This is a genomic window from Leuconostoc sp. JNUCC 76 (assembly GCF_053667755.1).
In genome coordinates, this window is the sequence record NZ_CM132206.1 from 1,455,550 (window position 1) to 1,570,892 (window position 115,343).

At 37.0% G+C, this 115,343-nt stretch carries 108 protein-coding genes and 1 tRNA gene (2 of these 109 only partly in view); 17 read left to right on the forward strand and 92 right to left on the reverse strand.

Going from position 1 to position 115,343, the window contains the following annotated elements; genetic code table 11:
* From JNUCC76_RS07365 to JNUCC76_RS07385, 5 genes are all read right to left on the reverse strand, one after another.
* A protein-coding gene (locus JNUCC76_RS07365; RefSeq protein ID WP_454153796.1) for a carbamoyl phosphate synthase preATP-grasp domain-containing protein crosses the window boundary here: on the reverse strand, positions 1 to 983 show its 5' end (the start). The gene continues 1,519 nt to the left of window position 1, outside the view; the window shows 983 of its 2,502 coding nt (coding positions 1-983); its start codon is at positions 981 to 983; the stop codon falls past the left edge of the window.
* Entirely contained in the window at positions 964 to 2,043 is a 1,080-nt protein-coding gene (locus JNUCC76_RS07370) for a carbamoyl phosphate synthase small subunit (protein ID WP_454153797.1), read from the reverse strand. Before JNUCC76_RS07370 ends, JNUCC76_RS07365 begins: the two co-directional genes overlap by 20 nt.
* A 126-nt stretch (positions 2,044 to 2,169) precedes the next feature.
* Positions 2,170 to 2,697: a bifunctional pyr operon transcriptional regulator/uracil phosphoribosyltransferase PyrR gene (gene pyrR / locus JNUCC76_RS07375; RefSeq protein ID WP_011680067.1), complete on the reverse strand. Its 528-nt coding sequence runs from the start codon at positions 2,695 to 2,697 to the stop codon at positions 2,170 to 2,172.
* Positions 2,687 to 3,625, reverse strand: coding sequence for an RluA family pseudouridine synthase (locus JNUCC76_RS07380; RefSeq protein WP_454153798.1), 939 nt, complete (start codon positions 3,623 to 3,625; stop codon positions 2,687 to 2,689). Before JNUCC76_RS07380 ends, pyrR begins: the two co-directional genes overlap by 11 nt.
* Positions 3,615 to 4,004, reverse strand: a complete 390-nt coding sequence (locus tag JNUCC76_RS07385; RefSeq protein ID WP_454153799.1) for an EbsA family protein — start codon at positions 4,002 to 4,004, stop codon at positions 3,615 to 3,617. The genes JNUCC76_RS07380 and JNUCC76_RS07385 overlap by 11 nt, the downstream gene beginning before the upstream one ends.
* Positions 4,005 to 4,191: 187 nt before the next feature.
* On the opposite strand from JNUCC76_RS07385, the gene JNUCC76_RS07390 reads away from it, so the two are divergent.
* Positions 4,192 to 4,575 carry a ribonuclease HI family protein gene (locus tag JNUCC76_RS07390; RefSeq protein WP_454153800.1) on the forward strand — a complete coding sequence of 128 codons (384 nt, stop codon included), beginning with the start codon at positions 4,192 to 4,194 and terminating at the stop codon, positions 4,573 to 4,575.
* 20 nt (positions 4,576 to 4,595) lie between these two features.
* Here the strand turns inward: JNUCC76_RS07390 and JNUCC76_RS07395 are convergent, their stop codons facing one another.
* The 3 genes from JNUCC76_RS07395 to JNUCC76_RS07405 form a co-directional block, all read right to left on the reverse strand.
* Positions 4,596 to 5,123, reverse strand: coding sequence for a GNAT family N-acetyltransferase (locus JNUCC76_RS07395; RefSeq protein ID WP_454153801.1), 528 nt, complete (start codon positions 5,121 to 5,123; stop codon positions 4,596 to 4,598).
* A gap of 59 nt (positions 5,124 to 5,182) precedes the next feature.
* The gene (locus JNUCC76_RS07400; RefSeq protein WP_454153802.1) at positions 5,183 to 6,385 is read right to left on the reverse strand and encodes an aminotransferase class I/II-fold pyridoxal phosphate-dependent enzyme; all 1,203 of its coding nucleotides are present in this window, start codon (positions 6,383 to 6,385) and stop codon (positions 5,183 to 5,185) included.
* A 151-nt stretch (positions 6,386 to 6,536) separates the two neighbouring features.
* Complete coding sequence (locus tag JNUCC76_RS07405) at positions 6,537 to 7,670, reverse strand: THUMP domain-containing class I SAM-dependent RNA methyltransferase (RefSeq protein ID WP_454153803.1); 1,134 nt, start codon at positions 7,668 to 7,670, stop codon at positions 6,537 to 6,539.
* Between the two features lie 22 nt (positions 7,671 to 7,692).
* On the opposite strand from JNUCC76_RS07405, the gene JNUCC76_RS07410 reads away from it, so the two are divergent.
* The gene (locus JNUCC76_RS07410; RefSeq protein WP_454153804.1) at positions 7,693 to 7,974 is read left to right on the forward strand and encodes a hypothetical protein; all 282 of its coding nucleotides are present in this window, start codon (positions 7,693 to 7,695) and stop codon (positions 7,972 to 7,974) included.
* On the opposite strand, the gene JNUCC76_RS07415 is transcribed toward JNUCC76_RS07410, so the two are convergent.
* From JNUCC76_RS07415 to JNUCC76_RS07435, 5 genes are all read right to left on the reverse strand, one after another.
* A complete protein-coding gene (locus JNUCC76_RS07415; RefSeq protein WP_002815059.1) occupies positions 7,975 to 8,610 on the reverse strand; it encodes a DnaD domain-containing protein in 636 nt (211 codons plus the stop codon).
* A 98-nt stretch (positions 8,611 to 8,708) separates the two neighbouring features.
* Positions 8,709 to 10,016 carry an asparagine--tRNA ligase gene (asnS, locus tag JNUCC76_RS07420; RefSeq protein ID WP_454153805.1) on the reverse strand — a complete coding sequence of 436 codons (1,308 nt, stop codon included), beginning with the start codon at positions 10,014 to 10,016 and terminating at the stop codon, positions 8,709 to 8,711.
* A gap of 7 nt (positions 10,017 to 10,023) precedes the next feature.
* Complete coding sequence (locus JNUCC76_RS07425) at positions 10,024 to 11,217, reverse strand: pyridoxal phosphate-dependent aminotransferase (RefSeq protein WP_454153806.1); 1,194 nt, start codon at positions 11,215 to 11,217, stop codon at positions 10,024 to 10,026.
* 14 nt (positions 11,218 to 11,231) lie between these two features.
* Positions 11,232 to 11,759, reverse strand: coding sequence for a hypothetical protein (locus tag JNUCC76_RS07430; protein WP_454153807.1), 528 nt, complete (start codon positions 11,757 to 11,759; stop codon positions 11,232 to 11,234).
* Positions 11,760 to 11,830: 71 nt separating this feature from the next.
* Positions 11,831 to 14,224, reverse strand: coding sequence for an exonuclease domain-containing protein (locus tag JNUCC76_RS07435; protein WP_454153808.1), 2,394 nt, complete (start codon positions 14,222 to 14,224; stop codon positions 11,831 to 11,833).
* 159 nt (positions 14,225 to 14,383) lie between these two features.
* Here JNUCC76_RS07435 and mvk point away from each other — a divergent pair, with 159 nt between their 5' ends.
* Genes mvk through fni form a run of 4 tightly spaced genes read left to right on the forward strand, consistent with a single transcriptional unit; the run spans position 14,384 to position 18,320 of the window.
* Entirely contained in the window at positions 14,384 to 15,316 is a 933-nt protein-coding gene (mvk, locus tag JNUCC76_RS07440) for a mevalonate kinase (protein ID WP_454153809.1), read from the forward strand.
* The gene (gene mvaD / locus JNUCC76_RS07445; protein ID WP_454153810.1) at positions 15,313 to 16,254 is read left to right on the forward strand and encodes a diphosphomevalonate decarboxylase; all 942 of its coding nucleotides are present in this window, start codon (positions 15,313 to 15,315) and stop codon (positions 16,252 to 16,254) included. Before mvk ends, mvaD begins: the two co-directional genes overlap by 4 nt.
* The gene (locus tag JNUCC76_RS07450; RefSeq protein ID WP_454153811.1) at positions 16,247 to 17,266 is read left to right on the forward strand and encodes a phosphomevalonate kinase; all 1,020 of its coding nucleotides are present in this window, start codon (positions 16,247 to 16,249) and stop codon (positions 17,264 to 17,266) included. Before mvaD ends, JNUCC76_RS07450 begins: the two co-directional genes overlap by 8 nt.
* Before the next feature lies 1 nt (position 17,267).
* Positions 17,268 to 18,320 carry a type 2 isopentenyl-diphosphate Delta-isomerase gene (gene fni / locus JNUCC76_RS07455; RefSeq protein WP_454153812.1) on the forward strand — a complete coding sequence of 351 codons (1,053 nt, stop codon included), beginning with the start codon at positions 17,268 to 17,270 and terminating at the stop codon, positions 18,318 to 18,320.
* A gap of 17 nt (positions 18,321 to 18,337) precedes the next feature.
* Here the strand turns inward: fni and hpt are convergent, their stop codons facing one another.
* The 4 genes from hpt to JNUCC76_RS07475 form a co-directional block, all read right to left on the reverse strand.
* Entirely contained in the window at positions 18,338 to 18,901 is a 564-nt protein-coding gene (gene hpt, locus JNUCC76_RS07460; RefSeq protein WP_454153813.1) for a hypoxanthine phosphoribosyltransferase, read from the reverse strand.
* Positions 18,898 to 20,193, reverse strand: coding sequence for an adenylosuccinate lyase (gene purB, locus JNUCC76_RS07465; protein ID WP_454153814.1), 1,296 nt, complete (start codon positions 20,191 to 20,193; stop codon positions 18,898 to 18,900). Before purB ends, hpt begins: the two co-directional genes overlap by 4 nt.
* A complete protein-coding gene (locus JNUCC76_RS07470) occupies positions 20,186 to 20,950 on the reverse strand; it encodes a formate/nitrite transporter family protein (RefSeq protein WP_454153815.1) in 765 nt (254 codons plus the stop codon). Before JNUCC76_RS07470 ends, purB begins: the two co-directional genes overlap by 8 nt.
* Positions 20,951 to 21,125: 175 nt before the next feature.
* Positions 21,126 to 21,845 (reverse strand): MIP/aquaporin family protein, encoded by a 720-nt coding sequence (locus tag JNUCC76_RS07475; RefSeq protein ID WP_454153816.1) that lies wholly within the window; start codon positions 21,843 to 21,845, stop codon positions 21,126 to 21,128.
* Between the two features lie 212 nt (positions 21,846 to 22,057).
* On the opposite strand from JNUCC76_RS07475, the gene JNUCC76_RS07480 reads away from it, so the two are divergent.
* Positions 22,058 to 22,510 (forward strand): flavodoxin, encoded by a 453-nt coding sequence (locus JNUCC76_RS07480; RefSeq protein WP_454153817.1) that lies wholly within the window; start codon positions 22,058 to 22,060, stop codon positions 22,508 to 22,510.
* Positions 22,511 to 22,521: 11 nt separating this feature from the next.
* Here JNUCC76_RS07480 and JNUCC76_RS07485 read toward each other — a convergent pair whose 3' ends face one another.
* The 53 genes from JNUCC76_RS07485 to JNUCC76_RS07745 form a co-directional block, all read right to left on the reverse strand.
* A complete protein-coding gene (locus JNUCC76_RS07485) occupies positions 22,522 to 22,938 on the reverse strand; it encodes a GtrA family protein (RefSeq protein ID WP_454153818.1) in 417 nt (138 codons plus the stop codon).
* Positions 22,939 to 22,981: 43 nt separating this feature from the next.
* On the reverse strand, positions 22,982 to 23,884 hold the full coding sequence (locus JNUCC76_RS07490) for a glycosyltransferase family 2 protein (RefSeq protein WP_454153819.1): 903 nt from the start codon (positions 23,882 to 23,884) through the stop codon (positions 22,982 to 22,984).
* Positions 23,885 to 23,894: 10 nt separating this feature from the next.
* Complete coding sequence (locus tag JNUCC76_RS07495; protein ID WP_454153820.1) at positions 23,895 to 24,767, reverse strand: fucose 4-O-acetylase; 873 nt, start codon at positions 24,765 to 24,767, stop codon at positions 23,895 to 23,897.
* 1 nt (position 24,768) lies between these two features.
* The gene (locus tag JNUCC76_RS07500) at positions 24,769 to 26,688 is read right to left on the reverse strand and encodes an LTA synthase family protein (RefSeq protein ID WP_454153821.1); all 1,920 of its coding nucleotides are present in this window, start codon (positions 26,686 to 26,688) and stop codon (positions 24,769 to 24,771) included.
* Between the two features lie 82 nt (positions 26,689 to 26,770).
* Positions 26,771 to 28,540, reverse strand: a complete 1,770-nt coding sequence (locus tag JNUCC76_RS07505; protein WP_454153822.1) for a 6-pyruvoyl-tetrahydropterin synthase-related protein — start codon at positions 28,538 to 28,540, stop codon at positions 26,771 to 26,773.
* Positions 28,524 to 30,461, reverse strand: coding sequence for a DUF6020 family protein (locus tag JNUCC76_RS07510; RefSeq protein ID WP_454153823.1), 1,938 nt, complete (start codon positions 30,459 to 30,461; stop codon positions 28,524 to 28,526). The genes JNUCC76_RS07505 and JNUCC76_RS07510 overlap by 17 nt, the downstream gene beginning before the upstream one ends.
* Positions 30,430 to 31,383, reverse strand: coding sequence for a glycosyltransferase family 2 protein (locus tag JNUCC76_RS07515; protein WP_454153824.1), 954 nt, complete (start codon positions 31,381 to 31,383; stop codon positions 30,430 to 30,432). The genes JNUCC76_RS07510 and JNUCC76_RS07515 overlap by 32 nt, the downstream gene beginning before the upstream one ends.
* A 9-nt stretch (positions 31,384 to 31,392) precedes the next feature.
* Positions 31,393 to 32,346 carry a glycosyltransferase family 2 protein gene (locus JNUCC76_RS07520; protein ID WP_454153825.1) on the reverse strand — a complete coding sequence of 318 codons (954 nt, stop codon included), beginning with the start codon at positions 32,344 to 32,346 and terminating at the stop codon, positions 31,393 to 31,395.
* A 45-nt stretch (positions 32,347 to 32,391) separates the two neighbouring features.
* The gene (gene glf, locus JNUCC76_RS07525) at positions 32,392 to 33,582 is read right to left on the reverse strand and encodes a UDP-galactopyranose mutase (RefSeq protein WP_454153826.1); all 1,191 of its coding nucleotides are present in this window, start codon (positions 33,580 to 33,582) and stop codon (positions 32,392 to 32,394) included.
* Positions 33,582 to 34,352 (reverse strand): DUF4422 domain-containing protein, encoded by a 771-nt coding sequence (locus tag JNUCC76_RS07530; protein ID WP_454153827.1) that lies wholly within the window; start codon positions 34,350 to 34,352, stop codon positions 33,582 to 33,584. The genes glf and JNUCC76_RS07530 overlap by 1 nt, the downstream gene beginning before the upstream one ends.
* Positions 34,349 to 35,725 carry an O-antigen ligase family protein gene (locus tag JNUCC76_RS07535; RefSeq protein ID WP_454153828.1) on the reverse strand — a complete coding sequence of 459 codons (1,377 nt, stop codon included), beginning with the start codon at positions 35,723 to 35,725 and terminating at the stop codon, positions 34,349 to 34,351. The genes JNUCC76_RS07530 and JNUCC76_RS07535 overlap by 4 nt, the downstream gene beginning before the upstream one ends.
* A 9-nt stretch (positions 35,726 to 35,734) precedes the next feature.
* Positions 35,735 to 36,361, reverse strand: a complete 627-nt coding sequence (locus JNUCC76_RS07540; protein ID WP_454153829.1) for a YveK family protein — start codon at positions 36,359 to 36,361, stop codon at positions 35,735 to 35,737.
* Between the two features lie 17 nt (positions 36,362 to 36,378).
* Positions 36,379 to 37,005: a sugar transferase gene (locus tag JNUCC76_RS07545; protein ID WP_454153830.1), complete on the reverse strand. Its 627-nt coding sequence runs from the start codon at positions 37,003 to 37,005 to the stop codon at positions 36,379 to 36,381.
* A gap of 65 nt (positions 37,006 to 37,070) precedes the next feature.
* Positions 37,071 to 38,516, reverse strand: coding sequence for a flippase (locus JNUCC76_RS07550; protein WP_454153831.1), 1,446 nt, complete (start codon positions 38,514 to 38,516; stop codon positions 37,071 to 37,073).
* 96 nt (positions 38,517 to 38,612) lie between these two features.
* Positions 38,613 to 40,130: a glycoside hydrolase family protein gene (locus tag JNUCC76_RS07555; RefSeq protein WP_454153832.1), complete on the reverse strand. Its 1,518-nt coding sequence runs from the start codon at positions 40,128 to 40,130 to the stop codon at positions 38,613 to 38,615.
* A gap of 89 nt (positions 40,131 to 40,219) precedes the next feature.
* Positions 40,220 to 43,177, reverse strand: coding sequence for a glycoside hydrolase family 68 protein (locus JNUCC76_RS07560; RefSeq protein WP_454153833.1), 2,958 nt, complete (start codon positions 43,175 to 43,177; stop codon positions 40,220 to 40,222).
* Between the two features lie 395 nt (positions 43,178 to 43,572).
* Positions 43,573 to 46,806 carry a glycoside hydrolase family 68 protein gene (locus JNUCC76_RS07565; protein ID WP_454153834.1) on the reverse strand — a complete coding sequence of 1,078 codons (3,234 nt, stop codon included), beginning with the start codon at positions 46,804 to 46,806 and terminating at the stop codon, positions 43,573 to 43,575.
* A gap of 137 nt (positions 46,807 to 46,943) precedes the next feature.
* A complete protein-coding gene (locus JNUCC76_RS07570) occupies positions 46,944 to 50,039 on the reverse strand; it encodes a glycoside hydrolase family 68 protein (RefSeq protein ID WP_454153835.1) in 3,096 nt (1,031 codons plus the stop codon).
* A 138-nt stretch (positions 50,040 to 50,177) separates the two neighbouring features.
* Complete coding sequence (locus JNUCC76_RS07575) at positions 50,178 to 51,209, reverse strand: acyltransferase (protein WP_454153836.1); 1,032 nt, start codon at positions 51,207 to 51,209, stop codon at positions 50,178 to 50,180.
* A 60-nt stretch (positions 51,210 to 51,269) separates the two neighbouring features.
* Complete coding sequence (locus JNUCC76_RS07580; protein ID WP_454153837.1) at positions 51,270 to 52,583, reverse strand: GH25 family lysozyme; 1,314 nt, start codon at positions 52,581 to 52,583, stop codon at positions 51,270 to 51,272.
* Positions 52,584 to 52,628: 45 nt separating this feature from the next.
* A complete protein-coding gene (locus JNUCC76_RS07585; RefSeq protein ID WP_454153838.1) occupies positions 52,629 to 53,123 on the reverse strand; it encodes a hypothetical protein in 495 nt (164 codons plus the stop codon).
* A gap of 103 nt (positions 53,124 to 53,226) precedes the next feature.
* Complete coding sequence (locus tag JNUCC76_RS07590) at positions 53,227 to 54,234, reverse strand: hypothetical protein (protein WP_454153839.1); 1,008 nt, start codon at positions 54,232 to 54,234, stop codon at positions 53,227 to 53,229.
* A 123-nt stretch (positions 54,235 to 54,357) separates the two neighbouring features.
* Positions 54,358 to 55,407, reverse strand: a complete 1,050-nt coding sequence (locus tag JNUCC76_RS07595) for a WxLIP family cell surface protein (protein WP_454153840.1) — start codon at positions 55,405 to 55,407, stop codon at positions 54,358 to 54,360.
* A 34-nt stretch (positions 55,408 to 55,441) separates the two neighbouring features.
* Positions 55,442 to 56,212 carry a WxL domain-containing protein gene (locus JNUCC76_RS07600; protein ID WP_454153841.1) on the reverse strand — a complete coding sequence of 257 codons (771 nt, stop codon included), beginning with the start codon at positions 56,210 to 56,212 and terminating at the stop codon, positions 55,442 to 55,444.
* Positions 56,209 to 56,604: a hypothetical protein gene (locus JNUCC76_RS07605; RefSeq protein ID WP_454153842.1), complete on the reverse strand. Its 396-nt coding sequence runs from the start codon at positions 56,602 to 56,604 to the stop codon at positions 56,209 to 56,211. Before JNUCC76_RS07605 ends, JNUCC76_RS07600 begins: the two co-directional genes overlap by 4 nt.
* A gap of 14 nt (positions 56,605 to 56,618) precedes the next feature.
* A complete protein-coding gene (locus JNUCC76_RS07610) occupies positions 56,619 to 58,139 on the reverse strand; it encodes a collagen-binding domain-containing protein (RefSeq protein WP_454153843.1) in 1,521 nt (506 codons plus the stop codon).
* A 379-nt stretch (positions 58,140 to 58,518) separates the two neighbouring features.
* Positions 58,519 to 59,361: a dTDP-4-dehydrorhamnose reductase gene (gene rfbD / locus JNUCC76_RS07615; protein ID WP_454153844.1), complete on the reverse strand. Its 843-nt coding sequence runs from the start codon at positions 59,359 to 59,361 to the stop codon at positions 58,519 to 58,521.
* Positions 59,362 to 59,410: 49 nt separating this feature from the next.
* A complete protein-coding gene (gene rfbB, locus JNUCC76_RS07620; RefSeq protein ID WP_071952243.1) occupies positions 59,411 to 60,448 on the reverse strand; it encodes a dTDP-glucose 4,6-dehydratase in 1,038 nt (345 codons plus the stop codon).
* 13 nt (positions 60,449 to 60,461) lie between these two features.
* Positions 60,462 to 61,055, reverse strand: coding sequence for a dTDP-4-dehydrorhamnose 3,5-epimerase family protein (locus tag JNUCC76_RS07625; protein WP_454153845.1), 594 nt, complete (start codon positions 61,053 to 61,055; stop codon positions 60,462 to 60,464).
* 9 nt (positions 61,056 to 61,064) lie between these two features.
* Positions 61,065 to 61,940: a glucose-1-phosphate thymidylyltransferase RfbA gene (rfbA, locus tag JNUCC76_RS07630; RefSeq protein WP_454153846.1), complete on the reverse strand. Its 876-nt coding sequence runs from the start codon at positions 61,938 to 61,940 to the stop codon at positions 61,065 to 61,067.
* Between the two features lie 56 nt (positions 61,941 to 61,996).
* Positions 61,997 to 63,148: a glycosyltransferase family 2 protein gene (locus JNUCC76_RS07635; protein ID WP_454153847.1), complete on the reverse strand. Its 1,152-nt coding sequence runs from the start codon at positions 63,146 to 63,148 to the stop codon at positions 61,997 to 61,999.
* Between the two features lie 398 nt (positions 63,149 to 63,546).
* Entirely contained in the window at positions 63,547 to 65,091 is a 1,545-nt protein-coding gene (locus JNUCC76_RS07640) for a lipopolysaccharide biosynthesis protein (protein ID WP_454153848.1), read from the reverse strand.
* A gap of 1 nt (position 65,092) precedes the next feature.
* The gene (locus JNUCC76_RS07645; protein WP_454153849.1) at positions 65,093 to 66,013 is read right to left on the reverse strand and encodes a glycosyltransferase family 2 protein; all 921 of its coding nucleotides are present in this window, start codon (positions 66,011 to 66,013) and stop codon (positions 65,093 to 65,095) included.
* Positions 66,003 to 67,088, reverse strand: a complete 1,086-nt coding sequence (locus JNUCC76_RS07650) for a hypothetical protein (protein WP_454153850.1) — start codon at positions 67,086 to 67,088, stop codon at positions 66,003 to 66,005. Before JNUCC76_RS07650 ends, JNUCC76_RS07645 begins: the two co-directional genes overlap by 11 nt.
* Positions 67,089 to 67,251: 163 nt before the next feature.
* The gene (locus tag JNUCC76_RS07655; protein ID WP_454153851.1) at positions 67,252 to 68,238 is read right to left on the reverse strand and encodes a glycosyltransferase; all 987 of its coding nucleotides are present in this window, start codon (positions 68,236 to 68,238) and stop codon (positions 67,252 to 67,254) included.
* A gap of 1 nt (position 68,239) precedes the next feature.
* On the reverse strand, positions 68,240 to 69,325 hold the full coding sequence (locus JNUCC76_RS07660; RefSeq protein ID WP_394456049.1) for a glycosyltransferase family 4 protein: 1,086 nt from the start codon (positions 69,323 to 69,325) through the stop codon (positions 68,240 to 68,242).
* 16 nt (positions 69,326 to 69,341) lie between these two features.
* Complete coding sequence (locus tag JNUCC76_RS07665) at positions 69,342 to 70,205, reverse strand: glycosyltransferase (protein ID WP_454153852.1); 864 nt, start codon at positions 70,203 to 70,205, stop codon at positions 69,342 to 69,344.
* A gap of 1 nt (position 70,206) precedes the next feature.
* Positions 70,207 to 71,016: a LicD family protein gene (locus tag JNUCC76_RS07670; RefSeq protein ID WP_394456045.1), complete on the reverse strand. Its 810-nt coding sequence runs from the start codon at positions 71,014 to 71,016 to the stop codon at positions 70,207 to 70,209.
* The gene (locus JNUCC76_RS07675) at positions 71,017 to 71,712 is read right to left on the reverse strand and encodes an acyltransferase (RefSeq protein ID WP_454153853.1); all 696 of its coding nucleotides are present in this window, start codon (positions 71,710 to 71,712) and stop codon (positions 71,017 to 71,019) included. It abuts the gene before it with no gap.
* 7 nt (positions 71,713 to 71,719) lie between these two features.
* On the reverse strand, positions 71,720 to 72,661 hold the full coding sequence (locus JNUCC76_RS07680) for a capsular polysaccharide synthesis protein (protein WP_454153854.1): 942 nt from the start codon (positions 72,659 to 72,661) through the stop codon (positions 71,720 to 71,722).
* On the reverse strand, positions 72,654 to 73,835 hold the full coding sequence (gene cps2T, locus JNUCC76_RS07685; protein WP_454153855.1) for a beta 1-4 rhamnosyltransferase Cps2T: 1,182 nt from the start codon (positions 73,833 to 73,835) through the stop codon (positions 72,654 to 72,656). Before cps2T ends, JNUCC76_RS07680 begins: the two co-directional genes overlap by 8 nt.
* A 1-nt stretch (position 73,836) precedes the next feature.
* Positions 73,837 to 74,442: a sugar transferase gene (locus JNUCC76_RS07690; protein ID WP_454153856.1), complete on the reverse strand. Its 606-nt coding sequence runs from the start codon at positions 74,440 to 74,442 to the stop codon at positions 73,837 to 73,839.
* A 34-nt stretch (positions 74,443 to 74,476) separates the two neighbouring features.
* On the reverse strand, positions 74,477 to 75,244 hold the full coding sequence (locus JNUCC76_RS07695) for a CpsD/CapB family tyrosine-protein kinase (protein WP_454153857.1): 768 nt from the start codon (positions 75,242 to 75,244) through the stop codon (positions 74,477 to 74,479).
* A 16-nt stretch (positions 75,245 to 75,260) separates the two neighbouring features.
* The gene (locus JNUCC76_RS07700) at positions 75,261 to 76,154 is read right to left on the reverse strand and encodes a YveK family protein (RefSeq protein ID WP_454153858.1); all 894 of its coding nucleotides are present in this window, start codon (positions 76,152 to 76,154) and stop codon (positions 75,261 to 75,263) included.
* Positions 76,155 to 76,176: 22 nt separating this feature from the next.
* Positions 76,177 to 76,947, reverse strand: coding sequence for a tyrosine-protein phosphatase (locus JNUCC76_RS07705; protein WP_454153859.1), 771 nt, complete (start codon positions 76,945 to 76,947; stop codon positions 76,177 to 76,179).
* Between the two features lie 102 nt (positions 76,948 to 77,049).
* Complete coding sequence (gene map / locus JNUCC76_RS07710; RefSeq protein ID WP_011680126.1) at positions 77,050 to 77,838, reverse strand: type I methionyl aminopeptidase; 789 nt, start codon at positions 77,836 to 77,838, stop codon at positions 77,050 to 77,052.
* 115 nt (positions 77,839 to 77,953) lie between these two features.
* Positions 77,954 to 78,916, reverse strand: coding sequence for an LCP family protein (locus JNUCC76_RS07715; protein ID WP_454153860.1), 963 nt, complete (start codon positions 78,914 to 78,916; stop codon positions 77,954 to 77,956).
* A gap of 133 nt (positions 78,917 to 79,049) precedes the next feature.
* Complete coding sequence (gene upp, locus JNUCC76_RS07720; RefSeq protein WP_002815112.1) at positions 79,050 to 79,679, reverse strand: uracil phosphoribosyltransferase; 630 nt, start codon at positions 79,677 to 79,679, stop codon at positions 79,050 to 79,052.
* 153 nt (positions 79,680 to 79,832) lie between these two features.
* Positions 79,833 to 81,185, reverse strand: coding sequence for a branched-chain amino acid transport system II carrier protein (brnQ, locus tag JNUCC76_RS07725; protein ID WP_454153861.1), 1,353 nt, complete (start codon positions 81,183 to 81,185; stop codon positions 79,833 to 79,835).
* 369 nt (positions 81,186 to 81,554) lie between these two features.
* Positions 81,555 to 81,974, reverse strand: coding sequence for a 50S ribosomal protein L20 (rplT, locus tag JNUCC76_RS07730; protein ID WP_454153862.1), 420 nt, complete (start codon positions 81,972 to 81,974; stop codon positions 81,555 to 81,557).
* Positions 81,975 to 82,018: 44 nt separating this feature from the next.
* A complete protein-coding gene (rpmI, locus tag JNUCC76_RS07735; RefSeq protein WP_002815120.1) occupies positions 82,019 to 82,216 on the reverse strand; it encodes a 50S ribosomal protein L35 in 198 nt (65 codons plus the stop codon).
* 65 nt (positions 82,217 to 82,281) lie between these two features.
* The gene (gene infC, locus JNUCC76_RS07740; protein WP_050892168.1) at positions 82,282 to 82,821 is read right to left on the reverse strand and encodes a translation initiation factor IF-3; all 540 of its coding nucleotides are present in this window, start codon (positions 82,819 to 82,821) and stop codon (positions 82,282 to 82,284) included.
* Between the two features lie 148 nt (positions 82,822 to 82,969).
* Entirely contained in the window at positions 82,970 to 83,620 is a 651-nt protein-coding gene (locus JNUCC76_RS07745; protein ID WP_454153863.1) for a DUF1361 domain-containing protein, read from the reverse strand.
* A 331-nt stretch (positions 83,621 to 83,951) separates the two neighbouring features.
* On the opposite strand from JNUCC76_RS07745, the gene pnuC reads away from it, so the two are divergent.
* From pnuC to JNUCC76_RS07765, 4 genes are all read left to right on the forward strand, one after another.
* Positions 83,952 to 84,746, forward strand: coding sequence for a nicotinamide riboside transporter PnuC (pnuC, locus tag JNUCC76_RS07750; protein ID WP_454153864.1), 795 nt, complete (start codon positions 83,952 to 83,954; stop codon positions 84,744 to 84,746).
* Positions 84,747 to 84,842: 96 nt separating this feature from the next.
* A complete protein-coding gene (rpmF, locus tag JNUCC76_RS07755; protein WP_002815130.1) occupies positions 84,843 to 85,016 on the forward strand; it encodes a 50S ribosomal protein L32 in 174 nt (57 codons plus the stop codon).
* 59 nt (positions 85,017 to 85,075) lie between these two features.
* Positions 85,076 to 85,708, forward strand: coding sequence for a copper homeostasis protein CutC (locus tag JNUCC76_RS07760; protein WP_454153865.1), 633 nt, complete (start codon positions 85,076 to 85,078; stop codon positions 85,706 to 85,708).
* Positions 85,709 to 85,748: 40 nt separating this feature from the next.
* Entirely contained in the window at positions 85,749 to 86,390 is a 642-nt protein-coding gene (locus JNUCC76_RS07765; protein WP_454153866.1) for an NAD-dependent epimerase/dehydratase family protein, read from the forward strand.
* 66 nt (positions 86,391 to 86,456) lie between these two features.
* Here the strand turns inward: JNUCC76_RS07765 and JNUCC76_RS07770 are convergent, their stop codons facing one another.
* On the reverse strand, positions 86,457 to 86,771 hold the full coding sequence (locus JNUCC76_RS07770) for a SemiSWEET family transporter (RefSeq protein ID WP_454153867.1): 315 nt from the start codon (positions 86,769 to 86,771) through the stop codon (positions 86,457 to 86,459).
* 470 nt (positions 86,772 to 87,241) lie between these two features.
* Between JNUCC76_RS07770 and JNUCC76_RS07775 the strand changes: the two genes are divergently transcribed.
* On the forward strand, positions 87,242 to 88,936 hold the full coding sequence (locus JNUCC76_RS07775) for an NFACT RNA binding domain-containing protein (RefSeq protein ID WP_454153868.1): 1,695 nt from the start codon (positions 87,242 to 87,244) through the stop codon (positions 88,934 to 88,936).
* Between the two features lie 93 nt (positions 88,937 to 89,029).
* Positions 89,030 to 89,197 (forward strand): phosphoketolase family protein, encoded by a 168-nt coding sequence (locus JNUCC76_RS07780; RefSeq protein ID WP_454156550.1) that lies wholly within the window; start codon positions 89,030 to 89,032, stop codon positions 89,195 to 89,197.
* Between the two features lie 170 nt (positions 89,198 to 89,367).
* On the opposite strand, the gene argF is transcribed toward JNUCC76_RS07780, so the two are convergent.
* The 8 genes from argF to serC all read right to left on the reverse strand — a co-directional run bounded on the left by argF (position 89,368) and on the right by serC (position 98,449).
* Positions 89,368 to 90,384 carry an ornithine carbamoyltransferase gene (gene argF / locus JNUCC76_RS07785; protein WP_454153869.1) on the reverse strand — a complete coding sequence of 339 codons (1,017 nt, stop codon included), beginning with the start codon at positions 90,382 to 90,384 and terminating at the stop codon, positions 89,368 to 89,370.
* Complete coding sequence (gene argH / locus JNUCC76_RS07790) at positions 90,384 to 91,766, reverse strand: argininosuccinate lyase (protein ID WP_454153870.1); 1,383 nt, start codon at positions 91,764 to 91,766, stop codon at positions 90,384 to 90,386. The genes argF and argH overlap by 1 nt, the downstream gene beginning before the upstream one ends.
* Before the next feature lie 55 nt (positions 91,767 to 91,821).
* On the reverse strand, positions 91,822 to 93,048 hold the full coding sequence (locus JNUCC76_RS07795; RefSeq protein ID WP_454153871.1) for an argininosuccinate synthase: 1,227 nt from the start codon (positions 93,046 to 93,048) through the stop codon (positions 91,822 to 91,824).
* Between the two features lie 189 nt (positions 93,049 to 93,237).
* A complete protein-coding gene (locus tag JNUCC76_RS07800) occupies positions 93,238 to 94,521 on the reverse strand; it encodes an adenylosuccinate synthase (protein WP_072613940.1) in 1,284 nt (427 codons plus the stop codon).
* 349 nt (positions 94,522 to 94,870) lie between these two features.
* Positions 94,871 to 95,593 (reverse strand): YebC/PmpR family DNA-binding transcriptional regulator, encoded by a 723-nt coding sequence (locus tag JNUCC76_RS07805; RefSeq protein WP_454153872.1) that lies wholly within the window; start codon positions 95,591 to 95,593, stop codon positions 94,871 to 94,873.
* An 87-nt stretch (positions 95,594 to 95,680) separates the two neighbouring features.
* Positions 95,681 to 96,169, reverse strand: coding sequence for a phosphatidylglycerophosphatase A family protein (locus JNUCC76_RS07810; protein WP_454153873.1), 489 nt, complete (start codon positions 96,167 to 96,169; stop codon positions 95,681 to 95,683).
* A gap of 16 nt (positions 96,170 to 96,185) precedes the next feature.
* Positions 96,186 to 97,364: a 3-phosphoglycerate dehydrogenase family protein gene (locus tag JNUCC76_RS07815; RefSeq protein ID WP_454153874.1), complete on the reverse strand. Its 1,179-nt coding sequence runs from the start codon at positions 97,362 to 97,364 to the stop codon at positions 96,186 to 96,188.
* Positions 97,361 to 98,449: a 3-phosphoserine/phosphohydroxythreonine transaminase gene (gene serC / locus JNUCC76_RS07820; RefSeq protein ID WP_454153875.1), complete on the reverse strand. Its 1,089-nt coding sequence runs from the start codon at positions 98,447 to 98,449 to the stop codon at positions 97,361 to 97,363. Before serC ends, JNUCC76_RS07815 begins: the two co-directional genes overlap by 4 nt.
* Positions 98,450 to 98,688: 239 nt before the next feature.
* On the opposite strand from serC, the gene JNUCC76_RS07825 reads away from it, so the two are divergent.
* Positions 98,689 to 98,772 (forward strand) — tRNA-Leu (locus tag JNUCC76_RS07825).
* Between the two features lie 41 nt (positions 98,773 to 98,813).
* Here JNUCC76_RS07825 and pta read toward each other — a convergent pair.
* On the reverse strand, positions 98,814 to 99,794 hold the full coding sequence (gene pta / locus JNUCC76_RS07830) for a phosphate acetyltransferase (protein WP_454153876.1): 981 nt from the start codon (positions 99,792 to 99,794) through the stop codon (positions 98,814 to 98,816).
* A gap of 105 nt (positions 99,795 to 99,899) precedes the next feature.
* On the reverse strand, positions 99,900 to 100,562 hold the full coding sequence (locus JNUCC76_RS07835) for a uracil-DNA glycosylase (RefSeq protein WP_454153877.1): 663 nt from the start codon (positions 100,560 to 100,562) through the stop codon (positions 99,900 to 99,902).
* Between the two features lie 48 nt (positions 100,563 to 100,610).
* On the opposite strand from JNUCC76_RS07835, the gene JNUCC76_RS07840 reads away from it, so the two are divergent.
* Complete coding sequence (locus JNUCC76_RS07840; RefSeq protein ID WP_454153878.1) at positions 100,611 to 101,150, forward strand: LURP-one-related/scramblase family protein; 540 nt, start codon at positions 100,611 to 100,613, stop codon at positions 101,148 to 101,150.
* 41 nt (positions 101,151 to 101,191) lie between these two features.
* Here JNUCC76_RS07840 and JNUCC76_RS07845 read toward each other — a convergent pair whose 3' ends face one another.
* A complete protein-coding gene (locus tag JNUCC76_RS07845; protein WP_272204971.1) occupies positions 101,192 to 102,334 on the reverse strand; it encodes a PTS sugar transporter subunit IIC in 1,143 nt (380 codons plus the stop codon).
* 379 nt (positions 102,335 to 102,713) lie between these two features.
* Between JNUCC76_RS07845 and JNUCC76_RS07850 the strand changes: the two genes are divergently transcribed.
* Both JNUCC76_RS07850 and JNUCC76_RS07855 read left to right on the forward strand, forming a co-directional pair.
* Complete coding sequence (locus JNUCC76_RS07850) at positions 102,714 to 103,034, forward strand: hypothetical protein (RefSeq protein WP_454153879.1); 321 nt, start codon at positions 102,714 to 102,716, stop codon at positions 103,032 to 103,034.
* The gene (locus tag JNUCC76_RS07855; protein WP_454153880.1) at positions 103,018 to 103,722 is read left to right on the forward strand and encodes an SAM-dependent methyltransferase; all 705 of its coding nucleotides are present in this window, start codon (positions 103,018 to 103,020) and stop codon (positions 103,720 to 103,722) included. The genes JNUCC76_RS07850 and JNUCC76_RS07855 overlap by 17 nt, the downstream gene beginning before the upstream one ends.
* Positions 103,723 to 103,762: 40 nt before the next feature.
* Here the strand turns inward: JNUCC76_RS07855 and JNUCC76_RS07860 are convergent, their stop codons facing one another.
* The 10 genes from JNUCC76_RS07860 to addA all read right to left on the reverse strand — a co-directional run.
* On the reverse strand, positions 103,763 to 104,599 hold the full coding sequence (locus JNUCC76_RS07860) for a DUF368 domain-containing protein (RefSeq protein WP_454153881.1): 837 nt from the start codon (positions 104,597 to 104,599) through the stop codon (positions 103,763 to 103,765).
* Between the two features lie 81 nt (positions 104,600 to 104,680).
* Positions 104,681 to 105,211 (reverse strand): adenine phosphoribosyltransferase, encoded by a 531-nt coding sequence (locus JNUCC76_RS07865; protein WP_211636653.1) that lies wholly within the window; start codon positions 105,209 to 105,211, stop codon positions 104,681 to 104,683.
* A 34-nt stretch (positions 105,212 to 105,245) separates the two neighbouring features.
* Positions 105,246 to 107,213, reverse strand: coding sequence for a single-stranded-DNA-specific exonuclease RecJ (recJ, locus tag JNUCC76_RS07870; protein WP_454153882.1), 1,968 nt, complete (start codon positions 107,211 to 107,213; stop codon positions 105,246 to 105,248).
* Positions 107,200 to 108,156 (reverse strand): ribonuclease Z, encoded by a 957-nt coding sequence (gene rnz, locus JNUCC76_RS07875; RefSeq protein ID WP_454153883.1) that lies wholly within the window; start codon positions 108,154 to 108,156, stop codon positions 107,200 to 107,202. Before rnz ends, recJ begins: the two co-directional genes overlap by 14 nt.
* Before the next feature lie 125 nt (positions 108,157 to 108,281).
* A complete protein-coding gene (gene msrA / locus JNUCC76_RS07880) occupies positions 108,282 to 108,797 on the reverse strand; it encodes a peptide-methionine (S)-S-oxide reductase MsrA (RefSeq protein WP_454153884.1) in 516 nt (171 codons plus the stop codon).
* Between the two features lie 60 nt (positions 108,798 to 108,857).
* A complete protein-coding gene (locus JNUCC76_RS07885; RefSeq protein WP_454156552.1) occupies positions 108,858 to 109,811 on the reverse strand; it encodes a ketopantoate reductase family protein in 954 nt (317 codons plus the stop codon).
* A 110-nt stretch (positions 109,812 to 109,921) separates the two neighbouring features.
* Positions 109,922 to 110,653, reverse strand: coding sequence for a tRNA (guanosine(37)-N1)-methyltransferase TrmD (gene trmD / locus JNUCC76_RS07890; protein ID WP_211636658.1), 732 nt, complete (start codon positions 110,651 to 110,653; stop codon positions 109,922 to 109,924).
* Positions 110,653 to 111,174 (reverse strand): ribosome maturation factor RimM, encoded by a 522-nt coding sequence (gene rimM / locus JNUCC76_RS07895; protein ID WP_454153885.1) that lies wholly within the window; start codon positions 111,172 to 111,174, stop codon positions 110,653 to 110,655. Before rimM ends, trmD begins: the two co-directional genes overlap by 1 nt.
* Positions 111,175 to 111,249: 75 nt before the next feature.
* Positions 111,250 to 111,732, reverse strand: a complete 483-nt coding sequence (locus JNUCC76_RS07900; RefSeq protein ID WP_454153886.1) for a methylated-DNA--[protein]-cysteine S-methyltransferase — start codon at positions 111,730 to 111,732, stop codon at positions 111,250 to 111,252.
* Between the two features lie 51 nt (positions 111,733 to 111,783).
* Positions 111,784 to 115,343: the 3' portion of a helicase-exonuclease AddAB subunit AddA gene (gene addA / locus JNUCC76_RS07905; RefSeq protein WP_454153887.1), read on the reverse strand. The gene runs 133 nt beyond the window's last position; the window shows 3,560 of its 3,693 coding nt (coding positions 134-3,693); its start codon lies beyond the right edge, outside the window; the stop codon is at positions 111,784 to 111,786.

Here is a 115,343-nt window from a genome sequence, read left to right on the forward strand (position 1 = left end):
ATACCCATCGCCAAGTTAATGGCTACTAGCATTACTGGATATCCAGTTACAAGCGCCATACGACTGGACATTTGATCGATATAGGGTGAAACCTTAATAATATAAATTGCACCAGTCGTATCGTCAAAAGCAAATTGAACGTGCATTACACCTTGTAGTTCTAATAAATCAGCAACTTGGAAAGCATACATTCTCATTTTTTCCAAAATTTGGTCTTGAATCGTTAATGTCGGCGACACACTTAACGAATCAGCAGTATGAATGCCAATTGGATCCATGTCCTCACTGGCACCGATTTTCATCTTGTTCCCGCGAAAATCTCGTAACACTTCCATTCCAATTTCTTTCAATCCATTTATGGCTTTAGAAATAATGATTTCTTGCGTCATTGACTGTGTTTTGGCATTATCAATTGCTTCTTCAAATTCATCTAACCGTTCAACCATCTGACGTGTATTAGTGCTTTTTGGATGCAAAGATCTAATCATTAATGGTACCTGAAGCTCACGTAACAATTCGTTTGCATCATCTTGCGCTTTGACAACATGGCTTGTGATAACTGGTAAACCCGCTTCTGCCATAAATTTCGTAAAATCAGCAAGATTATTAATCCGTAGTAACATATCAATGCTTAATCCAAGAGTTTGAGGTACTAAACCATCCCCATGCTCCCATGACTGCACAACATCTGCCCATAACCTGACCGCGCGCACGCCACCAAAAAGTGGTAGCACAGTGTCAATATGGTTATGCTTAATAACCTGTTTAACGTTTTCAACTGTCAAAGGTTTCCAAATCGTTTCAGCCGCTAAACTTTCTAGGGACAATGCGTAAGGGTTTTCGTCAATTAGAAAGACATTGATGCCATGTCCCTTTAATTCAGGCATGACCTGATAAATAGATGCATCATGCTCCGATTCAAGACCAAAATCATTTGATCCCGCACCAATGAATAAAATATTTTTAGCTGTGATGTTCGACATAATCTTCTACCGTTTCAAAAAAATCTGCAAATACTGCTGTCGCTTCATATGGTCCTGGAGCTGAATCTGGGAAAAACTGTACACTAAAAGCTGGATAATCACGGTGACGCAATCCTTGTACAGCACCATCTACTAAATCACGATAGGTAACAAACAATTTCTTGTGATCAAGTAACGCTTCGTCAACCGCGTACCCTTGGCCCTGCATTGCATAAAAAATTTGCCTAGAAATAATTTCTTGAATAGGATGGTTCATGCCGTGATGTTCAGATGGGAGTGCCACCAATGTTGCATCATTGGCTAAAGCAAATAATTCATGGCCCAAGCCAATACCTAGTAACGGCGCCTTTGTTTGCAATACTCTGATCAACGTAAAAACGCTTTCTGGCAGTGAGCGCGGATCGCCAGGACCTGTAGATAGGATAATGCCATCTGGATCTAAGGTTAATACTTCATCAACACTTGTTGTATATGGTAAAACAGAAACATTGGCATCGTAATCCCCTAACATGCGAAGAATACCATGTTTTAAACCGAAATCTATTACTACAATATGACGACCACGCCCGGGGTTAGCATATGGCTTAGAGGTCGCTGTATTTTGTACTTGTTTGTTTGTTAAAACTGTCGCTACTAATTGATCTACTGCGTGATCATCAGCGTAGTCCACAATTGTAGCTTTTTGTGGCCCAGTTTCTCGCAAATGTCTGATCAATTTTCGTGTGTCAACTTGATACAACCCAGGAATATTGTGTTGCTTCAGGAAACGATCTAAATTCATACGACGTTGTCGATTGACTGAGACCTCAGCCAAATCATGTACAATCATTCCTCTTACCATTGGTTTCACCGATTCATAAGCCTCAGCATGAATGCCCGCTGCCCCGATAACAGGCATCGAAAAGACAATCATTTGCCCATCGTAAATTGGATCTGTGATAATTTCTTGATAACCAGTCATGGCCGTATGAAAAATGATTTCCCCAAAAGTAGTGGCAGGTGCACCAAAGCCAAGGCCCTCAAAAACCGTGCCATCTTCTAGGATTAAATGTCTAATCATAAGCTATAATTCTCCAAACTGCTGTATGCAAATAAATTGTATTGTATACACCATTAAAGTAACAGATTATCTGTTATTTACTTCCCCACAAAAATATCAATTGATCCTTAGATACCAAAAAAGTTATTAATGAACAATTTCAACTGCATCTTTTCCATCAATTTCTTGCACAAAGACTTTAATTTTTTCATTCTGTGCGGTGGGAATGTTTTTTCCAACAAAGTCTGCTCGAATAGGCAATTCTCTGTGTCCACGATCCACCAAAACAGCTAGTGAAATTGTTTTAGGACGACCAATATGAATCAGTGCATCCAATGCTGCTCGAATAGTTCGCCCTGTAAACAATACATCGTCAATTAAAACAATATTCTGTTCGGAAATGTTCAATCGCTCTTCTGAGTTCAAACCTAAATCGTTATGCTGGTCAGGTTTATCATCACGAAAGTTAGTAATATCAATAGCCATGACCGGAATTTGAACACCTTCTAATTGTTCTAAACGATCTGCAATACGGCGTGCAAGATACTCGCCGCGTGTTTTGATTCCTACCAGAACCAAATTTTTACCACCCTTATTACGCTCAATTATCTCGTATGTAATACGAGTTAACGCGCGCTGTAATGAGGCATTATCTAAAACTTCTTTATTTGGCATATTCATCTTCCTCTCTATTAATCGGTGTCAATGTTGATAAAGCAAATTCAAAGTAATCTGGTAATGGACTGTCAAATGACAGTTCATCGCCTGTTGTAGGTTGCTCTAAAGTTAGTGTCTTAGCATGCAACAATTGCCCATTCAACTGTATACCATCTAGCTTCTGTGCCGTACCGTATACCGGATCTCCAACAACTGGATGACCAATGTAGCTCATATGCACTCTTATTTGGTGCGTTCTACCAGTTTCTAAATTCACTTGTAACAGCGTATAACCCACGTATCGTTTTAAGACATGAAAATGCGTGACAGCCTCACGGCCCCCTTCAATAACTGCTTGCTTTTTTCGATCAATTTTATGACGTCCAATCGGGGCTTCAATTGTTCCTGAATCTTCTGTAAATTCACCACGGACTAGCGCGTAATACACGCGCTGGTTTTTATGAGATTTTAACTGTTCGGATAGTGAACGATGAGCCTTATCGTTTTTTGCGACCATTAGTAGACCGCTAGTATCGCGATCAATGCGATGTACTATTCCAGGTCGGAATTCACCATTGATGGTTGACAATGGTGAATGATGAAGTAATGCGTTCACCAATGTACCAGAACTATGCCCTGCAGCAGGGTGCACGACCATTCCTTGTGGCTTGTTTACAACAATAATATCATCGTCTTCATAAATAATATCAAGCGGAATATTTTCAGCTTCAATCGTTGTTTCTTGAGTATCAGGTGGTGTAATAGATATTGTATCTCCACTGACAACTTTATATGAGCGTTTTACTTTATGATTGTTAACTAAAATCGTACCATCCACTAACCAATTTGAGAGTGTAGTACGTGAGTAACTCAGATTTTCTTTCGATAATACAGCATCAACACGCCCAGCTTGATCTGTTATATGAATTAATATTTTATTTGTCATCAGTATCCATGTAATCCTTAATTTGTTGCACAATGTTTTTTGTAAGATAATATTTTCGTTCTCGATCAGCACGAACAAATGATAAAACATGACCATTCAACTGCCAATGTTCAATATCTTTCAAAGAAATTTTTTCATACTCTGATAATAACACCCGACCCAAAAAAAGATTAGGTCCAGCGATGTAAACACGTCGACGAACGACTAATAGTACGCCTAATAAAATCATCACCATCATAAACAAAATTGGTAGGATTTCAAGTTTGAAACTCATTTCATCCCAAACGACAATACTACCCATAAAAAATATACCCCACCACAACCAACTAATTTTACCAGTTGAATCCAGTGGTTGAAAAAAACCGCGTTTTGGTATCATGTGTTGCCCTTTTCTGTAAACGTATTCAACTAATATTTTACCAGATTTCAATTAAAGGAATGTAAAAACTTACTACTAACAAAGCATAGTTTATTATTATCCTCAATGTGTGATTCGACGACAACATATAATATTTCAACAAAATTTGTTATACTTCCAGTATACGTTCAATTAAAAGGAACCCTATATGATTACACTATATGTTGACGCAGCACGTGACGTAACTACCGGCCGTTCATCAGCTGGCTCAGTTTTAATTGTTGATAAAGTACAAAAGCAGCTAAAAACCGCCTTGAGAGAGACTGTTAATAATCATGAGGCTGAATTTTTGGCTGTTCTTTGGGCATTAAAGCAGCTACCTAGCAATGAAAATGTACAAATATATAGTGATTCAAAAATCGTAACCGATGCCTTACATAAATCTTATGCAAAACACTACCAAGGACTTGTTGATGAAATCAATCTACAATTGACACCATACCCTCTAGTCTTGATCAATTGGGTTCCAGAAAAAGAAAATCGCGGAGCTCATAATTTAGCTTTGCAAGCACTAAAAAACACGAACCATTAAAGTTCGCGTTTTTTAATTAGTTACAATACTAGTTGGTACGCCCACCGAACACCATTAATTTCTTCTCCTTCATTAATGTGCACAATGCCACGTTTCTCAAATCCATTGCCTGTGATAACAGCTTGCATTGGCAAGTTACCTGGATGAGTATCAATTCGAAAATCACTTGTACCGTTTCCATAGAAAAGTGTCAAAATAGCAGTCATGAATCGCTGCGCCAATTTTTGCCCTCTGTACTTATCAAGAATAGCAAAGCGATGAATGCCAATGTAATCCGTTTCAACATTAAGCCACTGGCCGTCCTCTATCAGCGTATATATCGGATCTTCACCTGCTAATATTGCTGTATATCCCGCAACTTGATGATCCACAACCAACACGAATCCTCTTTGCAATGCTAAGTCTTCCTCAATCGTATCTTGATTAGGATACCCCGATTGCCACTGTGAGAGTCCTTGTTCTTTCAGATAATAACGGGCATTATTAATGATTGATACAATTGATTTTATATCCTCCTCATGCGCCCGTCGCATATAAACTGATGTCATATTCCCGTCCTTATAAATTAGAAATAATTTATTTTATCATAAAAATTATAATAGGACAATCATAAAATTTTTACCGTTCTCTTTTCTTCACAATAACTTTCCAAACGATTCATAGCTATCTCTAGCATGTCCAGAGACGCCGCATAACTAATTCGTACATATCCTGCACCACCCGGGCCAAATCCTGATCCAGGAACGACTGCCAATTGTTGCCTATCAACCAGGTCATAAGCAAACTCCACGTCATTTTGATTTAAATCTGCAGGTATTTTAGCAAACATATAAAATGCGCCACTTGGTGTTGCCATTTCAAACCCTAGTTTTGTCATTTTTTCAACTAAGTAGTCGCGTCTTTTTTTATATTGCTCTTTCATCCATAATGTATCGTCCTTACTTTCTGAACTTTTAAATGCTTCAGTAGCCGCTGCCATTGCAGGATTTGAAGGTGTCATTATGACAAAACCGTGCACCATATTAATTTTTTTCATTAAAGCCGCAGGACCCGCCAAAATACCGATTCGATAGCCTGTCATGGCATGAGACTTTGATACGCCATTAACAACAATTGTTTGTTCTGGTAAAATGCTAGCCATTGAAACGTGAGGTGCATCATAGCTCAATTCAGAATAGATTTCGTCTGAAATGATTAAAATATTTGTTTCTCGTACCACGTCTGCTAAGTCTTTCAACTGTTCTGCTGTGTAGGTCACTCCAGTTGGATTAGAAGGATTGGTGATAATAATTGCTTTGATATGATCTTCGGTAGCAATGATTTCACGTAAATGGTCTGGTGTTAGTACAAATTCGTCTTCCGAAACGTCAATAAACACTGGGTGTCCGCCATTAATGCGTGTCATTTCAGCATACACTGGATAGGCGGGCGTCGGGATCAAAATCTTATCATCTGGATTCAAAATTGCTGCCAATAATGTATAAAGACCTTCTGTAGCACCAACTGTTGTAATGATTTCTTCAGCTGGGTCAAAATCAAGCCCATAACGATCATTTAAAAAGTCACTAGCTGCTTGACGTAGTGTTTTCTTTCCTGCTGAAACTGAGTAATGTGAATCATCTGCACTAATTGCAGCTAAGGCAGCTTCTTTAATATGCTTAGGCACTGAAAAATCTGGCTCACCAATTGTTAGTTTCAGGATATTAGGAATATCACTAACTTTTTCATCGAATGAATGGATTGGGCTAGGCTTTACCTTATTTAAATTATCATTAAAAATGCCGACTTGTTCTAACTTTGACTTAATCATATTGAATCCTCATTTCATTGTTGCTTTATTCTAACAATGATGAATTATTTTTTCACGAAAATATTGTACAAAGAAAAAATTTGTCATTGGTCATATCGCACAAGTAGTCACCATGAAAATAAAAAACAAGAGATCAATGATCTCTCGTTTTTTATCTAACACGCTTACCCCAATACTGGAAGTAATCGACACGTAATGCCCCATTATATAATTTGCGTCGTTTTGTTGCTTTTTCACCGAAAGATTTTTCAAATTCCAAGTCGCTAGTTAAAATATACTTACTCCAACTTGGCAGATTACGATAAACAGTACCCATTTGCTCGTATAGCTCACGGGCGGCTTCAAGTTCACCTAAACGTTCACCATAGGGCGGATTAGTCACCAGTACACCGTTAAGCTTATCAGTTGTCCAGTCTTTGGCGGCTAGCTGTTTGAAAGTGATATCCTGACTAAGTCCCGCATGTTTTGCGTTTTCTCTGGCAATATCAACCATATTTTCGTCAATATCAAACCCTTCGATATCAAGAGTGCGGTCATAATCAGCTTGCGCTTCAGCCGCATCACGAACTTCGTCTGACAATTTTTTATCAAACCAGTCCATGCTTTCAATATCAAAATCACGAATTAATCCAGGTGCGATATTACGACCAATTAATGCTGCCTCAATCGCAATCGTTCCAGAACCAGTTGTTGGGTCAACAAATGGACGATCTGGGTGCCAATTTGTCAGCAAAACTAGTGCCGCTGCAAAGTTTTCTTTTAATGGTGCACCACCTTTATTCACACGATAGCCACGCTTAAATAAAGACTCCCCTGTTGTATCCAAGGTAACCATAACGTGATCTTTATCAATCATCACTTCAAGTTGTGCAAAATACCCATTTTCAGGCAATCGTGTTCGAATATGATAAGCTTCTTGTAATCTATTGACAATTGCTTTTTTAGTAATGGCTTGAACATCTGGCACACTAAATAACTCAGACTTTTTTGAACGTCCAGCAACGGGGAATTCTGAATCATAGTTCAAATAATCCTCCCATGGTAACGCTTTAACGCCCTCAAACAGCTGATCAAATGTCGTCGCATCAAACTCACCCACAATAATCTTAATTCGATCCGCTGTACGAAGCCAAATGTTAGTATTCAATATATCTTTTTGTGTACCGTCAAAACGTACTCGATAATTTTCAACTTGATGTTCATAACCCAAGCGTTCTAGCTCTTTACCAACAAGAGATTCCAACCCTGCTGCTGCTGTCGCCATTAAATGATATGTTTTTTCCATGATTTTCCTTTATAATTAGCGTATGAGATTAACTGATTTAGAAGATTTAACACAATATATGTCACTTGATACAAAATTATTAGTGCAAACTGAGGGATTTGTTAATCCAGTGACAGAAATAAAATATGCAAATAATCATTCGGATATTTTATTGCTAGCTAGTGATCAGACTAATGCGATGACGCTATCACAACTATTCGCACGTTTGCGTACACTACCGGCTAATACTATTCTTCTCACAGAAAATAATCAGCCCATTTTTGGTTTTCATCTTGATAATCACTACAATATTATTTTTAAATAATTAATCAATAATATTGTTATATGTTACACCACGTCTGCGCTGCTTAGAGACCTGCGCTGCCTGTGGTGTAGTAATATTGTCACGTTGCCAGTTGGCTAAAATTGTTTCAATATAACGCAAACTACGGGCATTATTTGCAACAGCCTCTTGAATGGCCAATAACATCATCACTGGCTCAAAATGATCCTGGTCGAACCAATGCCCAACAGTTTGCATTTCCATTGGTGATAACGGACGCCCAAATTCTGCCTCTAACGTCTGCATAATCTCACGACGAGCACTCTTACCATCTGACACAATTTCCGACCGTTGTGTCGTTTGACCATCTAATAGCTTTTCGTATAATGGTGTAAAATCATAAGTTTCAGTCTGAATACTGCCACCTACCACCTGCATCAAATCTCGTCTTATCAAACTCTGCAAACGCGTAATAACAATTTTTTCGGTCGTATGCATTACCTGGGCAATAGCTGCCGGTGTAGCTTGATCTCCCCGACCTTGAATACGCTCCACCTGCATATACAATGCTAAATCATCATTATCTAGACCAACATCTTGATAATGTAACAACAAGTCATTACTTACGCCAGTGTTACCAGCCTGAATATACTGTTGTAATCTTTTTTCTAACGTCATATTTCCTCGGTTTTAAAAACGTCCAAATAAATTGGACGTTTTTCTTATATAAATAGTGTATCACATTCGAATAAGAATACTATGCTACAAAACTATAATTAAGGACGTAAGCGATTGGTCATTCGTGGAAATGGAATGGCTTCACGAATATGCTCCTCACCGGTTACAAATGTTACCATACGTTCCAACCCCAGGCCAAATCCTGAATGCGGCACTGAACCGTACTTACGCAAATCAAGGTACCAAGCATACTCATCCATATTCAACCCCAGTTTTTCAATTTCCTTCTTCAGGTAGTCATAATCCGTCTCACGTTCTGATCCACCTATAATTTCTCCATAACCTTCTGGAGCTAATAAATCAGCTGAAACAACAATGTCGTCTCGTGTTTTATGGCGCTTCATGTAGAATGGCTTAATTACTTTTGGAAAGTCAACAATAAACACGGGTTTAGCAAAGTGATTAGCCAAGAACGTTTCTTCGGGTGAACCAAAATCAACGCCCCACTCCACATCAAAATCATTATCTTGTAATAATTTAACTGCATCATCATAGCTCACACGTGGATATGGTAACTGCGTATATGACCGAAGTAGATCCTTGTCACGCTTGAGAATGTCAAGTTCTTGATCATTATTCTCGAGCACCTTTGAGATTAAGAAAGCAATATAACGTTCTTGGAGTTTCAAGCTTTCCTCTTGATCCATAAAGGCCATTTCAGGTTCAATCATCCAAAACTCAGTCAAATGACGTCTCGTCTTAGATTTTTCTGCACGAAATGTTGGCCCAAATGTAAATACTTTGCCAAATGCCATTGCGCCAGCTTCAGCATACAATTGACCAGTTTGCGACAAGAATGCTGGTTCGCCAAAATAATCCGTTTCAAATAATTCAGTCGTTCCTTCTGGTGCAGATCCAGTCAGCACAGGGGCATCTATTTTCGTGAAGCCTTCTTTGTTAAAAAACTCGTATGTTGCTGCAACAAGTGTATTACGAATTTTTAGAGTAGCAAACGGCTTTAGATGGCGTAAATACAAATGACGTTCGTCAAACAAAAATTCAGTTCCATGCTCTTTAGGTGTAATTGGATAGTCATGACTTTCACCAATTACTTTAATATCAGAAACAGCCATTTCATAACCGAAAGATGAACGAGCATCTTCATGAATTTCACCAGTAACATAAATACTAGTTTCTTGCTTCAAACTTTTAGCAGTTTCAAACACTTCTTCTGACACGTCAGCTTTAGCAACAACCCCTTGGAAGAAGGCTGTGCCATCACGTAATTGTAAGAATGCTATTTTGCCACTGCCGCGCTTTTGACGGAGCCAAGCCCCAATAGTCACTGTCTTTCCAACAAAATTCTTTGCATCAATAATCTTAATTTTAGGTATTTCTTCAGTCATCACTATATTAATCTTTCGTATATTTTTTAAAGAATTGCATCAAACGTAAAACTGCTTCATTAAGGGTATCTTGGTCTTTAGCATAACTCAAACGCAGATATCCTGGCATTCCGAATCCCTCACCGGCAGGCAAAGCAACATGTGCTTCTTCCAAAATTTTCGTTGATAATTCAACAGTATTACTTACGCCAACAAGTTTCATTAACTTTTCATCAACTTGTGGAAATAAATAAAAGGCACCTTGCGGCTTTATATCAACATGTACGCCATTAATTTTGTTTATTGCCTCAAAAGTCGTATTTAATCTTTGTTCAAACGCTTGACGCATCTTTTCAACAGTGTGTTGTTCCCCATTCAATGCCTCAATTGCTGCGTATTGAGCCGCTACCGTTGGATTGGAAGTCATGTGTCCCAATAACTTATTCATCGCCGAAATAATTTCTGAGCTCGCTAAAGTCCAACCTATACGCCATCCTGTCATTGAGTATGCCTTAGACACGCCATCCACAATAATCATAGCACTGTTTTCAAGAGGTTGTAACTGTAGCCCAGATGTAAACTCAGCGCCATTATAAACAAGTTGACCATATATTTCGTCTAAAATAACATAGGCCCCATGTGTATTTGACCAATCTAGAATGTCTTGAATCTCTTGTCGACTGTAGACTTGTCCAGTTGGATTGGTAGGAGAATTGACAATAACCAACTTAACTGTTTTTTTTATTTTGTCCAAATCTGAAACGGTTAACTTCATCGACGAGCTTTCCGAATGAACTTCTATCAGTTCACCTCCAGCTAGCTTGATTTGTTCAACATAACTTACCCACTCCGGAGCAGCAGTAACGACTGTGTCACCAGGATTCAGTAAAACCTGCATCAATACATACAGTGATAATTTTGCGCCTGTCGTTACGGAAATATTTTGAGTAGTAACACTTGCTTCATACCGCTGAGCGACATTTTCAACAATCGCCTGTTTTAATGCAGGTAAACCACTGGCTGGTGTATAAAAACTTGTTTTTTGTGCTTGAATCGCTTCAATAGCTGCATCAGAAATATTTTTAGGTGTTTGAAAATCAGGTTCACCTACGCCTAAATTAATGACATCGATACCCTCTGCTTGCATTTGTTTAGCAAGGGCGTTCATAGCTAACGTTGGAGAAGCAGTTATGGCATTCACACGATTCGAAAAAGTCTTCACTTTATAGTTACCTCTTACATACCTGAAATGGCACGATACGTCTTTCCTGATTTAAAGTCTAATGTTAAATAATTCAATTTATTGTCCTGCCCTTTATAACTAATTTCCCAAACTAATACACCTTGGTATTCACTTATATTAGCTGAATATAACTTTTTTGGCTTGTATTTGTTAGTTATCAGTTTTTTGAGCTGACTATCTGTCATCCCTGATGAACGATTATATGTTTTTATCTTATTATTGCGAACAATTGCAACTTTTTGAGTACCAGTCGTTGTTTGTCCTAGAACGGCATAAGTAGTCGTCTTTCGATAATTAACAGATACTTGTGTTACTGTTGCAATGCTCGTCTTCTCACGTACTAATTTTTCAACTCGATTTTCTGCCTGGCGCATTGGAGCTAATGAAACGTAAAAATACCCCAAAATAAAGGCTGCTAGGATAATCAGAATGCCGATTATTATGAACCAGAAGTGCGCCCAATGAATGCGCGCTTGACGATGTCGCTGGCGGATTCGAATATCATCTTTAAATTGTATCATTTTTTGAACCCTCCATAATGGCACGTACACATGATATTATACCAAAAAATATGGTAATTTTGATCTGCGAGTTAGATGTTATGCAATAATCGATCATATTGCTGTTCTAAACCTTTTTTCAAGTTCATCTGTTCAACGACAATTTGTTGCTTAAATCGATTACGTTGCATAGCATTTAGTTGAGAAACTAATATACCATTTTGATGACGTTGCATTTGGGTTAAAACATAAGCTAAACGTGATACAGGTTGCCATACTTCTCGTTCTGGAACAATTACAATTGCAGGTAATTCCTGCTCTCTAAGCCACATAGTGGAGAAAATTTTTGGGGTAACAATAATAATATTATTTCGTTTGGTTTGACTCTGTCGTTGTATTTTTTCCAACGAGCCAGTAATTCCCTCCGCGACAATATTATAATTTGTTGTCACCGCATATTTTATTTTTTGGTACCAATGATTAACCCGTTCTTCATTAGGGACAATTAATAGTATTTCTCCAACATTACGCTGCGTAATAGCTTGTAAATGGACTATCGGAGACGAACGTTGCAATTGTACAACATGAATTGGTTGTAAATCATTATGAACTAATTCACGCTCAACAGTAAAGGACTCCGGTACATCACGTAAGAATTCCGTAACCTCTGTTGGTAAAAACTCACTAACAATTAATAATTTATGAACATTGGAAACAAATTCTTCTTGATAAATCGCACGTTCCAAAATATCGAATACGACTTCAGTTTGAGTTTGTCCGTTAACTTCGGAAAATTCATTTGCCACCACAATGTCATTTTGTAACTGTAAGCGTCTAATCTTCAACAATTGATCTCGAGTATCTTGGAACTCACGAGGAATACTATTTTCGCTAATTTCAAACAATTCCTTTAAATGTAATATTATCAATAGAAACCGTTCCACACGCTTTAAATTAGCTCGTTGATTATCGGACTGCAATATTTGTTTTAATAATTTTAATGCTTCACTTAAACTCTGCCGAATAAATAAGCGTTGTTTATGCGTCAAACCAGCTATCTCTTGATGATTCAAGCCTTTTAAAGTGTTTTGATACTGCGTAACATTTAAAGAAACGTGAAAATAATCATGTAAGTCATCCACAAATTGCGTTGGCGTTTCCATGACAACAACTGGCCATTTTTCAATCTTTTTCGCTTCGCGTAATTTTTGGCTTTGCAAAAAATATGTGCTGAAGTTCATGATAATGATATTAGCTTGATGGGCACTTTTATAAGCCTTTTCGAAAAATTGCGCACCACTGTCACCACGAATTGATGACACGTAGTCATCATTTTGAACACCTACCGAAATTTCTCGAAGTAAACCAGTTTTTGTTTGCGTCAGCCAAACCAAAACACGAGCTTTAAAAAATTGAATTTGCAGTGTATTTTTTTCTTTTAAAGTTTGAGCAAACTTTTCAACATCTATATATTCTGAAGGCTTATACAAAATAGCACTTTGTATTGGTCGGCTAAATAGTTTTGTAAGATTAGTAATAATATCTACTTGCTGAGCTTGTAAACTCTCATCATTAGTCAATAAAACCGCTGTTTTTCCACTTAGAATAACTGGAACTAAATAGGCCAATGTCTTTCCAACTCTCGGACCGGTCAAAATGGTCAGCAAGCCATCGGTACGTTTATTTAAGAATTGATTGGCACGATCCATTAAACTGTTCTGTGCAACATTTGTCGTTAACCACTGCCCAAATAACTTTGTCTTTTCGCCACTTGTTTCTGGATAATCAACTTGCACAGATTTAGAAGTATGAATTGATTGTTCTGCTGTAGGGGTTAACAAAGCGACTTGCTCAACAGTACCAAAATTTTGCTTGTTTTTTGAATGAACAAGCTTTAAAAATTGCTGTGTTTGACGCAGTAACGGCCAATCACCTTGTTGCAATTGTTTTAATGTAATGTCTGGTAATTCTTCAAGTTTTTTCCAAAATTTCAAAAACAGCAAAGCCGTGGCATGTGCATCCGCATTGGCACGATGTGCATTTTTGAGCGTGATATTTAAATAGGTCGTTAAATCTAATAAACGATATCCTGGCGCTGTTGGAAACAATATTTGAGCAAGCTGTACTGTGTCGATAGCGGCGGATTTTAAGAGTGGAAAACCAGTTCTTTCGAACTCATCATTTAAATAGGGATAGTCAAAATTAACATTATGCGCAATAATCACTGCATCTTGAAGTAAGTTTTGCAATAATGGTGCAATTTCTTCGAAATACGGTGCGTTCTGCACATCATTTTGTGATATATGCGTGAGCTGTTGAATCTGACGATCAATTAATTGGCCTGGATTGACGAAAGATTCAAAATGATCAATAATTTGACGTTTCTTTATAAATGTCATACCAATTTGAATAATTCGTCCACCTTTTTTTACGCTATGTCCTGTGGTCTCAAGATCGACAACCACGAATGTATCGTTGGCGTTCATATAAAGCACCTTTCTAAACGTGCGTGCTAGCACTTTTTATGTGAGAATTACGCTGTTTACTACACAATCATTATGCGCACTAAACAACGCAATTCTCTTTTATATTTTACACTAAATACTACTGTGCGGTACAATAGTAAAGTACATCTGGAGAAATTTATGTTAAGTCAAATGAATGGCGTAGGTCAATCCCACGCAAAAGCAATATTAATCGGCGAACACGCCGTTGTTTATGGCGAACCTGCCATTGCAATTCCTCTACCAAATATGACGGTCACTGCTACATTGAGACCAGCATTTCGTGGTCAAACAATTGATGGTGCTGAATTTCATGGTGATTTAAGTGAACTTGGTGCAAACGTTGAAGGTATCCGCCAGCTATTATTGCGCCTAATCAATAAATTCAAAATGACTAATGTGCCATTCCTTCTTTCTATTGAATCAAATGTTCCTCAAGAGCGAGGATTTGGTGCTTCAGCTGCTCTAGCAACTGCGATTACAAGAGCATTTTTTGATTACTTTAACACAACTTTAAGTAATACGGAACTGAACTACTTCACAAACGTTGAAGAAGTCATCTCTCATGGATCGCCTTCTGGACTAGATGCCACCACCGTTAATTCGAGCAACCCTATTTGGTTTATCAAGAACGAAACAATGGAAAAATTTGAAATGAACTTATCAGGCACGTTGGTATTAGCCGATACAGGTATCCATGGTCAAACCGTTCACGCTGTCAGTATAGTCAAAGAATTTTTGAGTAACGATCAAGAACGCGCTTGGTCAACAATTAGTCATCTCGGACAAATTGCTGAAAAAATACGGATTGATATTTCTGAAAATAATCCTGAGCATTTAGGCTTGATGTTTACAGCAGCCCACCACGAATTACAATCATTGGGAATTTCACATCCTAAACTAGACAAATTAGTAAACGCTGCTACACATGCTGGTGCTTTAGGTGCAAAACTCACTGGAGCTGGCATTGGTGGTGCTATGTTTGCTTTAGCTAGAAATAACAATGACGCAATCGCAATTGCCAATGCTCTCAATAAAGCTGGCGCACAGAATACATGGATTCAACCCTTATGAAAGTTACTGCCCATACAAATATCGCCCTCATAAAATACTGGGGGAAAAAAAATACGGAACTGAACTTACCGACAACTAGCTCACTTTCATTAACACTAGACAAGTTTTACACAACAACTTCTGTGGAACCTGCCAAGCATGATTGTTTTATTTTGAATAATCAAGTCGTGGACGCCACCCGTGTTCATAACTTTTTGGATATTCTACGACAGCAGTTAGGAGACTTTACACCGTTGCAGGTTGTTTCTGAAAATCACGTGCCCACAAGTGCTGGATTAGCCTCCTCTGCTTCAGCTTTTGCTGCATTAACGGGAGCTGTTACACACGAGCTAGGAATGGACCTATCCAAGGAAGAATTATCCCGCTTAGCCCGTCGTGGTTCCGGTTCAGCTAGTCGCTCTTTTTTTGGTAACTTCGCCATGTGGCATAAAGGTATTGACGACGCATCTTCTTTTGCCGAGAGCCTTAACGCTCCTGAATTACCCATTGCCTTGGTTGTTGCTGAAGTTTGTGATGCGCCTAAAAAGATAACTTCAACTGAGGGGATGAAACGTGCAGTTACCTCACCAAATTATGATCGCTGGATATCAAAGTCTGCTAATCAATTCATTGATATGCAACATGCCATCCTAGATCAAGATATTGACAAAATTGGTGCCTTGGCTGAAGATAATGCCTTGGGTATGCATGCTTTAAATTTAACAGCTACAAAAAGCCCATTCACTTATTTTACAGACAAAACACAATTAATTTTATCTTTGATACAAGATATGCGCCATCAAGGTATATTAGCCTATGCAACGATTGATGCAGGGCCAAACGTTAAAATTATCACAACAATGCAAGAAGCGTCCAAAATTGTGACTATACTAAATCATGCCATACCATCTCTGAAACTTGAAATTGCTCAAAGCGGGCCTGGAATTTCTTATGACTAAAATATTGATCCCTGGTAAACTCTTTTTGGCTGGTGAATATGCAATTACTAATCCTGGTAATACCGCGCTAATTGTTGCCATTACTACAGGGTTAACAATAGAAATTACCACAGCCCGTGAAGTTTCCACTATTACTTCTAATATCATCAGAAATGATCTAACTTTCAATATCAACCAAGAAACGCCAGAGCAAACTGATGACTGGCGTTTTGTTCGCGCGGCTGTGAATCTGATGACCCATTATGTTCACACGAAAAAATTAAGTCCAAAATTACAAGAAGTAAATATTGATATCAAAAGTAATATGAATCATCATACAGGTAAAATTGGTCTTGGTTCGTCTGCGGCCGTAGTTGTAGGCATCATATCGGCTTTTAACAATCATTTCAAACTCAACCTAACGTTACTGACTCAATTTAAAATTGCTGCGCTCGCACACTTGCACGTGCAAAAAAATGGTTCATTAGGTGATGTTGCTGCAATAACATATGGCGGTGCTATTTCATACCAAAGCCCCGATTTATCTCAATATCAAACAGCAGATAAAAATTGGCTTCAGCCTGAAATTGTTGATGTCCCTTGGAAAAAACTAAGCATTGTTCCCCTCAGTTGGCCGCAGGACTGGCAAATCCTCTTAGGCGCCACACATGAAAGCGCCGATACACATAAAGCACTCTCCTCAAAAACATTGCCAACTTCTTTTTTCGAAGAAAGTCAATATATCGCTAACGATGTCGTTCAATCGGTTATTAAAAAAGACTACGAGCAATTTTCAAAAGGTTTAAAATTAAATCAAACCATCTTACGGCACACATTATCCCAGAAATACGTTACGCCAAAACTAGCAACTCTACTGCAGACACTTGGCGATACCGCAGGAAAAATCAGTGGTGCTGGATTTGGTGACAATGGGTTTGCTGTTGTTAATGAACCTACAGATTTACCAGAAAAGTGGCTTGCAGCTGAAATTGAGCCACATTACGTCCAAGTTGCCCCACAGAATCGAGGTTAAAATGACTGAATCTGCTCAATCCCATCGTAAAGATGAACATCTATCACTTGGTGTCAAACTCTGGCGTCAAAATACAATGCCTGTCATTGGTGCGACTTTTGATGATGTACGTTGGTTGCCCAACACTTTTCCCGAAATGAGTGTGTCAGAAGTTGATACTTCAACCAATTTGTTTGATCACCATTTTAAATGGCCCTTTTACATCGAAGCCATGACAGGGGGATCAGTTTTAACTGGTCGCATCAATATGGAACTTGCTGAGGTAGCTGCTGAGTCAAATATTGCTATGGCAGTTGGCTCACAATCAATTGCACTAAAAGAACCTGAAACACGTGAAACATTCACAATTGTTCGCAAGAAAAATCCTGATGGCTTTCTATTTGCCAATTTAGGGGCCGATCATCCTATTTCAAATGTGCGTACTGCCATTGATATGATTGACGCTAATGCTATCGAACTTCATGTTAATGCTGCCCAAGAACTTGTCATGGCTGAAGGTGATCGCAAATTCTATTGGCTAGAAAATCTTGCTGAGATCATTGCAAAGTCACCTGTTCCGGTGATAATTAAGGAAGTTGGCTTTGGCATGAGTCAGTCTACTTTCAAACAAATTGCCGATTTAAACCCTGCTGCTATCAACGTTGGCGGAGCAAACGGAACAAATTTTTCTTTTATTGAACAAAGGCGTAATCGACTTTCTGAAGCTATCAATTTAGATAATTACGGATTATCAACCGTTGAAAGTTTGCTGGAAGCAAAAATGGCTAACAATTATTTGCCCCTAATTGCAACAGGAGGCATTCAAAGTGTGAATCATGTTATAACTAGTCTCATGCTGGGCGCATCTTTAACTTCTAGTGCTGGTTTTATTCTCACAACCCTAATGGAAAAAGGTCAAAAATCATTACTCGAAGAAATTAATGCATGGCAAGTAGCGTTACCACGCCTATTTACTTTACTTGGTGCCCAAAATATAACGGAGTTGCAACATAAACCATTAATATACAGCCCTAGCCTACAAAGTTTTATTGCACAACAAAAAGCATCTCAATGAGATGCTTTTTCATTTAATTATTTTATTAAGTCAACTTTATCAAAGTCAACAATAGCAATTACCGGTAAATTTCTGAAGAAGTTGTTATAATCCATACCATAACCAACCAAAAATTCGTCTGGTACATCTAAACCAAAATAATCAACTTCAAAATCAACTACTCTAGCCTCTTTTTTATCAGCTAACGCCACTGTGGTGACACTTGATGCACCCTTTAATTCAAAATAATTGTGCAGCCACTGCATTGTTCTTCCTGAATCAATAATCTCATCAACAATAACAACATCTCGATTAGTTAAATCCATGCTAACATCATGAACCACCTTGACTTGACCGGTTGATGCTGCACCTGAATAGCTTTTAACGTCTACAAAATCAAAATCAACATCTAATGGCATCTTTCGAAGTAAATCAGTTGCAAAGATAACACCACCCTTTAATACGGCAATGAAAATAGGTCGCTCTTTATTTCCTTCAAACTTTGTAGTCAATTCATTTGCCACGCGTTGAACTTGTGCTTGAATATCTGTTTCTGTTGCCAACACCCCTTTAATAGCTGGGTGTGTGATTAAAGGTTTCATGCTAAACCTACTCTCTTAAAAATTTCATCAACATGTCGTAAATGATAATGATAATCAAATGCATCATCAACCTGTTTTTTTGTTAAGTTTGCTTGGATAGTTGGGTCTGCATCTACTAGGTTGCGGAACATCAATTGTTCATCCCACGAACGAGCTGTCAACGGTTGCACAGTGTCATATGCTTGCTCACGTGACAATCCTGCATCAATCAAACTTAACAGTAAACGCTGTGAATATATTAAACCATACGTACGGTCCATATTCTTTTTCATTGTTTCTGGGAACACACCCAAATTATTTAGAATGCCAGTATGGCGGTTTAACATGTAATCAAGTAATGCGGTTGCATCCGCAAGTATGACACGCTCTGCAGATGAATGCGAAATATCACGCTCATGCCATAAAGTAACGTTTTCCAAAGCAGTTACTGCATAACCACGTAGCACACGTGCCAATCCAGTAATGTTTTCATCACCGATTGGGTTTCGCTTATGTGGCATGGCCGATGAGCCCTTTTGTCCTTTAGCAAAGCCTTCTTCAACTTCATGTATTTCAGAGCGCTGTAAGGAACGAATTTCAGTGGCTAGCTCTTCCATTTGCGTGCCAATCAAGGCAATTGTCTGGATATAATCTGCGTGTAAATCACGTGGTAGTACTTGCGAACCAACTGGTTGAGGAGTTAGCCCAAGTTCTTTCATAGCAACTTCTTCAACACGTGGTGGCACGTTAGCAAATGTACCAACGGCACCTGAAAGCTTACCTGTTTCAACTTCAGCAGCAACACGATCAAAACGTTCTATAGCGCGTGTTGCTGAAGCATAAAAACGTGCCATCTTCAAACCAAAAGTTGTTGGCTCAGCATGCACACCATGCGTACGCCCCATCATAACTGTATCTTTATATTGCAAGGCTAATCTTTTAATTGCTTCACGCCAGTCTTGCAAATCTTTTTTTATCATATCATTGGCTTGGCGCAAACGTAAAGCTTGTGCTGTATCAACAACATCCGTTGAAGTTAGACCATAATGAATCCACTTCCGCTCATCACCCAAAGATTCAGATACGTTACGTGTAAATGCAACTACATCGTGTCGTGTAGATAATTCTATCTCTGCTATTCGATCTACATCAAATTTTGCATTGGCACGTATTTTTGCAAGATCCTCGGCTGGAATATGGCCTTCAGCGACCCAACCAGCATCAACAGCAATTTCAACATCTAACCATGTTTGATATTGATTTTTCAGCGACCAAATGTCGCGGAGTTGTTCTCGTGAATATCGTTCAAGCATTATTTTTGTCCTTTGTGAAATAAAATGAAACAGCGAGTAATAAGCCACCAAACGTGTTACCTAAAAATGCCGGCACAAGATTATGCAACATTTGTACCAATGTAATCGTACCATTAAAATAAGCAGCTGGCAGCAAGAAAAAGTTAGCAATAACATGATTGAATCCAATTAACACAAAGATCATGACTGGAAACCACATACCTACTATTTTCCCAATGGCATCCTTGGCGACCATACCTAAGTATACACCCATCGCCACTAACCAATTCGCACCGATTGCCGAAAAGAAGATCATCGGCATACTTGGGGTTACTTTAGCCATTGCCATTGCAGCAACTTGTTTGCCATAAATATCCACCTTAGTCAGCCCTAAGTAATATCCAAAAATATAGGCTAATAAAATCGCACCAAGTCCATTGAGCAAAGTTATCAGTGTTACTTCAAAAAAATAACGCAACCAACCCAAATTATGGTTTAAAGCGCCGTAACCAAGAATAAACATATTTCCAGTAGCGAGCTCCTGTCCAGTGAACACAATCATAATTAGTCCAACCGGAAATAAAGACGCACCGACCAAGGAAACAATAGGAGATTGGAGAGCAGTTAGTGGTGCCATTGCACGTATTGCTGCTAAAAATCCCAAAGAAATAGCAACACCACCCATTATCCCAAGCGTTACTTTTTTTCTGACGGGATAGCCAACTTTTCGTCGAACGGTATCAACCAGCAATGCTTGCATTTCATCATTTGTGTGCATATTCATCTCCAGAATAACTTTATTTAATTTTCTCTACTCAATTATTTTACCAGTTATTTTACTGGTTGCGTTCGTAATTAAATTAGTATTTTCTCACAAAAATAAAAAAAGTTCGGTTTACCCGAACGAAACAGTACTTTTTATAATTTTAAGCGAACGTTTGGATTGTAAGCGTTCACAGACCTAAATAAAACTTTGAAAATAATGCAGCGAAAATTGCACCAACAAATGGTGCTATTCCGGGCACAAGAATACCGTATTGAAAATCGCTGGAGGCTCGCCTTTTCCAAGGAATAATTGTATATGCAATGCGTGGCCCCATATCTCGAGCAAGGTTCATTGCAAACCCAGTGGTACCACCTAGACCCATACCAACAGCCCAAACTAAGAAAGCCACGGCTAGCGGAACCATACCAGGCACATCCCCCGCTTTTGCAGAAATAGCTAATATACCTGTCAAAAAAACGAATGTCGCAAACATTTCAACAAAAAAATTACGTGGTAAGTTGCGAATTGCTGGTGCTGTTGAAAAAATATTACGAACGATTACTGGATCAATATCTTTTTCAGATAACTTAAATTGATCAGCATACATAATATAGACAATAATTGAGCCGAAAACACCACCCAATACTTCTACTAAACTAACAATTAAGAAATACCCAAAATGAATATTTCCTAAAATAAGTTGGACCATCGCCATCGCAGGGTTAATATAAACTTCCCCAAAGATAAACAAGACAATTGCTATTCCAAATCCCCAAGTTGTAATCGAAAACAGATGACCTGAACCGTGGTATTTTGTACGATTCAACACTTCATCAGCGTGAACGCCAACTCCGAAAACAATCATGAGCGCAGTGCCCATAAATTCAGCCAACAATTGATGTATCATTTTTAATCTCCTAAGGGGTTGAAAATCTGCATGTGAATTTTTAAATTACAGTCACCTAACCATATTAAGGCCTCAGGGCCATACTGTAAAGGCTTTTTATGACTTTGTCAACAAACCGTCATATTTCCAGATATTTCGTCAAATCGTAGCTTTTAATAGTTTAATAAAATGCTATAATTACTTTTGATAATTAAAATAAAGAGGACTATAAAATGAAAGCACAAGTTATCTATGCAACGCTTACTGGGAACAATGAAGATGTAGCAGATATTATTATTAAAGCGCTTGAAAATGCTGATGTTACGGTGAAAAAATCTGAAATTAGTCAAACCGAGGTCGATGAATTAGAAGATGTCGATATTGCCGTGGTTGTCCCCTATACATATGATCAGGGCTCACTGCCAGATGAAGGATTAGATTTTTATGATGATTTAGCTGATGCAGATCTTGAGGGTGTCGTATACGGTGTTGCGGGATCAGGAGATACCTACTATTTAGATGATTATTGCTTAGCGGTACCAAAATTCGAAAAGCAATTTTCGCTTACCAACGCAACTAAAGGTGCAACAGGTATCAAAATTAATTTAAACCCACAAGCAAACGATATCCCGACACTACAAAAATTTGCACAAGATTTAATTGCTGCAGCTAAAAGTAACAAATAAAAAGAAGGCTTTTAAGCCTTCTTTTTAAATATAACTAATTTACTTAACGCAAAGTTAGAAATGATTACAAAAATATTTTGTATGATATTCCAGATTTGAGCATCTTGCTTTAACAAGTTAACCCCAAAATAAAAAATAACAAAGCCAATTACGGCAGTAGCAATTCTTGCTAACAAAAACTGAAATATCTCACTCATTACCGTATTGAAGTCATGAGCTGTCGAGTGAAACACCCAAGTTCGGTTTGTAAGATAAGCAAAAAAGATAGACCAAAACCAAGCAAAAAGATAAGATATAGAAGAATTCATATGCCATACTTGAAAGGCTAACCAAAAGGCAATGATGTTAACCAACATTGTTAAGCCGCCAAATACGATATACAAAATAGCTTCTTGGTACTGAGTCAGCAATAACTTTATTTTTTCCATGAATTTCTCCTAAAAATGAAATAGCCCCTAATTAGGCACTATTTCATTTTTCCTTTAAATCATCTGCAAATTCAATTATTGGATTGAATGTTTTACCAGCCCGAAATCCCTTTTTAAAGATATCAAGCTTTTCTTGCTTTCGTTCAGTATTAGAAAACTTAATCTGGAAATATTCAGCCCACATACGTAATAACGCACGATTACGACGATAGAAATCACGTTTTTTTGCATAATATCTTTTATTTCGGTAAGAATAAAAGTAGCGTGGTGTTCGGTTTTCATTATCATTAAGTAGACTACTACCCACATTTTCTGCCATCTTGTGGGTCACTTTTGCGCTTGGAACAAAATATCCAGGTGCAACACGACCAGCGCGTTCAGTATATTCAATATCATCGCCCCAAATAAAGAATTCCGTGATAGGCAACCCAATCTTTTTAACTACTTCACGTTTCATTAATAATGAAACGAACGTTGCATTTTGTAGTTGCACAGGTTCCACTTGATCCTCTGGAATTACTTTCAAACGATTCATTGGTGCTGGTTGATTCATTAGCGCACGATGCCCATCAGTCCAACGAACATCACTAGATAAGAAACCGAATTGATCTTGTTTATCAGCAAACTTCAATAACTCAGTTAACGTATCTGGATGCACAACAGTATCGTCATCCATCAACCAAACAAAATCATCGGTTGTATGCTCCATAAAGTAGCGTACACCTTTATTAAAACCGCCGGCACCACCAATATTTTCTGGCAAACGTACATATTCAATTTGGTTGCCAAGTGACGTTAGATACTCTTGCGTATCTGACTTACTATTATTATCAACCACAATAATGTGTGAAAGTTTGGTATCTTGCGTCTGCAAACTTTCAATTACTTCTTTTAGAAGAGCAAGACGGTTAAATGTGACAATCACTGCACTGACATTCTGAGACATATTGTTTTCCTTAATTCAAGAATATTGTTAAATTTACAACTAATGTTAGTATAAACAAAAAACCAACAGTCGTATAGAAAAAAATTTTTTTAGACATATTCCATTTTACATGAATCGTCACAAAATCTAATAAGAATTCAATGAGTTTTATTGCAGCAATCAAACCAAAAATCGAAACAAATATATTATCCGCTCGACCATAACTAAAGTACACACCACTGATTTTAGCAGCAATTATGGTAACAATGCTCCCTATCACAATCCAAATAGCTCGCATTTTAGTGGATTTAACAATAATGCTATCATTAATAACGAGCAAGCCTGTTCCAAGCAATGCTGCATTTAAACTGAATGGTAGATCAATTATTTCACCAATATATTGGGGCGCAATCATCAAAACTATTGCAGAAACGATGAGTAAGCGTTTATCGGAAATTTTTTGATGCATATAATGGGCTAATTTCATCGCAATGGGTGTCATCATTAAAAACCAACCGATTGGGTATTTCGTCCAGACTTCCCCCAAGGGCGTATTCAAATTCCCCTCGTTACCAAGTGCACCAGCAGAGATAGCATCCCACCAGTTTCCCATAGCAAATTGAAATGGTGTGTGCACAGGAATCACCTGTAATGTGATAAAAAAACCAATTACTGCTAATATGGTTGAAACCAACAAATAACAATCAAAGATGTCACCTGGCTTACGATTTTCCAATAATGCCAATCGCGCAATGCCAACCAGTAGTAAGGGCCAAGAAAAGTAACTCACCAGCTTACCTAATCCATGAAAATCATGTAAATCACCTGCAACTTTTGTTAAATACACAACGCCAATTAAAGCAATGATAACCGTTAAGAAGGCGTTTAAATATTTTTTTGTCATATTATTTCACCTTCTGGAAAAATTTTGTTTTTAGTAGATAGTTTTTACCTGTCGTAATATCATATTGCACGAGTTTAAAATCTTTCACAAGCTTTTGTTGTTCTATCGTCAAAGATTTTTCATCAATATTTTTTCCGTTTTTATCAATAAATGACAGTTTACCATTCTCATCACGTTTATAGTTGTTAATTGTTGGGACTTTCTCAAGTAATTCCGTCTTCAATGCCCAATACGGATCGACTTTCATATTGTTCATTTTAAGCACCATTGCAGTGAAATCAGATGGGTCTGCATAGTTTTCTGAAACATCAACTGTACCATTAGCTTTTTTGGCTGCATCATTTTGCCAAATAAAATAGGGTGTTGAATGCGCTGATAAAGCATCTGTAGATGTATTTACGAAGCTAAATATTCCTGGCCAATGATCACCATACCAGACCAGTGTGACTGGCCGCTTTAATTTGTTTAATTTATCAAGAAATGCTTGTGTAGCATTATCCGTGTAATGAAGTCCCTGCAAATAAGATTCTATCGTATCCAAATCAGCATTTGAATCAGTGGGCTCAATAACATTGTAATCACGTCCGGAAAATGTCCAAGGTGTATGATTTTGCATTGTTAATAATTGAATGAATTGGCTGTCATTGCCACTACTAATTTTAGAAAGCACATTTTTATATGCTGAAGTGTCACTAGCATGATTGCCGCCACCAACTGAAGCTGTATATTTGACTGGTATGTCACTATCAGTTGTATAGAAATAATTAATACCCATATTTTTGTACACAGCACGTCGATTGTAAAATGAACCCACATATGGATGGACGACAATTTTTTTATCAAATTGTCCAGTGACCGTTGATTTTTCATTAATGCTGCTTGTTAATTGTGAATACGGCATAGTAATTGTTGGCTTGTAAGCTGTAATATTAAATCCTGTCAATGTCGAATATTCAATTCCGGCAGTACCACCGCCATAACCTGAGGAAACCATATGACCGGAACTTGTAGTATTCATAATATTATTGAGTTTTTTTAAGGGATTATCACTAATTGTCAATCCCGGTACATAACTTGGTTTTGTCAAAGATTCACTGAGCGTATAAATGACTGTTTGATTTTTAAAATTCGTATTTTTTCGTGTTGCATTGATACTTTTTGCTTCGTCTTGGTATTTTTTTACAAGCTTCTTCATTGTGACCTGGCTATAACTCTTCGGTTCTACCATCGCATCTGTCGTTCGCGAATTTAACAACGCGACGATCCCGCCATTAGAAACAGCATCGTAAAGTGAATCCCATACTTTAGGATCATCCCCGAGCTTAATAAAAGTTTCTTTGTTTTGATCAGAGTTTATTTGGAAGAAAGGCACTAACGCCAAAATAGAAATAATCATTAGTAGTGCACGCAAGCGAATTGATCTAAAGACGATCCACTTACTGCGACGGTAAATAATGAAAAGTAACACAGCCATAACAATTAGAACTACCACAAAAGCTATCACTAATTTGATATCTAACATCCCTATCAAATTACCAAAGGCCGTCACTTCTTGTAGGCTTGCCTCGGTTATCGCTTCTTGCCTAACGTTAATCAATTGGTATTCAGCAACCGTTACAATGGCTGTTAAGACAGACATCACGATAATTGTTACCGGTATCCGATTACTGATAAGAGTAATAATCCACATCAATATCATTAGAATCAATACATTTATACCGGCCGACGTCGTTTGATTAATGACAAATTGTATGCCATTTGTCCAAGCGCTACGCCCCCAATCACCGGTGCCATAGGTCGGATCTGTCAGCATAACGCCAATCTGAATAATGTAAAGTGATACTATGGATAACCACAGGAACAAAAAATTAAGTCGTAAAAATTTAAATATTTTATACTTTATCTTCATTTTATTTTCCATTCTAAAAAAGGAACAGTGCTATGCACTCTCCCCCAATTAATATAAAGTCTATTATACCGTAAAACAAACAAATTTTGTGACACTAAGTTAAACGATCTGCTCTTTGGGGTCTTTTATGAAAACTAAGTAATGTAACCAAGGTTACCGCAGATACTAAGTTTAACACAATTAACCAATTTGGTACCTGTTGTGTGATTTTTATTTTAGAATTAGCAGCTAATACATTTTGTAATTTTAAGGCAATTTTGCCATGTTTAATAAAGGACTTTTGTTCCTTACCATCAATAGTTGTATTTAAACGTAAGCCTTTGTAAGACACTATAGGTAACTCAATAATTGAATTTGATGGAATCGTTTTTTGAACATTCATATTAATCGATTTTAAAGTGGGCTCATAATTATTTGTATTGTATGTTTGACCATGTCCATCTATAATTTGATGCTTTGTTAGTAAGATACCAGATTTATCTGCCCCAATGAAAGTACTTTTATCGTTAGGATTTGACAAAGCAGATTTTGGAATGTAGTCCGTGTAGTTCTTCAAGTACCAAAATCTCTCGTTGTTGCTTATTTGATTGCTAAAGGTCATATCTGATGAGTACCCATAGCCATCATGTGTACCATCATAAAAAGTAGTATATTCTCTTAATTGTTGTGCCGTCCATAATTGTGAGTTACTATTTGGAAACCAATTATTTTTCATCACACCAGCCATGATAATGACTGAAACCAATCCATAAGTGATTAACCCGCTGTGGAACCATTTAGTACTTTCATGTATTTTTTGGTTAGCTTTCAAATCTAGCAGTGTAAACATTAACGCTAAGGCTATTCCTGGTTTGATAAATCTCGTAGCGAACTGTATAAAAGTTACTGGACTATTTCTTAGATAGTACGCCCACGGTATAAAGTTAGTGCCTAACAACATTACAATTAATCCTAGAACAACACCTAATGATGGTTTACGAGATCCAATAATAATACAAATGATGATGAAAAACAACGGTAACCATATGTCAGGACTATCACTTGGATTTAAAAATAAATGACTGAGATCCTTTACATTATTTGCAAACACAATAGTATTGACCACAGGCTTTTTAACATTGTTAAGCAGTTGGACAATTAATATAGGCCCTATAGCAGCAGCTGTTGATAGTAATGTTGCTATGCCGCCTAAAGTCATTACCCAAACAATTTTTATTTTATTATTGCTTTTAATGAACAAAATAAATAAATAAACCGCAGTAAACAAAGCTAATATAAAAAAGGTCATAATATGTGAGTAAGCGGCAATGCTTAACCCCACAGCAATGTGTGCAATGATTTTCTTTAATTGCCCTTTTGTTTCTTTTGAACAGGCATAAAGGCCATAGGCTAGCCAAGGAATGCCAATATATGCAGTAGATTCCGCTATGTTCCCTGGTGCTAATGCTGTAATACCAATAGTGCTCAACCATAGAATACTGCAAAAAAATGCTATTTTGCGTCCCAATTTACCATGATAACGCAAAATAATATAAGCCGATGTTCCTGACAGAAAAGTAGTGAAAATCATACTTATTTTGAATGCTTGTATTGCTGAATGCGTAAAGAAAAAAACAGTTTGAACAATTTGCAATGTTAATGCTGGGTAAAAAATATTCGTAGCTAAGCCATACTGTCCTAACGTAGTAAAATTCTGTGGATACAAAAACGCCAATCCTGATTGTCTCAAGTTTTCAATGCGCGATACATGGTAATAAGCATCCCAAGGTAAACGAATTGGCACAAAGAATATCGCGTTAAACAAAATAGCAGTTGTGACTGCTATACCAACAACTGCTACCAAATCTCTATATGCTTTCTTCATTTTTTTTACTCTCCTTATTCACATTAACAATTACTGCTAATAATAAAGGTAATGTATAAATAGCTGGGAGCATATAACGTTCCATACCATTCACGGGAGACAATAATGGTACGACTGCCAATAAGCCAATTGGAATAAAGATGAGTGCTGAATAGCTTTTTTTATAAAGGCAGTAGGCAAAACTGAAAAGAACTGCCCACAAGGCAAATGCCGGTTGAAGCATTGTTCTAATAATAGGTAATGCGAATACTGTGTTTGGCCACTTAATATATTTTCTCGTAGCATCAGAGAACCAATGATGGATCTCTGGATACCAACTTGGCTGCAAGAATGTATTATATTTCATATACTCATTGCCATACATGATTCCTCGTGAATCAGGATTACTATCGAGTACTGGATTTAAGAAAGAACTGTCGGCCGCAAAGAAAGTAACAATGTAAGTCTTAGGATGTTTCAATAATTGCTTAAACCAAACCATCAAATATTGTCCAGTTTGTTTCTTAATTTTAGGTGTGGCCTCTTTCTTAAGATGACCTAATTTTAGTTGCTTTATTTCATAAGAACTACGTAAAAAAGAATCAACTGGGTAAAGGGATTTTAAATCGTCCGCATTATTAACATTAAAGTGATTTTTAATTTCCTTAACTGGAGTAATTTTATTGATTGTAGCCAAGTCCTTTTTGCTTAATGATTCTGGATGGTTGATAACTACTGCTGATAACTGACGCATCGGTAAACTAATAACTTCAGCTGTTGATCCTGAAACAACATTCATCGCTGGCAAGGCAACTTTGTTCCAACCAATGTATACTGACAAAAATACTGCCAAACCGATGATGAGTTGACGAGGTATTCTTTTGTTTCGAATAACTTGTACAATCAACAACACAAATAATGACAAAATAACAACATAACTGCCGTCATTTCTAAATAGTGACATTAGTATGCCAGAAAGAATTAGCTGCACATATAAAATTACTGGTAACTCAATTTTTAAATTCGCCACTAAAATTTTAGCATAGCATAATACAAACATTGTGGTAAATGCCAAGAAAAGTGGTGTCTTCTCTATAGTAACTTGCCAGAAAGCGACAAATGGCGAGGCGTAAAAAATAAAAGTAACCACGGCAGCTTTCTTTCCCCAGCAATCACCAATAAAACGAACGACTTTAGCATACACTAATGATGAAACAATTATTTGCACCAATACAATTAAAAAGAGTCCAAAGTTTGGACCAGCAATCTTTTTTCCTATTGAAAATAAGCTACCAAAGACCAGTGTTGAGAACCATGGATGATGATTTGTAGGATAATAAGTAAAATCCAGTTCAGCAACGTGTGTATGAAAGAACTCAAGGAACTGGCGGTAACCGTCCCAAGAAACCATACCGGGGAATAAAGGAAAAATTTGAATTATCCAAATCAACCCCAACCCTATAACGATATACCAATAGTTTATGTAAAACTGAGATACCTTTACTTTACTAATGACTTGCCCTAAAAAAATACCAAAATTAGTAAAAATAAAGGCGAAACCACATAAAGCTACCAAAGTGATGAGCAGGTTTGTTTTGCCCATTAAACTTGGTATATAGGTAACGTTATCAGAGGGAGCCTGATACACTGACATGGTTATCACATAAAAAATAGATAAGATTGATCCTAAAAGCCAATAGGACCAATATGATTTTTTGAATATGTCCAGTTTAATTTTATGCTGAAATAAAACCAGCAAAACAATAATTATTATAGCTAGTAAACTTTCATAGGCCGAAACAGAAAAACGTGCGTGTATCCTACTTGATAAAGTCTCAAAGCTAGTTGAAGGATAAGCGATACCCAACGCTAAATAACTGATGAAACAAAACGCGTAATTTATAACTTTTTTATTCATTTGAATACTTTTTAATTTTTTCATTTGCATTTATCAAATTTAACTCAAAATTTCGCTTGTTGCTTGATTGAATAGCATTCAAAATGGCTCCAGCAAAAAAAGCAGTGACAGCTACACTGAATAGAATCATCGTGACGACTAGCGTTGGCATATTATCAACTCTCCCCGTATTATAGTATGGAACAAAAACACGAAAAGCAAACAATAGCAGTGATATAAGCGACACAATCCCAGCAGATATACCGAAAAACGCAAAAGGATGATAGATGCGATATAAATTGACGACAGTTTTTAGTACTCGTAATCCATCCCCATACGTATCAAGTTTGGACTCAGACCCTTCAGGTCGATCTCGATATTCAATAACTTGATTTTCAACCAACATCTTAAATTCAGTGGCATGAATCGACATTTCTGTTTCAATCTCAAATCCTCTAGACAATACTGGGAATGTTTTGACAAATTGATAACTAAATGCGCGATATCCTGTGAGAATATCTTTAATATTTGTCTTAAACAAAGTGTTTATGAGACCACGTACCAAGGTATTTCCGATATTATGAAACGGACGTGTATTTTCTTCGAAGTACGTTGAGGAAAGTCTATCACCCACAACCATATCAACTTTCTTATCAACTACTTTTCGATACATGTCCGGAATCGCTTGTACAGGATATGTATCATCGGCATCGATCATTATATATGCTTCAGCATCAATTTCTCGGAACATTCTTCTAATAACAGCCCCTTTACCTTGTGCATATTCATGGCGAACAACTGCACCGGCTGAAGCTGCTAATTCAGCTGTATTATCTTTTGAATTATTATCGTAAACGTAAACAACGGATCCTGAGATGCTTTCCGTTACTTTTAATACGTCATTCACTACTTTAACAATTGTTTGGCTTTCGTTGTAAGCCGGTATTAATATCGCAAGTTTATCCATACTTCTGTCCTAATTTTCCTCTTTCTTAATAAAAATAGGTCGCTTCTTCGTTTCTAAGAAAATAGCGGCCATATACCGACCTATGACACCCAAACTGAGTAATTGAATACCGCCAATAAATAATATAATAGTAACCATTGATGGCCACCCAGCCACACTATTATTATTAACCAGCGCCCTAATAACTATAAAAGCTGCGCTTAATAGTGACAAAGCGAAGGATAATAGGCCTAGCACAGTTATCACAGTTAAAGGCACCGTTGAAAATGAAACTACTCCTTCAATAGCATATTTTGTTAATGACCAAAATGACCATGACGTGTTACCCGCAACACGCTCACGATTTTCAAATGGTATGTATTTCGTGTTAAAACCAACCCAAGTAAAGATTCCCTTACTAAAACGTTGATTTTCACTTAGTGACAAAATAGCATCTACCATCTGCCGGGTCATGACACGGTAATCTCGTGCGCCATCAACAAGGTGCGTTTGACTAATCTTGTTCATCCAAGTATAAAATTGCTCGGAAAACCATGACCGAATCTTTGCCTCGCCGTTACGATTGGCTCTACGGGTTCCAACTGCATCATATTCACCGTTTTGAACCTCTCTCAGCATTTCTGGCAAAAGTTCAGGTGGATCTTGCAAATCAACATCCATAACAGCTATATAGTCACCATCCGCTTGCTGTAACCCAGCATAAAGGCCTGCTTCCTTGCCAAAATTACGAGAAAAACTAATATAATGAACATTATCATTAATTTTAGATAAATCTCGCAAAATCGATAGTGTACTGTCTGTCGAGCCATCATCAATAAAATGATAATGAACATCAGCAGTCAAATTAGGCTTGAGCTTCTCAATAGTATTATAGAAAATATTGATTGTTGCCTCTTCATTATGAACAGGAACAACTAGCGATAATATATTTTTCCTTAAGCGTCGTTGGACTGTACTTTCCATTATGATTCCCCTCATACTTTATGTACGCCCCCAAATGGGCTTAAATTATTTTACTTGATCGTGAGCAAAATTAAATTCTTGATCAATACCAAACTCTTGACGCACAGTATTGAATGCATCATTGAAGACTTGATCCATATCAAAGTAACGATACTTTCCTAAACGACCGCCAAAAATAATTTCTGGATGGCTCTTACGGGCTTCTGTGGCGTAGGATTTGTATATTTGTGTATTCTTGTCATTATTGACAGGATAATAGGCTTCTTTTGATCGATCCCATTCCTGTGGATATTCCTTTGTGATAATTGTTTTACCTTCATCAGCGAGGCCATCCAAATGCTTCCACTCCATTACACGCGTGTATGGTGTTTCGGAATCTGTGTAATTAATTACGGCATTACCTTGATAGTTGTTTGAATCAATAACCTCATGCTCAAAACGTAGTGAACGGTATTCTAATTCACCAAACTTATAATCAAAGAATTGATCAATCATGCCCGTATACAAAATACGTGGAAATTCTGATAGCAACGTTTCCTTGTAATCAAAGAAATCTGTATCTGTCAAAACATCAACTAATCCATTGGATTCTGCGACCATATTTTCAAAAATCTGAGTATAACCGCCTACAGGAATACCTTGGTAACGATGATTGAAATAATTGTTATCATAAATAAATCTAACTGGCAATCGCTTAATAATAAAGGCTGGTAATTCAGTAGCCTTCCGACCCCATTGCTTTTCCGTATAACCTTTAATAAGTTTGTTATATATATCTGTTCCAATCAATGAGATTGCTTGTTCTTCTAAGTTACGTGGTTGGCGATCCCCAAGATCTTTTAGTGCAATTTGCTTTTGTTCTTCAATCTTTGCATGTGCTTCATCAGGTGTTTTTGTGCCCCACATCTGATAGAAAGTATTCATATTAAATGGCAAATTGTAAAGCGTACCTTTATAGTTGGCAACCACTTGGTTTTGATAACCATTAAATTCCGCAAATTTACGAATATAGTCCCACACCTCTTTATTATCAGTGTGGAATATATGGGCACCAAAGTCATGAACAGTAATACCGTGCTCCGTGTGCGTATGCGTATTTCCACCAATATAAGGACGTTTTTCAACTACAAGTGAGCGCTTCCCACGTTTAGCAGCCTCGTGTGCAAAAATCATGCCAAATGGCCCTGCACCAACGATTAAATAGTCATAATTTTTTGTATTAAATTGATTTGTCATTAGAAATGTACCTTTTTATTTGTATTTGGGAAAAACTTTCTTTTAAGGAAATTATACCCTTTATCTAACCAGTTTGTGCCCTCTAATTCTATTACTGGGCACTCTGCTACAGTGAGTTTTTTCGTATTAACCCAAGTATCCATTAATCGTTCACTTAGAAAACCATACACCCGTTTTTCTTGACCTTCGAGCTTGTCCACATCTACTTTTTCTTCTACTTTACCAAGCACTTCAAAAATAAAATCTGTGTACTCATTGAAATACCTACGTGGCATTATAAACATGTTAAAAAGATGTGCCGATGTCGACTGTTCCATTTTCTCAAAAGAAGGTAAATACTCTGGATAATCCGCAGCAATAATTTCCTTCATTATATTATAAGGTTCAGCCGTGTGTGCGTGTAAATAATGATCACGTTGATTTTCAATATAGTAATTTCGCTTTTGAGGCAAAATAATATCAGCTTTTTTCAATAGTTCCTGAGTTTGCGACTCAGTTAGGATTCCCGATAAGTTATGGCTCTTTTTTTTACCCAAATAACGGCGATAATGAAGTAGCCCCACGACTGGTGTGTCAGTGTTGTGCCGGATCCAATAAATTGCAGTTAGTTCATTAAAGTTAGGATTTTTAGTCGAAATATTGTGTCCAACAGCATCAGATTGATAGCCATCCGGTACATTATCATGTTGGGCCGCACCCACAAAAATTGGTTGATAGTCGCTATCTTCTGGCATGATATACGGCTTATGTGTTGCAATGTATAAAGTCACAATGCTAACTCCTTTTCTTGATTAATTAGCATTTGTCGATAAAAGAAAAACATCAACAAATATGGCCATAAGAAAATTTGAATAACAAACAACGACGATACAGCGACTAAAATAATCATAATCATAAAGCTAATTTGAGTGCCTAAATGCCATTGCCAATTTTCTGGTTGGCGTATGTTAAGCTCGTGTTGTACTACCAACGAACGTATAATTAAACGAGCTAGCATCCACAATGCTGGTATCATGATAACCAAACCATATGTCGCGAACCAACCAATTCCATCACTGAGCACAGGGTAACCAATGTGTTTGTACACCTGCTGAAACTCTGGATTATGTGTCGTAGACTTTGGCACGTAATCCATAATGAAATACCCCGTGAAACCATAACCAACACCAAAGAATGGATGTGATAGAAATGTAAGTACTAAGGCAATGGTGCCACCTAGTCGATTAGAAGTCCCTTGTTTGTTGAATAAGAAATTATAGAAAATATCATGTATTGGCTGCACGAAGAAATATCCTAATGCAATACCAACAATAGCAATTATACCAAAAATAATTAAAATAATTTTATCATCGCGTTTGCTCCATAAGAACCAAAGTACAGCAGCAACGACCAATGTGATTAATCCTGTTGTTGTTCGAGCAAGTACCAAAAACATTAAAATTGAGCCAATAAAGGCCCAGTTAAACCATTTTTCTAGTGCAACATGTTTTTTAAAATTCCAAAAATTTTGTTTTGTGATCACTATACCTAAAATAATTGGTAAATAAACAACACCTAATAGGTTAGCTAAAAATGCAGCTTCAGGTTCAAAACCATTTAATCGATAATTAGTAACTGCATAGCTGCCTGCTGCATAGAAATCACGTCCCATCCAATGTCGCTCGAACAAATGTGCAATGGCATTAACGTACGGTCGTACTGAAAAGTTGTTGAGCGTCACTAACAACTGTGGTACCAAAACGATTACCATATATATCAGCAAACTAATCAGTCCACTTTTAATAAATAATCGCTCCTCTTTATGATTAGTAACTGTGAGGACGATTAATGCCCAAGACATATAAACAGTGACAATCCACCCAGCTAAAAAGATCATTGAACGAATAATGCCAGTTGTTTGAATCGAATCACCAGAACGCTGATAACTTAAAAACATTGAGATAAATTGCATAACCAAAAAAAATCCCGCTAGCAAAAAAGATTGCGCGCTAGGAATAATTTTTGCAATGCGAGATGGAAAGCGATATATCTGCAACAATATTAGAAGTGCAAATACTGGAAAAGCAATCATCATTGTTGTTTCAGCAAAACTATATGAATATGTTTTAGAGAAAAATGTGATTGGTAGTAAAAAAGCTGCCACAGCGGTGCCTCACTTTGTTGTCTTAGTCATCATTCGCTTATAGTTTTGAAAAATACCAGTAAGCAATACGATAAATGCGCCTAATGTAATACCAAAGGCAAACCCAAATACGGCCAATTTCTTAGGACTATAAACTGTGCCGGATAATACATCAGCCTTTTTCGCTGAGGATAACAATAATGGCTTGGCCATGTCAGGGTATAACTTGCTTCCTTCGATTGAAAATGCTTTAGCATACGCATTCGCGATTGCAACTGACTTTTTAGCTGTTGCGGCAGAAGCGCTAAAGCGCATCATAAGGGTTTGATCTGGCTGTGAAACTGTAATTGCGCTTACAATTTCTTTTTTTGTAACAGAAACTGTGGATAGCTTTTTAGCTTGATTAACTACTGATGGGTCGCTAGCAATCTTTTTATAAGTGTTAATTAATATTTGATCTGCTTGCACACGAGAATTTGGATCCTTAACCCCTGTGTTGTCTTTTGCAACAATGACATATCGTTCAGCCGTATATGCTGTCAGCACGGAATGTTTTGCATATGTATAGAGAGATGCTCCTAAAACAATCCCCAAAATAATAATCCACCAACTATTTTTCAATAGTCGCTTAACTAAATCTATTAACGAAAAACTCATTTTTTCTCTCCTAAAAATTAAAATGCACCATCGCGCTTAAATATTGCAATTACTGTTTTAAACAAAATATAAAAATCAAATCGCAAATTAGCACGATCAACATAATCTAATTCCATTTGTGCTCTTTCTGGATACTCAATATTACTGCGACCACTGGCCTGCCACAAGCCAAATACACCAGGTTTTACTGATAAAAACTTATCAATATCATCTCCATATTCGACTAACTCATCCTCCACAACTGGTCTTGGTCCTATAATACTCATCGTTCCATTCAAAGTATTCCAAAACTGTGGCAACTCATCTAAAGATGTTTTACGCAAGAATGCACCAAATTTAGTGATTCGAGGATCTTCCGCTGTAGGTAGCTTATAGCCACTAGCAACAAACTTAGCATATAAAGCAGCGTCTTGTTTTAATATTTTGTCAGCATTGTCAACCATTGATTGGAATTTATATATTTTAAAACGTTTTCCATACTGACCAACTCGCTCTTGTGCATAAATAACTTTACTTGTTTTCTTATCTTTAATAATAATTAAGGCAATAATAGCAAACACTGGTGACAATAGAAACATCGCCGCCAAAGATACGCTAATATCTAAACCCCGTTTTGCGGTTAAATAACCTAGTTTGCGTTTCAATTTTCCACCTCATTCGTGCACATATGCGCATGATATAACTTTACCATTATACCAGAAAAAAAGCGTCATTTTGCTATTTTATTTAGTAAGGGTATTTTTTTAAGAATTGGTGCTCGTAAAATAATGAGAATTAGGACATACACAAAGACACCTAATACTAGTTCTATTGATGTACTTTTGATGTTGATTTCTAGATATTTACTAATCATCGTAACCGAAACGTACATACCTAATCCCGCAATGATATAACGCCACATTTCAGAAAAATGATGCCAGATATTCATATCTTTGCGCGTAACGTACAGCTGATAACCAATCACCAAGAATTCTGATATCGTTGTAGCCACCGCAGCGCCATTCACTCCTGCCACATAAATTAACCAGAAATTAAGTAGCACGTTGGCTAATGCACCAATAGTGACAGACAACGTAAATTCATTCAAACGCTTGGTTGGCACTAAATATTGCGTGCCAATAACCGTACTCCATCCAATGAAAATAATGATTGGGGATAAAAGAACGATGACCTGACCAACTACTTTAAATTGCTCCCCTAGAAACCAAATCATGGCTGTAGGCGCAATAGCAGCCATACCAAAAGCCATTGGAACTGATAATGCAGATACAAAATCCATTGATTGTGTAATATTCTGCTTCATTTTGTCAAATTGACCTTTGGCAAACTGGGCAGACATCCGAGGTAGCATTACAGTTCCAACAGATGTAACCAGTGCCAGCGAGACTTTTATAATTCGATCAGCATTATCATAGAATCCGGCCGAATCTGTTGAATTAGTAAAGAACGGCAACATTGTTTTATTCAACTGTAAATAGACTTGAGTCGCAATGGTTGGTAAAAACATCATAAATATTGGTTTCACGTGTTCTTTAAAATCAAGTTGCTGCCAGTTTGGTAATGATATTTTTTTAAATAAATAAAACCACATTGATAAGTTACCGAAAACTTGTGACAGTCCGAGTAACAAAATATAATTGCCGATGTCGTTTGGTGTTTTCACTAAAACAAATATCAACACTGTCATTGCAATTTTAACGAGGGCATTTCGTAGTACAGTTTTCTTGAAATCCTCCATGCCCATAAAGTACCAAGAAATGTCAAGAATACCAGAAATAATGACCCAAGTTTGAAGGATTAGATAAATTTGATTATCTTCAATATTATCATTCAATTGCACACCATATTTCAAAAATAAAAAATATAGCGCTAAGGAAAAGATTCCGGCAATCGTGTGAATAATTTGGATTTCCCAAAATTTTTGCTGTCTTGCTTGTTCATTATCTTTTACATAGGCAATTTCACGACTACCATATGTAACAATTCCAAGACTTGCAATCAACAAAAAGTAGGTTACAAATGAATTAGTCCAGCTTGCAACACCGACACCATTTCGACCAAGAACTCGCGCTAAATATGGCATTGTTATTAATGGTGCAATAATGTTAAGCAGCTGATATGCCGCAGTGTATAAATAGTTTTTTGCAACTTGCATGTTGTTAAGTTGTCCTTAATGTAGTCATATGGCCAATAAACTGTTAGTTTAATATTAGCCTCTTCATAGAATTATATCAAATTATGAGATTTATGTTTACTTCATTTCCTGAACGATTAGGCTTGAACTTTTATTATCTAAATTATCGAAAAGAACGTTATCACCACTATCATTACTGTACTTAGCAAACGTTGCTACCTGTCCAGTATTTGGCCAGAATACTTCGATACTATATTGATCAACATAAAAATCAACCTTTTCTGACCAATCCCCCCACAAATTGATGTTATAGTCCTTGTTATAAGAATCATTTGTAACATAATTGCTTTGGCGATGTACCATCAGTTTTTGGTCAAAATTATTAAAATGAAAGGAAACATTGCTATCCCCATTCTCTGATTTGATAGTTATATCTTGATGTCCATTAACTATAGTACTAATTTTGTAAGCAGCTTTACTGGTTTTAAGTTGACCCTTACTGTGTGCTTTCACCAAAGTCGTTTCCTTCTTTGTATCAAACAGACCATTGGTAATGATTTTTGATGTTTTTAGTTTATTATCCGAACTTAAAAACATTTTTCTAAAAGCCGAATAATTACCTTTATACTTTATATCATCACTAACGTGGTTAATATAATCCCAGTTACCCATCCATCCAAAGCCAAGTAATTGTTCATTATTTTCCTGATAATTGTGTGCAGCATAATAATCTGTACCAAAATCAACACGTTCTGGATTAGTTTCAGCTTCAAACTGGCCGTTTTTCAATTGACCAACAACATAGTACGAGCCGGTACTTTTTTGAAAATCATCAGCAAAACCATTAGCACCAAAAAACAAAATCCATTGCTTTTGATTATTACTTTTTTGATAAATTTGATGTATTTCAGGAACTTCTAAAGTACCCAGATCCCGTGGTGAATAAAAGCTATCGGTGTATTGCCAGGTTGTGCCGTTTTTAGAAGTATAAAATCCAATCTTCATATGATTATTATCATCCGCCTCAGCTACAGTCATAACAAACTGCTTTGCTTCAGCATCATAAATCACATGAGGGTCCCGAAAATCCTTTCCTTCTTTATATGGTTTTGCTACTGGTTTGCCATTATTAGCAACACGCCATTTTTCACCTTGATTAGTCAAATACCACATATAGGTCCATTGATTACCATTAATGTATTTTGTCGCATAAGCCAGCAATGAATTTTTACCATGTCCAGATAAATTATCTACGTCCTTAACAATGGACCCTGTGGCAACTGATTCTTGTTGGGAAAGTGGTTTGATATCGGCGTTATCTTCTACTTTGAATGTTGTTAAATCCGAAGTTACCGAACGAGCCCAACGAGTTCTTTGTTGATTAGCTTTCAATCCTTTACCAGTGTCAACCAAATAGAACAGTTCATATTTTTGACCATTTTTTAAAACAGTTTGCGTATCATTTGATAATCCATTTTTAGATAAACCGTTTAAATGCCATTTTTGAGGTAATTGTTGTTGTGTCATATTTTTGCTGTTGTTGTTGTTGTTCAAATATATTAACCAACTAATCGAAAACAATACTATTCCCGCCATTATGATTGATAATAATTTTCTCACTCTGTGTCGTTGCATGATGTTTCCTCTCTGTTAATAATATAGTAAAATTATGAAAAATAGCAATCCTGCTTTAAAATCAGGATTGCTATTTATTTTATTATTTTTTAACGTAAGTAATATGTGCCATCATTTCCAAAATTATATTGCTTACCATCTATTTTTTGAATACCTTGCAATGCTCGACCATTGGCATCCGTATAATACTTCTTACCCCAAGCCTCACGCCATCCTGCATTTTGGCGAACACCGTTCACGAACCAATAATAAGTACCCATGTAGTATCGGAAACCTGTATATGGTTTGCCATCTTCAAACCAATTATAACCGCCATTAGCTTTTGAATAGCTTGGTGAGTACAAATAGCCACTGGCTACACTCTTCAAATTATACGTACCATTTGTTCCAAAGTCATACGCTTGTCCATCAATAATTTGGATACCTTGCAATGCACGACCACTAGCATCCGTATAATACTTCATGCCCCAAGCTTCACGCCATCCTGCATTTTGACGAACACCGTTTACAAACCAGTAATAAGTCCCTTCATAATAACGGAAACCTGTATATGGCTTGCCATTCTCAAACCAGTTATAACCACCGTTCGCTGTTGACAATGATGGTGAGTACAAGTAACCACTTGCTGTCCCCTTCAAGTTAAATGTACCATTCGTACCAAAGTCATATGCTTGTCCATCAATAATCTGGATACCTTGCACAGCTCGTCCATCTGTACCAACATAGTACTTCATACCCCAGGCTGTTTCCCACTTACTTTCTTGGCGTTGTCCTGACTCGAAGAAGTAATAGGTATTTTGATAATAACGGAAGCCAGTATACTTTGAACCATTTTCGAACCAGTACCACTGATTGTTATCCGTTACATCTTGTAAATAACCTGATGCAAAACCACGCTTAGCGTATGTTTTGTCATTACCAAAGTCATAAGCAACACCATTGACCGCAAACTGGCCTTGCATAATACGACCGTCGTTACCAAAGTAATATTCTAATCCCCAAGTTGCTTTGCGAATATCATTTTCTACTCGCCTGTACGTTACTGGGTCAAAGTAGTAGTAAGTATTGTCATAAGCTTGCACTCCACTTTGGCGAACACCATCTTTAAACAAATAATTCGCGTCATTCGTATAATCATATTGGTAGCCATTAGCTACTTGATCATTGACATAAAACTTATTATCAATCCAACCAATCTTTTTACCAGTTAGGTTTGACGTCTCTTTTGTGCCAACTAGTTCGGCAACACTGCCTTTACCATTATAAGTCCACGTTCCTTGTGCTAAAACAGTATCTAGTACTTTTGTTGTTTTACCATCGGCATCTACTTGAACTAGGAATGATGGTGCTACCGTAGAATTAAGTCCAACACCAGCTTTTTCAGCACGGTTACTCATATATGATGTAATTAACAACAAATCATTGTGTCCTTCAACAGGAACTGCATAGTATGAATAAGTATCTGTTCTAGATTCAGCTAATTGTGTTCCTGTGATCACACTACCACTACCATTTAATGGTGTATAAGGTCCAAATAAACTATCTGATACATACCCCATCATACCAACATTAATATTAAAATCAACTGTTGGTACAACACTTTTACTCAAACGCGTATCTGTAAAGAGGTAGTACTTTCCATTCAACGGCACAATATTAGCACGTTCGATTTCATCAGTAATACCATTAGCTGCTAGAAGTGGTGAATAAATTTGTCCAATAGTTGGATTATTTTGCTGTCCTGTAAGCTTCACCAGTCCAATAGCACCATTGGCCTTCTTTGAGAATCTCAACTTATCCGCATTTGCCAATGTTGTTTCTCTTGCGGTTTGGTTGAATTCATCAGTTCCACCATAGTAATCCATGTTATTGACAGCATCATCACTTTGATAATTTTCAGTACCTGTGTTGGATTCAAAAGTCAGGTAACGTTCTCCATCAACCTCAATCACGTGCGGGTCACGTAAGGTAAAGTTATCACCCGTATCATAGTATCCTGCATCGATCCATTGTTGCAAAGTTTGGTAATGCTCCTCATCTCCTGTGAAGAGTTCATGATCATTATTAACTTTTGTTACACGAACCTCAGTGTCCGTATATGCCATTGACAAGTTAGCCGTCGACAAACGTTGTACTGTGCGTGGTTGGTCAGTTTTTGTATAGAATAATTGGATACTGTCGTCATCATTGACCGTTGCAGATCCAGACCACTGCTGCTTATCCCACAGTGCATTAAAACCAAACACTGGTCCAGCATTCTTCCAATTATTGATTGCTGTATCACCATTCTTAGTGTAAAGCATGTAAATATGTTGATCGTTATCCTCTTTTGGAGAGCCTGCTAAAGCAAAGACAATGTTGTAACCATGATAGTTTGCAGTGATACCAGTTTTTGCGTCTTGTAGTGCCCAAGAATCCCAAACATCCAAGTCTTGTACATCACCATCTTGTGCATCTGCTGTCTTCATTGCCGGCAGATTTTTAATTGCATCGGCATTGAAATAAGGTACAGAAGTATCTGAATTCAAATTAGCAATGTTATCCGCAACATCTTTTAAGTTAGCATATGTCATGTTGGTAGTTGAGGTACCATCATCATTTTTAGTAACTAGTGTTGTTTTAGAGTTTAAATCTTTTGACACACCTTTGTCTAATGTCACAACTGAAGTTGTCGCTTTTTTATCATCAGTAGTGGCTTCAGTTGTTGCACTCTTAGTATCATCAACTGAAGTCACTTTTTTATCATCAATTGTTTCTTTGTTAGTGTCTACTGTCTTAGTAGCACTATCCGTAGCCTTTACTTGATTGGCTTCAGCTGTTGTTGCATCAGGAGTCGTTGAATTGACTGTTGTTTCTTTATTAACGTCTGATGGAGCTGTTGTTTCAGTATTCACATCAGTTGTTTTGCTCAGTGTTTCTGTGTCAGTTGTTGTATTATTATTACCAACCGTGTCTGCACTAACAGCACTCACGCCCATAGAAATAGCCGCTACTGTTGCTGCTCCAGCTACCCATATCTTCCCCGCTTTGTATAACTTCTTTCTCATCGATAAGAACTCCCAATTTAGAATTATTGCATCTCGTGCAACTACGTTAAGTATAAACGCTTATCATTTCAAAATTATTACAGAAAGTTGTTAAACGTATGACATAGTTCAAAGTTGAACAAAACTTAATTAAACGAATATTAAAATAGTTATATTAATATAAGTCTTTTAATATTATTATCAGTTCTATTATCAACATTTATATTTTAAATGTACATAATTTTTTAAAAATATTAAAAAATAAAATAATTCATGTGTTTTATTGAACTATATAAATTATTAAAATAATTCTACTATAGTAAGTAAAAATATGTAGTTAAGCTATAGATTACAGTGCTTTCTAAATTAGAATGATCGTGTCTCAAAACAAAATAAAAAAGGCTTTCGCCTCTTCTTTAACGTAAGTAATATGTGCCATCGTTTCCAAAATTATATTGCTTACCATCTATTTTTTGAATCCCTTGCAATGCTCGGCCATTGGCATCCGTATAATACTTCTTACCCCAAGCCTCACGCCATCCTGCATTTTGGCGAACACCGTTCACGAACCAATAATAAGTACCCATGTAGTATCGGAAACCTGTATATGGCTTGCCATCTTCAAACCAATTATACCCACCATTCGCTTTTGAATACTCAGGCGAATACAAATATCCACTGGCTGCACTCTTCAAATTATACGTACCATTTGTTCCAAAGTCATATGCTTGTCCATCAATGATTTGAATACCTTGCAATGCTCGACCACTTGCATCCGTATAATACTTCATACCCCAAGCTTCACGCCAGCCTGCATTTTGACGTACACCATTCACAAACCAGTAATAAGTACCTTCATAATAACGGAAACCTGTATATGGCTTACCATTCTCAAACCAATTATACCCACCATTAGCTGTTGACAATGATGGCGAATACAAATAACCACTTGCTGTACCCTTTAGGTTAAATGTACCATTTGTTCCAAAATCATATGCTTGTCCATCAATAATCTGGATACCTTGCACAGCTCGTCCATCTGTACCAACATAGTACTTCATGCCCCAGGCTGTTTCCCACTTACTTTCTTGACGACTACCTGTTTCAAAGAAGTAGTATGTGCCCATATAGTAACGGAATCCTGTATACTTTTGACCATTTTCAAACCAGTACCATTGATTATTGTCTGTCAAATCTTGCAAGTACCCTGATGCATAGCCTCGTTCGTAATAGGTTTTATCGTTACCAAAGTCATAAGCAACACCATTGACTGCAAATTGCCCTTGCTTAACTCGACCATCGTTACCAAAGTAATATTTTTTCCCAGCATTATCTTGATGGATTTCGTTATCGACTCTTTTGAAAGTTACTGGATCAAAATAATAGTAAGAATTGGCATAAGACTGTACACCACTTAAGCGAACACCATTTTTAAACAAATAATAGCTTGTATTCGTGTAGTCATAAACATAGCCATTAGCTAATTCATTATCAACATAAAACTTATTATCAACCCAACCAATTTTCATATCAGTTAATTCTGATGTTGCTTTATTTCCTACAAGTTCCTCAACGCTGCCACTTTTACCATCATAAGTCCATGTACCTTGAGCTAAAATAGTATCCAATACTTTAGTGCTCATACCATCAGCACTTATTTGAATCAAAAATGATGGTGCAAACGTTGCATTCATTCCTGTTCCCGCTTTTTCATTACGATTACTCATATATGAAGTAACTAATAATAAATCGCTGTGGCCCTCAACAGGTACTGCATAATATGAGTACGTATCAGTTCTAGAAGTAAATAATTGCGTGCCAGTAATCACACTACCACTACCATTTAATGGTGTATAAGGTCCAAATAAACTATCTGATACATACCCCATCATACCAACATTAATATTAAAATCAGCCGTTGGTACAACACTTTTACTCAAACGCGTATCTGTAAAGAGGTAGTACTTTCCATTCAACGGCACAATATTAGCACGTTCGATTTCATCAGTAATACCATTGGCTGCGATTAATGGTGAATACACTTCAACCACACTCGGATTATTTTGATCATTGGAAAGCTTAATTAGTCCAATAGCCCCATTAGCCTTAGTTGATAAAGCTAATTTATCAGGATTCTGTAACGTATCAGTTTTAGCTTGTTGATTAAACGCTTCCGTTCCACCATAGTAGATATCATTATTAACGGCATCATCTGTTTGATAATTGTTCGTTCCTGTATTAGCTTCAAACGCTAAATAACGCTCTCCGTTCACTTCAATAACATGAGGATCACGTAAGGTAAAGTTATCTCCACTTTTGTAGTCACCAGCACTTATCCATTGTTTTAGTGTTTGATACATTTGACCATCTCCTTCAAAAAGAACATGATCATTATTGACCTTGGAAACACTAACTTCAGAATCGTCATATGTCATTGATAAGTTTGCTGTCGCCAACCTTTGCACAGTCATAGGTTGATCCACTTTTGTATAATACAACTGAATACTATCATCAGCATTGACCGTTGCAGAACCAGACCATTGTTGTTGACTAGTTGTAGCATTAAACCCAAATACGGGGCCAGCATTTTTCCAATCATTTAAAGCAGTATCACCATATTTTGTATAAAGCATATAAATATGTTGATCCCCATCTTCTTTTGGATTACCAGCTAAAGCAAATACAATATTATATCCATGATAATTGGATACGTTACCAGTGATAGCATCTTGTAATGCCCAAGAGTCCCAAACATCTAAATCTTGAATTATTCCCGTTTGAGCATTCGCTGTTGTCATTGCCGGCAAATTTTTAATAGCATCAGCATTAAAGTATGGTACTGACGTATTGGAGTTTAAACTTGCAATATTATCAGCTACATCCTTTAAATTAGCGTATGTAATATTAGTGGTATAAGTCCCATCATCATTTTTAGTGACTATTGTTGTTTTTGAATTTAAATCTGTTGATGCATCAGAATTTAATGGTGCAATACTAGTAGAAGATGCAGTATCACTATTTGCTGTTGTATTATCTGTTTTTGTAGCTGTGTCGCTATTTGCTGTTGTGCTATCTGTCTTTGTGGCTGTGTCGCTATTTGCTGTTGTGCTATCTGTCTTTGTGGCTGTGTCGTTATTTGCTGTTGTGCTATCTGTCTTTGTGGCTGTGTCGCTATTTGCTGTTGTGCTATCTGTCTTTGTGGCTGTGTCGCTATTTGCTGTTGTGCTATCTGTCTTTGTGGCTGTGTCGCTATTTGCTGTTGTGCTATCTGTCTTTGTGGCTGTGTCGCTATTTGCTGTTGTGCTATCTGTCTTTGTGGCTGTGTCGCTATTTGCTGTTGTGCTATCTGTCTTTGTGGCTGTGTCGCTATTTGCTGTTGTGCTATCTGTCTTTGTGGCTGTGTCGCTATTTGCTGTTGTGCTATCTGTCTTTGTGGCTGTGTCGCTATTTGCTGTTGTGCTATCTGTCTTTGTGGCTGTGTCGCTATTTGCTGTTTTTGTAACTGTCTTTGTTGTTGTGTCGCTACTTACTGTTGTGCTATCTGGAATGGTCGTATCAGCACTAACCAATGTGGGAATAGCAGTTATAGTCACTGCGGCTGCTGCCGCTGCTACCCATATTTTCCCTGACTTATATAGCTTTATTCTCATGAGATTCTCCAATATAGATTTTTAACTTTAATACTAATAATAAGTATAAACGGTTATCATTTCAATTATATTACATTCCTTTGTTGCCCATATATCATATTAATTATTTTCAAATAAAAAAGGCTTTCGCCTCTTCTTTAACGTAAGTAATATGTGCCATCGTTTCCAAAATTATATTGCTTACCATCTATTTTTTGAATCCCTTGCAATGCTCGGCCATTGGCATCCGTATAATACTTCTTACCCCAAGCCTCACGCCATCCTGCATTTTGGCGAACACCGTTCACGAACCAATAATAAGTACCCATGTAGTATCGGAAACCTGTATATGGCTTGCCATCTTCAAACCAATTATACCCACCATTCGCTTTTGAATACTCAGGCGAATACAAATATCCACTGGCTGCACTCTTCAAATTATACGTACCATTTGTTCCAAAGTCATATGCTTGTCCATCAATGATTTGAATACCTTGCAATGCTCGACCACTTGCATCCGTATAATACTTCATACCCCAAGCTTCACGCCAGCCTGCATTTTGACGTACACCATTCACAAACCAGTAATAAGTACCTTCATAATAACGGAAACCTGTATATGGCTTACCATTCTCAAACCAATTATACCCACCATTAGCTGTTGACAATGATGGCGAATACAAATAACCACTTGCTGTACCCTTTAGGTTAAATGTACCATTTGTTCCAAAATCATATGCTTGTCCATCAATAATCTGGATACCTTGCACAGCTCGTCCATCTGTACCAACATAGTACTTCATGCCCCAGGCTGTTTCCCACTTACTTTCTTGACGACTACCTGTTTCAAAGAAGTAGTATGTGCCCATATAGTAACGGAATCCTGTATACTTTTGACCATTTTCAAACCAGTACCATTGATTATTGTCTGTCAAATCTTGCAAGTACCCTGATGCATAGCCTCGTTCGTAATAGGTTTTATCGTTACCAAAGTCATAAGCAACACCATTGACTGCAAATTGCCCTTGCTTAACTCGACCATCGTTACCAAAGTAATATTCTAATCCCCAAGTTGCTTTGCGCATTTCATTTTCAACACGCTTATAAGTTACAGGATCAAAGTAATAGTAACTACCATCATAAGATTGGACACCACTCAAACGAATACCATCCTTAAATAGGTAATTGGCATCATTAATATAATCATATTGGTAACCATTCGCTAACTCACCATTAGTATAGAATTGATTATCAATCCATCCTATCTTTTTCCCTGTGATATTAGAAGTTTCTTTCGTTCCAACAAGTTCTGTAACTGTTGTTTCCCCATCATCATAAGATAATGCTCCCTGAGATAACACAGTATCTAATACTTTAGTTGTCTTGCCATCCGCACTTATTTGTACTAAGAACGACGGCGCAAACGTTGATCGGTAAGTATCAGCTCCTCGATTAGTCATATAAGAAGTAATTAAAAGTAAATCGCTATGATTCTTTACTGGAAGTGCGTAGTAAGAGTAGCTATTAGTTCTTGACCCATATGACTGTGTACCAGTTAGGACATTCCCGTTACCATTAAGTGGTAAATAAGGTCCTGTTAAACTATCCGAAACATAACCCATCATAGAAACTGTATCATTGTTTTCTAGTTTTACAAGACTACGGTCTAATCTCGCAGTGGTAAACAGATAATATTTACCATCTAATGGCACAATATTAGCACGCTCTATTTCATCTGTAACACCATTACTGGCCAACAAGGGTGAATAAACATCTGTCACAGTAGGGTTGTTTTGATCTGCTGATAATTTCAATAAACCAATAGCCCCGTTGGCTTTTGCAGATACATCTAATTTATGGGCGTCATTTTTTATATCATTTACAGCTTGTTGATTGAAATCATCAGTTCCACCATAATAATTCATATTATCAACTGCAGTTGCACTTTGATAATTTTCAGTCCCAGTACTTCCTTCAAATGTTAGGTAACGTTCCCCTTCAACTTCAATAACATGAGGATCTCTTAAAGCAAACTTATCACCAGTACTATAATAGCCATTGGCCCAATATTGCTCAAAAGTTTTGTAATGATAACCATCACCATAGAATATATCATGCTTATTATTAACGCTAGCAACTTTGAGTTGATTTTCCCCATAGTTCATAGTTAAATTTGCAGTAGCAAGATGCTGGTGGGTATCAGGTTGGTCGACCTGTGTGTAAAACAATTGAATACTATCATCATTATTAACAGTTGCCGATCCAGACCATTGTTGACTAGTCCAAGATGCATTCATTCCCATGACAGGGCCTGAAGTTTGCCAAGAACTTAATGCATTGCTCTCTTCTTTTTTATAAAACATATAGATATGTATATCATCAGCGTTAGGCTGACCAGCCAAAGCAAAGACAACATTATAACCGTGATAGTTTGAAACATCTGCTGACTTAGCATCTTGTAATGCCCATGAATCCCAAACGTCTAATTCAGTGACGTTTCCAGTTTCAGCATCAGCAGTCGTTGCTGCTGGAATATTCTTAATCGCGTCAGCATTAAAGTAGGGTACATCAGTATCACTATTTGAGTCATCTGCTACATCCTGAAAATTAGCATAAGTAATTTGAGTTGTTGATGTGCCATCAGCATTATTTCTTATAATAATTTTTTTAGATTTCAAAGATGAAGAAATACTACTATCAACATCTGTTGACTGATAGTTTTGTGAATTTTTGGAATCAATAGTCTTGTCGACCATTGTTGTGTCAGCTGCTTTATCTGTCGTTGTGTCAGCTGCTTTATCTGTCGTTGTGTCAGCTGCTTTATCTGTCGTTGTTGTGTCAGCTGCTTTATCTGTCGTTGTGTCAGCTGCTTTATCTGTCGTTGTGTCAGCTGCTTTATCTGTCGTTGTGTCAGCTGCTTTATCTGTCGTTGTTGTGTCAGCTGCTTTATCTGTCGTTGTTGTGTCAGCTGCTTTATCTGTCGTTGTTGTGTCAGCTGCTTTATCTGTCGTTGTGTCAGCTGCTTTATCTGTCGTTGTTGTGTCAGCTGCTTTATCTGTCGTTGTGTCAGCTGCTTTATCTGTCGTTGTTGTGTCAGCTGCTTTATCTGTCGTTGTTGTGTCAGCTGCTTTATCTGTCGTTGCATTTATGGCTGTCGTGTCGGCACTGATTACATTAGGCAACATCATTACAGTAGCAGCAACCGTAGCTCCGGCTACCCATAATTTTCCAGCCTTGTATAACTTTTTTCTCATATAAATTCTCCACTTTATATTACTTATAATATATCTTTATTAAGTATAAACGTTTATCATTTCATTAGTATTACATTCGTTTGTTAAACGCATATCAGAAACAAAAAAAGACGCAACGCTCGTCTTTTAATATTCAAACTATACAATTTTCTTTAGTAATGGAATTTTATGAATAATTAGTACAAGAGCTGTTGATAGTAACCACACAATGACCGGCAAAATCAACATGTGTTTTAATGAGCTATCGACAATATGTAGTTTCCTTTCAGCAAAATAAATGAAGAATTCATGAATAACATACACGCCAAGAGATGTGCTTGCTACTTTTTGCAAAACAAACTGGACTTTAAGGCTTGGTTGATATGTCTCTAGATGATTTTTAACAAATTCAAACACACCAATAGAAAACATAAACCCAAATAATCCCCAGATATCATATACTTCACGCACAAATTTTCCTCTCTTGATGGAAAGATAAATTGTCAACGTAATCATAATAACAATAGAGGCCAAAGCAGAAGCATATAGAATATTTTTTTGCCATTTACGTAAAACAGTATTTTTCAGATACCAACCGACCACGAAAAAGCCAATACCCCCTGCTGCACCTATTTGTACGCCATGTAAAAATGAATTGTCAGTCTGTGAACGAATTTCGTAGTAATAACTCAAGAGATTAACAAAAACCATATTCACTGCTAGTAAGTACAAAGATAGTGTTTTGTCGTTTTTATTCGTAATTTTAGATAATAATGGGGCACTAATATAAAAGCCGATAATAAAATAAAAGAACCAAAATATAGGTTGAATTGTATCATGCATGACCGCATCAACAAATTGACCAATATGATAATCAGTTGTTTTATGATATATAAACGGGTTTATGATATACCAAACCAATGACCAAAAAATAAACGGTACAAAAACCTTTGCCATTCTTTTTTTGAAAAAAACTGACGTATCATATCTTTCACGATAATCTAGCAAATGGGCACCAGACATCATAAAAAAGATCGGTACTGCCCAAATAAAGGTAACTTGAAGTATAACCGCTATAATCCAATGCGGGTCACTAGTATGGTTTGAAAATGCATATTCAGAAGTATGAAGAAAAACAACTGCAATCGTAGCAAGTATTGTCAGAACATCCATGTAATAATAACGCTTCATATTTTTACTCTCAATATTTTTTTAATTTTTTGCAATAAAAAAGGCTTTCGCCCTCATGAATTAGCGCATGTAGTATGTGCCATTATCACCAAAGTAATAGTCTTTACCATCAATTTTTTGATGTCCCTGAACAGCACGACCCGTGCTATCTGTCCAGTATGTGTAACCCCATGCATATCGCCAACCCTCATTTTGACGAACGCCGTTCACAAACCAATAGTAAGTACCCATATAATAGCGGAATCCAGTGTATGGTTTCCCATTTTCAAACCAGTTATAGCCACCATTGGCTGTTGAATAAGATGGTGAGTACAAGTAGCCACTAGCCATCCCCTTCAAATTATAGGTGCCATTTGTACCAAAGTCATAGGCTTGCCCATCAATAATTTGAATACCCTGTAAGGCGCGACCATTATCATCAGTGTAATATTTCATACCCCAAGCTTCGCGCCAACCAGCATTCTGACGAACCCCATTGACAAACCAGTAATAAGTGCCCATGTAATATCGGAATCCGGTGTATGGTTCGCCATTTTCAAACCAGTTATAACCACCATTGGCCGTTGATTGTGATGGCGAATAAATATATCCGCTAGCTGGCTTCCCATTTTGATAGAAAATGCCATTATTGTAACCATTGGCGTTAATTGAAATTAAATTTTGATAATCAATCGAAACATCAAACGTTCCCTTTATACCAGGAAAACTAGTATTACTATTCCATTGCCACATGCCGTAGGATTGATTCCATAAAGAACTGGCGCTTGGCTGGTATGGATATTGTGCCATCCAGACACGACTATTGCCGATATATGAAAAATTTAAGTTCGTTTCATTAACATAAGAAACGTATGTATAGGTAGAAGTATTTGAATACCCAGCAGCTTTAACTTGTGCGTTAAAGGCTGTTGCATTTGCTGTCACACTGCTGTTTTTTGTGTATGATTCTTCCAAATCATCGACCATCAACGTATCTTTTGGTAGTTCTAGTGAGGCTGCGTAATTAGTGAAATACTTTGCTTCAGCTTGTGCATCCGCTTTCGATGCATACCATGAATAATGATATGCACCAACTTGTAGGCCAGCCTCTTTAGCATTAGTAATCTGCGATTTAGCATATGGATTCTTGTATGAATCAGCTTCTGAAAGTTTAACAATTACAGCTTTAACGCCATAGCTTTGCATCGTCTTATAATCAGCAACTGAGATAGTACCATTGTTAGATGATACATCCACCACGTCCATTCTAGGTAGACCAGAAGTTCCCGCTGTGATGGCAGGAACGCCATCATCAGCATGAACCTGATTAACAGCAATTAATGAAGCAGCAATACCAGCCACTACAATGCTCGACCAAAAAGTTATTTTATTCATTTACACACTCCCACATATGTACACTGACCGACGTCAGTAATTATTTTAATTATGAAAATTAGCCTTTGCGTAATCAACAACTGACATGTTTTGTTGAGAAGCTTCAGTGATAATTTTTTTGATATCGCTTGGTGCCCACTGATCCGCTGGTAATCCCGCCGCAATAAGTTTTTTACGTGTTTCAGCAATCATTTCTGATGTGACTTCAACACCTTGAACGGTTTTGTTTGGATCATAGGTTGGGCTATCCGTTGTATTAGAACTTACGGAACTAGAAGATGATGAACTATCTGAAGATGACGAGTTTTCTGATGGACTAGATGATATCGTTTGTTCAGAGGCAGAACTGACAGATGAAGAACCTGATGAAGATGATTTTTCAACCGAACTACTTTTTGAAATCTTCGATGAACTTTTCGATACTTTAACTGTCGTTGACGATTTTGATGTTTTCGAAGAATCATTATTTTGATGTCCTAAGGCTATTATCCCCACAATAACAACAATGACGGCAACAATGATACCAAATATTTTTTTCATTAGTACTTCTCTCCCATAAGTAAAACACAATTAGCAATGTTCTAACCTTAAGTATTCATTTTGACATAATACCTGTTAATTTACAATAGATTGACGGCAGCTGTTACCCAATTGTCAAAAAACTGTAGCCATCATCAATAAACTTTTTGGTCTTTGAATTTGTAACACCAATTAAAAATAACATGGTGGGTCGCATTTCAAAATAATTAATCAAGGTATTAATATTTTTAATAGATAAATTTTGCACTTCATCAATAAAAATGTAATCAAAATTTCGTAACTTCTTTGATTTTATTTTTTTCATAAACTGCCGAATTGGGATGATTTTCCAGTCATAATTTCGTCTCAGGCTAGATTGAGCAGCATTTAATTTACCAACATGCACAATTAAGACAGTATTATTCTTGCTTAGTTTTTTAACAGTATCGTACAGCATTAGTACTCTTCCATTCCCAGATGGTACGTTAACAGCATAGAAGCCTGACTCATTCATTGTTAAAATATTATTTTGAAGTACTTGTTGCTGTTGAGTCAGAAGATAGTCCCCCTCTAAAAAGGCTTGTATTTCTCGGAACGGCGAAACTAAATATAAATTGACCTTAAATAAGCTATCTAAATTTCCCACATCTATGCTATCAAAGGTTGACAAGAACCGATGAAATTCTGATGCCAAAAATAAATGCGTTGATGAGATATCTGTCGTTTCCAGTTCATCTTGTTCAGTTAATGTATAGATAATGTCTGAATCTGAGTTATACGTAAATAATTTAATTTCTTTAGCAACTTGTGACAAGTAGTATTTATTGTTGATTAACTGTTTTCTGACTTTTTCTTCATCATAATCAGCTTGACTCTTGAGCTCAATGTTAACTACACGGTGCATTTGATCAAAGGCTAATAAATCGAATTCTTTACTGACTTTGGGCATACTGTAACCAATATAAAAAAGCTTTAAGGATACCTCTTCATCAATAAAATGGCGCATTAATCGCTCAATTCCTTGCAGTTCTCTTTCACGAATTGATAACACACCTAAATCTTTTAGATAGTGTTTGATGCTTTCAGATTCTATATTTGAAGCAATTTTTCTTAAATTAGCTGGTTTCAACATTGCGCTCACTATTTCTTTAAATGTCGCCGAATTGTATCGTGTTCTTTTTTATATAGTACCAATAAAATATTCTAATTAAAAGTGTAAAAAAAACAGAAACGAATGACGTTTCTGCTTGATGTGTTACTGATTAGAATTTTTCTTACGTTGTAAAATAATCACAGCAACCAAAATAATGATTACGATTAGTAAAATAGCACCTATCAAAATGTACAACCAATTACTATTATTAGTATTTGCTTTTACATCAACATCTGATTTGTTTAAATCTCGTGCTTGTTTTGATTTAATGGTGAAATCTTTTGTGAATGTCCACTTTTTGACTTGTTTATTGGCTGTAGCTGTAACTTTCATTTTCAGCGTATAATCGCCAGCCTTCATTGACGTACCATTTAATGAAACAGGATACGTCAAATGACTATTTGGCGCAATTTGCATATCACTTTTAATCGATGTGTATACTGGCTTTTTACCATTTTTAGAATAAATTTTGGCATCAACTGATACTTTAGACATCAAAACTGATTGGTCATTTTGAAGTTCAGCATTAATAACGTTGCGATAGTTAATTTGTCCAGGTTTGACTTGTAGCAAATTAAGATTGGGATTAACATTTTTTTCCGTTTCTTTTAACAAAACAGCCACCGCATATGAATATTCATTTTGGACTGTTGTGCCCTTTTTCGCAGTGTCTTGATTTACTTCACTTGACTTTTGCTGAAAGGTCAAACCACCGAGTAATATACCATCAAATGATTCTTTAGGCATAGTAACGTGGAAAACAACATTTTTAGACGAACTGGCAGGTATTACAATACTCGACGGTCCCTTAACAATATCTGAAATATTATATTTCAAAGAGCTGTCATTTTTTATACTGGATTTACCATATTCGACAACTCCATTGGAATTTGTTTTAGCAGTATTAACACCAACTTCAACAGTAATATCCTTTTTTGTATCATTTCTCAACGTAACAGAAATGCCTTGCTGTTGATCTGAATTCATTTTCAGATTGAAATATGTCTTTGACTTATCAATCTGATTATCAGGAATCACGGTGTTTACCGAAAAATTCATTTCCGCAGCAATTGCTGTGTTATTAAATACAAAAAAAGAAAACATTGTTATGAATACTGCCAATGAAAATCCGTAAATTTTTTTAACTATCATATTAATGTCCTCTTGAATTATTCTTCCTATTACATCATGAAGGTGTATCAGATAATGTCCATGTAAGAGTTGTTTTATAAGTGTCTTGATTGATTTTTGAAGATGCCGGAACTGTCAATGAGACACTTTTATCAGCATTGTCTTGGCTTCCCATAGAATAGATCCAAGTACCAATTCCTTCTCCAGAATTAGCACTCATGACTGTGGTGTTTTCTTTACCTATTGCAACGCTATTAGCATCTACTGGATTAATAGCTCTGTCTGAACCATTACAATTAACTACTTTCCCATTACTGATACTGATAGTGGCACCCGTTAACTTCGAGTTTGCATCATTAACGGCTGTAAAATCGTCATCTTGCTTTACTTGTAGCTTCCAGCCTGTATGTTCATTCCCCGCACGATTATCAGTAACTTGCGCAAAATTTGGGCCGGTCGTCATTGTTCCCTTATTAGAATATGATTGGGCACTTGCGTAATATGTTTGCTTAGCTGACGAAATAATATTCGTACCAAAGTCAAATGATGAAGCAAAATCAATTGTTAATAATCCTGATGTGCCTGAGTTTGGTTCCTTCTTGGTCACATTGTCGATTGGTGTAATAGAATTTTGGCTACCATCTGTACTTACTGGATTTGAAGGATTCAGTACTGACTTTGTAGTTTCATCTTTTATAAAAGATACTTGTGCATTTGAGTTAAGTGTAGCAGCTGATGAATCATCCGCATATACTACAGCAAGTGGCGCTGTTGCTAATCCAAAACTTGCCAATCCTGCTAAACCTAAAATTTTCTTGTTAATCATAATTCTTCCCTTTTTTCTTTTCTCATTTTCTCTGAAATAGTCATCATTATAATGATGAGAGCACTGCATAATATGTATGACAACGATTGTATATGTGTTACACCTACACTTGGTAGTCGTGTAATGACCGGTATCACCTCCTTTCGAGTGGAAACATAACCAAACTGACGATCATATTCACCATTAGACATTGGTGCATTTACCAAGGTAGCCTGACTTAAGTCTATTTGATCTGTTGGTTGTTGCTTAACAGGTATATAATCTGGCATTTGAAAACTTACTTGCGCGTTTGATTCAATTTCAGATCCCAATACGTTCAATGAGCAAATGGTCATTGAACCAGCAATTGCGAAGCCAGATAAGACACACTGTAAAAACTTTTTTGGTTTCATATATACCTCCCATATCATGGACCATCAACCAAAGTCCAGTTCAGTGTTGCAGTATAATCGCCAGCCTCTGTCACTGTATCTAAATTAGAAATTTGCATATTGTAAGAGCCATATTGCTTTTTTTCATTGTTATATTTCCAGTCAGATAATAAATTGCCAGTACCATCATCTTTCCATATCCAGTAGTTAATCCTTGCTGATATATTTGTAAAATCCTGTGAAGTCGTTATCAAACTACCTGAACTGTAGTCATTTTTGACTAATTGCCAATGGATTCCATTGGCAACTGAACCATTTTGAGACGTGAGTTGTTGAGTCAAAGCGACATTAATCTTTATTTGTGTGTTCTTTTTACCACTCACTTGAAAGTTTCCTGTCCAGTCACCCACTAAACTGGTTTCACTGCCTAACTTGTGAGAACCAAAGTCAACATCTGGAACAGATATTATTTTTGACGTCGGAGTAATTGATGTTTCGGATGGTACTGGCACATCGCCATAAGAAGCCACTGTGTTTGTATTTGTTCGATTAATTATTTTGCTAGCTACAATATTACCTTGAAAATTGGAAGAAACTAAAGTAAACGTAGCTTTTGGTGCTAAGATTGCATTAATCGCATTACTAGACGAAGGTTTCCACTCTATGTTCCCCGTGTAATTTGAGTTCTGTGCAACATCATAAAAATTAAATAATATATTTTTATTTTCACCATTATTTAAGTTAAGCCAACCAGTAGAAAAGTTAGTTACGCCACTCGTATCAATGGTAATAACTATCTTTTCATTATTTGCAACACCACCGATAGTTAAACTGCCCCAACTACCAAAATCAGTTGCCTTAATAGTCACATACTTGACGCCTTGTTGTACTTTAACATTACTTGCATCAATTTTAAGATTGTTATTTCCACCCGTGGAAACTGTTGTCGAGTTATTAGCAATTGCCTTGGAATTATTTTCTAAACGTGCAAATTCAGAATCAAAATTTAAATACTCACTACCTTGGGTATCTTGTCTCAAGTTGTTAGGTTTTTGGTTTAACTTATAACCATTTAAACTCGGCCTACTGTCATTAATTATCTTATCTTTATAAACAAGAGATGAACCAAGAATTAATGTGTCGCTCTTAAAAGCTGCAGCATTATCACTTGATTCAATGTTTTTCTGAAGATAAGATATGCCACTATTGCCCGTTTGACTGCCCCCACTTGTTTTTAAATTTTGTGTTGCAACATTACCATTAAGGTTATTAGAAATTGAGTCAATATTTTTCGCAAAATAATTAAACCGTCCAGCAATCCCCAAAACGTTGCTATCATTAACGCTTGAAAAATCACTTTTCCAGCTACCTGCTGCTGGTAAAATTGTATTGCTTGTTTCATCAGCTAGTTTTTGTAATTGATATGTATTTGAAGTGTTTTTGAGTTGATATGTAGTTGATAACGATATTTGCCGGGATGGATAATTATTGTTGCATAAACTAATGGCGGCCAAAATTAATATTCCAGCTATAAGTAGCAGTCTTTTTTTTAACATATTTTCCTCCTTTCTGACAAATGCAAACGATTATCATTATATCAGTTACAATTTAAAATGAATATAACAAAAATGTTTTTTTTTTACATGTACCAAATTTCACAATTAAGGGGATGAAAGTGTACACAACCACTTTCCCACCTCAACATCATTTAAATTAGTATATTTACTATTAATTGCACAGGTTGTACAGAATATCTAATAATCAAATTAGAACATACAATTATTCTAATGTAATGATATCCAAGTCGTTTCACTTGACTTATTAGAAAATAGATGTTATTAAATATTTATTTCACAAATAGATTAACGCATAATTTAAATAAAAAAAACCTAATCCTCACATCAGAAAAGGTTTTTCTAAACATCTTTTGCTTCATTAAGACACTATACTATTCAAAAATGATTGCAACGCCTCGCGCCAACTCAAAACCTCAAATCCTGTCGCCTTAGCCTTCTCCAAACTCATCACTGAATGCTTTGGTCGGTATGCTTTTTGTGGAAATTCTGCGCTAGTTACTGGGGCAACTTCAACGTCTGTATCTTTCAAAATTTCCCGAGCAAAGTCAAACCACGTGGCAATGCCGTCGTTAGACAAATGGTAGATACCATAGGCGGCCTTAGCATCTACCAAATGAAGCATAAACTCAGCCAAAGTACGTGTCCAAGTTGGCCGTCCCAGTTGATCGTCCACAACCGTCAACTTGGGGTGCGTGGCTGCCAAGCGTTGCATGGTGTATACGAAGTTATTACCAAACTCGCCAAACACCCAACTTGTGCGAACAATATAGGCATCTGCACCACTTTCAGTAACAGCTAATTCACCGGCTAGTTTAGCTCGTCCGTAGGCGTTTTGAGGGTTAACCGCATCTGACTCGAGGTATTCACCCTCGTTTGTGCCATCAAAAACATAATCTGTTGAAACGGCAACCAACTTCGCCCCGTATAACTTAGCAGCATCAGCAACATTTTTAGTTCCATCAACGTTAACCTGCCAGTTTAACTCGCGCCCGTCATCTTCAGCTAAATCAACTTTTGTATAAGCCGCCGCATGCAGAACAACATCCGGTTGCTCTTGTTCAAACGCCGATAACACAGCCACGCTGTTTGTAATATCGAGCTGTTTTGAATTAAAAGCGACAAAATCTAGTCCACGCTCGCGCAATAACTTTTGTAATTCTTGCCCTAGTTGACCATTAGCGCCTGTAATTAAAAATTTCATTCCAATTCTCCCTCATAGACAAAAAACTCACATGGCGTGAGTTTTAACTTTATTGATTATTCTGTGCGTACTTGGCTTCAACTTCATCTTTTTCAGCTTGCCACCAAGATTGGTTGTCTTTGTACCACTGGATAGTGTCGGCTAAGCCAGTTTCAAAATCAGTGTACTTTGGTGTCCAACCCAACTCTTCACGAATTTTTGTGGCATCAATTGCATAACGCAAATCGTGTCCTGAACGATCTTGGACAAAGTCGAAGTCATCTTCAGCTTTACCCATATCTTTCAAAATAGCGCGCAATACTGTGATGTTATCTTTTTCACCATCAGCACCAACCAAGTATGTTTCGCCAATTTTTCCCTTAGTCAAAATTGCCCAAACTGCAGTCGCATGGTCGTACGTATGAATCCAGTCACGGACGTTTTTACCGTTTCCATACAACTTTGGCTTAATTCCGCTGATAATATTCGTCACCTGACGAGGGATGAACTTTTCAATGTGTTGGTATGGACCATAGTTGTTTGATGTGTTTGAGATAGTAGCTTGCAAGCCAAACGAACGTACCCAAGCACGAACTAACAAATCAGAACTTGCCTTTGTTGATGAATAAGGGCTTGAAGGACGGTATTGTGATTCTGGTGTGAACTTTTCACCGGCACCTTCACCATGTCCTGGTAAATCTTCACGCAATGGCAAGTCGCCATACACTTCGTCAGTTGATACATGGTGGAAACGCTTGTTATACTTGCGTGCTGCTTCAATTAAAGTATATGTACCAATAATGTTTGTCTGCACAAATGGGGATGGGTCTTTTAATGAATTATCGTTATGACTCTCAGCGGCATAGTGGATCACGGCATCGGTTTCAGATACCAATTGATCAACCAATGGCGCATCAGCAATGTCGCCAACCACTAATTTCACACGGTCTTCTGGCAAACCTGCTAAGTTTTCCTTGTTACCAGCATAAGTTAATTTATCTAAAACTGTCACAAAAACATCAGGATGTTCTTCGACAATGTAACGGACAAAGTTCGCCCCGATGAAGCCGGCACCACCCGTTACTAAAATATTCTTATATTCAGTCATGAATGTTCTCCTATTACAATTGCTCTTTTGTTAGTGGTACAACATCTTTTAGCAAAGGATGATTTTTGTCTGCTTCACTTACTTCAGCATTTTCGACATCATGCCATTCAATGCCCAAAGCAGGATCTGCGTAATTCACAAAGGCGTACTTTGGCTTCAAATCTAGTGCCCAGTAGTCATTGACTAAGTATGAGTATGATACCGTTTCACTCAATACTTGGAATCCATTAGCCACACCACGTGGTACATAAATGCCCTTACTAGCATCAATAACCGTTTGGTAAACATGTCCAAACGAATCACCTTCGCGTAGGTCAACCCAAGACCCTAACACACGACCATTATCAGCCACAGAAATGTACTTATCCCATGGTTCAGCATGCAGGCCACGTAGCACACCCTTTCGTGATAAGGACACGTTATTTTGCAACTTGTCCTCTTTAAAGAAAGACTCTGGAAAACCAAGCGGTATCATCTTTTCTTTTTGGAAGTTTTCCTTAAACCAACCACGATTATCACCGTGAACAGGAATATCGAAAGCAATCATCCCCGGAATAGCTGCAATTGGTTGTGCTGCCAATTTTTTTTCAAAAAATTCTTCAGTCATGTAAACGCCTTATTCCCCTTCTTCATCAACAATTCTGAGCAAGTATTGACCGTAATCATTCTTTTTCAATGGTTGTGCCAACTTTTCTAATTGTGCAATGTCGATATACCCCATGCGGTAAGCAATTTCTTCTAATGAAGCAACTTTTAAGTTCTGTTGTTTTTGAATCGTTGCAATGAAGGAAGAAGCTTCGAGGAGTGAATCGTGTGTTCCAGTGTCAAGCCAAGCATAGCCACGTCCCATGACTTGAACATCCAAATCACCACGGTCTAAGTAAGCTTGGTTAATATCAGAAATTTCAATTTCACCACGCTCTGATGGTTTAACATTGGCAGCGATTTCAACGACATCGTTGTCATAGAAATAAAGACCAGTTACGGCGTAATTGGATTTTGGCTGTTCTGGTTTCTCAACAATGGACAAAGCCTTGCCTTTCTTATCAAATTCAACCACACCAAAACGTTCCGGATCCTTAACTTGATAACCAAACACTGTGGCACCAGATGTTTTCAGAGCGGCTTGTTGTAACTTCTCTGATAGCCCTGCGCCATAGAAAATATTGTCACCTAGCACAAGAGCCACAGCGTCATCACCGATAAAGTCAGCACCAACAATGAACGCATCGGCCAAACCGCGAGGCTCTTCTTGAATCGTATATTCGATATTTAAACCAATTTCATGACCATTACCAAATAGTTCTTCAAAGCGCCCAACGTATTCGGGTGTTGAAATTAGCAAAATATCCTTAATACCAGCCAACATCAAAACAGACAATGGATAATAAATCATTGGCTTGTCATAAATTGGCACCAACTGCTTACTTGTTGCCTTGGTGATTGGATAAAGTCTCGTGCCGGAACCTCCGGCTAGGATAATGCCTTTCATTTTTCTCTCCTTATATATGCTAACGCATTTTACATCAAAAAATGGTGTCCATTAACTTAGTTCGAACCAAGCGTCTTTTCTTTCTTCAGAAAGTCAACTGGGATTGCGCATGTTCGTCCGTGAATTGACAAGTTTTTCACTGTCTCACCATTAATGCATTGTGTGTCCTGCGCCAATGATTTCTCACCTGAAAACAATTCTGTCTCTAAGCTCAATAATTCCTCATCGTTCATACCATACTTAATTCCCAGAACCATCCATCGCGATGCTTGGCGAACTTCGCTAATACTTTGTGAATCCATACGCTCATTGATAATTTTTCTCAAACCAGCAATTAGCGTCTCTTTCTCTTGTTCATTTTTTTGAAGCTTAATAATTTCTATCACAGTTGTATATGAGCTATTAAATAGTCGACCTATATACATTGCCTTGAGCTTGGATTGCTGTGCTAAAGACCATTTAGGAGATGCCTCGATAATATTGAATACTTCTGATAAGATGTTGAGATATTTCCAAGGTTCATTGTAGGTATAACTTGAGCTCTTACCCAAATTACCAAAGTCTTCTCGTTGGTTCCAATAATAGTAATCTTTATTTGCTAAGATAGAAATCTTTCTCGAAACAGAGTAGGCTTTCATATTGAAAACCTGATCCTCTTCGACTGGAATGTAACTACTGTCAGGGAATCTAACATCATATTGATTTAACATTGCCCGTCGATACATCTTATGGGGTGCCAATGTACTGAGAACATGGTCCGTTATGATGCTTGCGTCTTTAATGTTCTCACCATTCTTAAAGGGAACCTGTGTGCCGTTGTACATTTTGCCTTCAGCGTATTTGCCAATAATTACATCAGAATCATCACCAGCAAAATTATAAAATGTCAACAATGTATCGTCTGCTAAATTATCATCTTGATCCATAAGCATGATGAATGTCCCACAAGCCTTTGCTATCCCATGATTTCTTGGGATACTTGGATAACCATGATTCTGCTCTTCGACAACTATTCGCAAATGCTTAATTTTAGACTCATACTCCTGAATAACATCTAATGGCTTGGTACTCTTATCGTCAACAATAATTACCTCAAAATCATCTTGGTTCATTGTCTGTCTGACCAGAGAATCGAGTGCTTTTCTGATGTAATTTCCAGCATTGTAGTGTGCTATAACAACTGATACTTTAAATTCATCTTGATTCATTCTCAGTCTCTCCCAAACTTTTGAACTTTTTATTAATGCATATCGGTAACCTACTTGTATAAAGCTGTGCCTAAAATAAAAACTATTACACTCAATAGCATCCACACTTGCTTTCATCTGAAGACACATTAAAAAATGATTTTTTCAAACTAGTCTAATTATTACAAGTATACTAATATAACTGTTACACAATGATTACAAGTTACTTTTATTAAAAAGATTTAGAAAATGTCAAAAAAATTAATCCATCAATATTTTTACTTATTCATTTCGTAAGATTGATCATATTTAAAATTCTTAACTGCATACATAATATTAATACAACGTGCACGTAAATTCGCGATAACATTGCACTGTCAATAATTTATTTGCCATCCTACTACATCACTGATAAGTTTTTAAATTTTAGAGAAAAAAGTATTCAGCATACTAAATACTTTTTTAATCTTTAGAGGCTCGTAATCTTTAGGATAAAAAAAGGTCAGAACACAATGATAAAATAGCATAACAAATATGGCTATGATTGCTGCCACAATTACTGAAAGGAAAAAATTCAACTCTGCTAGATAATCCCCAATTTTTTGGGATAAAACAATTAGTACGCTTCCTGTAATCAAAATATTAATATAAAGACCAACATATTTTTTTTCTGATGCACCGATGCCATTTTTCAAAACAATAAACGGTTCCCACCACGCATTAACCAGTAAATTTGCACCAATGGTACCTAACACCACCGAACCAATCCCTAAACTTGTAAACTTTATCAAAAGCAATGACAATATCAAGTTGGTTCCTGCTTCCCACAAAGACTTGTATCTCATTTCCCAAAAAGTACCATATGCATTCATGAAGTTTAAATTGCTATTTCTTAAACCGCTTATAAAAAATCCTAAGACAATTAACATTGTCAGAAAATAACCGAGCTCATATTTAGCCCCAATCCATAATTGAATAAAGCTGGGAAATAACATAGCTAACATTAACGAAATGCTAAATACTATATATGCATTTACTTGAGTATATTTATAAAAAAGCTCCAATTGCTCTCTTTTACTCTTTTCAATTTTAAAATTCCCTATTGAGGGCGTAATCGCATTAACAAGCTGTCCAATAACAGCGTTAACTCCATTCAGTACCAAAGTATAATTAGAATATTTTCCAACAGCTGCAAGACCAATGAAAGCTGAAATGATAACATTGTCTGTACCAAAAACCACTACGCCCCCAATTTTAGAAGAAATCATTCCGATAATATTCTTTTTTAAATAAGAAAGCACTTTTGAATCGACTTTATCTATATTTTTGTCCATTAAGTATGGAAATTTTTTATTAGCAAGCCTTGATATTTGAAAGTTACTTAAAAATGTGAACACTATTTGAACACATAAATAAATATAATACGATGGTGTTAAAAACAAAAATAAAATTTGTAATACTTGCATTAATACATTAAACACCATTTGATTCAATGTGTTAATATAGCCAAGCTGACTAGCAATGAAAATAGAGCGCTTGTAACTCCATAAATAAGACAATGCTGAATTACAAAGATACAAAGCAAAAGCAATAAACACATTGCCTACATTCGAATTTCCCGCTATCATGTTGAGTAGAAAAGGCATTATTATCAGGCCACCAACTACAATAATAATGGCTATAATGTGAAATGCTTTTCTGTACAATCCCATCAACGCTTTTATTTGGGATATATTCTGGCTAGCCAGAGGGCGATACAATGCAAAAGTTATTGCTGATCCTATTCCAAGTTCTGAAAAAGCTAAAATATTTAATAAATTGACAAAAAGACCATTTAAGCCTAAAAATTGTTCACCTAGTATTCTTATAAAGAAAGTACGAGATACAAAATTTAAGATCAAACTTACTACTTGTGCTATTGTGGCTACACTTGAATTCATGATGGCAGCTCTTGTTCTTGTCATATTATTCATTTTTCTGCCTCAACTTAAATTTAACTATACTAAGCAGCCAAATTGGGTTAATAAAAAGCAATTTGATCTTATTAACGTGTGCATATAGTTCATCAAAGATAGTAGCTGCCTCTTTTTTAAAATCAATATCATCAACCTTTTGAATAAAATTTTTTAAAAAAACTAGTGTATCTAAACTAACTATCTCTACAGACTTACTTTTCTGCATTGTTTTTAAATCCACTATCAAATTAATTTCATCCTTAGCTCCAACTATTCGTTTGGGATCAAAAGTGGATTTAGTATTTCCTTTCCGAATTTCACGATAATTGTATTGATGCTTTTCATTGACAACAACTACTTCATAATCATTTATAACGTGTAGTATTTGTCTGAAAAATTCAATTTCTTCATGAACTTGTCCCTCAGGAAATCGTACTTTTTCTAATGTATTTGCCCTAAAAAGTTTATTCCATACTACAGTTCCAATAATTCCAGAGAACATCATAGAGAAAAAATCATCCACAGTAATTTTCTTGGAAATCGAACGCTTTTTATATTTAGTAGATGGAAATAAGTACGAAGCTATTAGAGTATCCTCATCAAAAGCATTGATTAAATTTTTTAAAAAGTTTTTCTCTAAACTATCATCAGGATCAACAAACGAAATAAATTCACCTTTCACCTTACTTAGGCCTATGTTTCTAGCGTGTGATTGACCATTATTTTTAGTCTTAATGTATTCAAAACGAGAATCCTTTCTAGCATAGGACTCTGCTATCAATTCAGAACGATCAGTTGATCCATCATCAATCATTATTACTTCAAAATTTTGATACGTTTGATGTGCTATTGAATCTAAGGATGCTTTCAAATACGGATCAACATTAAATATAGGCACAATAAAACTTACTTTAGAATTTTCAACTGACAATTTTCATATCCTCCAATAAACCAAACCCTCTATTTGAGTTACATAATAGGTTCGATAATACTGCAACGCCCAAAAAGAATGTGATGTAGTTGTTTGAAATTCCAAATATTCCAAATAAAACTAGTATATTGGTAAGCGATGAGTGAACGGTGTTTTTGTTAAAGGCAGATTTATATATAAGCAAGTAAACTACAAAAATAAACAAAATACCACCTTCAAAAAACAATGCCCATAACTGATTATCCAAAGCTAAAGCCGTAAAGTTTTTATACGAAGAATCATATTGGAAACCATGTCCAAAAATAATTCCTTGCCAATCATTAACATAATAATTTTGGAAATAGATTAAACCGGTGTATCTAATTCTAAATGTTGCAAAAAAATCCGATTGAAAATATGAGCTGTTCTGTAACAACACAGCAAATAGTCCGCTTAAGAATTGAGCAAAAATACCACCAAAAAAAATATAAAATTTTATTACTTGTGGAATGTATTTCAAAGCAATAACTAGTAAATAAAGAATGTATACATTTTTCGTTAAACTTGTTACTGTTGCAAGCGTAAACAATAATAACAACAATGCTCTTGATAATTTATTAATTTTTAAATTTTCATACCAAAGAACGGAAAAACCCAACACCATTATTGTTCCAAACGTCATTCCGCTACTAAAGAACCCAAACCCTCGCAAAGTGCCACTTGAACCAAAAATCCACATGTTCGAATTCAGTCTGATGGTTGATTCATATAAAGATGATGCACTGGATAGAAGAACATTTTGTGAGAAATACTGAAATATTCCAACAAAAGCATTAATTGTTGCAAAACAAATTATTCCCCAGAATATTCCTTGATCAGAAACCATAGAATTACTTTTATTAAAAATCAATAATAGAATTAAAATAATAAGCAATATATATCCTGATATTCTCCACATGAGAGGTTGCCCAGAAATAACGGAAATTTTATAAAAACTAGTCAATATCAATATACCAATAAACAAATAAAAAATATTAACTGTTTTTTCAACATTAACTACTATCAAAAATAATGTCATAAAAACAATTGTAAACATTAACATATTTGAAATCATGGATGATGCAGGTATGTGTAAAGAACTTAGTATTCTCCCTAAGGTTCCTGGAACCAAAAAAAGCATTATTAAGCTGCTATACACGAATGAACCTACGGATTTTAAATTCATGAACTTATTTATTCCTCTGTTTAGATTCCACTGGTTAACGACCAATTTCAAATTGACCCAAGTGTTTTTTTCTTCCCATGTGGACTACTTTAATAATTTTACTAAATTGTTTAATTCCTTTTTTATTCTTGGGCATACGTCTTAGTATATTAATAATCCATGCATAATAATTTAAGTTACTCAAGAAACGATTTTTTTGCATAATATATTTTGCCAAATATGCTTCATTTCTGTATGCGTATAGAGCCCGATAATTTTCTTCCATGCCTTCAAAAAAAGCATCATGAACGTTACTCTTTTTGGAATTATACCAAGATCCAGCAATATCTCTTATATTAGCATCAAAAGTTTGTAATATGTGAATTCCAGATTCTGCAATTCTAAATGTATACTCAATGTCATCAGAATATAAATACATCTCTTCATTTGGAAATCCCACTGTATTGATAACAGATAAACCGATTAAAAGTCCCGAGTAAGGAGCAAATGGCATATTTTTTATACATTTATAATTTCTTTTAATTTGATATCGATTTTTCTCAAAAATATTGGTTATAGAAAACCTATAAAATGAATTATAATAATACTTCACTGAATAATCAAAAGATTTATTGTCTGGCTCGGGTAATTCATCAATTTGCAATCTATTCAGACTCCAAATGTGTTCATGCTGGTGATTAAATGTGTTTTCAAGATAATCTATTTTATCTAGGGCATCAAGCTCTGCATAGCTATCATCGTCCAGAATGAGTAAGCGATCTTCGTCATTTTTTGAATATTTAACAACTTCCCTAATTCCTCTACCAAATCCACCAGCAGAACCTGTATTTTCTTTCAATGTGATTAAGAAAACTTTAGTAGAGAATATCTCTGGTATTTCTCTTCCTAGGTCATATGTACTACCATTATCAACGATGAACACATAATCAATTTTACTGTTATTCAAAGTTTTGTTTAAAACTTCAGTTAATTGCACTTTATGATCCCCATATGTAACTATGAGAGCAAACGTTTTAGCCATCTTACCTCTCTTTCTTTGCTACTTTTTGTAATACACTCTCAAAAGTAGACGCACTAGAATCAAATGTTAATTTTTCAACCAAATTTTTGCCGTTCTCAGCAAGCATAATTCTTTCCTTATTATTTTGAAACATATAAATAATACTGTTAGCTAGCTCTTTATAATCCCCAACGTTATTTAAAAGTGCGGTTTCATTTTCAATACCAAAATCATTTACTCCACCATTTTTAGTTGAAACTAACGCTGCTCCACAAGCCATTGCTTCTGTGGCAACAAGTCCCCATCCTTCTAATATACTAGTAAATAAAAAAACGGATGATTGGTTATAAACTTTTTCTCTAAGTGTATCTTGATTAGCTCGTAAGATATACTTTACATAGCTTGGTAAATTACTTGGTTCTTGGAAATTTCCAAACATTAGAACTTGCAAATCTGGGAAAGCATTATGAACTAACTCTAGTGCCTTTAAACCCGTTTTTGTATCCTTATATTTATTGGGATGGTTAATTAAACTCACTACATGCTTTCTATTACTGATTGGATTACTAACATAGAAATCTTCAGTGCGCACATAGTTCTTCACAAGAATAACATTATTATCATATTCGGTAACCAAATCATACAACCAAGAAGCAACAACAATTTTTTGAACTGGGAGAGACCATGCTTCTCGAATAATTTTTTCAACATTATATACTTTTTCATCATGCTGTATCATATAAACAACTTTATTTAAGTTATAATTCGATTCCGCTATATGTAAAGCAATCCCATAATCAAAAGCAATTACAACATCACTATTTTGATACCTACTTTTATTAAAATTATATTTTGCCTTCAGCGCAATATTTCTATGTAAGCCAAACCAACTAACTCGCTGTTGATTTTTAGACTTTCTGAAGAAGTCAATATAATGTACTAACTTCTTTATTACATTGTGTTTACGTAACTTATATGGAACATCAGCAAGAAAAACAATTTCAACATTATGGCCTTTTGAAATCAAATAGTTTGCATAATCATATATAATTTTACGTCCTCCCGATGGTGTGTCATCATGAAAACGCATAATAATAGAAATATTCATTTTATTATCCTTTATATTATTTAAACAAATCTATAAATCGCTGTGTTGACTTAATCATATTTATTAACTGAAACTCTTGTTGTGCTTTAGCATTTTTAAACGACTGTCTAGTCGATGTATTTTGATGATGATAAACCAACATACTTGGGTCATATTTAGCAATCATATTGAGCTCTTTCATTTTCCTATCAAGGATTTCCGTTTCAAAATAAAAGAAAGTTTTTTCATCAAAAGGAGTCATCATTTTACCAAAAAATTGTTTAGAAAAAACTAACAATGAACCATGTAAAACAACATTCAGCTGAATAGTATCTGTTTTTATACTAGTTGCTTTCCTTTTTTGTATAACAAATTTTCGTAGCCTACTAACTCTTTTTAAATTTGCTCGAAAACTAAATAACAAATTATTCTGGTTTAATAACCTTCTTGAGTTGTTATTAATTTTCTGTACTTGTTCTATTGTATAAGAATTGCTTTGTTTAGGATTTTGGTGTATTCCAGTTTCAGGAACAAATATATCCGGACCCAGTATATCAAAATTCTTTTTTTGAAATGATTCTTGCAATAATTCTGAAAAATTATTTTGTTTAAATTCAATATCATTGTTAGCAAGAATAATAAAATCAGGTGAATATTTTTCTAACGCGTATCTAATGCCTAAATTATTTCCTTTAGCATAACCAGTATTATTGTTACTTAATATCACATCAACATTTTTGTTGTTTAAGAACAATTCTTCTAACTTTTTTCCAGATCCATTTGGAGAAGCATTGTCAACAATGACCACCCTGTTTTTCCCACTAAGATCATTTATAATATGCATTGTTTCTGCAGCAGTTTCATCGAAAGATTGATAATGTAAAATAACAAAAACAAACATATTATTTCACCTCTATATGTGATTTCTTATGATTTGGCTCTTCAGTAGCGTAGTTTTTTCCATATAATTGCTTTAAATACTCGTCATATCTATTTGGTACCAAAAATTCTGTATCTTCAAACGGGATAGAAACACCATTTCCAAAATAATTTTCTGGAAACATCTCTTTATCAAAAAGCGATCCAGTAATTGTCCCTACCCATTTTGCCCCGTCTAATTTATTTTTTCTGTAAACAGTGTCTAGTTTGTCATATATCTTATTTTGTGTATAAAAATGTTTAACACCTAATTTACCTAGTAAATCAATAGCGAATTGCTTTTTTTTAGAATGTATCACAATAGTATCTTTTACATCTCTTGTGAACACCGCACCCATGCCTCTCAAAAACATGACATGGTATTTATACCACTTACGTCCTATAGTGGTATTCGGCACGCCATCTAAAGGTAATATATCAATAATAGAGAAACCTAAGTGATTATTTGTAGGCAGTGCCTCTTGCTTACGATAATTCTCTTTTACCAAAATTCTTGGAAAGTATGCATGTATCTCGTCACCTTTACGATAATTTGCTAACCAAAACCGTTCTGACCAATCATCCTTTAGCGCTTCCATTAATTTTTCAAATTGTCCTCTGGGAACAGCAATGTCCATATCATCATCCCAAGGAATAAAACCCTTGTATTTAACTGCCCCCATTACAGAGCCACCACGCAAGAAAAATTTAATATCATTTTTTTCTGCAATGGCTTTAATTTCTTTTAAGGCGTCAAGTTCAAGTCGCTGTATTTTCGATAAGTTATTGTTCATCTACTTTCTTTCCTTAATAAATTTTGCGGGAACACCACCATAAATCCCAAATTCAGTGGTATCTTTTGTTACAACTGAACCAGCAGCTATAACTGAACCTCTTTTAATAGTAACACCAGCCAACACCGTTACCTTGGCTCCAATCCAAACATCATCTTCGATAATCACATTTTTCCTCGTTACGCCTTGCATTCTAATTGGATTCACTCTATCACTAACATTATGATTTTCAGAATGTAACGAGAAATATGGTCCTATAATGACATCGTCACCAATAATAATGTTTCCTCTAACACTAATCAGGCTATTTGCCGCAATGCCTACATTATTTCCTATTGTTATCTCATTACCCAAGTCAGTCATAACGCCAAACCCTTCAATAAACGATCGCTCGCCTAAAGAAAAATTATCCCCAATACTTACAATTTTTTTTACATTAGCGTTAATACCACTATAATCTGATAGTGTAACACCTTTCCCAATCTTAATTTTTCTCTTGCCAGTCAAAGAAACTTTTCTACCTCTAAAAAATAGATGCCCCGACTCTAGCAAAAAGGGCTGAGTTAAAATTCCCCTCAACAACATGCTCGTACGTTTCGACAAGATACCCAAAAAAGCAAACAATGTCAAATTATTATCAATAACATATGGTGTTCCCTTTAACTTAGTAATAATTCTTTCAATTCCTTTAATCATTTATTATTCACCGTTTCATTAAATACCAATATGTCGTTCCTTTATCGTCTGATATGTTCTTATATGTTAATTTTTGAAGGGGAAAATCGTGTAATATTTCTTCAGTTAAAGCCTCACTATTTTTTTCATTAAGCAAGTACATCAACTGAAGTGGTATTGAATTTGATATTTTCTTAATTTTTTTTAATTCCTCACCATGAAACTCATAAACCAAATGCCAAATAATATGAAACAAGAAGTAATCAATGGCAAAATTATGATGCCTCCAGTAAGTATAGAGAATTTCTCGTACTCGAAGTAGAGTGGGTTCGTTTGATCTTGTATGAATAAACCAGTTTGATAGCCAAATGCTGTTACCCATTTGTCCCGGGCGCAAATTTTGAAAAAAAAAGGTTTGATTACTATCCAAAATATTTTGTAAAGCATCAAAATTTTTGTCCAACATTATAGTAGCGTCAAACCACGTGCCACCATTTTGGATTAAAAGTTCCATGCGTACAATATCAGAGAAATGAGGGTTAGAGATTGCACCCAATTTCCACTTGTTAACAATATCAGAAGGAACACTAACATAATCCTGAAAATTACTAGCATCCAATATTACCACTCTTTGCTCAGGCAAGGATTGCTTAACACTTTTTACAGCTTTTTTAACGAGACAAGGGGCGTTCTCCAAACCCTGTAACCACATAATCCAAATAGTATTATTAACTACACCACTTCGAACTTCTAAATCCTTTTTTAGTTCAGACGAATATTTACGTCTCAACTTATTTTTGACTTTCAGCATTTTGTTCATCTGGATAAGTTCTAAAGCTGTTTTACTTTTTCCAAGAGTCAATATATTGGTAAAAGTATTTATAATCATTCCGGATGCAATAAATTGTCGAGATTGATTGACAATCCCTTTTTGTTTAATTTTTTCTAATGTAGAAATTTTTCTATTCATTTTTTTCTAATAGTAGTTTTTCATATTCAGATGTTATTAATTCCCAACTGAATAATTTTCCAACTCTTTCTTTAGCAATAATTGATTGTTGCTCAATCCGTTCAGCTGACATATTTAATGCAGTATGAATTGTATCACACAACGCACCATCCTCTTTTGTCCAATACAAGGATGATTGATCCGCCACCTCACGATTGAAATCCACATCAATTAATAGATTTAATTTTGTGGTGGCCATAGCTTCTAACAAACTTGGATTGGTCCCGCCGACCTCATGTCCATGAAAATATGCAAATGCATTTTCACGAATATACTTTAGTAATTCTTGATTATAAACTGTTCCAACAAATTTAATACGTTTATCCTGATCAAAGTGCGTTTTCTTCAGTAAAGAATTATAAAATTTATTATGTTCAACATTCGTAATCAAAACAAAATCTTTTTCTGTATCGGAAGCCATAAATTCACGAATCATAGTTTCATAGTTATTTTCTGGCACAAACCTACCGACTACCAAAAAGTATTCATTTTCACGAACACTTTTTGACCCATACCATTCTTTCACTATTTTATCTTCACTCCGTAGTTGGGAAGTTTGCACATCTGTGCCGTAAGCTAAATAAGTGGTTTTAGGATCGAACCGTTTATAGTCTTCTTGAATGTAACGTTCAATAGCAGGATTATCACACACCACTAAGTCAGCATGTTTAACCATGCCTTTTTCAGATACTTTCCAGTATTTTCTAACTGGTAACGGCCATTTGGCGCGCTTCCACTCGTGCCCGTCTGGATTAATTAAATATGTACCGCCAAGCGCATGAATTTGCTTGACATACTTCCCCATGAAAGGTCCAATGCGTGCCGCTAAAATGTAAAATATTGGAGCCTTTGCTTCAATATCTTTAGCATTTTTAATTGCCCACTGGAGCGCTTTTATATCGTATGCTATCGCTTGTGCTGGACCAATGTTAGGAACATCAATTGAAAAAATTTCCGCACCATTATATTCAAAAACATCGTTTTCTTGACTTAGTTCGGTATTATCTCGGCGAGAAGCTACATGATACTTAATATCAGGTGATTTTTGACCCGCAGTTAATTTCTCAACAAACGTTTCATAGCCACCGTATCTCGCCGGTATGCCTTTAGAACCAATAATATAAATATGCTGCATTTTAATAAGCTCCATTCTTTTCGCTTGGGAATATCAACAGAACTGTTTTACACAAAATCACAATATCTCCCCAAAGACTTCGATTAGCAATATACTTTAAATCCAAGTCAATCATCGTATCAAAATCGACATTGCTTCGACCATTGACCTGCCATAACCCAGTAATACCTGGCTTAACATTAAGCCTAAGCATTGCCCGTTTGGGATAATTTTCAACTTCTTCCCGAAGTGCTGGACGTGGGCCGACCAAAGACATATCACCTTTTAATACGTTCCAAAATTGAGGTAATTCATCCAACGAATGTCTACGAATGAATTTCCCTATCTTCGTTACTCGTGGATCTTCCTTCATTTTAAACATACCATCCACGTCACTTTGTTCTAGTAGCTTTTGACGAATTTCCTCCGCATTAGTGATCATTGAGCGGATTTTCCACATCATGAATGATTTACCACATTTACCAATTCGTTCTTGCTTAAAAAAAATAGGGCCACCATCCTTTTTAACTTGAACAGCAATCAAAATTACAGGGACTACTGAAACAAGTAATCCAAGCAATGACCCAATGATATCCAATATTCGAATTAATATATTTTGAACTCTCAATCTATTCTCTCCTCCACCCTATAACTAACTTAAGTTACTTAGTCTTGGTTTCCCCATAACCATAGCCGTAACCATAGCCGTAACCAGCACTGCCCTTCTTTTTACGACTCTGATCATTATAAATAAATCCAAGTACTGGTGCTTCAGCAATCTTCAAAATTTCGTGTGTTCGCTGTATGGCACCTTTATTTGTTTTCCCACCATTAACAACAATAGCCACACCATCCATTTTCGACATCAACACTTGTGCATCCGTAACCATCAAGAATGGCGGTACATCAAAAATAATCATATCGTAGTGTGTTTTTAGCTGGGTAATTAAATTTGTCATGCGGCCTGATCCCAGGAGCTCCGCAGGATTGGGTGGTATTGGCCCTGATGGCATGACGTTGAGGTTATCCATGGACGTACGGTGAATAATTGACCCAACCTCTTTCTCTGAATCGCCAAGATAATTCGTTAGTCCACTGGCATTTTTATTCAATCCAAACGTCACAGCTACCGTAGGACGGCGCAAGTCGGCATCGACTAGCAAGACGTTTTTACCTTGTTGCGCGTAAGCAACAGCTAGGTTAGCAGTTACCGTTGATTTACCTTCTGAAGGTAGTGCCGAAGAAATCAATAGCGTTTTGATCTCACCTTTCGCCACTGAAGCGAATTCGATATTCGTACGTAAGGTACGGAATTGTTCTGACACAGGATTTTTTGGTTCTGCTGCGGTAATTAAGCGAGCACCTTTGGTCATTGTCTCAACAGACAGACCATCTTTACCAACAGCTCGTCCTTTATTAAAAAAACTCATTCTGCTCTCCTAATCTTTAATCGCGATCCAAACGGCTCAAACGTGACCGTGGTGTTTTATGACTCTCTGAGTTAGCAATCTCTACCTTGGGTGACATACTGAAATGCTTAATTGGCTTAACATGACCAATAATACCAAGGTTCGTCATGCCAAATGCTTCCGAGATTTCATCAGGTGACTTAATGGTTGTATCAGATAATTCCTTAACAAGCATATACAAGAATGTTAATCCACCAAGCACAACCAATCCTGCCAAAGTAAACAACTTAACATTTGGTGCAACCGGTTGTTTATCAGCTTTCGCTGCATCGACAATCGAGACGTTATTAATTTTCATAAAGCCACCAATTTTATCTTTAAACGCATCGGCAACTTCATTAGCCACATCAGCAGCTAGCTTAGGATTTTTGGCTTTGACATTAATTGAGAAAACTTGTGAATTAGTTTGGTTACTGATTGAAATCATACTTTTTAGTTCTTCGACGCTTAGATTATATTTTGTCTTCGTTGAAGGCTTTGTAATTCTTTTTTTAGCTGGTGTTACCAATCGACGTGTCCCATCAGCTAAGGTTTCATACACAGCATCTTTTGCCTCTTGTACAACAATTGGTGCCGGATTTTTTAATTCTTTTGATACTGCTCCTAGAACATTGCTAGAAATAATCAAATTCTTATATGTATTAATCAGCTGTACGTCGGCCTGTTGATCCGACAAGTTAGCAGTAGCGGTACTCGTGTCATCAGCTGACCGGTTAACCAACATGCTTGTTGATGCACTGTAGGTAGGTGCAATGACAAACTTAGCAATGCCAAACCCAGCAGCTGCACCAATGATTGCCATCACAACAATTGAAAAGAAGTGTTTTCGAATAATCTGCCATAATTGACGTAGTTCAAGAACATTATTCATAGTTCATTAATCTCTCTATTCTTTAAAATTTACTAAAAAACTTACGTTTAACAATTGGTTCTGGAACCAAGCTTGTAACATTATCACCATCAAGTATTGCTTCAGCGTTAGTCTCAAACAATTCTTGATAGTCCCGCCCCAGTTGTTTCTCTAATTTTGCCATGGCCTCAGCCATCTCATAATCACGATTCGGCAAGTCATGCGCATCAGAGACAAAAACATGAGCCAAGTTATGCTTAATAATTTCTTCGGTAAACTTCTCGACTTTTTTACCAAAGGTACCTACATAGGAACTTGCTGTCACCTGCGCCACCGCACCTGCTTCAATCAAATCAAACAAAATACTTGGTGTAGACATTATTTTAGTATTTCGCTCAGGATGAGCAATTTCTACAGTGATACCACGCTGCATGATTTGAAAAATCATATCTTTGCTATATGTAGGAACATCATCATCTGGAAATTCCAGTAGAAGATAGCGGTTACTTTCATCAGCAAACAAAATATCATCATCATCCAAAGCCTGCAATAAGCCGCCATTGATACGTACCTCCTGCGAAGGAAATACTTGGAGTCCAATATTATTCTTATCTAGGTGTTTTTGGAATTCTGATGTTAGTCTGATGACATCATCTTTATGATTCACGTAATGACCATTCATATGATGAGGCGTCATTAAAGCAGCTTTAATCCCACTATCTACAGCTTCCTTGGCCATACGCATCGAAGCCCGCAGAGACTTGGACCCATCATCTATGTTTGGTAATAAGTGACTATGTAAATCTATCAGCATATTTCTCTCCCATAATAAAAAAGGGATTGCCCGAAAAAAGAGCAAAATCCCCTGTCCCCATTATTCAACTGTAGCATACAAAACATTACATAAAAATGACAATTATGAGTAACGTTTATCATACTCTGGATCCTGACTTGTCAAAATCTTCGGACCATCTTTTGTAATTGCTAATGTATGTTCGTATTGTGCCGACCATGAACCATCTGCTGTTCGTACTGTCCAGCCATCGGCTTCTGTATGGTCAGTTTCAACCTTCCAGCCACCTAAGTTAATCATTGGCTCGATGGTAATGACCATCCCCTCACGCAAACGCACACCGTGACCTGGCTTACCATAGTGCGGTACATTTGGTTCTTCATGCATTGTTGGTCCAACACCGTGACCAATATACTCACGCACATCACCGTAATGATGTTCAACTTCAGTGTACTGCTCAATGGCATTTCCAATATCACCAACACGATTTCCAATAATCGCTTGATCAATACCCAAATACATGGCTTTTTTAGTTACATCCATGAGCTTTTGTACCTCTGGTGTTACCTCGCCAACAGCATAAGACCATGCTGAATCAGAAACGGCACCATTCAAGCCAACTACTGTGTCAACCTTCACCAAATCACCGTTCTTCAGCTTTAGTCCCTTACGTGGCAGACCATGCGCCACTTCATCATTTATGCTGATGGTCGTAGCATATTTGAATCCTTCAAAGCCAATCTGCAAAGGCACACCACCATGGCTTTCAATATACTCCCGCGACTTTGTTTCAATTTCCCATGTATCAATACCTGGTTCAATGAGATCACGCAACATATGGTGCATACCAGCGATGATAGCACCAGATTGCCGCATAGCTTCAATTTCTCTAGGTGATTTTAACTGTATCATTAGTTACTTCTTTCATTTTCAATTTCTATTTCATTATACATATAATAATACCAAATAAAAAGTCCTCGGAAACTACGAGGAGTTTTCAAGGACAATCCTAAAATTTACTTAACTTTTATTGTGCCATTTGGGTTGTAATTGCCTGATGGACACGATCAATTTCTGTTTGGCTCATAACTTCTGTTGACCCTAATCCAGAAATACTTTGCGTGGTGCCTTTTAACTGATCCTGCTTAACCGTACCAAATGCATCACGATAGCTCAACGCCAAGTTTTTCATGGACTTGGTTGAAACATCGGTTTGCACATTGTTAGAGACGGTGGTCAAGAAAGAATCGTTGAACACGGTACCAACTTGGGCTGAATTCTTCAAAATGGCTTTGATGACCAATTGTTGACGCATTTGACGACCGTAATCACCATTAGGATCTTCGTGTCGCATACGTGCAAAGGCTAAGGCTTCTTCACCATCCATATGATACGTTTTACCCGCTACGAATGAATACTGGTTCTTAGAGTCAGCTTGCGTGTCATCACCTTCAGTCGTGAATGTGAGTGGTGATGTGACATCAACACCGCCAACTGCGTCGACCATTTTAACTAAGCCACCCATGTTAATCAAAATATAACCACCATTGATGTCAATATTGAGCAAGTCTTCAACAGCCTGTGTTGCTGAAGCAGCTGATCCATAGGCATAGGCAGCATTAATTTTCATTTGTTGTCCGCTAACTGTTACCAATGTATCACGCGGGATTGATGTCATTGTAGTTGTTTTGGTTTTAGGATTGATTGTCATAACAATCATGGTATCCGTACGCCCTTTATACGAGCGACCAAGCTCGCCTGTATCAGTCCCTAAAAGAAGATATGAAACTGGCCTTTTACTATTCGTAATTTTATCAGCGGACTTTGTCGTTGTTGACGTCTTTTGCATCTTTGTAATTGTGTGGTTAACTTTAGTATATGCATAGGCACCTAGACCAAGTCCAACAACTAACAATAGTCCGATAATTGTCAGAATAGTATTGCGCACTCTATGATGCTTTTTAGGACGAATCTGAGACCGTCGTTTCATAATCAAATGCTCCTTTTAGCTTTGTTACATAATCGCTGTTTATTGTATCATAATAGCTTGCCATTTGCTTAGGTTCCGTCACGAAACCAATAAAAAAAGCCCGTCTTTGCAGACAGACTACGACACTATTGGCTTACATTGTACCAAACAAACGATCACCGGCATCGCCAAGTCCCGGCACGATATAGCCATGTTCGTTTAAGCCTTCATCAAGAGAACCCGTATAAAGGTCGACATCTGGATGGGCTTCTTGCACTGCCTTAACACCTTCCGGTGCTGAAACAAGTGTAATCAACTTAATGTGCTTTGCACCACGCTTCTTTAATGCTGAAATGGCATCTTTTGCTGATCCACCAGTAGCCAACATTGGATCAACTAACAAGACATCACGTTGGTCAATATCTTCTGGTAACTTGATAAAATACTCAACTGGTTCAAGCGTTTCTTCATCACGATACATACCAATATGCCCAATTTTAGCCGCTGGAATCAGTTGCACGATACCATCAACCATACCTAATCCGGCACGTAAGATTGGCACAACAGCAAGTTTTTTACCAGCCAGTTGTTTTTTGATCGTCTTAGTAACTGGTGTCTCCACTTCAACGTCTTCCAATTGAAGATCACGACTTGCTTCATACGTCATTAGCATCGCAATTTCATCAACTAATGCACGAAAATCTTTGGTCCCAACATTCTTATTACGAATCATTGTAAGTTTATGTTGGATCAAAGGATGATCCATTACAACAAATTTTCCCATGATATTTTCGAATGCACACCACTTCACTAGTTTTTAGTGAAGCCGTGAACACCTTTCCTTCCAATTCATTTTGCTATATAAAAGTATACCAAAAAAATTGACGCCACGGCTAATTTTCTCATAATTTAAACTGATACTAATAACAAATCAATTTTAGTCCAGTACTGTAACTCGTTTGCTATTTGTTAACAAATAGCCACTCACACCAAGAACCGCACCAACAATTGCCGGCACAACCCAACCAAATCCAAGAGCCGCAAACGGTACAAAGTGGTGATAACCATTAACTAAACTTTGGACGTGGCTTGTTGTAGCCAATGGTGAGCTAGCCAAGGCATCAAGGAATGCTGGTACAGTAACAGAAGCAACCACAAAGCGATATACTACTGAAGATTTTTTGACATACTTACTAAAAAGCGATAATAGGATTAAGACCAAGGCAAATGGGTACAGCAACATCAATACAGGCACTGACCAAGCAACAATGTTCGTCAACCCAGCATTAGCTGTAACGAATGATCCAAATGCAATAACACGTAGCCACCACAGGTAACTCACTTTTGGAAATACACGGTGCAAGTCTTGCGCAAATGATACAAACAGCCCCATTGCTGTCGTAAATACAGCTAATGTAACGATTACCCCTGTCAACGCCGTCCCAAAGTTGCCCATATAGTGGCTAACAATTTGAGCAAACGCAGCACCGCCATTATCAGAAGCTTTAAACAAACCTAAGCTAGTAGTACCAACCAAAACCAATACCGCATATAATACAGCTTCAGCTAGGATACTTAACAAACCAGCCTTTGCCAATACCTTAGATACTTGTTGCTTTTGAAAGCCTAATCCTCTAACTGCGTACACAACTGATACTGCTAGAGCTAACAGCGCAATACCGTCCATAGTATTGTAACCGTCCAGAATTCCTTGGAATGCTGCATTACTTTGGTAAGCAGCAGACACCGCTTGATGTGTACTCCCCATTGGCAAAACCAACGACAAAACAAGTACCACCAGTAACAAACCTAAGAAAAGTGGATTAAGATATTTTCCGACCCATTTCAATAACCCCGATTCCTTGACAGTTAGGAAGTAGGCTAAGCCGAAGAACACAGCGGAAAATACTAGCATCACCACACCTTGATATTTAAGTGGTACAAAGGGTGCAATTCCCATTGAAAAAGCTGTCGCTGCTGTACGTGGTGTCCCAAAAAATGGACCAATTGTCAAATGAATAGCTACCAAGAAAACCGTACCAAACCAAGGTGCTACTGGTTTAGCAATATCATAAACGCTTTGACTGTTTGTTAAGCTCACCGCCATCATTGCCAAAAACGGCACGACCGTTCCGGTAATCAAGAAACCGATTGTCGCTGGTAACCAATTACCGCCTGATAATTGTCCCAATTGGATTGGAAAAATCAAATTTCCCGCCCCAAAAAACATCCCAAATATGAGTGATGCCACTAAAACTAATTGTTTCCATGTCAATTTTTTCTCAACCATTATTATTCTCCTATATCTTACGTTTTATTTTCTATAGCTAAATAAGCTATACTTTTAATGGCAACACTGTCATTTTCTCCTCTATTTTATTAAGAAAATAAAAAGACGAGCTACTATGAATCTAGTAGCTCGTCTCTTAAACAATATCAATCAGCTACCTATCACGTTATGTTGCGATAGGCACTAAAAAATGTCAGCACTTATCACTATCTAATGATAATAATGCTGATAATAATTTGTTCAGTTGTTGCTGATTGGTATGTCATGTTATTTTCTCATTTAATTGATAATATTATTAAAACAATTTTTATCCAATTTGTCAACTTTTAATCAAAATAAAAAACGCCATAAGCGTTTTTAGTTTAATGATTAACGTTCAACTGAAACAGTTGTATCAGTTGTAGCCGCTGTACGTGCTTGAACCAAAACGTTGTCAGATGACAATGCTTCTTTTGCTTGGTCAGCCAACTTTGAGAATGTGTCAAAGTCAGAAACAGCGATTTCAGCCAACATCTTACGGTTCAATTCAACACCTGCCAATGTCAAACCGTGCATCAACTTTGAGTATGACAAACCGTTCATGCGTGCTGCTGCGTTGATACGAGCAATCCACAACTTACGGAAGTTACGCTTTGTGTTCTTACGATCACGGTAAGCGTACAAGTAAGACTTGTAAACTTGTTGCTTAGCAACTTTATAATTAATACGACGTTGTCCACGGTAACCCTTGGCCAACTTAACAAACTTTTTACGACGTGCGCGTGACACTGTACCACCCTTAACTCGCATGGGTATTTCCTCCTAGAAATTAAATAATTAGACGTACCTTGAAATTAGAGCGTGCTCAACATCTTAGCGTATGTCTTTACAGTCGTTGAATCCATCATGCGTGTACCACGCAATTGACGACGTTGCTTCTTTGTCTTACCGTGGAAACGGTGTGAAGTATAAGCTGAAGCTGACTTCAATCCACCATTGGCTGTCTTCTTAAAGCGCTTTGCTGATGCGCGGTGTGTCTTCATCTTTGGCATGTGACCAATTCTCCTACTTTACGATTTTTGTTTGTGCTTACGAAAGCAAGCTACTAAACACTTACTTACTTGGCATCGCGTGGTGCCAAGACCAAAAACATTTGGCGGCCGTCCATTTTGGCACGTTGTTCAACCTTGGCGATGTCATTAAGTTCTTCAGCCATACGGTCTAAGACCTCACGACCGATGTCTTGGTGAGTAATCATACGACCACGGAAACGCAAGTTAAGCTTAACCTTGTTCCCTTGTGACAGGAACTTAATTGCTGCTTTCTTACGTGTTTCGAAATCGCCAGAATCAATCACTGGTGACATGCGAACTTCTTTAACTTGAACAATTTTTTGGTTTTTACGTTGTTCTTTTTGCTTCTTTTGAGCTTCGAACTTCGCTTTACCCCAATCCATGATCTTGGCAACTGGAACTTCTGCATTAGCTTGCACCAATACCAAGTCCATGTCTGCATCATTCGCTAACTGTTGTGCGTCACGTGTTGACATTTCTTCTTGCTTACCATCGTGGATAAGCAAAACACGTGGGGCGCGGATATTTTCGTTGACTAAATCAACTTGTCGTGGTTGACGTGCTATTGTCAGGCACCTCCAAATTTATTTTGTGAATCAAGAAGAAAAGTGGGCCAAGAACTTAATCTTTACCCACTTCCACACTTGCAGTACTTTCGTACAACTGTATCTGCCAAGCAATATAGTCACTTGGCGAGAAGCGGGTGCTTCTACTTGTTCAACATCTATTAGTTTACTCTGTTTCCTCATTTTTGTCAACTACATTATGGATAAGGCTGATACCAAAGTGACTGATGACTAGAATGGCAAACTGCACACCGGCAAACAGTATCACAAATGCTAACATGTGCATGCTCGTTGATGACACAACCAATCTTGCCACACGATGTGTTTGTGTAAAAACATCCCAAGAATTCAAACGCAAGAAACGACCAAGATAAATACCGACACTGGCAATTAATGACAAACCAAATATCAGAGCCAATTGTAATATTTCATACCTTCTATTGAAATAATGCTTTAGCATCAGTTCAATACTTAACATCCCCAAAACAACACCCATAAAGACCCCTGCTGCTAACACCGCGTAATTGAAGTATTGCATACGAACAGTAAGTCCGATACCAACATATTGCAAATGAATAAAATCGGTAATCATATACATCGTATTTGGATAAAATAATAGCCACAACAAGCTAAAAATAATTTGGATGGATCGACGTTTACTAATATTTACAATAATGGCAAAATCTAATGGCAACAACGCCAAAAAGATGTTCCAATTCAAGAAAGTAAAATGCGTTGGTGTTAGTAAAACAAACCCAAAAAATAATAATACAATGACATGAATCGCTAAAACACTTGTTATGTCTTGTTTCTTCATATATACCCAACCTCTATAAACAATTTATAAACTATTTTATACGAAATTGTTAATTAACAATCACTCACTATTATTGTAACATGGACGACAATTGTCTTTTAGTTTGAAACTTCAACACAAGCCAAATTTTGTGTTGTACACTCAATTTAAATAGAAAAAAAGGAGAAAAAATGATTCAAAATAAAAAACGAGTTATTGAAAGCAACATTGTATTTATTCATTCTGATTGGTAGTGATTTTATCAAACGAATTCTAATATAATGTATTTTTAATCTCAATCAGAAAGGTGCAGTGCTATCCAACGGATACCTATCACTGCAAGTGTTACGCTATGTCTTCACAAAAAATTACATTTAAAGATTTATTTTCATTCAAGTGGTACGTTCATCAAATGTCTGGCTGGACAAGGACTTCATACATCCTATTAATTTTTGGCTACCTAGTCATTACTTATAGCTCATTCTTTGCCGGCTCTCCCATTAATCATATGACATGGTGGACATTTGTCGCCGCAATTTTAGGATTTACAACAACATTAGCCATCACCAATGCACGACCCTTAAATGGCGTTTTCGGTTTACTTTCTGCTTTAATTTATATCGCGATGGCACTTCAAGCCAATAACCCAGCTGATGCGGTATTACAAACCGTATATATTGTATTGCTTGATATTCCCGTTTTAATCATGCCAAGTTGGGCAATAGATGTTGAAAAGCGAATTCGTTTCATACACGAAACTGATGCTCGTGGTGAAAAGCACGGCAAATCTTTTTGGTATCCTGTTCTGATTGGGTCGGCAATTGTCGCTTTCATTGCAGCTTATCTATTTGAAACACAAGTTTTGCACACACCAAGACCTATTGCCGATTCAGCTGTCTTGGCAACTGGACTCGTTGGTGCCCTGTTAACAACTTTTCGTTTTTCAGAAGCTTTTGCCATGTGGCTTATTCAGGGAGTTGCTCAAGTACTGTTATGGGGGCTGACTGCTGTACATGGCGATGCAAATTGGGTCTTATTCTTAACCTATATGTTATATGTCGGTAACGATTTGATTGGCGTCTTTCAATCTTCATGGTTCCACCATAAGATGTATACTCAAGAAATTATCCAATCTCATGTCAAGTAAATTTCCTTGACATTAATAAACCGTAGCACTTGACAAATATTTAAAACTTCGGTAAACTTGACTAGTTGATAAATTGAAACGAAAGGAGGTGCTCTTATGGCTACCCCATCAAACAAGAATTCAAAGTCTCACAAGCGTAATCGTCGCGGTCACATCGGCTTGAACGTTCCTAACATTGTTTTGGATCAAACAACGGGTGAATATCGCGTTTCACACCGCGTTTCACCTTCTGGTGTTTACAACGGCAAGCAAGTTATTGATAAAAAGTAACAATGACACTCGTTCATAATGAACGGGTTTTTTTGTTTAAAGGCAAAAACTAACTACCTATGATTAAAATAAAAGAAGCCGCGGTTGATTCCGTGCAGGGCGCTCGTGACATGTTATCACGTGGGGCCAATCGTATTGAATTAAATTCACGACTTGATTTAGGTGGCATTACACCTGATACTAAAAAAATTATTGATACATTAGCAATTGCTAATGTATCCCCTGTTGTTATCATGGTTCGCCCACGTGGTGGTGATTTTGAATATAGCAGCAGTGAAGTCGAACAAATGTTGGATAACATGCAAATAATTGCTGATGTTGGCGGTGAGATAGTCACTTTCGGCGCTCTCTCCGCCGATGACCTAGACTTTGATAGCATGTCCATTTTAATTGGTTGCGCTCATAAATTGCATTTACAAGTTGTCATGCATATGGCATTTGATCAAATCGCAAACCATAAACAACAAAATGCGATGAACTGGCTATCTGACCATGGTGTCAAGCGGATACTAACTCATGGTGGTCCACTGTCAGTACCAATTATGCAGTCACTGACCAATTTGCAAACATTAGTCAACAGCGCCCCAGCAAATTTAACCATTTTACCTGGTGGCGGTGTAACAAAGATGAATGCTGAATCCATAGCTAATATTCTAGGCGTTAATGAAGTCCATGGCACACAAATTGTTTAATTTTTAGCACGTCACGATTTTAAAATCAAGGAGAGCTATGATGAATAACAAAAAAATAATTGTTGTTGGTGGAACAGGTTTTGTTGGCCAAGGCATCTTATCAGCTTTGAACAACAAGGGCTTTGAATTACATAGTTTATCACGGCATCAATTCAGCCCCACTGACGCAACTGACCAAGTTACTTACCACGTTGCTGATTTAAATAAGCCTGGGGAATGGCAAGATTTACTCAAAGCAGCGGATTGGGTTATTGATGCTGTAGGAATATTACTGCCCAATCCTTCCAAACATATTAATTACCAAAATAGTAGCGTTCAGCCTGCACAAAGACTCTTGGATGTTCTTGCGACAACGAAACAAACTAAATTTTTGTTTATTTCCGCCAATGCAACACCTTTCTTTTTAAATGCCTATTTGCAGGCCAAATTAACCGTAGAACACTCGGCTAAATCTCTATTAAACGACCGAGCTTATAATGTTTATCCTGGTATTGTCTATGATAAATCAAGAATTTATTCTTATATTCCCGCTATTATTCTTGTAACCCTACAACACATCCCTGGATTAAAATTTTTACAGCGATATCGTCCAGTAAGTCGCAAAACCTTTGCTATTGAAGTTGAAAATATTTTAAATGGCAAAAAAAGCGCACTAATACAACGAAATATAAAAATGAAATAAGTACTAAAAAAGCGTTTGACTAAATGATTTAGTCAAACGCTTTTTATTATCTATAACATGATTTTTTTAATGAATATAGACCGTTACTACCGTAACTACACCGAAAACTACACCTGGTATATTAGCCAGAATCACAGGCCAATCCTTGTAAGTTTTTAGCCAGCCATAAGTCACCCACAAAGTTGCATTGACAGTGGCGCACAGAGGTTGAAGTACAGATACGGGATTTCCGGATAGATTAGCTGTAATCTGTGGAATATAAGAAATATACATCAAACAACAAAATACTACCGCTACCTTACTTAACAGTTTCAGAAATCTAATTCTCTCTTGACTAACTTCTTTTTTTGACTCTTTCGGGACGTAATTGTCGTAATTCATTGGGTTCCTTTCATATGTGAATACAATGATTTCATTATAACATTATGTGATTTTTATGTAAAATACGCCATAAATTCTGCTTTTTATTTTATAATGATAATGTAAGTGCCAAAATGATTCACCAGCAATTATTTCCTGAACTACGCGAATCACAGCATATCATGGGTGTACCTACAATGATTATCAATAAATAGCGATAATATTATTTTTGGTAGCCAATCACTGGAAGAAATCGTTTCCGCCATTGAGACAAGCAACCCGTTGCCTGTTCACTGATTTAAATAAAAAAAGCAAACTACTCTAGGTTAAGTAGTTTGCTTTTTTTTATGCATACAAATATTAGAAGTGAGTCAACTCCTCTATTATTACGTGATACAATTAAAGAATGATAAATTAAACAAATAAAACGTTTGTAACAATGATATAAATATTTTCTCGAATGCAGCAAATGATAAAAGGAAGTACACAGAATGCCCTTAGATGGACTATTTACGCACGCGATTGTGCATGAACTAAATGATTTAATTACAGGTGGCCGCATCACCAAGGTTCACCAACCTTATCCAAATGAAATTGTACTTGTAGTCCGTAATAATGGGCAGAATTATCCGCTACTGTTGAGTGCCCATCCCAGCTACGCACGAGCCCAAATCACACGTATTCCCTACGAAAACCCGCAAACTGCACCAAACTTCGTCATGTTTTTACGACGCTATTTAGAAGGCGCTAAACTACAAAAAATTGAGCAAGTTGAAAATGATCGTATCATTAATTTTTACGTTAATGCACGTAATGAATTAGGGGATATACAAGAAATTCGGTTAACCTTAGAGATGATGGGACGCCACTCAAACCTATTTTTAGTTCGTGAAAGTGATGCCCGTATCCTAGAACTAATTAAACATGTTCCCGCCGACCAAAATCGTGTCCGTTCTTTGATTCCTGGTGCAACTTATGTTTTGCCTCCTGCCCAGAATTTGAAGAATCCGTTTACTGCAGGGCTAGATGGTTTAGCTCAAATGATTCTAGATACCCCTTTCGAAGAATGGCCTAAATACATTCAAAAAACGTATCAGGGATTTGGAAGAGAATCCGCGGAAGCATTGGCTCGAGCAATTAATCAGACAGGTGATCAATTAGCACATGCGCGTGAATGGTTAGCTCATTTTGACCATCTCACCCCCACACTTTTCACTTCAAAAGATGGTTCTCTTAGCTACTCTGCCTTTGACTGGTTGCAAGACAGCATGTCACAGGAAGAATTTCCAACGTTAGGCACCATGCTTGATGCCTATTACATCGGAAAAGCTGAACGAGAGCGTGTCAACCAACAAGCCGGTACCCTCGTTCGAGTTGTTAAAAACGAATTGAAAAAAAATACGGCTAAGCGAAAAAAATTATTAAAAACGCTTGAAGACGCTGAAAACGCTGATGAGTTAAAAGTCAAAGGCGATTTGCTAATTACTTATCCTCACCTCGTTCAAAAAGGAATGAAAAGCGTATCTATTGAAAATTATTATGACAATAATAATTTACTAGAAATTCCCCTAGATCCTAAACTAAACGGTCTGAAAAATGCTGAAAAATATTTCAACAAATACCGTAAATTACGTACGGCCGTAGATTTTGTTAATGAGCAAATTGCGTTGACCGATGCAGAAATTGACTATTTTAATAATATTGTCGCACAATTAGATGTTGCATCTCCAAAGGACGTAGAAGATATCCGTCTCGAATTAACCGCTGAGGGATACATTCGCGCCAATAAGAAAAATAAACAAAAACCAAAGGTATCAAAACCTGATAAATTTGAAAGTTCCGATGGTACGTTGATTGAAGTTGGTAAAAACAACTTGCAAAACGAAAGACTTTCATTAAAACAAGCTGATCGTCGAGATATTTGGTTACATGTCCAAAAAATACCAGGATCACACGTTATTATTCATGATTCTAATCCTTCAGATACAACGCTTATTGAAGCAGCAAAGCTCGCTGCTTACTTCAGCAAGGCTCGTGAATCTGCCAATGTTCCCGTCGATTATTTACCCGCCGGAAAACTGCGCAAACCGAATGGTTCAAAGCCAGGTTTTGTTATTTTTGAAAGACAGCAAACACTATATGTTACGCCCGATGCTGGTTTAGTTTCAAAGCTGAAAATAAAATAATAAAAAGACCAAAACAACTGCTTTGGTCTTTTTTCTTTTCACGAAAAATTTATTTTCGCAAATATCACATTACTTATATACGTTACACCAATAATTGAGTCTGTTTTCTTCAAACGACACAATTGTCACTCAGCAGTTCATGGTTACCAAGAAATGGATAATATTACAACAACATTTGATAGGCGTGTTCTTAACAAAATTGATCAATTTAATTTAATTAAAACTGCTATTAATCTAATCTCATACAAGAATCACCAATAAGATCGACCAATACGTTGCGTATACTAGGTCAAAGGAATTGGACTTGCCCGAAGTAGAAGATTGGCACTGGCAATCACTCAAGTGACCTATTTCTGTTATTTCATTAGAGAATCAAACCGACATACAAAAAGGATCCTAATTATTTAGAATCCTTTTCCCTTTTGCTATTTTTAATTCAGTTCAGGAATAAACATATTTCCTAAAGTTGCTGCCATGACAGCTTTAATTGTATGTAGACGGTTTTCTGCTTGCTCAAATTGATGTGCATATGAAGCATGAAAGACTTCATCAGTAATTTCCATCTCTTTAATACCAAACTTATCATAAATATCTTGCGACATCTTAGTGTTCAAATCATGAAATGCTGGTAAATCATGTAACACAATCACCTGTTCATTGTTTGTTTTTTCGACTAATGTTGCGTTAATTTGATAAGGTGATAATAACTTTATTCTTTCTGCAAACGTATCTTCTTCCCCCATCGAAGCCCACACATCCGTGTACAAAACGTCAACACCATCTACGCCAGCATCAATGTCATCTGTAACAAGCAATTTTGCGCCCGATTCATCAGCTTTCTGATTGGCTATATTTAGAATTTCTTCACTTGGTTGCAAACTTTTTGGGGAAACAATATGCACATTAACACCTAATATTGCCCCTGTTACCAACAGAGAATTAGCAACGTTATTTCGACCATCACCCATATAGGCTAAGGTAACACCCGCTATGTGGCCTAGTTGTTCCTTAATAGTAAGAAAATCAGCTAACATTTGCGTTGGATGCCAATCATCTGTCAGCCCATTCCAAACTGGCACGCCACTGTAAGTGGCTAATCCTTCCACTGTAGCTTGTGAAAATCCGCGATATTCAATTGCATCGTACATGCTCCCAAAGACCTTTGCCGTATCTTCTAGGGATTCTTTTTTGCCAAATTGAATATCGTTTTTACCTAGAAACTCCGGATGAGCGCCTAAGTCATTTGCAGCAACGGTAAAAGAAGAACGCGTACGCGTTGAAGTTTTTTCAAACAACAAGGCAATATTTTTGCCCTCTAAATACTTATGGGGGATATTATTTTGCTTCAAATATTTAAAATGTGCTGCTAAATCAATGAGCGTTTCTAACTCTTTTTTTGTAAAATCAATTTCTTTAAGAAAAGATTTCCCTTGAAAATGTGAATGCATTACCTTACCTCCAAAATCTTTTTATTTCTTACAATTTCTTTTTTAACATTCTCAACAGCTGTACCGCCCAACGAAGTGCGTCGGTTAACTGCTGTTTCAGACTGTAGTTTGTCATAAATGTCTTCTTCTATTTGTGGGGCTACGGCTTGTAAATCAGACAGAGACATTTTTTGTAGTGGCGTTTTTGATTGAATACCAGTCAAAACTAATTGTCCCACAATTGCGTGAGCTTCACGGAATGGTACACCTTTAGTGGCCAAGTAATCCGCTAATTCAGTCGCATTTGAAAAATCATCTTGTGTTGTAGCCAGCATACGTTCTTCATGGACCGTCAAGCCACTTAGCATACCCGTAAACACCTTAACAGAGGCTAGAACCGTATCCATAATATCAAAGACCTGCTCTTTATCCTCTTGCATATCTTTGTTGTAGGCCAGTGGTAATGACTTCATCGTTGTCAACAAACCCATTAATGCCCCATAACTTCTTCCTGTTTTTCCACGAACTAATTCAGCAAAATCAGCATTCTTTTTTTGTGGCATAATTGACGAGCCGGTTGAAAAATCATCTGATAGTTCAATGTAATTAAATTCGTAAGTTGACCACAAAATTAGTTCTTCTGCCATTCTAGATAGATGCATCATTAATATAGCAGCGTTTGACAAGAATTCTAAAGCAAAATCACGATCTGACACAGCATCTAATGAGTTGTGATAAATACTGTCAAAGCCTAGTTCTGAAGCAACAAATTCACGGTCAATCGGGAAAGTTGTCCCAGCTAATGCTGCTGCTCCTAACGGCAAAATATCTGTATGCTTTTGGTTAAATTCGAAACGTTCATAGTCACGTTGAAACATTTCAAAGTAAGCAAGAAGATAATGGCCATAAGTTATTGGCTGTGCATGTTGCAAATGCGTATAACCAGACATAATGGTTCCTGCATGAGTTGTCGCCAAAGTTAACAACTCCTCTTGCAATTCAGTTAGAGATTCTAGCACATGGGGCAAACGATGCTTGACCCATAAATGAAAATCAGTGGCCACTTGGTCATTACGAGAACGAGCAGTATGCAATTTTCCTGCCACCGGGCCTATTTTTTCGGTCAATAATGATTCGATATTCATATGAATATCTTCGTTTTTAACGTCAAACTCAATTTTTCCAGCGATAAGTTCTTCATTGATGATTTTCAAACCAGCAACGATTTTTTCTGATTCTTCCGGACTGATAATGCCTTGTTTGCCAAGCATTTTCGCATGTGCTATCGAACCTTCAATATCTTCAGCTGCCATTTTTTGATCAAAGTGAATTGAAGCACCAAATTCATCTACCCATTCTGCAGCTTTAGCAGTAAAACGACCACCCCATAATTTATCACTCATATTATTCATTACTCCCTTTATTGCTATCTATGTACACGAGCTAGGCTCGTATTTTTTATTTCACTGTGTTCTTTTTTGCTTGTGAATGGACATGGTTGACTTGTTCATAAACCGTATTACTTAGTGTCCACAATTTGATAAAGCCTACCGCAGATGCTTGGTCAAATGATGATGATGATGTATATGTTGCCAAATCTTCATCGTATAGTGAGTTGTGTTCAGATTGACGGGCAACCGCAGTGGCATTACCCTTAAACAACTTCATCTTAACCACACCATTGACATTTTGTTGTGTACTATCAATAAAGGCCATTAAACTATCAAACAATGGTGATACCCACTTCGCTTCATAAACCAAATTAGCTAGCTGTTGTTCCACAATTGGCTTGAAATGAGCAACATCACGTTCTAGTGTCAAATCTTCCAAATCCTTATGTGCTGTCATCAGTACAGCTGCAGCTGGTGCTTCATAAATTTCACGTGACTTAATACCAACCAAACGATTTTCAATATGATCGATACGGCCAATACCATGCTTTCCAGCAAGCTCATTAACCGCCACAATGAGCTTTTCTAATGACAATACTTCGCCATTAAGTGCGACTGGCACACCAGCTTCGAAAGTAACATCAATAAATTCCGGTATATCCGGCGCATCTTCAATTGCAGTGGTTAATGCAAAAGCATCTTCCGGCGCTTGGTTCCATGGATTTTCTAAGATACCAGCTTCATTGGCACGTCCCCATAAGTTCTCATCAATTGAGTATGGTGAATCTAAATCAATAGGTACCGGAACATCGTGTTCTTGTGCATATTGAATCTCTTCTTCACGTGACCACTGGAAATCACGGATGGGTGCTTCAATCTTCATGTCAGGGTCTAATGCATGAATCGCGGCTTCAAAACGTACTTGATCGTTACCATGACCCGTTGAGCCATGCGCAATAGCAATGGCATCATTTTCATGTGCGATATCAACTAACTTTTTGATGATTAATGGACGAGACAAGGCTGATACCATTGGATACTCGCCTTCATACATCATGTTAGCTTTAATAACTGGTGCAACATATTTATCTGCAAATTCAGCTTTTGCATCAATAACGATTGATTGTTTAGCACCAACTTTTAAGGCTTTTGCTTGAATTTCATTTAAATTCTTGCCATGTTGCCCAACATCCAAAACAACTGCAATAACATCGTACCCTTTATCCTTTAACCAAGGAATGGCTACTGAAGTATCTAAACCGCCGGAGTATGCTAATACTAATGTGTCTGTCATAATTTTGCCCTCATCAATTTTTCTTTAGCTATTCGATGATTATATATTAACTCCGTTTGGTTAAATATGCAATAATATTTCGTTTATATACAGTATAAAAGTGAATATATGCTAATTTATTGTATATTTAATAAAATAAAGCAGATAAGATGAATTTAGTCATCTTATCTGCTTTTTTAGTTATAATTTTTATTCCCAAACTGGGCGCAGTAAATGTGTCTGTTCTGGCTTAGGACCAACAGCGAAACTTAATAGATCAACTTCCAATAATTCAGAAATTCTATTCAAATAGTTCTGTGCATTAACTGGTAAGTCTTCAAACTTTGTGACACCAGTAATATCTTCTTCCCAACCAGGCAATGTCTCAAAATTAACATCTAGTCCTTGGAACCAAGTATCTGATGCTGGGAAATGATGAATTTCTTCACCTTTATAAGTATATGATGTTGCAATCTTCACTTCTTTTAACCCAGATAAAACATCTAATGAATTAATAGCCAGTTTCGTTAAGCCAGATACTTGCACTGCATGACGCAATGCAACAACATCTAACCAGCCAATTCGGCGTGGACGCTTTGTTACAACACCGTATTCATGACCAATTTCACGAATATGGTCTGCTGTATCATTAAACAATTCTGTTGGGAATGGTCCTGAACCAACGCGTGATGTATAAGCTTTAATAACACCCACAACATCTTGAATTTGCTTTGGTCCCACACCCGCGCCATTCATAACGCCACCAGCAGTGGGATTTGAACTGGTAACAAATGGGTATGTGCCGTGGTCCACGTCTAACATGACCCCTTGGGCTCCTTCGAAAACCACACGTTTGTTTTCTTTCATTTGTTGACCAAGTAAGTAAGATGTGTCAGTGACATATGGTGCTAATTGACGACCATATTCAACATATTTATCATATATTTCATTATAGTCAAGCGCTTCTTCACCATATAATTTGGTCAGTTGTGCATTTTTAAATGGTAAGTACTCTTTTAATAACTTGCCGAAAATTTCTGGATCAATCAAATCAGCAACACGAATACCAACACGTGAAATTTTATCTGTATAAGCTGGGCCGATACCCTTTTTTGTTGTACCAATACGATTATTTGATGCTGTTTCAGATGCTTTGTCTAATGCGATATGATAAGGCATAATCACATGCGCACGATTTGAGATAATCAAATTTTCAACTGTAACACCTTGAGACTCAACTTCTTTAATTTCAGCTAATAGTGCTTCTGGATTAATAACCACACCATTACCGATGATTGCAAGTTGACCCTTCGTAACGATTCCTGATGGCAATGCCGATAACTCAAATTTTGTATCACCATGCCAAATTGTGTGTCCTGCGTTATTACCACCTTGATAACGCACTACTGCGTCCGCATGCTCTGCGAAAAAGTCAACAATCTTACCTTTTCCTTCATCACCCCATTGCGAACCAACGACAATTACACCAGACATATATTTTCTCCTATAACATCAATAGCTGCTTTCAGACGGGATAGGCTTGTCGGAGAAAACCAGCCATTATTAAAAAATAATAACTAATCTGTTTGCACCTATCTGTGAGTGTCCCTCTATTAATATTGTTTTTTTAGTAAAAAACGAACATTAAATGCGTTAAACGTTTTTTACTTATCCATTTTACCATATTTATAGATTTTATTTTAAGAATATTTCTAATTTTTTCTAACATTTATTGATTATAGATTAGTTTATTGCTTTTTCATTTAAATAAAAAGGACATCATTTGTCCTTTTTAAATAGTATTTTACATAAAAAAATACATCAACTGATGTATTTAATGACGTTAGTCCGCTGTCGTATAAACTGCCAAAACGTCTTCGTTTTCTTCTAGTTCATCTACTAACTTATCAAGCTTTTCACGGTCTTCTTCAGAAATGTCCATGGGATTTTGAGCAATCATTGTCACTTCTGCTTCTTCAAACACATAACCAGCTTCAGTCAAAGACGATTCAACTGATTGAAAATCAGCTGGTTCCGTATAAATTTCAAATACATCATCAGATGTTTGAACGTCTTCCGCACCAGCTTCTAATGCAGCTTCTAATACCGTATCTTCATCCAAATCTGGGAATGCGCTACGGTCAATAGCCAAGTACCCCCGACGATCAAATTGGAATGCAACTGAACCAGAGGTTCCTAATGCACCACCAGCATGCTTAAATGAATTACGAACACTCGATACTGTACGATTGATATTGTCTGTAGACGCCTCAACTAGAACAGCCACGCCAGCAGTACCATAACCCTCATAGGTTACTTCTTCGAATTTGGCACCATTGGCACCTGATGCTTTATCTAAAGCACGTTGAATATTTTCCTTTGGCATGTTAGCAGCCTTGGCTTTTTCAACAACTAGACGTAACGATGCGTTCATATCTGGATCAGCACCGCCAGCCTTTGCAGCAACATATAAGTCGTGCGCTATCTTTTGAAAAATTTTTCCACGCTTAGCATCTTGGGCGTTTTTACGACCTTGAATGTTATGCCATTTACTGTGTCCTGACATTGTGTCATCTCCTTGAAATTAATGAATAACGATTCTATTTTAACAAAAAATAGCCATTCTTACCAGTATGTCACAATTCAGGAAATCCTAGTATTGATTTCCGCCCAATAATTCTAAATACGACATTGCTGAACTAGCAATTAAAGCTGCCAAGATATCGTCCAAATAAACATTAATACTGTCTGTTTTGTCATTAATTTCACCAATTAACCCTGGTTTTAAGTCATCTAGCAAACCATAATGTACAGTTGCGGCAGCAGAAAATTGTTGTGTTATCGCAATCGCCAAAATTTCATCGACATTATGACCATTGGCATCGCGTTGCAGGCGTGCTTTTAAGGGTTGGTCATCGGGCATAACTTCTGCTTGTTCATCAAGGTATATCGCGGTCAAAATAATATCAGCTACTTCATCTTTGTAAAGAACATGTGCAATAGATTTGGCCAATACTTCTTCATTAATGGTATCTTTGTATTTGTCACTCAAAAATGTACGTGTGCCTTCGGCGATATCATCGGTGGTCACACCTCGACGTGCAAGCGTTGCAATTGCTGATTCTTGTAATTCTTTAGTCATTTCGGTTTGTCCTTTTTTATATTCTTGGGTTAACATAGCGACGAGTTAAGATAACGTGTGGAATTTCATCTAAAGCCGTTTTCACCAACTCTTGCTGTTCTTCAGTAAAGTCGTTAATCGCCACCATTGTATAGGCATAATTCCCAACAGCACGATTACTTAGCTGTTCAATGTTGATGTTATGATCACCAAAGAACTTTGAAATTTGTCCCAACATATTCGGCACGTTTTCGTGAATAATACCAACACGATACTTGGTCGTGAATGGTTCATTAATATCTGGATAATTAACTGAATTTACAATATTTCCTGTTGTTAAATACTCATCCAGTTGACGTGCAGCCATCAAAGCGCTGGTGTCCTCTGCTTCAATAGTTGATCCACCAATATGTGGCGTAATAATAACCTTAGGATTGTCAAACAAAACACTGTCAGCAAAATCAGTGATATAGACACGTAACTGATCATTATCCAACGCTTCTTTTGCAGCTTCATCATCAACAATACCGCCTCTTGACAAATTGAGCAATGCAGCCGTTGGCTTCATCAGATGCAATTTATCAGCATCAATGAAATAACGATTTTTCTCTTCTAATGGAATATGAACAGTCACATAGTCGGCTTGTTCTAATACTTCCTCAACACTTCTTGCATGAACAATATGACGATCGACACGCCAAGCTGTATTGGCATTTAACCCAGGATCATAGCCAATAACATCCATATCAAGAGCTAAAGCTGTATTAGCAACCTTTGATCCAACGTTTCCTAAACCAATAACACCCAGTTTCTTTCCTGCTAGTTCTGTGCCACGATAGCCACCTTTATTTGACTCTGTGCGCAAAGACACATCCCCGCCTCGTGTATCATTAGCAAATCGTATAGCACCGACTACTGGTCGTGCTGCTAAAACTAGCGATGCAATTGTTAGTTCTTTCACGGCATTTGCGTTCCCACCAGGGGTATTAAAAATAGCAATACCACGTTTTGATAATTCCTCAACAGGAATATTATTAAAGCCGGCACCTGCACGAACAATGGCACGAACATTATCATCGATTGGTTCATCATGTAAATTTTGTGAACGCAACAAGATGCCTTTTGGCGCATCATTACCGTTAATGTCGTAGTGATGTTTTTTCAAATAGTCTAGTCCTTTAGAACTAATAGCGTTATAAGTTTTAATATTTGTCATTTGTAATTATTTTCTGCTTTCTTCAAAAATGTAATTAAAGCATCAACAGCTTCAATAGGTTGTGCATTGTATAATGAAGCACGGAAACCGCCAACCGACCGATGGCCACTTAAATTAAATAAACCTTCTTTAGTTGCGTCTTTGGCTATTGCTTGATCTCGTTCTAAGTCTGCTGTAGTAAAGACAACATTTGTCAGTGAACGTGCCGATTCATCAACCAATGCGTGATAAAACGTAGAGTTATCTAGGTAATCATACAATTTTGAAGACTTCTCAATATTTTGCGCATACATACTGTCAACACCACCCTGCTCTTGTACCCACTCAAGTACTAAGTTCAGTGCGTAAATCGAAAATACTGGCGGTGTATTATACATTGAATGTTTGTCCAGATAGTTTTGATAACGCAACATTGAACCTACATTTTCAATATTTTGTTCTTTTAACCAATCCTTTTTGACTATAGCAACCGTAACACCAGCTGGCCCAAGGTTCTTTTGCGCCCCCGCAAAAATTGCATCAAAATCATTGACATCATATGGCTCTGCCAAAATATTTGAACTCATATCCGCTGTTAATCGACCAACGGTTTTAGGCAAAATCGATTGGTGGTAGGTAGCACCCTCAATTGTATTATTGGTCGTTAAATGTAGATAATCATACTCATCGGCGTTGAAATCTGTAGATAGCATAGGTAAATGATGATAATGATCCACTTTGGAGCTATCCAAAATTGTTGCTTGCTTACCAATCGCAACGGCAGCCTTTGCGGCTTTGGCAGCAAAGTTACCAGAATCTAATACAGCAATTTTTTTCTTATTATTAGCAAAATTTAATGGCAACATTTCAAATTGCGTAGATCCCCCACCTTGAATAAATGCAACACCATAATCATCTGATATATTCATCAAATCACGCAAACGTTCTTCGGCGCTGTTAATAATTTCTTCAAATTGACTGGATCGATGAGAGATCTCTATGATGGACATGTGCGTGAATTCATTTTTGATGAATTCATTTTTAATTTTAGTCAAAACTGGCGTTGGTAGAACACCTGGACCAGCAGAAAAATTGTAGTTTGTCATTAAAATACCTTTCAATATACAAAAAGACAACACAAGTATATAAACTCATGTTGTCCGTCATTTCTACGTTATCTGTACGCAAAGAATCCCGATCACATGAATGGTCGGGTGGAGGACGATGTTTGATTAAAGATTGACTTGTTCATGATACATCCCTATTTCTTTGAATAATTTAATAGTACTATACCAGAAAAATTTGTCAACCCTCACTTTTTCAGGTATAATAAAAAAGTTGAACTGCGGATATGGCGGAACTGGCAGACGCGTACCGTTCAGGTCGGTATGGTGGCAACACCGTGCAGGTTCGATTCCTGTTATCCGCATAAAAAAGACTTAACTTTTCAGTTAGGTCTTTTTTGTATACTTATAATGCTTGTGCAGCGGTAATAATAGCTACTTTATAAACATCCTCTTCATTGGCTCCTCGCGATAAGTCAGAAACAGGCTTTGCTAAGCCTTGTAAAATAGGTCCAATCGCCTCAAACCCACCCAAGCGTTGTGCAATCTTATAGCCAATATTACCTGCTTCTAAACTTGGGAAGATAAATGTATTCGCTTTACCTGCAACTTTTGAATCAGGCGCCTTTGCAGCAGCAACAGATTCAACAAACGCAGCATCAAACTGTAACTCTCCATCAATTGAGTCCGCCAGTTCAGGTGCTAACTTCTTAGCCAACGCAGTAGCCGTTGCTACCTTATCAACCAAGGGTGATTTCGCGGAGCCCTTAGTTGAAAATGAAAGCATCGCAACTTTCGGTTCAATATCAAACACTTGAGCTGTGTGGGCTGATTGTATTGCAATTTCAGCCATCGTGTTCGAATCAATGTCAATGTTAATGGCAGCGTCCGCAAATACATAACGCTCTTCACCTTTTTGCATAATGAATGCACCAGAGATACGTGATGAGCCAGGCGCCGTTTTAATAATCTGCAACGCAGGACGAACTGTATCACCAGTTGGATGTACTGCGCCTGACACCATGCCGTCAGCTTTACCTGTATAAACCAGCATTGTCCCAAAATAGTTAACATTTTGTAGCCATTTTGCAGCTGTCTCAGCGTCTGTTTTTCCCTTGCGTCTCTCAACAAGTGTCGCATTTAATTTTGCCAATTCATTCTTATCATATGAAGCAGGATCAATCGTCTCTATGTTCGACAAATCAAAGTTATGGGCTTGGGCAGTTTTTGAAATTTCCTGTGCATCCCCCAATAATATTGGTTCGACCAAATTATCAGCTGCTAATCTGATAGCTGCGCCCTGGATACGGGGATCTTCACCTTCCGGAAATACAATTGTCTTATTTTGACCGGTAATTTTATTTTTTAATTGCTCAAAAAGTTCCATAAATTCCTCCAAATTCGCTGCTACGAATTAATTATTTACAATTTAATTGTAACAGACAACTACACAAAAGTCTGTGTATTTAGTAATATTTGTGAATTTATTCACTCATTTCAACCAATCAATAGGTTGTCGCCCCTTAGCAACTAAAAAGTGATTTGCTTTTGAGAATGGTTGACTTCCAAAAAAACCACGGTAAGCTGATAGTGGGCTTGGATGTGCACTCATTAAAACGAGATGCTTAGACTCATCAATAAATTGACGTTTCGATTGAGCAAATTTCCCCCACAAAATAAAAACTTTCGGTGCATCATCTTCAGAAGCAATTTGAATCAAACTATCCGTCAACGGCTCCCAAATTTTCCCTTGATGCGCATTAGCCTGCCCTTCTGGAACTGTTAACACAGCATTTAGTAGCAATACACCTTGTGTGGACCAGCTGGTTAAATCATGAAATTGACGAGACCCAACATCTGTCGAAAGCTCTTTTAAAATATTCTGTAAGGAAGGTGGTGCTGGAACGTTTTCAGGAACTGAGAAGCTCAATCCTTGGGCCTGACCAATATTGTGATATGGATCTTGCCCCATGATAACCACTTTCGTCTCAGGCAAAGGTGTCTTCTCAAGAGCAGCAAATATATTTTTTTGCTGTGGAAAAATATGAGCGTCTTCCCGGTAGGTTGATTGAATAAACTGCGCAACTTGTTTTAAATACTCAGGATTTAACTTAGCCTTAACAGCTGGTGCCCAAGTTGTATGTGATAATGGCATTTTTTTCTTCTTTCGTGATAAACTTGTAATTGAATACGAGGTTTGCAAATGACAAAATATTATTTACGTCAACGACATAGTATTAATGATGGTGTCAACATTGTTTTCGACCAAGATTTTAAAGCGTCTTATTTAGTGTCAGGTCGTTCTGGCAAAAAATCTGACGAAATTCAAGTTCAAGACATGTCCGGACGCGTTTTGGTGCGCATCCGCCAAACATCTTATGGTATTATACCAAGATTTACCATCAACTACCGTGGACATATCGTCGGATCAATTAGTTTTACACTAGGCCATATTAGTGACTTTGTTTATATTCGACATTTAAGCTGGTTGATATCTGGTAATTTCATTGCAAATCGATACTTCATATACCACAATACCAAAAAATTGCTTAGTGTGAAACCGGAAAATCGACCAGATGGTCTATATAATCAATTGAATGTCACATTTGATGCTCAGGCTCCTGTTCATATTGCAATTGCCGCGTTACTCGATATTTGGGGCGTAAAATCAAATCCACTAAAACACTTTAATTGGCTCAAAGGACCAAATAACTTGTCCTATCGCTCAACATACACAAAATAAAAAAGCATGACGTCTCAATCATCGACCCATGCTTTTTTATATTAAATCATTTCCAAGTGTAATTGTTGTGGTTTTGCCCACCCCATCTTACGCATGAAACGATAACCAACAAATGATACAATTACCGGTACACCAACGCCAATAATCATATAGGCAGCAAATCCTGCAGGGTTTGAACCGGCCAATGCCAATGGCACGATGAATGAGTTAAATCCAATACCAGCCATTGAGAAAGGTGCAGTAACATTAAACGCGATTGTTGCGATTGGTGCAGCAATTGCTGCGCCAATCATTGGTGGAATAATCAAGGCAGGATTTTCAGTCAAATTTGGAAATTGAATCTTTGGTGTAACAATACCTTGTGCAATGGTTGCACCAATCTTATTTTCGTGAAATGACATTGCTGGAAATCCAACGAATACTGCGGTTGTTCCAATCAAAATCGCACCAGCGGCTTCTGGTGACGTAATTCCAGTTGCACCGATAGCAACAGCCAATGCTGCTGCTGAAGCCGGTGTCATCGTCATAGCACCAAAGACCATTGCCACAATAGCGGTACCAATAATTGGATTGACGGCGACACTAGAAGCAATGAATTTTCCAACTGCAACCAAAGCTGGTGTGGTCACTGCTGCCAAATAGTACCCTGAAACAGTACCAACAATTGTTGTAGCGGCAGGAACAATGACCATGTCCAAGGGAGTTTTACCACTCAACCACTTACCGAACAATACGGCAATCAAACCAGCAATAACAGCTGATATTGGTTGTCCAGTAGTCATCACAGCTGAACCAGCAGCTTGTGCACCAGCATATCCTGTTGCTGTAACGCCTTGCACAGCCTTGTCGGTAAAGAAGACAGCATTCGCACCAACCGCCGAAGCAGCCATGGCACTAAACATAACCATGGTATTGGTTTTCATCTGTGAAGCAATTGCTGCTCCAAATGCTGCTGGTAACATAATTTTTGTAATTGCGCCCATTTGCACCATTGGTGCCCAATGGATGAATCCAGCAATTGTTTGTAACAACAAGCCCATGCCCAAAGTAACCAAAATGGCATTTGAAACTGCGGCGCTAACTTTATAAACTGTATCACGAATTGATTCTTTTTCTTGAACAGCCTTTTCTTTAATTGCATCTGTATTAATCTGACGTTGTGGTGTAATTGCGTTTTGTGCCATGTTATTTCTCCTGTTTAATAACTTAATTCCAATATGAGCTACTAACAATCATTGAGAAATATAAAACGTCCCAACGATTGCTCGTTAGGACGTTTCCTACCTAACCAGCTACTTTGACTCTTTCAGTAAAGTCTAGTAGCTGATTATTGCTCAAATAACAACCTACTAGACTCAAATGAGAAGGAGGTTGAGGAGGAGTGCGTTATTTTGATGTGCTTGAACATTTTTAGCCATGATGCGTCTCCATTTTTTGAGCGAATTACTCGCCTGTTTCTATGAGTAATAATATACCCTAATAATATTTATATGTCAATACTTTTTTATAAATCTAATAAAACTCTCCAAAACTATAGTATAATAAACAAGGAGGAAAAATATTATGAAACAGATATTTCAATTTATTGGGGCCGTGGTTACAGCGATTATTGGGCTGTTAATTTTGATTCCTGTCATTTTAACAATTATTGGCGTAGCGGTTCCGGTCGTACTTAGCATTATTGGCATTGCGCTCTTCGTTGCCTTAATTATAGCTGCTGTTGCTGGCATTATTGGCTTAGTTACATTTTGGCGTTTCAGAAAAAATATCAAAGATAACGAATTTGAGTTTGTTAGAAATGGTAAACATTTCAATATACATATTAGTAAGGACGGTACCAAGGTAAACAATCGACGTGATGTAACAAATGACGATGAAGATTAAACTAGAGCAATATGCTCAGCAGTTTTCTGACAGCCCAGATACATTGATTAAAATAAATGCCGCTCGTAAGGCATTACAGTCTCTCGCTCAGCATACTTTACCCGAACACCCCCTACCTCAGCTTAGTTTTTCTAGTCAAGACATTCTATCCGATTTGCGACTGATGCCTCTTGATGATTTACTTTCTGAATTTCGACAAACAATTATTGAGTCTTTTGGCGTCTGGCATTTGCCAAACAAGCTTTGGTTATCGGATTTAAATCAATTTATTGATAGCCGACGAGTTTTAGAAATTATGTCAGGAAATGGCGTTATTTCTAGCCAATTGCGACTTTTTGGCAATAACGTCATCGCAACAGATAACTTCGACTGGCGCGGTCAAGATATACAGCATCTTGATTTATGGACAAAAGTTATCTGTTTAGATGCTTTGGAGGCTATAAAAACGCTGACCTATGATGTGGTTATTCTAAGCTGGGCACCTGATACCGATGAAACGGACTGGCAGGTTCTAAAAAGATTACGTGCGCAACACTTTAATGGTGATTTTATTGTCATTGGTGAAAAAAATGGCGCAACCAATTCACAATTATTTTGGCAGAATGCAAAAACATTACGCCCCAAAAAATTAAACCAACATCACCAACCATTTGATTTTATTAGTGATCAAGTTTGGTTAGTGCAATAAAAAAACGATCTGGCGATAGAAATTATCACATGATCGTTTTTTATTTGTACTTTTCTTCTAAACTGCTCATCCAGTGGCCAGCCCATACACCGAGAATGAATAAGATAAAACTTATTATTCCGCTCATTATGTTAAAGCCACTATAATCAGCAACTGGTGGAATGACAATTAAAAGCGTTGATACCACAACTATGCCTAAAATAAAATGGTATACCTTAGCATAATAGTGATGTAAAAGATAGTTCATTAATTTTGAAAAAAGGATTAATGTTAGCATACCACCAAGTGCTATTGGCAAAAATACGCTTATATCAGCACGTTTAAATCCGGCTAACATTGGGTCAAATAATCCTAAGTATAACAACAAGTTTGATGGACTTAATCCCGGGACAATAACGCCTAACGCAATTAGTGCCCCCGCCAACATCCAAGAAAAGAAATTAATCGGCATTGTCCCAAAGATGACCGTCATATTATATAGGAATAATCCACCAGCAACTATTGTGACAACGAATAAGATCCAGTCACTCAGGCTCCGACCATGCTTGCCACTTTCCTTTGTCAAAGCTGGTAAAGTACCAATAATGGCACCAGCAAACCCCCACAAAATGATTGCTTTATATTCTACAAGCAAAAATTCTAATGGTCGGCTTAATAAAATAATGCCAGCGATACCACCCAATCCCACTGGTAGAAAAAACCAAAAATCTTTCTTAAAATTCTGCCTCAAATGCGCCATGAAGTTCAGCATTCGTTCATACAGACCAAGTATTGCTGCTAATACGCCGCCAGATACACCAGGAAGAATAAACCCTAGAGCAATGAATATCCCTTTGAAAAAGCGTATAAACCACTCTTTAATGTTACTATTGTTCATAAGTAGCACCTCAATATGATGTATATTACTGTTCTAAGTGTTTTACTGCATACTGCCAATTACACTAAGCTTAAAAAATGCTTAATATTCCATTAAAGCTAAGAATGGCACTTCGCCAGCTTTCATAATTTTTTCACGGCCCTGCAAGCTTTCTAATTCTATAATAAAAGCTACGCCAGCAACGATGCCACCAAGTTTTTCAATAATTTCACGTGTAGCATTAATAGTGCCACCTGTCGCTAGTAAGTCATCAACAATCAGCACACGTTGTCCTGGCTTAATAGCATCTTTATGAATTTCTAGCTCATTAACACCACCATACTCTAGTGTGTATGATGCTGATACAGCTTCACGAGGTAATTTGCCACCTTTACGAGCTGGAACAAATCCGATATTCATCGCATACGCCAGTGGAGAACCTACAATAAATCCACGTGACTCAGGACCAGCAATTAAATCAACGTTTAAATTTTTAGCAAAATCAGCAATAGCATCTACTGCTTGCTTATAGGCCACACCATCACCCATTAATGGTGAAATATCACGAAAACTAACACCTGGTTCGGGGTAATCTTCAACTGTTGCAACAAAATCATGTAAATCTACTGTCATTCTAAATCTCAGAGCTATCGCTCATACTTTCTTTTTAACGATTGGCCAAATACTTTTGGTATGTTATTGACGTGGTTAAGGGTTTTTGTGCTGCTCCCGAAATAATTGTAACAAATCCATTGGTAACATGCACGAATCCTAATTCAATAAATACTTGAATCATAATATTCAAATCGTTCTTATTGATATTTAACTGCTTCGCTATTTTATCCAAATTCTGCGCAAAATTTAAATCCTGATGTGCGTAAATGAATTTATATACTTGAGCAAAAAACTTTTTATGAGCAGCATTTTCATCAGTTGCCTCTGATGTATTAATAGCAGTTAGTAAAAGCTGTATCGTTTTGCGCCCACGGAAATAATTAATGCCAAGAGTCGCAGCAAATGATAGCCCTGCTGGATTAGCAACCATAGGCACCCAATCTGGATGGTTAAAGCCAACTGCTTCAACATTATTTTCTAAGGCTAACTTAATATGTTGCTTTAAGTTTCCCATGGTTGTTACTTTATTAATTTTTGGTTGCTGCAATCCAAACACTGGTTGCTGATTTCCAGTACCGAAAGGTTCAAGCAGGCGTAGTTCTTCATACGTTTCAGTGCTGATTTCATTAACCGACAGTGTCGTATTAATACTAATTGGCTTGGCATGAATTTGTAATTTAGCTGAGCTCAAACGAACTTGCTCTTTCAATACATCTAGTTGCTCTGGGAAAATAGCTAATCCTAATGCACTGGCATGCCCACCAAACGTATCATATAAATCGTGAAAGGTATTCATAAATTGATAGAGATCAAAATCACCAAAAGTTCGACCAGATCCTTTATAAACACCATCCGTTAAACTTAAAACAATTGTCGGCTTTTGTAATAGTTCCACCAATCGACTAGCTACAATACCCAAAATACCTTGATGCCAATCTTGACCAGCAATAACCAAGACTCGATCATTTTTGTATTCGTCTGACAAAGCCATTTGTTTTGCAGATCCAAATACTTCTTCAACAATTTCCTGACGTTGCGCATTAATGGCCTCAACTTCAGAAGCAATGGCAGTTGATTCATCTGGATCTTGACTTAGCAAAAGTTTTAGAGATAAGCTAGCATCCCTTAAACGACCAACAGCATTTAAACGAGGAGCAATCTTAAATGAAACAGTTTCTGAAATGACTGGTTCATTATCTTTCTTACCCGCATTTTTCAAAACTGCAGTTAGACCTGGACGTGGCGAAACATTAATTTGTTTCAATCCCCATGAGACTAGAACCCTGTTTTCGTCAGTCAAAGAAACCATATCAGAAATTTCACCTAACGCAACAAGATCCAGCAGCTCAGTTGGTAACTCTGTTTGATCCTCAATTGGTTGGCCTTCATTTAATAATGCTTGAGCAACTTTAAAAGCAACACCAGCGCCAGATAAATCACCAAATGGATACTGGCCTTCTGGATGCCTTGGATGGATGATGGCATAAGCGTTTGGCAATGTGGCGGGCATTTCGTGATGATCGGTAATAATGACATCAATACCTTGGCTCATCGCATATTCAACAGCTTCTTGACCACTAACACCGTTATCTACTGTCACAATCAAGTGTGCACCATCAGCAATAAGTTTTTTATACGTATCAATATTTGGCCCATAGCCATCTGAAAAGCGATTAGGTATGTAGGGTGTTACATCTGCACCCAATACTTCTAAGGCTTCAACCATAATTGCTGTACTAGTGACACCATCCATATCATAGTCCCCGTACACAACAATCTTTTCGCCACCAAAAGCTGCGTCCTGCAGACGCTCAATGGTTCTATCCATATCATGAAGTAACATGGGATCGTGCAATTGTTCTACACTTGGTTGTAAATATTTAAAAGCTAATTCTGGATCTGTATAACCCCTTTGAGCAACAATTGTTGACATAAATTGACTAATATTTAGTTGTGCGCTTAACTGTCGAACAACCTTTTCACTTGGTTGCGGCAGAATGTTCCAATTATTTTGATTCATTACTATCTTTCTTAAAAGGAATATCAATAATGTCAAAGTCGCGTGCCACATACGTGTTAGCAAAGTTGCGACGGACATCGTGTATTAATTCTTTAACCATCGGCCCAATATAGCGAGCTGAAAGATGTGTCAGTACTAACTTATCTACATGTGCTCGACGAGCCACACTTGCAGCATTTGCACTTGTTGAATGGGCATGGGCTTTGGCCATTTTCGCCTCTTCTTCACTTGAGCCATAGGTACTCTCATGCACCAAAACATCAGCATTTTTTGCTAACCACTCTACATTATCATTAGGACGAGTATCTAAAATGAAAGTTACTATACGACCTTTTTGGGATTTACCAATAAAATCATTGCCATTAACAATACGCCCATCTAGTAGTGTAACTGTTTTTCCTGCTTTGAGTTGCCCATATACTGGTCCAGAAGGAATATTTTCCTGCTTGAGTTTATCAACTAATAGTTCGCCTGGATGATCTTTCTCTATCACACGAAATCCCCAGGTCTCAATACGATGACGCATTGGTGCGGCAACAACTTGAAAAGTATGATCTTCAAAGATAACACCTTCAGTTAAGTCAACATACTCAATTGGATACGATAGACGTGTTTCGGAAATTCGTAGTGCCGTTTGAACAAATTCTTTAACACCCTTAGGCCCGTATATAGTTAAAGGTTCATTTTTATCAGCACCTTGAAAGGAACGTGAGCTTAAGAATCCTGGCAATCCAAATATATGATCACCATGCAAATGTGTAATAAATATTTTTTCAACTTTACGTGGTCGCAAAGTGGTTTTTAAAATTTGATGTTGCGTTGCTTCACCAACATCAAAGAGCCACACAGCATTGCGTTCGTCTAAAAGGCGAAGCGCAATACTAGTAACATTTCTAAATTTAGATGGTTGGCCAGAGCCAGTCCCGAGAAATTCAAGTTGCATTCATTTTACCTACTGAGCGCTTTCTTAATAACGTTCATAACTAGTCAATTATAACAAAAAATGAGCGTTTCCGCTCACTTTCATATCATTTAGATTGAATTTATCTTAAAATATATCGGTTAAATTCAATTCCACTTATCAGCTTTAAATTGCAAGCGCTGTGCCATTTCTAGTGCTTCTCGTTCTGGATCCTTCTTATAAAAATCCTGGTGATACTCTTCTGCTTCATAAAATGGTTTGGCATCTTCAATTTTCGTCACGATGGGTTCATCAAAACGATTTGAGGCTACTAATGCAGCTCTAGATTCTCCAGCAATTTCACGTTGTTCAGGACTATTTACAAAAATCACTGGACGGTAGTTATCACCGCGATCTTGGAATTGTCCCATTGCATCAGTTGGATCAGTCTGTTCCCAATATATTTCGACTAGTTCACGATAACTTATTTTATCAGAATCGAACCAAACTTTAACGGCCTCTGTATGGCCAGTAGTATGTGAGGATACTTGCTCATAAGTTGGATTTTCGACATGACCACCCGTGTAGCCTGAACGAACTTTTTCAATGCCATCTAATGAATCAAATGGTTGCACCATGCACCAAAAACAGCCGCCAGCAAATATTGCAGTTTCTATTGCCATGTTATTTCTCCTTACAAATTAAAAGTAAAAGCAGTTACCCTCATTTTACTTTAATTAAGATTAAATTTCAAAAGTTTCCTGTTTTTTAGCTAGCTTTGTTCGCTCAATATCTTCTTTAGCGTGAATTAATCTTGTTACCAGAGCATTAAATGGCATAGCTACATCATGTTCAGATCCTAATTTAGCGAAATAACCGTTTAAAAAATCGATTTCTGTATGTTTACCAGCTTTAATATCTTGATACATTGATGGGTAATGATTGCCAGCATTTTCAGGTCGTATGAGTAAGGCTAAATCCTTCATAATCGCGTTTACATCGACGTTAATTCCTTCTAACTCACCAACTTTTTTTATTTCATCCAGAATATTCAGTGATAAATCCATACCATTTCCAGCCATACCGAACTCTGCAATATTTGCATCTAACAAAACTGTTAACGGATTAAGGACAGAGTTAATCCCCGCTTTATGCCAAATTGCTTCAATAACATTTTCAGATAATGTCACATTGAGACCAGCCTTATTCAGAGCCGATACAATTGGTTTAGCGTTAGCCTCACCAATTGCCTGTAATTTGATGGACCCAGTTCCCGTCACGCGAATTTCACCAGGATTAATTAATTCTGATGTCCACAAAGTCACACCAGCCAAAATCTGATCGCGATTAACATGTTTTCCCATGACTTCAATATTACCAAGACCATTAGAGAGAACCAACAGCTTGGTGTTCTTAGTAATAATGTGCTTGATATCTGTTAGCATCGTATCTAATTGAGGGGTTTTCGTTAACAAAATAATAAGGTCAAACTTACCATCAATTTCTTTAGCTGTCATAACAGGAATATAATATTTTTTTGTTGTCCCATCATCTTGATGCACTGTTAATCCATCTGTGCTTATGGCAGCAATATGTGCAGCCCAGCCATCAATTCCTGTCACTTCATGGCCAGCTTGTTGTAACATCACACCAACTCGAGCGCCCAAAGCACCAAATCCTGCTATTGCTATTTTCATAATTTTAGAAGCGTGAGCAATCAGATATTTGTTCACAATACCTGAAATAGCTAAACGCATTTTCTCCATAATCTATTTACTAGTTTTGTTACTTTTTCGCACAAAACCTTTTACTGTTCTTCACTCTTTATATCATCCAGCAAATCACGCTCTTGTTGCGTTAACTGCCTCTTTTCTAATAAATCAGGTCGGCGCAAATAAGTACGACGCAGTGACTCCTTTAATCGCCATTCAGCAATTTTGGCGTGATTGCCACTGGTCAAGACCTCAGGAACCATTCGTCCCCGAAAATCAGCTGGTCGTGTGTACTGCGGAAATTCTAACAAACCATCTTCAAAAGAATCTCCCTCAGCACTCGCCGCATTTCCTAAAATTTCGGGTAGAAAACGTACTGTGGCATCAATAATAACCATCGCGCCGAGTTCTCCACCTGTCAAAACATAATCACCTAGTGAAATTTCATCATCGACTAATTCTCGAATGCGCTCATCATACCCTTCGTAGTGACCAGCAACAAAAGTCAAATGGTCATAAGTAGCTAATTCTTGAGCAACTTCGTGGTTGAATTGTCTACCTGCTGGATCCAGTAGGATTACACGTCCTTTGCCACCAGCTTGCTTTTCAACAGAGGCCATCGCATCAAATATTGGTTGTGGTGTTAATAACATACCAGCACCGCCACCAAATGGATAATCATCTACGTTATTATGCTTATTTTCGGTGAAATCTCGAAAATCCGTCACTTGAAAGTCTAATGCCCCTTTATCAATCGCTTTACCAATAATTGATTGGCGCATTGGTGCAAACATGTCGGGAAATAGGCTTAAAACATCTATTCTCATTAATCTAATAACCCTTCTAAAGCGTCAATTGTAATTAATTTGGCGTCAACATCAACTGATTTAACAACATCATCAATCATAGGAATCAAAGCATCTGATTGACCGTCACGTTGAACTATCCAAACATCATTCGCTCCTGTTTCCATAATTTCCTTAACAACACCGATTGTGTTACCGTCCAAATCAACCACGGTGCTATCGATAATTTCATCGTAATAGTATTGATCGTCTTCTAATTCTGGACGAGCTATCCCTTCAACATAAACATCATCACCTTTATATTTTTCAATTTCATTAATGTTGGTCACCCCAACAAATAAGACCAACCACATGTTTTTATGTAGTCGTGATGATTGCACTTTGACAGGGATACGTCCCTGCTTTGTATCAATAAATAGATCTGCTCCCTTTTTGAAGCGATCTTGAGCAAAATCAGTAATCGCCATGATTTTCACTTCACCACGAATACCATGTGTGTTTACGATTGTGCCAACTTTAAAATAATTTTCTGCATTAGTCATAAGTCTATTGTATCAGGTTTTACAAACGGAAATACAAAAAAAGTACGTCATAAAATTTCACTGACGTACTGTTTCTCACTTCTCTAATAGGTTTTCTAATACTAATAATTTTCTTTTAATGTCAGTACCGTATCTATACTTACCCACACCACCACTCTTAGGCAAGATATGATGACAAGCATTAATAATTGGAATAGGATTTTTACCAATCGCTGTCGCTACAGCGCGAACAGCAGTGGGATGATTAATCTTTTTTGCGAACTGCTCGTACGTTAATAATTCATGACAAGTATTTAGAGCCTGCCATACCTCTCTTTGAAAGGCGGTGGACTTAAGGTAACCAATCTTGATTCGCGAAAAATCAATCTTTTCACCAGCAGCATACGCTCGAAAAAGACTTGTTTCTGGCAATACTTGCTGTTCTAATTCATATTCTGGAAAGTCATTTAAAAATTCACTAACACCATCATCAGCTAGACTGATGCACACAATTTGATCATTCTGTTTAAATAATGTTAGTTTACCGTTTAAAAAAGAGATTGTTTCATATTTTATCATTACTTCACCATGACATTTTTGTGTAAAAACCCAATAAGTGATATTTATTGACTATTTTACACTAATTACTCGACCAACATTTAAAGCAACTAATTGTGGATTACCAACCTGATAACCAACATATTCCCGTTGAAGTGCTTGTTGATACAAATGAAGCTGTCCCTTATATCGTGCCTGCAATTTAGCCAAGTCTTCATCTATTTGAGCATTCCGAACAAAATCAGTTTTATAATCAAACAATGTAATTGTTCGTGATGCTTCATCAACAAAATACCCATCAATAATACCATGAATTAACACTGGTGCAGAGTCCTCTAGTGTGTCATAAATATCATTGGCTGGCATAATCATAGCAAAAGTAGCTTCTCTGTGCAACGTCTTCTGGTGAGCAATGATTTGTTTGGCAAAGTCGGATTGCAAAAATGCAAGAATCTCATCAATTTCAATTAGAGGTGCCACGCTGGACAAAATTCTTTTATTTTCAACCAATTCGTCACGTAATTTTTCTATGCTCTGTACTGTATTAATTTTGGTAAAATCAATCAACTGTAAGATCAAATGTGTTGCCGTTCCTACGGCAGAGCTTGATGGTTTTTGCGAACCATCATTCATGAAATCTGGTAAAGGTAACTCGTCAACCTTCAAAACATTAGCAGGTTGTAACTGTCCATTTTCAGTAATAACGGCTGTCTGCATCTGAGCAAGATCCGGGTCCTCAAAGATTTGTTTGATTTCACTCACAGATTGATACGCTGCTGTTTGTGTTGCTTGCAAGTTAGCATACTGATAGTTCAAAATTGTTTTAGCTCGATCAAAATCCATTGGCGAATAGGATTCATCCTCAACTAATTCACTACCTTCAGCACTGGCTATTGGCGCATGAATTTCGTTTTGATTTGTTAGTGTAACAGCAACTTTTCCTGTTAATGGTGTTTCAGATCCCACTAACCTTGGTAATTGACCATCACCAAGCCAATCTTCAAGTACTTTATTTTTTGTACGAGCTAAACTCATAATAGTCCATTTTAGATATGAATCGGCTTGTAAGCGCAAAAATTCAGGTAAAAATTGTCCATTGGCGTTCTTGGATTGTTGCCACAAAGATTTTAAGGATTGGTTTCCTGCTTCTCCCTTGACTTTTACCGAACCAACGATAAACAATTGTTGTTCAGCTCTCGTCAGGGCAACGTATAGGAGGCGCATTTCTTCAGACCAACTCTGTCGCTTTAATGCCTGCTGCACTACAAGTTTTTGTAATGTAGGTATCATAACCAAGGCATCTGGTTGAATATACTCTAACCCTATACCTTCATTTTTTTGAATCAATAGGCCGCCCTTTAAATCTTGGGTATTAAATGATTTATCAAATTCTGGTAAAAATACAATTGGAAATTCCAATCCTTTTGATGCATGGATGGTCATAATCCTTACAGCTTGAGCATCCGTTTCTTGTGCTGCTTCGCCTAAATCGCTGTCACCAGACTGCAACTGTTCAATATATCTAATAAAACGGAACAAACCGCTATGTGTATTATTTTGATAGGTACGCGCATATTCGTATAGCGCATGCAAATTTGCTTGTCTTTGTGCACCTCCCGGCATACCAGCAACGTAATCAATCCACGCCGTATCATCATAGATAGCCCAGATTAATGCTACTAAGTCGTTTTGTGTCGCAATGGCGTGCCACTTTTCAATTAAATTGAGGAAATTTTGCGCTTTTTGATCTTGTTGCGCATAAGCTTGCAAAGCTGTCCAGTAATCATGCATTTTATCTGCAATACGAATTGCCGCCAACTCATTCTCATCAAAGTTAAAAACTGGGGAACGTAACACCGCGGCTAATGGAATATCCTGATGTGGATTATCTATGACACGCAATATATCGAGCATCAGATACACTTCCATCGTCTGAAAATAATTACCGACACCTTCAACTTGAACGGGAATTCCCGCCGCACGTAAAGTTGACACAAGGTCAATATAGCCCGACTTAGCTCGTGTCAAAATGGCAATATCACTATACTGCACTGGGCGGAGACCGGCTGGATCAGCTTTACGATCAAATATTGAAGTTTCACGTAGCTTCAGTATTCTTTCGGCTAGCAAAGCATATTGGGCCTGCCTTTTCTCAAATACTTCCGTATCAGTTTCCAAATCTTCTTCAGCATCTTCGACAATAATATCCATATGAAATACAGCAGGTACATCATCTGGATAAGCGGCTTTCGGAACTAGTTTTGCCTCACCCGCGTAGGCAATATCTCCAAGTGTTTCATCCATTATTTGCGTGAAAATCAAATTTGTAATATTGGTGACGTTATTCTGCGATCTAAAATTATCCGCTAAATCAATACGAATATCATCGTTTTCTTTTTTTGCAAATTGTTTATACTTATTTGTGAACAGAGATGGTTCTGCTTGACGAAAGCCATAAATACTTTGCTTCACATCCCCAACCATATACATATTATGCCCGTTCGAAACACTAGTTAACAGAGTTTCCTGTAATTGGTTAATGTCTTGATATTCATCAACTAAAATTTCATCAAATTGCCCCTGGATTGTTTGTTTGGTAACATCATCTGATAGTATTGCTAACGCTAAAGTTCCTAAATCAGGGAAATCAAGTAATTTCCCCTCGCGCTTGGTCTTTCTAAATGATTCTCGGAATGCTTGCGTTACGGTAATTAGTGTATCAATTAGTTTATAAGATTCTTCTTGCACTAATTGCCATGACTTTTCATCGAGTGCAAAATAAGATGTTATCAATGAATTCATTTGCGATTTGACGCCAACAACCTGCCCTTTAATCTGTCGAGCCATTTCAAGCATGGCTGACAAATCCGGATCTTCTTTGATTGCCTTTGTTTGAGAATTAATCTTACCACTCGGTGTGTCTAAAACAGCTTCCCGAAGTTCATCCCAAGGCCCAACCATCGCTTTGTCTTGGATTAATAATAAATAATCTTGGATCTCAAGAAAAGCATCTTGTGTTTTTTTGAGTTCATCAATTCCTGTAATAGTCAGTTGTACTTCTTCAACTTTTTTTATCAGATCCTTGATAATTTCTAGGACAATTGGCCGAATGCTGTGTGTATATAATGCTGTTGCTGTCAGCGGTTTCCCTGTCACTTCATAAGGTTCACGTAGCTTCTCTAACCATTCATTCCCGTCAGCGCGGGCTTCTGCAAAATCTGATAATCTTAAAATAATTTTTTGTAACTGGTCATCTTGATTTGGATTACCAAAATTATTTACTAGTGTTAAAAACTGTTCAAGATGAATATTACTTTCATCATAAAAATCAGCCAAAACATCAGTTAACACATCTTGTTGTAATAATTTACGTTCAGCCGTATCTGACAATAATCGAAATTGTGGGTCTAGCCCAATGACATGGTAATACATCTCAATAATGCGTAAAGCATAGGCATCTATGGTTGAAATGTTCGCTGCTGGTAATATCAAAAGTTGCTCTTGTAAAAAGCGTTTTTGATTTTCATCAGCTAACTTTAAACGTTTTTCAATAGCGACTTCTAAGCGTTCCCGCATTTCTTTTGCAGCAGCGTTTGTAAAAGTTACAATTAAAAATCTTTCGACACTCACAC

Coding starts and splice junctions, on each gene's coding strand:
- JNUCC76_RS07370 (WP_454153797.1), bottom strand. CDS start 2,043: ATGATTAGACATTTAATCCTAGAAGATGGCACGGTTTTTGAGGGCCTT.
- pyrR (WP_011680067.1), bottom strand. CDS start 2,697: ATGCCAAATAAAGAAGTTTTAGATAATGCCTCATTACAGCGCGCGTTA.
- JNUCC76_RS07380 (WP_454153798.1), bottom strand. CDS start 3,625: ATGACAAATAAAATATTAATTCATATAACAGATCAAGCTGGGCGTGTT.
- JNUCC76_RS07385 (WP_454153799.1), bottom strand. CDS start 4,004: ATGATACCAAAACGCGGTTTTTTTCAACCACTGGATTCAACTGGTAAA.
- JNUCC76_RS07390 (WP_454153800.1), top strand. CDS start 4,192: ATGATTACACTATATGTTGACGCAGCACGTGACGTAACTACCGGCCGT.
- JNUCC76_RS07395 (WP_454153801.1), bottom strand. CDS start 5,123: ATGACATCAGTTTATATGCGACGGGCGCATGAGGAGGATATAAAATCA.
- JNUCC76_RS07400 (WP_454153802.1), bottom strand. CDS start 6,385: ATGATTAAGTCAAAGTTAGAACAAGTCGGCATTTTTAATGATAATTTA.
- JNUCC76_RS07405 (WP_454153803.1), bottom strand. CDS start 7,670: ATGGAAAAAACATATCATTTAATGGCGACAGCAGCAGCAGGGTTGGAA.
- JNUCC76_RS07410 (WP_454153804.1), top strand. CDS start 7,693: ATGAGATTAACTGATTTAGAAGATTTAACACAATATATGTCACTTGAT.
- JNUCC76_RS07415 (WP_002815059.1), bottom strand. CDS start 8,610: ATGACGTTAGAAAAAAGATTACAACAGTATATTCAGGCTGGTAACACT.
- asnS (WP_454153805.1), bottom strand. CDS start 10,016: ATGACTGAAGAAATACCTAAAATTAAGATTATTGATGCAAAGAATTTT.
- JNUCC76_RS07430 (WP_454153807.1), bottom strand. CDS start 11,759: ATGATACAATTTAAAGATGATATTCGAATCCGCCAGCGACATCGTCAA.
- JNUCC76_RS07435 (WP_454153808.1), bottom strand. CDS start 14,224: ATGAACGCCAACGATACATTCGTGGTTGTCGATCTTGAGACCACAGGA.
- mvk (WP_454153809.1), top strand. CDS start 14,384: ATGTTAAGTCAAATGAATGGCGTAGGTCAATCCCACGCAAAAGCAATA.
- mvaD (WP_454153810.1), top strand. CDS start 15,313: ATGAAAGTTACTGCCCATACAAATATCGCCCTCATAAAATACTGGGGG.
- JNUCC76_RS07450 (WP_454153811.1), top strand. CDS start 16,247: ATGACTAAAATATTGATCCCTGGTAAACTCTTTTTGGCTGGTGAATAT.
- fni (WP_454153812.1), top strand. CDS start 17,268: ATGACTGAATCTGCTCAATCCCATCGTAAAGATGAACATCTATCACTT.
- hpt (WP_454153813.1), bottom strand. CDS start 18,901: ATGAAACCTTTAATCACACACCCAGCTATTAAAGGGGTGTTGGCAACA.
- purB (WP_454153814.1), bottom strand. CDS start 20,193: ATGCTTGAACGATATTCACGAGAACAACTCCGCGACATTTGGTCGCTG.
- JNUCC76_RS07470 (WP_454153815.1), bottom strand. CDS start 20,950: ATGCACACAAATGATGAAATGCAAGCATTGCTGGTTGATACCGTTCGA.
- JNUCC76_RS07475 (WP_454153816.1), bottom strand. CDS start 21,845: ATGATACATCAATTGTTGGCTGAATTTATGGGCACTGCGCTCATGATT.
- JNUCC76_RS07480 (WP_454153817.1), top strand. CDS start 22,058: ATGAAAGCACAAGTTATCTATGCAACGCTTACTGGGAACAATGAAGAT.
- JNUCC76_RS07485 (WP_454153818.1), bottom strand. CDS start 22,938: ATGGAAAAAATAAAGTTATTGCTGACTCAGTACCAAGAAGCTATTTTG.
- JNUCC76_RS07490 (WP_454153819.1), bottom strand. CDS start 23,884: ATGTCTCAGAATGTCAGTGCAGTGATTGTCACATTTAACCGTCTTGCT.
- JNUCC76_RS07495 (WP_454153820.1), bottom strand. CDS start 24,767: ATGACAAAAAAATATTTAAACGCCTTCTTAACGGTTATCATTGCTTTA.
- JNUCC76_RS07500 (WP_454153821.1), bottom strand. CDS start 26,688: ATGGAAAATAAAATGAAGATAAAGTATAAAATATTTAAATTTTTACGA.
- JNUCC76_RS07505 (WP_454153822.1), bottom strand. CDS start 28,540: ATGAAGAAAGCATATAGAGATTTGGTAGCAGTTGTTGGTATAGCAGTC.
- JNUCC76_RS07510 (WP_454153823.1), bottom strand. CDS start 30,461: ATGAAAAAATTAAAAAGTATTCAAATGAATAAAAAAGTTATAAATTAC.
- JNUCC76_RS07515 (WP_454153824.1), bottom strand. CDS start 31,383: ATGGATAAACTTGCGATATTAATACCGGCTTACAACGAAAGCCAAACA.
- JNUCC76_RS07520 (WP_454153825.1), bottom strand. CDS start 32,346: ATGGAAAGTACAGTCCAACGACGCTTAAGGAAAAATATATTATCGCTA.
- glf (WP_454153826.1), bottom strand. CDS start 33,582: ATGACAAATCAATTTAATACAAAAAATTATGACTATTTAATCGTTGGT.
- JNUCC76_RS07540 (WP_454153829.1), bottom strand. CDS start 36,361: ATGAGTTTTTCGTTAATAGATTTAGTTAAGCGACTATTGAAAAATAGT.
- JNUCC76_RS07550 (WP_454153831.1), bottom strand. CDS start 38,516: ATGCAAGTTGCAAAAAACTATTTATACACTGCGGCATATCAGCTGCTT.
- JNUCC76_RS07555 (WP_454153832.1), bottom strand. CDS start 40,130: ATGCAACGACACAGAGTGAGAAAATTATTATCAATCATAATGGCGGGA.
- JNUCC76_RS07560 (WP_454153833.1), bottom strand. CDS start 43,177: ATGAGAAAGAAGTTATACAAAGCGGGGAAGATATGGGTAGCTGGAGCA.
- JNUCC76_RS07565 (WP_454153834.1), bottom strand. CDS start 46,806: ATGAGAATAAAGCTATATAAGTCAGGGAAAATATGGGTAGCAGCGGCA.
- JNUCC76_RS07570 (WP_454153835.1), bottom strand. CDS start 50,039: ATGAGAAAAAAGTTATACAAGGCTGGAAAATTATGGGTAGCCGGAGCT.
- JNUCC76_RS07575 (WP_454153836.1), bottom strand. CDS start 51,209: ATGAAGCGTTATTATTACATGGATGTTCTGACAATACTTGCTACGATT.
- JNUCC76_RS07580 (WP_454153837.1), bottom strand. CDS start 52,583: ATGAATAAAATAACTTTTTGGTCGAGCATTGTAGTGGCTGGTATTGCT.
- JNUCC76_RS07585 (WP_454153838.1), bottom strand. CDS start 53,123: ATGAAAAAAATATTTGGTATCATTGTTGCCGTCATTGTTGTTATTGTG.
- JNUCC76_RS07590 (WP_454153839.1), bottom strand. CDS start 54,234: ATGTTGAAACCAGCTAATTTAAGAAAAATTGCTTCAAATATAGAATCT.
- JNUCC76_RS07595 (WP_454153840.1), bottom strand. CDS start 55,407: ATGATAGTTAAAAAAATTTACGGATTTTCATTGGCAGTATTCATAACA.
- JNUCC76_RS07600 (WP_454153841.1), bottom strand. CDS start 56,212: ATGATTAACAAGAAAATTTTAGGTTTAGCAGGATTGGCAAGTTTTGGA.
- JNUCC76_RS07605 (WP_454153842.1), bottom strand. CDS start 56,604: ATGAAACCAAAAAAGTTTTTACAGTGTGTCTTATCTGGCTTCGCAATT.
- JNUCC76_RS07610 (WP_454153843.1), bottom strand. CDS start 58,139: ATGTTAAAAAAAAGACTGCTACTTATAGCTGGAATATTAATTTTGGCC.
- rfbD (WP_454153844.1), bottom strand. CDS start 59,361: ATGAAATTTTTAATTACAGGCGCTAATGGTCAACTAGGGCAAGAATTA.
- rfbB (WP_071952243.1), bottom strand. CDS start 60,448: ATGACTGAATATAAGAATATTTTAGTAACGGGTGGTGCCGGCTTCATC.
- JNUCC76_RS07625 (WP_454153845.1), bottom strand. CDS start 61,055: ATGACTGAAGAATTTTTTGAAAAAAAATTGGCAGCACAACCAATTGCA.
- rfbA (WP_454153846.1), bottom strand. CDS start 61,940: ATGAAAGGCATTATCCTAGCCGGAGGTTCCGGCACGAGACTTTATCCA.
- JNUCC76_RS07635 (WP_454153847.1), bottom strand. CDS start 63,148: ATGAATCAAGATGAATTTAAAGTATCAGTTGTTATAGCACACTACAAT.
- JNUCC76_RS07640 (WP_454153848.1), bottom strand. CDS start 65,091: ATGACAAGAACAAGAGCTGCCATCATGAATTCAAGTGTAGCCACAATA.
- JNUCC76_RS07650 (WP_454153850.1), bottom strand. CDS start 67,088: ATGTTTACAATTGTTTTTATGACATTATTTTTGATAGTAGTTAATGTT.
- JNUCC76_RS07655 (WP_454153851.1), bottom strand. CDS start 68,238: ATGGCTAAAACGTTTGCTCTCATAGTTACATATGGGGATCATAAAGTG.
- JNUCC76_RS07660 (WP_394456049.1), bottom strand. CDS start 69,325: ATGAATATTTCTATTATTATGCGTTTTCATGATGACACACCATCGGGA.
- JNUCC76_RS07665 (WP_454153852.1), bottom strand. CDS start 70,205: ATGTTTGTTTTTGTTATTTTACATTATCAATCTTTCGATGAAACTGCT.
- JNUCC76_RS07670 (WP_394456045.1), bottom strand. CDS start 71,016: ATGAACAATAACTTATCGAAAATACAGCGACTTGAACTTGACGCCTTA.
- JNUCC76_RS07675 (WP_454153853.1), bottom strand. CDS start 71,712: ATGATTAAAGGAATTGAAAGAATTATTACTAAGTTAAAGGGAACACCA.
- JNUCC76_RS07680 (WP_454153854.1), bottom strand. CDS start 72,661: ATGAATAGAAAAATTTCTACATTAGAAAAAATTAAACAAAAAGGGATT.
- cps2T (WP_454153855.1), bottom strand. CDS start 73,835: ATGCAGCATATTTATATTATTGGTTCTAAAGGCATACCGGCGAGATAC.
- JNUCC76_RS07695 (WP_454153857.1), bottom strand. CDS start 75,244: ATGAGTTTTTTTAATAAAGGACGAGCTGTTGGTAAAGATGGTCTGTCT.
- JNUCC76_RS07700 (WP_454153858.1), bottom strand. CDS start 76,154: ATGAATAATGTTCTTGAACTACGTCAATTATGGCAGATTATTCGAAAA.
- JNUCC76_RS07705 (WP_454153859.1), bottom strand. CDS start 76,947: ATGCTGATAGATTTACATAGTCACTTATTACCAAACATAGATGATGGG.
- map (WP_011680126.1), bottom strand. CDS start 77,838: ATGATACAGTTAAAATCACCTAGAGAAATTGAAGCTATGCGGCAATCT.
- JNUCC76_RS07715 (WP_454153860.1), bottom strand. CDS start 78,916: ATGAAACGACGGTCTCAGATTCGTCCTAAAAAGCATCATAGAGTGCGC.
- upp (WP_002815112.1), bottom strand. CDS start 79,679: ATGGGAAAATTTGTTGTAATGGATCATCCTTTGATCCAACATAAACTT.
- brnQ (WP_454153861.1), bottom strand. CDS start 81,185: ATGGTTGAGAAAAAATTGACATGGAAACAATTAGTTTTAGTGGCATCA.
- rplT (WP_454153862.1), bottom strand. CDS start 81,974: ATGCGAGTTAAGGGTGGTACAGTGTCACGCGCACGTCGTAAAAAGTTT.
- rpmI (WP_002815120.1), bottom strand. CDS start 82,216: ATGCCAAAGATGAAGACACACCGCGCATCAGCAAAGCGCTTTAAGAAG.
- JNUCC76_RS07745 (WP_454153863.1), bottom strand. CDS start 83,620: ATGAAGAAACAAGACATAACAAGTGTTTTAGCGATTCATGTCATTGTA.
- pnuC (WP_454153864.1), top strand. CDS start 83,952: ATGTCTTCACAAAAAATTACATTTAAAGATTTATTTTCATTCAAGTGG.
- rpmF (WP_002815130.1), top strand. CDS start 84,843: ATGGCTACCCCATCAAACAAGAATTCAAAGTCTCACAAGCGTAATCGT.
- JNUCC76_RS07760 (WP_454153865.1), top strand. CDS start 85,076: ATGATTAAAATAAAAGAAGCCGCGGTTGATTCCGTGCAGGGCGCTCGT.
- JNUCC76_RS07765 (WP_454153866.1), top strand. CDS start 85,749: ATGAATAACAAAAAAATAATTGTTGTTGGTGGAACAGGTTTTGTTGGC.
- JNUCC76_RS07770 (WP_454153867.1), bottom strand. CDS start 86,771: ATGAATTACGACAATTACGTCCCGAAAGAGTCAAAAAAAGAAGTTAGT.
- JNUCC76_RS07775 (WP_454153868.1), top strand. CDS start 87,242: ATGCCCTTAGATGGACTATTTACGCACGCGATTGTGCATGAACTAAAT.
- argF (WP_454153869.1), bottom strand. CDS start 90,384: ATGCATTCACATTTTCAAGGGAAATCTTTTCTTAAAGAAATTGATTTT.
- argH (WP_454153870.1), bottom strand. CDS start 91,766: ATGAGTGATAAATTATGGGGTGGTCGTTTTACTGCTAAAGCTGCAGAA.
- JNUCC76_RS07795 (WP_454153871.1), bottom strand. CDS start 93,048: ATGACAGACACATTAGTATTAGCATACTCCGGCGGTTTAGATACTTCA.
- JNUCC76_RS07800 (WP_072613940.1), bottom strand. CDS start 94,521: ATGTCTGGTGTAATTGTCGTTGGTTCGCAATGGGGTGATGAAGGAAAA.
- JNUCC76_RS07805 (WP_454153872.1), bottom strand. CDS start 95,593: ATGTCAGGACACAGTAAATGGCATAACATTCAAGGTCGTAAAAACGCC.
- JNUCC76_RS07810 (WP_454153873.1), bottom strand. CDS start 96,169: ATGACTAAAGAATTACAAGAATCAGCAATTGCAACGCTTGCACGTCGA.
- JNUCC76_RS07815 (WP_454153874.1), bottom strand. CDS start 97,364: ATGACAAATATTAAAACTTATAACGCTATTAGTTCTAAAGGACTAGAC.
- serC (WP_454153875.1), bottom strand. CDS start 98,449: ATGACAAACTACAATTTTTCTGCTGGTCCAGGTGTTCTACCAACGCCA.
- pta (WP_454153876.1), bottom strand. CDS start 99,794: ATGGAACTTTTTGAGCAATTAAAAAATAAAATTACCGGTCAAAATAAG.
- JNUCC76_RS07835 (WP_454153877.1), bottom strand. CDS start 100,562: ATGCCATTATCACATACAACTTGGGCACCAGCTGTTAAGGCTAAGTTA.
- JNUCC76_RS07840 (WP_454153878.1), top strand. CDS start 100,611: ATGACAAAATATTATTTACGTCAACGACATAGTATTAATGATGGTGTC.
- JNUCC76_RS07845 (WP_272204971.1), bottom strand. CDS start 102,334: ATGGCACAAAACGCAATTACACCACAACGTCAGATTAATACAGATGCA.
- JNUCC76_RS07850 (WP_454153879.1), top strand. CDS start 102,714: ATGAAACAGATATTTCAATTTATTGGGGCCGTGGTTACAGCGATTATT.
- JNUCC76_RS07855 (WP_454153880.1), top strand. CDS start 103,018: ATGACGATGAAGATTAAACTAGAGCAATATGCTCAGCAGTTTTCTGAC.
- JNUCC76_RS07860 (WP_454153881.1), bottom strand. CDS start 104,599: ATGAACAATAGTAACATTAAAGAGTGGTTTATACGCTTTTTCAAAGGG.
- JNUCC76_RS07865 (WP_211636653.1), bottom strand. CDS start 105,211: ATGACAGTAGATTTACATGATTTTGTTGCAACAGTTGAAGATTACCCC.
- recJ (WP_454153882.1), bottom strand. CDS start 107,213: ATGAATCAAAATAATTGGAACATTCTGCCGCAACCAAGTGAAAAGGTT.
- rnz (WP_454153883.1), bottom strand. CDS start 108,156: ATGCAACTTGAATTTCTCGGGACTGGCTCTGGCCAACCATCTAAATTT.
- msrA (WP_454153884.1), bottom strand. CDS start 108,797: ATGGCAATAGAAACTGCAATATTTGCTGGCGGCTGTTTTTGGTGCATG.
- JNUCC76_RS07885 (WP_454156552.1), bottom strand. CDS start 109,811: ATGAAAATAGCAATAGCAGGATTTGGTGCTTTGGGCGCTCGAGTTGGT.
- trmD (WP_211636658.1), bottom strand. CDS start 110,653: ATGAGAATAGATGTTTTAAGCCTATTTCCCGACATGTTTGCACCAATG.
- rimM (WP_454153885.1), bottom strand. CDS start 111,174: ATGACTAATGCAGAAAATTATTTTAAAGTTGGCACAATCGTAAACACA.
- JNUCC76_RS07900 (WP_454153886.1), bottom strand. CDS start 111,732: ATGATAAAATATGAAACAATCTCTTTTTTAAACGGTAAACTAACATTA.